The sequence below is a fragment of the Sphingomonas sp. 2R-10 genome (genome assembly GCF_030062225.1).
Taxonomy (GTDB): Bacteria; Pseudomonadota; Alphaproteobacteria; order Sphingomonadales; family Sphingomonadaceae; genus Sphingomonas.
The window spans coordinates 115,344-219,518 of record NZ_JASCXF010000001.1 but is presented as its reverse complement, the minus strand read 5'-3'; the positions used below and the strand labels follow the sequence as shown (position 1 = coordinate 219,518).

Here is a 104,175-nt window from a genome sequence, read left to right as displayed (position 1 = left end):
CCGTTACCCGGACGAGGATGCCCGCCCGTACCAGTGAAGCGCCGCCCCCTCGGCGCGCAGCCAGCGGCGCGCGGCGTCGGGATCGCCTTCGAACAGGTCGGCAACCAGCGCGTGGAAGGTGGGGCCGTGGTGCATGTGCACGCGGTGCGCGACCTCGTGCGCGACAGTCGCGCGGCGGACGAAGCCGGGGGCAAGCAGCAGCCGCCAGCTGTAGCGGATCGTGCCGTCGCCGCTGCAACTGCCCCAGCGTGCCTTGGGATCGCCGATCGCGACCTTGGCCACGGTGACGCCGGCCTTCGCGGCATAGTGGGCGGTGTCCTCGGCCAGTACGCGCAGCGCCTCGCGCCTGAGCCAGCGTTCGATGCGGGCGGGGAACTGGTCGGCCGGACCGCCGCAGGTGAGGAGGTCTTCGGCGCCTCCCCCCGCCCCGTTACCCCGGCGCAGGCCGGGGTCTCCTGCGGCGAGGAGCGCCTCTTCGTCACCGGAAGACCCCAGCCTGCGCCGGGGTGACGTCGGGGTTGTTGCCGGCATCGAAGGATTCGCATCGTCCCGTGACCATGGACCCCGGCCTTCGCCGAGGTGATGGGTTGGTCGAGGCGACGTCAGGGCCACCGTCCGCGACGCCGCCTCTACCCACGCCAGCCGCACCGCGCGGTCCGCCACCGGCACCACCGCGCCGTCCACGAACGGCCGCCCCTGCGGCAGCTTCGCGCGCTGCGCCGCGATCCACCCGGCCTTTTCGCCGGCCCACGCCACCGCCTTGGCCAGCGCCATCCGCTTCGGCACGGTCAGCCGCACGCGTCCGGTGGCGGGGTCGACCGACAGCCGCGCGACCCGTGCGCGCGGATGACGAACGACCTCGACCCCGTCGATCACAGCGTCCGGTCGGTCAGGTGATGTTCGAGGTCGCCGACATCGTTCTCCGACACGGTCCAGCCGCGCGTCGACTGGCCGGCGGCATGCACGCTCTCCCGGTCGCCGCTGTTCAGATAATGCCAGTCGGGCAGCGGCTTGCCTTCGTTCCGCAAGCGGTAGGCGCAGGTCGAGGGCAGCCATTCGATGTCGCCGACATTGCGCGCGTTCAGCCGGACGCATTCGGGGACATAGGCATGGCGGTGGCGATAATCGCTGCACTGGCCCATACGCCGGTCGAGCAGCTTGCACGCGACGTTGGTTGCATGAATCTCGCCGGTATCCTCGTCCTCCAGCTTGTGCAGGCAGCATTTGCCGCATCCGTCGCACAGCGCCTCCCACTGTGCGCGGTCGAGCGCGGCCAGCGGCAGGTCTTCCCAGAAGCGTCCGGTCACCGGACCCACTTCGCCAGTTCGGCGGCGACCGCCGGCCCGCCTTCGTCCTGCGGCAACAGTGCGACCGGGCGGCCCTGCGGGTCCATCAGGATCGCGGTGCGGCTGTGGTCCATCAGATATTCGGTGGCACCCGGCGACTGCTGCTTCGCATAGGTGACACCGTAGGCGCGGGCGGCGTCGGCGATCGCCTGCGCACTACCGGTCAGCCCGACCATGCGCGGGTGGAAGGCCGACACGAACTTGCCGACCACCGCCGGCGTGTCGCGCTCGGGATCGACCGTGACGAACACCGGCACGACCTTCGCGCCCCGTTCGGGCGACTCGTCCTCGAACGCCTTCACCCCCGCCGCGATGTTCTGAACATCGACCGGACAGACATCGGGGCAATAGGTATAGCCGAAATACATGATGCGCCATTTGCCGGCGAAATCGGTGTCGCGCACGACCCGGCCCTGCCCGTCGGTCAGCACGAACGGTCCGCCGATCCGCGCGCCGGCCAGCGGTGGCGGCGCGGCGGGTGCGTCGGCCGGTCCGCCACATGCGGCAAGGGCCAGCGCGAGCGCCGGGGCAAGGATACGGGAGATGCTGTTCATGGCGTTGCCAGCCATGATCTGATAGGCGACGGCTTGCAAGTCGCGTAACGTCCCAGTGGAGCCCGTTCCCATGCCCGCCATCCGCCTCCTCCTCGCCGCCGCGCTGATGCTGCCCGCCGCCGCGCAGGCCCAGCAGATGTCGCCGGGATACACCTTCCTGAAGGCGATCCGCGACGAGGACGGGAACAAGGTCAACGACATCCTCGGCCAGCCGGGCCAGACGATCATCAATACCAAGGACCGCTCGACCGGCGAGAGCGCGCTGCACATCGTCGCCAAGAACGGCAACCTGACCTATCTCCGCTTCCTGCTGGCCAAAGGCGCGAACCCCAACATCCAGGACAATCGCGGCAACACCCCCGCATTGCTCGCGGTCGAATCGGGGTCGGTCGAGGCGATCCGCGCGCTGACCGGACGCAAGGCGAACCTGAACCTCGGCAACAGCAGCGGCGAGACTCCGCTGATCCGCGCGGTGCAGCTGCGCAACCTCGACATGGTCCGCGAACTGGTCGCCGCCGGTGCCAACCCCGACCAGGCCGACGTGATCGCCGGCCTGTCGGCGCGCGACTATGCCAGGCGCGACACGCGCACGCCGGTGCTGCTCAAGGCACTGGACGACGCGCCCGCCAAGCCCAAGGCACCCGTCGCCGGCCCGCGGCTGTAGCGCCGGACCCCGCGCACCGGGACGGCGGCACGTGGGGTCGCGTACGGGCGCGCGATTACCGATCCTCGTCGAGGACGCCGTCGGCCAGCACCTCCTGCGCCGCCTGCCGTATCTCCGCCGACACTTCGTACAGCGGTCGCAACGTCACCTCCTCCCGGTCGAGGCGGACGACCATATCGCCATGGTCGGGCGCGTGCAGCCACAATGCCGTGAACTCGACCTGCGGCAGGTCGAGGATGCGCGCCTGCCAGTCGATCGCGGCGTTGGCGGCGGCTTCGGCCTGAAGCGACGCGAGGGCGAGGACTTCGGCCGGAATGCCTCGTACGGCCATGATCGCGACCGGATCGTCGTCGTCGCGGACGTCGACCTGCGTCATGGTCCCGGCTTCATCGGCCAGCAAGCGCCAGCCGGTCCGGATCAACCCCGGCAGATGGTCGCCATCGGCGCGCACCAGTTTCTCGACCAACGCGCCGTAGACCGGAAGGGCCTGGTACAGCGTCGCCTCCTCCTCTGCGAAATCGGGAGACGACGGCAGCGACAACAGCTGTGCCGCGGCGATGGCGAGGACGGATTCGGGAGCGGGTTCGAGGGTGATCGCCATGTCAGTTCACCGCATAAGCATAGTCGTTGTGGCCCCGTACCGCGCCCAACGGGTAGGACGCCGTAAAGACGTCGAACGGCATGTAGCGCGGTACCGCCTGACGATGGCCCGTAACCCGGCGAGGGTCCTGCACGATGACATGACGCGTCCCGTCCGCGTCGATCCACCACCCGGTCAGACAGACGAAGTGCGCGACCGAACCGGCGCGGATGCGACAGACGATCGCCTTGTGACGGTCGACCTGCCGGACAATCGATTCGAAGGAAACGGCCCCCTTCGTGGCGAGCGATCCGGCGAACAATCCGCGTTCAGACAGGACGATGCGTGCGGCGTGTGCGCCGTCGCATCCGACGGTGCAGCCCTGATCGTCGCACGTGCGGCCGGTGCCGTGGAACACACCGGGCGCCGTACAGGTGGCGCCGGGATGATGCCGTCCGATATGCGTGCCGGCGATCGCCGTTTGGGACACGGCGGCATCGGGTCGCCGGTTGCCGGCTGCATAGTTGACCGCCTGCACCACCGCAGCCCAGCACCAGTTGGTCCGCTCCTGCAGCATCAGTACGAAGGCGAAGTCGTCGCCGCGGGGTTCCTGCTGCGCGATCCCCTTCGTCGCGGCCAGCGCGGCGCGGGTCGGCAAGCGGGTACCCGCCCCCAGAAAGGCAGCCACGCGGGTCATCGATCGGCTCCCGTATCCGCGGGGAGGGTCGCATCCAGCAACGGCGAGCAATCGGCCCGCCCGCGACCGCGGGTTCCGCCCACCCGTCCCCCCTGCACGTCGCGCAGATTGGTCAGCGCCGTGCGACAGGTCAGTACGCCGCCGCCCCTGAACTGTCCGCTGGCCGGATCGGTCAGCACGTAGCTGACGACCAGCCCGCCGGTGATGCCGACCGCCGGTGCTCCCAGCGCGGTCCACAGGTTCGCCCGCTTGAGCAGGGTGCCGCCGCCCTTTTCGACATGCACCCGCAGGACGTGGGGATTGTCCGCCAGCAGCGTCTCGACCTGAATTGCGCGGGCTAACGGGATGCGGCCATTGTCGTCCGGCTTCGTCTGTTTCGCCTCGAACGCGTCGACGGCGGCGATCGCAGCTTCGAGCGTCTTGCGCTTCGTTGCGGCGTCCGCTTTCCTCCCTCCGAACCGGCTCAGACAGGTCTTTGCGTGGTCGCGCGAGGCGAGCAGTTCACCCCAGCGTCCGGCAAGCGCGCTGTCGTGGTTCGGCGCGATCAACGCCGTGGGCAGGATCACCGGCACGTTGGACCGGGCGAGTCGGCGAGCCACCGTGGCGATCAGCATTCCGTCGGGAATCGTTGCTTCGATGCCGCTGATGTCGGTGTCGGTCTTCAAAAGGCCCAAGACCGCGCCTGCCACGGCGGGGGGTAAGAACCCGCCCGTTTCGCCATCCGTTCCTGAAGCGGTTTTGCAGGTCGCGGGCAGTGCCTTCGTCAGCGCACCTTCGGCGAACGCGATCTGACTTTCGAGGTTGGCCGCGGTATCGAGCACGAGCGGATCGTCGGCCGACAGCAACAGGATCGGATTGCGGCCCGTTACCCCGTCGGCATCCCGCACCCGCGTCCCGCCGGTCGCCGATCGATCCACCGTGCGGCCGGACAGGGCAGACACGTCACCGAGACTACCGGGATCGGACACGCGCGGGGCGGGCCGGCCATTCGCCGGATCGGTCGCCGTCCGCGTGGCGGGGCTCGCACCCCGTGACGGCGGCGGCGCGGGAGCAGCCGATGCGACATCCCGTGCGATCCACGCCGCGGCGGTGTCGAGCGTCGCCGTCGACAGCATCCAGGTTTCGATGGCACCCGCATTGGCGCCGAGCGTCGTTTTCCCCTCCGGACGGGGCAGTCCCAGCGCATCGACCCTCGCCCTCACCCGCGCCGTTTCCGCGGTGGCTACCGACGCCGCGGCGGTATCGCGCGCCGCCCGTGCCGTCAGCAACGCCGTCTCACGCTCGAGGCGTGCGACTTCTGGGTCCTTGGGAATGTCCTGTGCAGCGGCCGCACTCGCCATGGCGGCGGCGAGCAGCGTAACGACCGGCTTCTTCATGGTACCTCGCATCATGTCGGGAACCCGGTACGGGTTCCTCGGGATGGGTACGCAACTCGACGATGGGTCGAGCGGAAGTTGAACCAAATGCCGGTCGTTGGGAAGTCGGTAACCGCGTCGTATCCGAATGGGATCGAATTCCCGGAAACGGATCGCGAAACGGAGGTATCGGGCCGCGGCGCACGACGCGCCGCGGCCGTTCGATCAGAACGGGACGTCGTCGTCGAGATCCTCGCCGAAGCCGCCACCGAAATTGCCGCCGCCCTTGTTCCCGCCCGAATTGAAGCCGCCACCACGCGCCGCGCCGCCACCGCCCTGGCCACCGCCAAAATCGTCGCCGCCGCCGAAGTCGCTACCGCCGCGGGCACCGCCACCGCCACCCTGCCCGCCGCCGGGACCGTCGAGCATCGTCAGCACGCTGTTGAAGCCCTGCAGCACGATTTCGGTGCTGTACTTGTCTTGGCCCTGCTGGTCCTGCCACTTCCGCGTCTGGAGCTGGCCTTCGATGTAGACCTTCGAACCCTTGCGCAGGAACCGCTCGGCGACGTTCGCTAGGCCTTCGTTGAAGATCGCGACCGAATGCCATTCGGTCTTTTCCTTCTTCTCGCCGGTGTTGCGATCCTTCCACGATTCGGACGTGGCGATACGCAGGTTCACGACCTTGCCGCCATTCTGGAACGACCGCGATTCCGGGTCGCGGCCCAGATTGCCCACGAGGATAACTTTATTGACGCTGCCGGCCATGGCGCAGTTCTCCGAGAAAGATACAGCCCGGCTTCCTAAGCGACCGAGCGGCGGGACGCCAGAGGTTGCCGGATGGCCGATGCAGGTTCATCGTACCGCGATGGGCGACGTCATCAACCTCAACCGCTTCCGCAAGGCCCGCGACAAGGCTGCGCGCACGCAGGAGGCCGACGCCAACCGCCGCAGGTTCGGGCGGACGAAGGCGGAAAAGGCGGTGGACGACAGCGAGGAGGCGCGGCGCCAGGCGTTGCTCGACGGGGCAAAGCGGGAGGAGTAGGGCGCAGCGTGTTCGTCATTCCCGCGAAGGCGGGAATCCATTGCCGCCGACGGCCCTGATAGAGGCGCGATCGCTGCGTGTATGGACTCCCGCCTTCGCGAGAGTGACGATATGGACGAAGCGCCTACCCCAGCCCGAAGGCGACCGCGGTCCAGTATGTCGCACCCGCCGCGATATAGGCCAACGCGAAGAGATAGCCGATCATCACCAGCGGCCATTTCCAGCCATTGGTCTCGCGCCTGGCGACCGCGATCGTCGACAGGCACTGCGGCGCGAACACGAACCATGCGAGGAAGGCGAGCGCGGTGGCGAGGCTCCAGCGCCCGGCCAGCCGCCCGCCCAGTTCTTGCGCGCCCTGTTCCTCGTCCGCCGCGTCGATCGCATAGACGGTCTGGAGCGCCGACACCGCGACCTCGCGCGCGGCCATCGCCGGGATCACCGCCAGCGACATTTCGTGATTGAAGCCGATCGGCTTGAGTACGACCTCCAGCCCCGACGCGATGCGTCCGGCGATCGAATATTCCGACTGCTTCACGCCGGCCGGCGCCACCGGGTAGGAGGTCAGCAGCCAAAGGGCGACCGTCACCTGCAGGATGATCGTGCCGGCGCGGCGCAGAAAGACATAGGCGCGTTGCCACAGCCCGATCGCGATGTCGCGGATCGAGGGCAGCTGGTAGCGCGGCATCTCCATCAGGAACCCGCCGCCCACACCCTTGGTCGCGGTCCGGCGCAGCACGAACGCGGCCAGCACCGCACCGAAAATGCCGGTCAGGTACAGCACCAGCAGCACCAGCCCTTGCAGGCCGATCCCCGGCAGCACCTGTCGCGCCGGGATGAACGCGCCGATGATGACGGCATAGACCGGCAGCCGCGCCGAACAGGTCATCAGCGGCGCGATCAGGATCGTGGTCAGCCGCTCCTTGGGATCGTCGATCGACCGGGTCGCCATGATGCCGGGAATGGCGCAGGCGAAGGACGACAGCAGCGGGATGAACGCGCGTCCAGACAGGCCGACGCCGCTCATCAACCGGTCCATCAGAAACGCGGCGCGTACCATGTATCCCGATGCCTCGAGCAGCAGGATGAACACGAACAGGATCAGGATCTGCGGCAGGAACACCACCACCGATCCGACGCCGTTGATGACGCCCTGGACCAGCAGGTCGCGCAGGAACCCGCCGGGCAGGGTCGCGACCGCCGTATCGGCCAGCCAGCCCTGCGCCCCCTCGATCCAGCCGATCGGCGCTTCCGACCAGCTGAACACCGCCTGGAACATCACGAACAGGATGGCGAGCAGCAGGATCGGGCCGACCACCGGGTGCAGCGCCACGCGGTCGAGCCCGCGGGTGACCGCGCGCATCCGCGGCTGTTCGATCGTGGCGGCGCGCGAAATCCGCCGCGCCTCGCGCTGGAAATGGCGGATGTCGGACTCGACCGAATCGACCGGCGCCGTGCGCGGCGCGGCGGCGAGGATGCCGGCCAGTGCCGCGCGCAGTTCGTCCAGTCCGCGCTTGCGCACCGCGACCGTCGCGACGACGGGAATGCCCAGTTCGGCGGACAGCACGGCGAGGTCGATCGTCAACCCGTCGCGCGTCGCCATGTCGATCATGTTGAGCGCCAGCACCATCGGCCGCCCGAGCGATTTGAGCTGGAGGACGAAGCGCAGATGGTTGTCGAGATTGGTCGCGTCGGCGACGACGATCATCGCGTCGGGCACCCGCTCGCCGCTCTGCCGCCCCAGCACCACGTCGCGGGTGACCGCCTCGTCGGGGCTGGACGGATCGAGGCTGTAGGTGCCGGGCAGGTCGACCAGCTCGACCGGCCGGCCGTCGTCGAGCGCGAGGCGGCCCGAATGGCGCTCCACGGTGACGCCGGGATAATTGCCGACCTTCTGCCGCGCGCCGGTCAGCGCGTTGAACAGCGCGGTCTTGCCGGCATTGGGATTGCCGACCAGCGCAACCAGAGGTGCGGGGTTCACGTGAAGGTCAGCCGTCAGCCCGCCAGCGGGGCGACGCGGATCGCGCCCGCGACATGCGCCCGGAGCGCCACCGTCATCCGCCCGATCCGGCAGGCGAGCGGCCCGCCGCCCAGCATCGCGCGGTGCAGCAATTCGATATCGACGCCCTCATCCAGTCCGAACTCGCGCAGCCGGCGCGCTTCGGACGGCGACATACGGTCCCATTCGACCGACGCGACCGTCGCCCGGCAGGTGCGGGGCAACTGGGAAAGGTGCAGGTTGGGCGAAAGCATTGCGACTGATTAGCAATAAGCCCGGGACATGGGAAGCGGTTTCTTTCCGCCGCTCATACCGCCGGATAGCGTAACCGGCCGATGAAACGCGACAGGCTGAGGCTCCGTTCGGGATCGCGCGACGACAGGATGCGGCCCTTGAGCTTTTCGAAGCGCATGATGCCGTCGATCCGCCGCGACAGGAACGCGCGGGTATCGGCGTGGCCGCCGCTTTCGTCGTCGAGGAACACCGCGATCGTCGTGCCGTACACCGCGCCGAGCATCGCCCGCTTGGTATAGTGGTTGTAATCGGTCGCCGTATCGCCGGCCAGCCGCCAAATCAGGTCGACGGTGCGCCAGCCCAGCCGGGTCGCCCGCGCGACGTTCTGCGGCATGGCGAGGATCGCGAGCGCGCGGCGCAATGCCTCGCGCTCGCCCGCCACCGCCGCCAGCCGCGCCTCGACCAGCGCGGTGATGCGTTCGCGGATCTTCATGCCGGCAAGCCGGTCGGCGGGAAGCGCCCCGATCATCCGGCGGTCGATGTCGGCGAACCACGCATCGATCATGTCGACCGCACCGCCGGCAAAGGCAAGGCGGGCGACGTCGGCATCGGCGCCGAACGTCTGCGCGGCGGCGGCGACCGCCTTGTCGCTCCACCCGTCGAACGCGGCATTGGCGGCGACCAGCGGCGCAAGCGCGGCACGCAGTTCGTCGAGCGTCAGGTCGGCAGGTGCCAGCGGGGCCATCGCGTCCTCCATCATGCCACCCTAGCTAGGGTCTGTACCGCGCAAGGGCAACGTCGATCCCGGTGCGGCCGCTGGCATAACGCTGCGAAACCTGCCACCCCGGTCGCATCAGTCGGGGCGAGGGGAGACGATCGATGCACGATGCCGGTACGGCGGGGAGCCAGGGGCGCGCCGACGATGCGCGCGCGACCGTGGCGATCGTGCTGAGCGCGGCCGGGGCGGCGCTGGGCGGATTGCTGTTCGGATTCGATACCGCGGTGATCTCCGGCGCGACGCAGGCTTTGCAGTTACGCTTTGCGCTGACCGACGCGTCGCTGGGCTTCACCGTCGCCTCGGCGCTGATCGGGACCGTCATCGGGTCGCTCGTCACCGGCGCGCCCGCCGACCGCTATGGTCGCAAGGCGATCATGCTGGCGGTCGCTATCGCCTATGTCGTCTCCTCGCTCGGCACCGGCCTCGCACAAAGCTGGCCGATGCTGATCGCGTTTCGGTTTCTGGGCGGGCTGGCGATCGGCGCGGCGTCGGTGGTGACGCCGATCTATATCGCCGAAGTGTCGCCGGCGCGGTTCCGGGGACGGCTGGTGGCGATGAATCAGCTCAACATCGTCCTCGGCATCTTGCTGGCGTTCCTCAGCAATTACGTCATCGCGCAGCTGCTGCCGCCCGATCAGGCATGGCGATGGATGTTCGGGATCGTCGCCGTCCCCTCCGCACTGTTCCTTATCGTTACCTTCTTCCTGCCCGAAAGCCCGCGCTGGCTGGTGATCCACGACGCCCGTGCGGAGGGGGTTCGGGTAATGCGCCGGCTGGGGTTCCTCGACCCCGAAACCGAACTGGTTCGGATCGAGGCGGCCGAGCGGCGCGATGCGAAGCACGGCGATACCCGGCTGTTCCAGCCGTCGCATAGCTTTCCCGTCGCCTGCGCCATCGCCATCGCGTTGTTCAACCAGCTCTCGGGGATCAACGCCCTGCTCTATTACGCGCCGCGCATCTTCGAACTGGCCGGCGCCGGTGCCGACAGCGCGTTGCTCCAGTCGATCGCGGTCGGCGGCACCAACCTTGTCTTTACCGTCGCCGCGCTGTTCTGCATCGACCGCTTCGGTCGCCGCCCGCTGATGTTCGTCGGGTCGGTCGTCTGCGCCGCCGCGCTGTTGCTGGTCGGATGGCAGCTCGAGCGCGCGGTGCCCGACGGCACGCTGATCCTCGGCGGGATGCTCGCCTTCATCGCCGCGTTCGCCATCAGCCAGGGGGCGGTCATCTGGGTCTTCATCTCCGAAGTCTTCCCCAGCGCCGTGCGCGGCAAGGGGCAGGCGCTGGGATCGACCACCCACTGGGTCGCGGCGGCGGCGATCACCTGGCTGTTCCCGATCGTGGCGGGCGCGGTCGGCGGCTGGGTCTTCGCGTTCTTCGGCGCGATGATGCTGCTGCAACTGTTGTGGACGGTGCGGATCATGCCCGAGACCAACGGCGTCGCGCTGGAGGACATGCAGCTCACGCGCCGCTAGCCATCCGCCCCAGCCCTGCTGGCACCGACCCGCGCCGCCCCGGGCCCCGACCGCAGCGCGCGAATCATCCGTTCAGCGGAGACGGGATTTTTTCCCTGCCGCGCGGGCGCGCGATCGGCCTATAGGCGGCGCGTCACGTCATCATATGGAAACCTTCATGCCGTTCCGTTCGCTGGTCGCCCAGCCCGCCGATTCGCTGCTCCGCCTGATCGGGGCGTTCCGCGCCGATCCGCGCGCCCACAAGATCGACCTGGGCGTCGGGGTGTTCCGCGACGATGCCGGGCACACCCCGGTGATGCAGGCGGTGAAGCAGGCCGAGATGCGCCTGATCGCGACGCAGGACAGCAAGGCGTATCTGGGGCCGGAAGGCGACAAGGGCTTCGTCGCGCTGCTCGAACCGTTGGTGTTCGGGCGCGACCTGCCCGCGGAACGCCGCTGCGGGTTGCAGACGCCGGGCGGCACCGGCGCGCTGCGGCTGGGCGCCGAACTGCTGGCGAAGGCCGGGGTGCGCCGCATCCTGATCGGCCAGCCGAGCTGGGCCAACCACGCACCGGTCTTTGCCGCGGCGGGGATCGTCGTCGTGCCCCATGCGATGTTCGACACCGCGACGCAGACGATCGACCTGCCCGCGATCCGCGCCGCGATCGGCCAGGCGGGGGAGGGCGATGCGATCCTGCTGCACGGCTGCTGCCACAATCCGATGGGGATCGATCCGACCGCCGACGACTGGCGCGCGATCGCCGCCGCCATCGCCGACAGCCGGCTCGTGCCGTTCATCGACCTGGCCTATCAGGGGCTGGGCGACGGCATGGAGGCGGACGCCGCCGGCACCCGCATCGTGCTCGATTCGGTCCCCTTCGGCATCGTCGCCTATTCGTGCGACAAGAATTTCGGGCTGTACCGCGAACGCACCGGCGCGCTGTGGGCGACCGTTCCCGATGCGGACGCGCGCGAGATCGTGCTGTCGAACCTGCTGGCGCTGGCGCGTGCCAACTGGTCGATGCCGCCCGACCACGGCGCCGCCGCGGTGCGGATCGTGCTGGAGGACGAACGCCTCGCCGCCGACTGGCGGGGCGAACTCGACGCGCTGCGCACCCGGTTGCAGCGGCTGCGCGGCGAACTGGCGGCGCTGGGCCGGGCGGGGTCGGTCGACCTAGCCCCGCTGGCCCGGGGCAAGGGGATGTTCGCGACGCTGCCGCTCAATCCGGCGCAGATCGAATGGCTGCGCGCGACGCACGGCATCTACATGGCCGGGTCGGGGCGGATCAACATCGCCGGGTTCGCACCGGGCGACATCGCGCGGTTCGGCGAGGCGCTGGTCGATCTCGGCCGTGCCGGGATCGCCTGACGACCGGTCCGGAACGGTGCGATCCCGGTCCGAAAATCCCGTTGCGGATCGGCAACGACCGCGATAGCTTTCCCGCCATCATGGGCCGGGGGGCATTATGGGATTTGGTCGGGGAATCGCCGTCGCGGGCGCGGCATGGCTGGCGCTGGTCGCCGTTCCGGCGGCGGCGCAGGAACGCACCGCGGTAAAGGCAGGCTTCGAACTGCCGAGCGGCAGCGGCAAGACGATCCTCGTCTTCCGGCCGACCGTGTCGGTCGGCGCGCAATCGACCGGCGGCCTGTTCGAACCGAATGGCGACTGGACCGAACAGGCGCGGCGCAACATCGAAGCAGCGCTGACCGAACAGCAGCAGCGCATCGGCAACCGCGTCGTCGCCGCGCCCGAGAGCTATGGCGCGGATGCGCAGCTGGTCGAGGAATATGCCGCGCTGTTCGCCGCGGTGTCGCAATCGGTGATCGATTACCAGTTCTTCGTGGGCAACCGGTTGCCCACCAAGAAGCGCGACAACAAGGCGAACGTGTTCGAATGGTCGCTGGGCAGCGGCATCGCCGCGCTGCCGGGCGCGAAGGACGCCGACTATGCGCTGTTCCTGTACAACAAGGATGCGTACGGATCGACCGGACGCAAGCTGTTGCAGATCGCGGCGATGCTGGGACCGGGCATCGCGGTGAAGTCGGGCGAACATGCCGGCTATGCGGGGCTGGTCGACCTGCGCACCGGCGAGCTTTTATGGCTGAACGCCGACAATGCGATGGGCGGCGACGTCCGCACCGCCGAGGGCGCGCAAAAGCGCGTCGGCCAGCTGCTGGAAGGACTGCCCGGCAGCACGCCGGCCCCCGCGACGCCGATCGTCACGGCACAGCGGTGAACCGGCTCGCACGGGGCGCAGCCGGGCTGTGCGCCCTGCTCGCCATCGCCGCCGCCCCCAAGGGGCCGGCCGCCGCACCGCCGCCCTATGCCGGGGTCTACCAGCCGCAGGGCGTCGACGAGATCGGCTTCTGGCGCGAGGCGGACGAGGACGAGCGCGCGCTGGCCAATGCGCCCGAAGTGATCCGCGACGAGGCGCTCAACGCCTATGTCCGTGGCGTCCTGTGCGACACGGTGGGCAAGGACCGTTGCGGCGCGACGCGCGTCTACATCCTGCGCACGCCGGTCTTCAACGCCAGCATGACCCCCAACGGGACGATGCGGGTGTTCAGCGGGCTGTTGCTGCGGGTGCGCAACGAAGCGGAGCTGGGCGCGATCCTCGGCCATGAGTTCGGCCATTTCGAGCTGCGCCACACCGTCACGCTGTTCAAGGCCCACCGGTCGGGCACCGACCTGCTCAGCTGGGCGGCGGTGTTCGCATCGATGTCGCCGGGATATGGCGCGCGGTCGAACTTCAACGACCTGCAATGGTCGGTCTATGGCAGCCTGTACCGCTATGGCCGCGACATGGAGCGCGAGGCCGACCTGCTGGGATTGGGCTATCTCAACGCCGGCACGCTCCGCCCGCAGGCGGCCGCCAGCGTGTGGCGCAACGTGATGGCGGAGGGAGAGGCATCGTCGCGCGCCCGCGGGCTGTCGAAGCCGCGCTACGACCAGCTCGCCTTTTCCGCGTCGCACCCGCCCAGCGCCGAACGCGCGCTGACGCTGGCGGCGCTGGCAGATCCCGGCGGCGAAGCGCGCGACGACGGCGCGGAACGCTATGCCAAAGCGATGGCGCCGTGGCTGCCGATGTTCCTCGACGACCAGGTCAAGCTCAACGATTTCGGCGCCAGCGACTTCCTGATCGCCGAACTGGCGGAAACCGGCTGGACCGCGCCGCTGTGGCTGGCGCGCGGCGAGTTGTACCGCGCGCGGGGCAATCCCCGCGACCTCGTCAACGCGGCCGAATTCTACACCAACGCGACCACCGCCGACCCGGGTCTGGCGGAGGCGTATCGCGGGCTCGGCCTGTCGCTGCTCAAGACCGGGCGCCCGAGCGAGGGGCGCACCGCGCTGCGCCGCTATCTCACCCTCAAACCCGATGCGAAGGATGCCGGCATGATCGCGATGCTGGCACCGGCCGATTCCAGGGAGCCATGACCATGTCCACCCGACCGATCCGTACCGCCGCGCTGGCGCTGTCCGCCGCCGCGCTGCTCGCCATGCCGGTCGCCGCCAATGGCTATCGCGAGAAGGGCAAGGTCGCGACGATCGCCGGATCGACGCTCAGCGTCACGCCGCCGCGCGACTGGAACCTGCTGTCGATCCGTCCGGGCAAGAAGGCGGAGACCTGGACGCTCGACGGCGAACGGCTGAACGAGATCACCTGGTATGCCGGGATCAAGCCCGACGAACCGCTGATCCGCGAGACCAGCCGCAAGCACAAGCCGCTGCCCCGTCTGAAGCGCGCGACGCTGATCGCCGAAATCCCCGAACTGCTGGAAGCGACCTACCGCACCGAACGCTCGGTCGCCGATTTCCAGCTGACCTCGGCGACGCCCGATCCGTTCCTCGGGCAACCGGGCATCCGCTTCACCTATGCCTATGTCGACACCGACCATCTGCCGCGCCGGGGCGAAGCGCGCGCGGCGCTGATCGGCGGACGGCTGTACCTCGCGACCTTCGATGCGCCGCGGCAGCATTTCTTCGACCGCTCGCTCGCCGATTTCCGTGCGCTGACCGACGCGGCGAAGCTGTCATAGCCCCCTACCGCTCCGGCGCACGTCGCGCGCCGACGATCGCCAGCGCGACCGCGACCAGCGCCGCGCCCAGCGCGTCCATCGGCCCCAGCCGCTCGCCATAGACCGCCCAGCCGATCGTCGCCCCGACCAGCGGCTGGAGCAGCAGCGCGAGGCCGACCACCAGCGGGCTGAGTTGGCCGAGCGCGTAGAGCATCAACCCCTGCCCCGCGATCTGGCTGACCAGCGCCAGCGCCAGCAGCGGCGTCCAGTCGTGCGGTACGATCGGCTCGCCCAGCGCCATCGCGAGCAACAGCAGCGGCAGCACCCCGGCAAGGCTGGACAGCGCCAGCGCGGGCAGCGGCGCCATCGTCCGCCGCACGCCGCGCATGACGATGAAATAGACGGCATAGAGCACGCCGGCGAGCAGGCAGAACAGGTCGCCGGCCAGATGGCGCGACGACAGTTCGGCGGAGCGGCCGAGCAGCAGCACGCCGCCCACCGCCGCCAGCGCCAGCGCCAGTGCCTGCGCCCGCGTCGGCCAGCGCCGCATCGCGATAAAGCCATAGATCGGAAAGATCAGCACCGCGCAGTTGCCGAACAGCGTCGCATTGGCGAGCGTCGTGCGGCGGATGCCGATATGCCAGGTGCCGAGATCGGCGGCGAAGGCGATCCCGCCGATCAGCAGCGGCACCAGCAGCGATGCGCCGCGCAGCACCGCCCGACGGTCGCTCCACGTCGCCACCGCCAGCAAGACCGGCAGCGCCAGAGCGATCCGCCAGAAGCCGGCGGCGACCGGGCCGGTATCGGCCATGCGCACGAACAGCGGCCCGAAGGCGAGCGCGACATTGGCACAGACGACCGCGACGACCGCGTTGCGCGGCGTTCTTTGCGGCGGGATAATTTTTGTTTCAGGCGTTACCGGCTGCATGAGGCCCCCTACCGCCCTATCTTTTTGCCGTCGCCTGTATTTCCGCAGGTCGCAGGAGTTTCCCTATTATGCCCAGCCTGTTCGATCCGATCGCCCTCGGGGATATCGCGGCACCCAACCGGGTACTGATGGCGCCGCTGACCCGCGGCCGCGCCACCCGCGCGCATGTGCCGACCGCGATCATGGCCGATTACTACGCCCAGCGCGCCTCGGCCGGGCTGCTGATTTCGGAAGGGACGGGCATCAGCCGCGAAGGGCTGGGCTGGCCGTTCGCACCGGGACTGTGGACCGACGAACAGGTCGAGGCGTGGAAGCCGGTCACCGACGCGGTCCATGCCGCGGGCGGGCGGATCGTGACCCAGCTGTGGCATATGGGCCGGGTGGTCCATCCCGACTATCTGGACGGCGCGGCGCCGCTGTCGTCGTCGGACACGACCGCCCCGGGCAAGGCGCATACCTATGACGGCAAGAAGCCCTACGAAGCCGCGCGCGCCGCGACGCTGGACGACATCGCCCGCGTCCTCGACGATTATGCGCGCGCCGCCCGCAATGCGAAGGCCGCCGGGTTCGACGGGGTGCAACTGCACGCCGCCAATGGCTATCTGATCGACCAGTTCCTTCGCGACGGCGCCAACCACCGCGACGACGCCTATGGCGGCAGCCCCGAGAACCGCATCCGCCTGCTGGGCGAGGTCGTCGACCGGCTGATCGGCGAAGTCGGTGCCGGGCGCACCTCGGTCCGCTTCTCGCCCAATGGCGATACGCAGGGCGTGATCGACAGCGATCCGGCATCGGTATTCGTGCCCGCCGCCAAGCTGTTGTCGGACAAGGGCATCGGCTTCCTCGAGCTGCGCGAGCCCGGCCCCGACGGCACCTTCGGCAGCGCGACCCAGCCGCGCGTGTCGCCCGAGATCCGCAAGGTCTTTGCCGGCCCGCTGGTGCTGAACCAGGACTATGACGGCACCAGTGCGCAGGCCGAGCTGGACGGCGGCGTCGCCGACGCGATCGCATTCGGTCGGCCGTTCCTCGCCAATCCCGACCTGCCCGCGCGGCTGGAACAGGGCGCGGCGCTCAACAAGGACGAGATGGCGACGTGGTATTCGCACGGAGCGGAGGGGTATACCGACTATCCGACGCTGGAGCGTGCGACGGCCTGATCGAACCTGTCCGTCATTCCCGCCCAGGCGGGAATGACGAAGACAGGCCCTACCCGCAGCGCACCGTCGCCGTCCCCTGCGTCCGGCATTTGGGGCTGCCCGCGACGTCGACCGCACCCGATCCCAGTGCGGTCACGTCGGCGGTGTAGCGCGCGCGGTAGCTGCCGCCGCCCGCGCCCTCGCTGCGCACCAGCAGCGTGTCGATCGCAAGGTTGGCGGCGTCGACGGTGCCGGGGCCGTTGACCATGAAGCGCCCCTGCCCGCCGCGCCCGGCCAGCGTCAGCCGGCCCGCGCCGATCACCATCGCGCTGAACTGCGTCGCGTCGACCGTGCCGACCTCGATCGTGCCGTCGCCGGTCAGCGCGACGTCCACGCGCGGCCCCACCATCCGGTCGACGCGCAGCCGTCCCGCCCCGCGCACCGCCGCACCGACGATGCGGTCGCTCGACAGTTCGATCGCCAGTGGCCGCGCCGATGCCCGTGCCGGCCGGCCGCGATCGTCGCGCGTCGGGGCGACGACCAGCGTCTGCCCGTCGACGCGGACCTGCACCGCGTCGATCGCGGCGGGATCGCCGACGACGCGCCCCGACACCGACGATCCCGCCGTCACCGTGACGGTGAACGGCCCGTCGATCCGCACCCGGTCGAACCCGGTCAGCATCAGCCGCTTTTCGGCCTCGGGTGGCGAAGCGGGCGCGAGCAGCGCGGCGGCGATCAGGGCGGCGAACATGCCCCTGCATCCCCCGCCGCCGCGGCTTTGGCAAGCGGCGCAGTTACTGCGCAGGCGCGGCCGGAGCGGCAGCCTTCGGCTTCACATGGCGATCGAGCCAGTCGGTCATCTGCCACAGCGTCTCACCGGTCGATTCGAGCGCGCGATAGCCATGCGCTTCGTTCGGCAGCACGACATAGCGCACCGTCGCGCCATTGCCCTTCAGTGCCGCATACATCCGTTCCGACTGGATCGGGAAGGTCCCGCTATTGTCGTCGGCCGCACCGTGGATCAGCAGGATCGGTTCCTTGATCCGGTTGGCATAGGTGAACGGGCTCATTTCGGTATAGGTCGGCGTCGCCTGCCAATAGGTGCGCTGTTCCGCCTGGAACCCGAACGGGGTCAGCGTGCGGTTGTACGCGCCCGAGCGCGCGATGCCGGCGCGGAACAGATCGGTGTGTGCCAACAGGTTTGCAGTCATGAACGCGCCATAGCTGTGCCCGCCCACCGCCATGCGGGTGCGGTCGCCGACGCCCAGCTTCACCACCGCATCGACCGCCGCCTGCGCATCCTCGCGCAGCTGCTTCACATAGGTGTCGTTGGCCTCCGCCCCGCCTTCGCCGATGATCGGCATCGCCGGGTTGTCGAGGATCGCATAGCCCTGCGTCAGCAGGAACAGGTGGCTGATCCCGCGCGGGCGGACGAAGCGGTTGCCCTGGTCCACCGTCTGCCCGGCGACCTTCGCATCGGTATATTCGGCGGGATAGGCCCACAGCAGCGTCGGCAGCGGCCCGTCGCGCTTCGCGTCATAGCCCGCTGGCAGGTACAGCGACCCCGACAGCGGCAGGCCGTCGGCGCGGTTGTAGGTGATCGTCTGCTGCTTCACCCCGGCAAAGACCGGCGCGGGATCGGCGAAGTAGGTGATCGGCCTTGGCCGACCGCCCTTCACGCCGCGCAGCATGTAGTTGGGGGCGAGCTTCGCGCTCTCGCGCCGGGTCAGCATCCGTTCGCCCTTTTCGTCGAGCAGCGCGACGACGGTTTCGTAATAGGGGGCCTGCGCGGTCCACAGCCGCTTCTGTTCGCCGCCCGCGACCGGCATCGTGGCAAGGAACGGGAACGCGCCAGCCCTGGTCGCGCCGTCGCCGGTCATGTAGACCGCGTCGCGCGCGGGCGTGAAGCGCATCACCGGCTTGCCCGCGGCATTCTCCTCGGTCATCGGCATGCCGGGGTCGCCATACTGGTCCTGATAGTTGCGCGTCAGCAGCGCGCGGGTCTGGCCCGGCCGCGCGGGCGACACGCCGATGCGGTGTTCGGTGCGCGTGCGCCATTCGCGGTCGACGACCAGCGCGAAATCGTCATTGCCCCACAGGATGCCGCCGAAACGCGCCGGGGTCTGCGCCAATTCGACCGGTGCGGCGGAAAACGGCGCGCCCTGCATCAGGATACGGTCGTGGAACGCCACCTTCGCCTTGGGATCGCCGCCGTCCAGCGCCTCGGCCCACACCAGCGTCGCGGGTGCGTCGGCGCGCCACATCGCCTCGCGCGGGCCTTTCACCGTCGCGTCGAAATCGACCGGCAGGTCGTCGGCGAGCGGGCGGTCGACCAGCGTCCGGACCGGTTGCCCGTCGATCGTCGACACCGCGATCTCGGTCGGAAAATAGCCGGCGGGCAGCAGATAGGAATAGGGCCGCTTCAACCGTTCGGTCAGCAGGTAGCGGCCATCGGGCGACACGCTGAATTCGGTGACGAGGCCCGGCTGCCCGATCGGGCGCGCGGTGCCGGCAAGGTCGATGCGCGCCAGCTGTCCGGTGAAATAATGATCGAACAGCGCCTCGTCATAGGCGCCCCGCAGCAAATCCTCATAGGTCCGCGCCGCCGAGACGCGGCCCATGCTCTCCTGCACCACCGGCCCGGCGGGCGTGGTAGTGGCGACCGGCGCCGCGCCGCGGCCTGCCGGGACCATATAGGCGATCAGCGCCTGGCTGTCGGGCGTCCACGCGAAGGGCGTGCCGAAGGTGCCGTTGAGCCCGCTCGCCACCCGCCGCGCGGCACCGCTCCGCTCGGCGATCCACAACGACAGGCCGTCGGGCTCCTGCACGTAGAAGGCCAGCCGCGTCCCGTCGGGCGACCAGTCGGGCGCGGCGAAACGGGTGCCCGCGGGCAGTTGCACCTGCACGGTTCGGCCGGTCGCGATATCCTTGAAGCCGAGCGCGTTCAGCCATTGCACCCGCATCTCCGCCTGTCCGTTGGTCGCCGGATCGATGCGATAGCCCGCCAGACGCAGGATCGGCTTCGACAGGTTGGCGATGCCCGGCAGGTTTTCGCGGCCGAGAATGGCGAGGGTGCGATGGTCGGGGCTGACCGCCACCGCCGGGGTCGGCGGCGCTTCGAGGATCCGGGCGATCGCATCGGGTGCGCGGTGATAGGTGGTGCCCGCTTCCTGCGCCGAAGCGGTGGAAGCGAGCAAGAAAGCAACCAGACAGGCACCGACGCGCATACATGACCCCTTATTGTCGATGGATTTTGATCCATCCGACTGGAAACGTCACCCGGCGAAGGCCGGGGTCTCCAGCGGCTCCTGCTGCGCGCTACCTCCGGGAGATCCCGGCCTTCGCCGGAATGACGCCCGTTTCAACAGGGATGGATCAAACTCCGGGGGTATCCTGCCACGCGCGCCGCGCCGCCGCCAGCCGTGCGGCGGCCCCCTCAGCCCGGTCGGAACACCGTCTTCAGGTTCATGAACTCGTGCAACCCGAACGGCCCTAGCTCGCGCCCATGGCCCGACCGCTTGATGCCGCCGAACGGCGCCTCGGGCGAGGACGCCAGCATCTGGTTGATCGCGGTCATCCCCGCTTCGATGTCGCGGACGAAGCGGTCCTGTTCCTGCGGATCGGTGGTCCACACCGACGATCCGAGGCCGAAGGGGATGGCGTTGGCGATGCGGATCGCATCGTCGATGTCCGCAGCGCGGAACACCATCGCGATCGGGCCGAAAATCTCCTGCACCATCAGCGGGCTGTCGGGCGCGATATCGGTCAGGATACCGGCGGTGAGATAGGCACCGGGCAGGTCGGGCCGTTCGCCCCCCATCAGCAGCGTCGCCCCCTGTCGCTGCGCCCCGGCGATCTGTTCGAGCACCGTGTCGCGCTGTTCGAAGCTCGACAGCGGCCCCATGTCGCTGGCCGGGTCCATCGGGTCGCCTGCCTTCACCGCGCGCATCGCATCGGCGAACTTCGCGAGGAACGCGTCGTACACGTCGCCATGGACGATCATCCGCTTGGCACAGATGCACGACTGGCCGGTGTTCTGGATGCGTGCCGTCACCGCCGCCTGCACCGCGACGTCGAGATCGGCCGACGGCATCACCACGAACGGGTCCGATCCACCCAGCTCCAGCACGACCTTCTTGAGGTTGCGCCCGGCCTGTTCGGCGACGGCGATGCCCGCCCCCTCGCTGCCGGTCAGCGTCACCGCGACGATCCGGTCGTCGGCGATGATGTCGGCGACGGCGTCGGAGCGGATCGCGAGATTCTGGAACAATCCGTCCGGCCCGCCCGCGTCGCGCACCATTTCTTCCATCAGGCCGGCGACGCCCTGCACGATGCTGGCATGCTTGAGCAGGCCGACATTGCCCGCAAGGATGGTGGGCGCGAGGAAGCGCACCGCCTGCCAATAGGGGAAGTTCCACGGCATGATCGCCAGTACCGGCCCCTGCGGCAGCCAGCGGACCTCGGCGGTGCCGCCGCTGCTCAAGGGAAAGGATTGCGGCGCGAGCATCGCCGGGCCGTGCCGGGCATAATGGCGGAAGACGGCGACGCATTTCTCGACCTCGGCCACCGCGGATTTCAGCGTCTTGCCCATCTCCTGCGTCGCCATCCGCGCCAGCCGGTCCTTGTTCGCATCGTACAGGTCGGCGATCCGCCCGAGCAGCGCGACGCGATCCTCGATCGTGGTCGTCCGCCATCGGGCATAGGCATCCGCCGCCAGCGCAAGCTTCGCCTCGACCCCCTCGGCGGTCAGGACGGGATGGGTCGCGATCTGCCGACCGGTGGCGGGATTGATGCTCTTGAACATGACGGGACCTCGACGATGGATCCGGCGAACCGGGTTGGCGGCGAAAACGCACCCTGGCCGTACGCGGTTGCAGACGGTGCCGTCGGCCCGTTGCCAAGGATTGGCGTGAAATGCGCGACTCTGGCGGCAAATCCCACACCTACAACTGTAGTCTTTTGCCAAGCCATTGTAATCGTTCGCTCTGAAAAACTGGCACGGTCGCTGCAATGTAGTCGGCATCACCGGAAACAACCCGGAACGCACAGGGAGACTTCATCATGACCGCCATCCGCTTCGCTACCTCGATCGTCCTCGGCCTCGTCGCAACCACCTCGGCATTCGCCGCCGAACCGAACAACGCCCCGACCCCGGCACCCACGCCGGTCGCCGCCGCTGCCTCGGCCTCGATGCTGCCGCTGACCGTCACCCTCGCCGCGGGCCCCGCCGCCGTCGCCTACAAGGCATCGCGCAACGCCCGTTACTGCTTCCGCACCGAAGTGACCGGTTCGCGCATCCGCCGCGACGTGTGCAAGACCCGCAGCGACTGGGAAGCCGCCGGGGTCGATCTCGACGCGGCGCTCGCCGGCCGCTGACACGCCCCGGCCCCCCGCCGACCATGCGGCCGTACCCTTGCCGGTACGGCCGTCGTCGTTTCCGGTCGCGTCGTTTCTGGTAGCTCTGCACCCGTTGACCGGTAGTTCGGCACGATTTCGCCGCATCGGGGCGGGTGATAGCGTCGCACCATGAACAGCGCGCCCCAGACCGACCAGATGTTCCGTTCCGGCAGCGAGGAATGCGACTATTTGCGCGGACGCAGCGAAGTCCATCGTCAAATCGCTGAAAATACAGCGGAAGGTGAGGCGCGCATGATACATGAGCGTTTGTCGCGGCTGTACGCCGAACAGGCCGCGCTGATCGTGCTGGTACTTCCGGACTAACACGTCCGGCAAAGATACCAGGAACACGCAACCCTTCGATCGGTTGAAGCGCCCTAGCCGGTTGCATCGGCGGCGGCACGACCGCCGCCGGTTCGCCGGGCCGACCCGGGAAGGACGAACCGCATGAACAAGGACGAGATCGAAGGCGGCCTGCGCTATGCCGGCGGCAAGATCGGGAAGGCCGTGGGCGACACGGTGAACCGCCGCGACTGGCAGGTCGATGGCGTCGTCGACCAGGTCGCGGGCGGCGCGCAGCACAGCTATGGCCGGGTCCGTTCGATCGTCGGGGATGCGATCGACAGCGCGCCCGCGCTGGCCGGATCGGCACGCGACACGCTGAAGTCCGCCGGCCGGCAGGTCGCCGACGGCGCGCACAGGGGCGGCACCGCCGCGGCGCGCACCGTCGAGGACAATCCGCTGCTCTGGGCGGCCGGTGCCGCGATCCTCGGCTATGGCTTCGCCTGGCTGCTGCACGGACGTCGCGGCTGATCCGGGCGATGAACAAGGCGTCGTTCAAGACCCTGCGCGAGACCGCCGATCTGCGCCATCTGCGCCAGATCATCGCCGGTCTGGACGAGGGCGTGATCCTGATCGATCCCGACCAGAGCCTGTTGTGGGCGAATGCGGCGGCGCTGGCGATGCACGGCGTCGACGACATCGCCGATCTGGGCGCGACGGTCGACGAATATCGCGCGCGCTTCCAGCTGCGTTACCGCAACAACCACCGGCTGGCGGCCGACGACTATCCGATCGACCGGGTCGTCGCGGGGGATTCCTTTTCGGAAGTGGTGGTCGAGGTGATCGTCGCGGGCGAGGACGAACCGCGCTGGGTGCATCAGGTGCGCAGCCTGGTGCTGAACGACGACGATGACGGCGAACCGGCCTGCCTCGTGCTGATCCTGCAGGACGTGTCGGCACGCTACGAGGCGGAGGACCGCTTCGAACAGTCGTTCAACGCCAATCCCGCACCGGCGGTGATCTGCCGGTTGAGCGACCTGCGGTTCGTGAAGGTCAACCAGGGCTTCCTCGACATGACCGGGCACCAGCGCGACCAGGTGCTGTGCAGGAAGGTCTATGACATCGACGTGCTGCGCCATGGCGACCGCCGCGATCTGGCGAAGGAACGGCTGGCCGAGGGGCGCACCATCCCGCAGATGGAGGCGGAACTGGAACTGCCCGGTGGCGGGACCAAGCTGGTGATCGTCGCCGGCCAGCCGATCGACATGAATGGCCAGCCGTGCATGCTGTTCACCTTCGCCGACCTCGAACCGCGGCGAAAGGCGGAGGCTGCGCTGCGCCACAGCGAGGAACGCTTCACCCGCACCTTCCAGATGGCGCCGGTGCCGATGGCGATCGGCGCGCGCGACGGGCATCTGCTGTGCGAGGTCAATGCCAGCTTCACCGCGATGACCGGCTACGGCGCGACCGAGATCATCGGCCGTCCGCTGGGCGAGGTCGAATTGTGGGAGGACGGGGCGATGCGCCACGCGATCGAGGAATCGATCGACAACGGCCACGACCTGCGCGGGCACGAGGCGCGCATCCATGCCAGGGACGGCGCGACGATCGACTGCCTCGTGTCGACCGAGGCGATCCGGCTGGGCGACGACGCCTGCGTCCTGTGGGCGTTCCAGGACATCACCCGGCGCAAGGCGACCGAACTGGAACTGGTCGAGGCGATCGAGGCGGTGATGAAGGATACCAGCTGGTTCAGCCGGTCGATCATGGACAAGCTGGCCCGGCTGCGCGCGCCGCAGGGCGTGGTCGGCGGCCCCGGGCTCGACAACCTCACGCCGCGCGAACGCGACGTGCTGGCGCTGATCTGTCGCGGATACGACGACAAGACGATCGCCCGCACGCTCGACGTCGCGGCGAACACCGTGCGCAACCACGTCGCGCGCATCTATGCGAAGATCGGCGTCAACCGTCGCATCGCCGCCGTCGCCTGGGCACGGGCGCGCGGTTTCGATGGCGAGGGCGTCGGTCTCGACCGGCAGGAACGGGAGACGGCGTCATGAGCGACGACAAGGCAAAGGCCGCCGCGGCCGCCCGGACCAGGGCCTCGGTCCACGAGGCGATCGGCAAGCTGATCGGCGACGACGCGGCCAAGGACCGCGGGGCGGCCGAACGGCCCGACGACGATACCGGCGATTCCCCCAAGGGCAAGCGCAAGCGCCCGTAACCCTTCGATTTCAACAGGAGACACCATGGCTACGATTCAAGACGGCCTCGCGCCGATCGATAAGACACGCGTCGGCAAGACCGCGACCCGCCTGTCGTGGGGCGCGGTGCTGGGCGGCGTCGTCATCGCCGTCGCGGTGCAGCTGGTGCTGGGCATCCTCGGCGCGGGGATCGGCCTGACCATGGTCGATCCGGTCGACGGCACGACGCCGGGCGCGGCGGGCTTCGGCATCGGTGCCGGCATCTACTGGCTCATCACCACCGTGCTGGCACTGGGCGCGGGCGGCTATGCTGCGGCGCGGGTCGCGGGCGTGACCGAACGCTTCGATGCACTGGTCCATGGCCTCGTCGTGTGGGGCGTCACGCTGATCCTGACGCTGTACCTGCTGACCTCGGCGGTCGGCGGCATCATCGGCGGCGCGTTCCGCACCATCGGTGCCGTGGCCGGTACGGCCGGGACGGCGGTCGGTGCGGCGGCCCCCGCCGCCGCCTCGGTCGCGGGCATCGATGCGAACGACGTGAAGGACGCCGCGCGGGATGTGCGCAGCGAAGCCGCCGCCTATCTGTCCGACGCGCCGAACGATCCCGCACAGATGACGCCCGAACAGGCGCAGGCCGAGATCGCGAAGCAGCTGCCCGCGCTCGCCCGCGGCGGCGCCGAGGGCGAGCAGGCCGAGAGCCGCATCGTCGACGTGGTCGCCGCGCAGCGCAAGATCAGCCGCTCGGAGGCGCAGGCACAGGTGACCCGTGCCAGGCAGCAGTTCGTCCAGACGAAGAACGAGACGATCGCCACCGCGAAGTCGGCGACCGACAAGGCCGCGGGTGCCGCCGCCGGCACCTCGTTCGTCCTCGTCCTCGCGCTGCTGATCGGTGCGGGCGCGGCCGGTTTCGGCGCAACCGCGGCGGCCCGCCGCCGGCTGCGCTGAGTGTCCGCGGCGGACCGGCGTATCGGGTCCGCCGCACCCCATCCCCCAAAGGAGAATCGACATGACCAAGAAGATCGCTCTGGGCATCGTGCTGGCCGCCTCGGTCACGCTCGGCGCCTGCAACACCGTCAACGGCGCGGGCAAGGACCTGCGCTCGGCCGGGTCGGCGGTATCCGGCGCCTCGGGACAGGAAAAGAAGTAACCGGTCCGCACACCGCCCCTTTCGCGGGGGCGGTGTCGCGTCGGTCGCAGCCGGACCACCCCTGACCGGCCCGGCAGGGTCGGGCCCGGCCGACACCCCGGCGCATGCCATCGGCAACGGCACGTCCATCCCGTGCGTTGCACCGCGGCATCATCGAGGAACCGGACGTGAACGACAGCATCGCCGTGATCGGCGCAGGAATGGCGGGCCTTGGCTGCGCGACGCGGCTCGCCGCCGCCGGACGGACCGTGCGCCTGTTCGACAAGGGCCGCCGGCCGAGCGGCCGCATGGCCGGCCGGGTGGTCGCGGTCGACGGGCGGGACTTCGCCTTCGATTACGGCGCGCACTACATGACCGCGCGCGACCCGGCCTTCGTCGCACAGCTGGACGCGTGGCGCCGGTCGGGCGTCGTCGCCCGCTGGCCGGCGGCAGGTGCGGACGCATGGGTCGGCACGCCCGCCATGGACGCGCCGCTCGCGGCGATGGCCGCCGCGCTCGATGTCCGCTGGTCGTGCCACGTCCGTTCGGTCGTCCGGGAGCAGGACGGCTGGCGGGTCCGGCACGACGCGGGCGAGGACGGCCCGTTCGGCGAACTGGTCGTCGCCCTGCCCGCCGAACAGGTCGCGCCGCTGGTCCGCGGGGTCGACGACACGCTCGCCGCCCTTGCCGGCGACCACCCCTCCGCCCCGTGCTGGACGGTCCTGCTCGGCTTCGACCGGCCACTGGAGGTGGAGCCGCTGCCGGGCGGCGGCAGCATTGATCGTGCCGCGCGCAATCCGGCCAAGCCCGGCCGTCCGGCGGGCGAGGCGTGGACGCTCCACGCCGATGCCGACTGGTCCGCCAGGCATATCGAGGCGGAGCGCGACGCGGTGATCGCCGAACTGACCACCGCCTTCGCCGCCCTCGTTCCCGCCCTGCCCCGCCCGGTCCATGCCAGCGCGCATCGCTGGCGCTACGCCCGCTCGGACGGCGCGCGCATCGGCCACTATCGCGCCCGACCGCAGCACCTGTCGGCATGCGGCGACTGGCTGCTGGCGCCACGGGTCGAAAGCGCATGGCTGTCGGGGCGACAGGCGGCCGACGCGATCCTGACCGGCTGACCCGCGGCGTACCGCCGCTGGACGCTGCGCCAGAAATCGCTAACCCCGTCAGCCGGACAGGCGTCCCCGCCCGACCGACCGGACCGAAGGAACAGACACAGGGTGGCGACCGTCGAACTGCAGGGCGTGTCGAAACGGTTCGGCGAGACCACCGTGCTGCACCCCGCTACGCTGACCATCGCCGCGGGCGAGTTCCTCGTGCTGGTCGGTCCGTCGGGCTGCGGCAAGTCGACGCTGCTGCGCATGATCGCCGGGCTGGAGGTGCCGAGCGCCGGGCGGATCGCGATCGGCGGCCGCGACGTGACCGATGCGCCACCGGCCGAACGCGGCGTGGCGATGGTGTTCCAGTCCTATGCGCTCTATCCGCATCTGAGCGTCGCCGACAACATCGCCTTCCCGCTGAAGGTCGCCCGCCTGCCCAAAGGCGAAATCGCCGAGCGCGTCCGCGAAGCCGCGGCGATGCTCGACCTGACCGACCTGCTCGCCCGCCGCCCCCGCGCGCTGTCGGGCGGACAGCGGCAGCGCGTGTCGATCGCCCGCGCCATCGTCCGCCGGCCGCAGGTGCTGCTGCTCGACGAACCGCTCTCCAACCTCGACACCGGCTTGCGCGCGCGGATGCGCCACGAATTCGCGCGGCTGCACCAGCAGCTGGGCATGACGATGATCTACGTCACCCACGACCAGCTGGAGGCGATGACGCTGGCCAACCGGATCGCGGTGATGCACGCCGGGCATATCGAACAGGTCGGCGCGCCGCTCGACGTCTATCGCCGCCCCGCCAGCCTTGCCGTCGCCGCCGCGATCGGATCGCCGGGGATGAACCTGTTGCCGGTGACGATCCTGTCGACCGGCCCGGCCGGGGCGATCGTGCGCACCGCCGACGGCGCGGAGGTGGCGACCGGGGCCGCCGTGCCCGACGCCGCGATCGGCGGTCCGGCGACGCTGGGCGTGCGGCCCGAACATCTGGTGCCCGATCCCGCCGGGCCGTTCGCCGGCGCGATCGAGCTGTTCGAACGGCTCGGCCCGCTGTCGTTCGCGCATCTGGGGCGACAGGGCGCGGCGGGGACGATCGTCGCGCAGTTGCCCGGCGACCGCGCGGTGACATTGGGCGAGGTGCTGCCCTTCGCGGTGCCCGCCGCCGACACCCATCTGTTCGCGCCCGACGGCCGCGCCTATCCCTTGACCCCGCCGCCCAGCAGCCCGGTCAGATAGAAGCGCTGGAGCGCGAGGAACAGCAGCAGCACCGGCATCGTCGTCACCACCGACGCCGCCATCATCAGCTCGCCATCGGCGGCATGTTCGCGCGCGATCGCCGCGACCGCGACCGGCAGCGTATAGCGATGCTGGTCGGCCAGCACGATCAGCGGCCACAGGAAGTCGTTCCAGCTGCCAAGGAACAGGAACAGCGCCAGCGTGATGACGATCGGGGTCAGCAGCGGCAGCACGACGCTCACGAAGATCCGCCCCTCGCCCGCGCCGTCCATCCGCGCCGCATCGATCAGTTCGTCGGGGATCGCCAGCATCGCCTGTCGCACGAACAGCACGCCGAAGATGCCGGCCAGCCCCGGCAGGATCACCCCGGCATAGCTGTTGACCAGCCCCAGCTGCCGAAAGATCAGGAACAGCGGCAGCATCGCGACCTGCCCCGGCACGACCAGCGCCGCGATCAGCAGCTGCACCACCCGCTCGCGCCCGCGAAACCGCAGCTTGGCCAGCGCATATCCCGCCGGCACCGTCAGCAGCAGGCCGAACAGCGTCGACAGCGCGGCGACGCCGATGCTGTTCTTCAGCGCGGGCAGGATGCGGTAGTCGAACCACGCCCCGTCGATCTGTCGCCGCACCAGCAGCTCGTGATAGTTTTCGAGGCTCCAGCGCGACGGCCATAGCGGGATCGGCAGCGTGCCCGATTCCCCGCGCGGCATGAACGACACGATGACCATGTAGGCGAGCGGCGCGATCGTCAGCAGGCCCAGTGCCACGACCAATGTGTTGGCGACGATCGCGCGGCGAACTTTCACAGCCATTCGTTCCGCCGGGCGATGCGCGTCTGGATCAGCGTGACGGCGAGGATCATCAGGAACAGCACCAGCGCGACCGCGCTCGCCTGCCCCAGATTCCACCATTTGAAGCCTTCGTCGAACATGAAATACAGGATCGTCGTCGTGCTCTGCGCCGGCCCGCCCAGCGTCATGACATAGGGTTCTGCGAAAATCTGGAGGAACCCCGCGACGCTCATCACCCCGGCCAGCACCAGCGTGGGGCCGATCGCGGGCAGCGTCACGTGGCGGAACCGCGTCCACCGCCCCGCCCCGTCCAGCCGCGCCGCCTCCATCAGGTCCTGCGGCACCGCCGCCAGCGCCGCGGTGAACACGACCATGTTGTAGCCGAAGATCTTCCACGTGACGAAGATCAGGATCGCCGGGATCGACGTGTCCGGATCGCCCAGCCAGTCGACACCGGGCAGCCCGACCGCGCCCAGCGCCTGGTTGACGAGGCCGAAACGGGTGTTGAACAGGAACCGCCACACGACCGCCGTCGCGACGACGCTGGTGACGAACGGCGCGAACAGCACCACCCGCCACAACGGCTTCCACTTCACCGTCGCATCGTTCAGCAGCAGCGCGGCGAACAGCGACGCGCCGATCGCCATCGGCACGCCCAGCAGCGCGAACAGCAGCGTGTTGCCGATCGCCCGCCAGAATAGCGGCGTCGCGAACAGCGTCGTGAAATTGCCAAGGCCGGTGAAGTGCAGGTTGCCCGGATCGGCCAGCGCGTAGATCGAATAGTCGGTGAAGGCCATCGCCATCGCGAGCAGCGTCGGCAGCACGAACACCGCGACGATGATCGTCAGCACCGGCGCGGTGAAGCCCCATGCGGCGCGCGTCTCGCGCGTCATGCGAGTGTCCCCGCATCGACCAGCGCACGGCGCTGTGCCAGCAACCGGTCGACGCGGTCGTCCAGCGCCGCCAGCGCCGCGTCGATCGTCTGGAGCCCGCGCACCACCCGTTCGGCGGCCAGCTGCACCTCGCCCTGGATGCGTTCCCATTCGACCGCCGGGGGGATCGGCGCGGGCTGCGCCATCTGTTCGCGGAACGCCGCCAGCACCGGCTGCGCCAGTTGCGGCGAATCCCATGCGTCCAGCCGTGCGGGCAGGTTGCCGATCATCCGCTGGAATTTCAGCTCGCTGGCGCGCGATGTCATGTGCCGCACCAGCGCCCACGCCGCCTGCGGCCGCTCGCAGGCCGTCGTCACGCACAGGCTAGCGCTGTCGCCCGATACCGGCCCCGGTCCGGTCGGCCCGGCCAGCCGTGCGGTGCCCCACCGCTCCGCCGGTATCTCTGCCGCCCGTCGGCGCAGGTCGAGCAATGTCGTCGGGCTGCTCGGCCAGATCGCGAAATACCCCTGCGCGAACGCCGCCACCGGGTCCTGCACCTCGGTCGACAGCGCGCGCGGCGCCAGCCCCTCGGCGAACAGCTGCGCGTAAAAGGCAAAGGCGTGGCGAACGGGATCGGAGCGGAAATTGCCGCGCGTCGCCCGGTCGCGCAGCATCGTCGCGCCGGCCTGCGTCATCATCGTCAGCAGCGCGCCCGGCCAGTTGAGCAGCATCAGGAAGACATAATCGTCGGGCCGCCGCCGCTTGATCGCGCGTGCCATCGTCAGCCACCCCGCCCAGTCGAGCGGTGGCGCGGCATAGCCCGCGTCGCGCACGATATCGCGGCGATAATATTGCACCTGTGGCGCGACCGACCACGGCACCGCATACTCGACCCCGCCGATCCGCAACGCCTGGCGGATGCCGGGAAATATCCCGGCGGTCAGCGCCGGCGTCGGCACCGGCGCCACCGCACCGATCATCGCGAACTCGCGGATCCATCCGTTGAACAACATCAACACGTCGGGCAGCGCGTTGCCGGCGTGCGCGGTCAGCAGCTTTTCGTGGGAGGCGGTGGTCGGCAGCGACTGGACATCGACCGGGATGCCGGTCGCCGCGGTGAAACAGGGCATCAGGTGCGGCGAATAATCGCCCTCGTAGCTCATCGCCCATAGCCGGAGCGGCGCGGGCCCCGCCATGCGCCCGCACGCCCCCAGCGCCATCGCCGGGACCATCCCCAGTACCGCGCGGCGCGTCGGCCCGTAATGATCCCCGTCTCCCTGCACCGCCGGACCGTGCCGGATCGGTGCGGGCTACGCCAGCGGCGTTCGAGCCCCAAGTCGCGGAAAGTTCGGGAAAACTCGGTCCGCCGCGTACGGTTGCCAACGGTGCGGTCATGCGTTGTGGCGGCTTGGGGATCGTCCGACGGGGATCGCGCGGCTCCGGGGGACCTTGTCATGACGATCATCACGCGCCGTTACCTCCTGTCCGGGGTGGCGTTCCTTGCCGCCGCTACGGCACAGGCCCAGACCGCCCCCGCGCCCGAACCGGCCACCGAACAGCCCGCAGCCGAAGCCGCCGACGGCAACATCGTCGTCACCGGATCGCGCATCACCCGTCCCGACTATGCCGCGCCCAACCCGGTCGTGTCGTTCGGTGCCGAGGAACTGCGCCAGTCGGGCACGACCAACGTCACCACCTTCCTGCAACGCGTACCCGCGCTCACCAATTCGCTCGACAGCACCCGCACCGCCGGGCGCAGCCAGGGCGACGGCGCGCTGGGGCAGGTCGGGCTGAACCTGCTCGACCTGCGCGGGCTCGGCCCCAACCGGACGCTGGTGCTGGTCAACGGGCGGCGGCATGTCGCCGGCCAGTCGGACACCGCTGCGGTCGACATCAACGCGATCCCGACCGACCTGATCGAGCGCGTCGACGTGCTGACCGGCGCGGCATCGGCGATCTACGGCGCCGACGGTGTGTCGGGCGTGGTCAATTTCGTGCTGCGCCGCGATTTCGACGGGGTGGCGGCGCGCGTGCAGGCGGGCATTTCGGAGCGTGGCGATGCCGGCAACCGCTTCGCCTCGGTCATCGCCGGGCGCAATTTCGCCGACGGGCGCGGCAACCTGACGCTGGCCTATGAATACAACGCCGACGATCCGCTTGCGAACGACGACCGCGACTATCTGGCGCTCGCCCAGCGGCAATATTTCGTCAACACCGACGATTTCGACCCGACCCGACCCGGCAGCTACAAGGTCGCCCCGGCGCGCGACCTGCGCTATCCCTATGGTTCGAACCAGGGTTACGTCGTGATCGGCGACCAGGTGTTCCGCGGCGACGGCGCACGCTACACCCCCGGGCGCATCCTGCTGAACGACGGCTATTCGATCGGCGGCGACGATACGCCGGTCGCGGGCTATGTCGGCGACATCCTGCCGCGCACCGAACGCCATGCGGTCAACGCGCTGGCCCGGTTCGATGTCTCCGACGCCTTCAAGCTGTCGGCCGAGGCGAAGTTCGTGCAGAGCGAGGTGACCAGCTTCAGCGGCTTCGGCGGCAACTATCCCGCGACCATCGCGCTCGACAATCCGTTCATCCCCCTGTCGATCCTGACCGCCGCGCGCGCCGCCAGCCTGACCTCGATCGATGTCAGCCGCAACAATTTCGACATTCCCCGCCGGGGCGAGACCGATCGCCGCCGGACGTGGCGCGGCGTGATCGACGTCAGCGGGCGCATCTCCGACCATGCCGGTTACGACGTGTCCTACACCTATGGCCGCACCGACGTGCGTGCGACCAAGCGCAACGACCGGCTGAACGACCGCTTCCTTGCGGCACTGGATGCGGTGCGCGACGGCAGCGGCCAGATCGTGTGCCGCTCGGCGACCGCGCGTGCGGCGGGGTGCGTGCCGGTCAACACCTTCGGCGGCACCACCGTCGACGGGCGTTCGTTCGACTATTACCTGTTCGATCCGGTCAGCACCGCGCGGATCGAACAGCATGTCGTCAACGCCGCGCTGACCGGCGATTTCGGCCAGTTCTTCGCCCTGCCCGGCGGCCCGGTCGCCTTCGCCGCGGGCGGCGAGTATCGCAGGGAATCGAGCCGCTTCCGCCCGGCGCAGCAACTGCTCGACAACGCCTTCTACCAATATGACGAATATATCATCCCCACGCCCTCGCGCGGCAGCTTCGACGTGTGGGAAGCGTTCGGCGAGCTGAATGCGCCGCTGCTAAAGGAGGTGCCGTTCGCGCACCTGCTGTCGGTCGGCGCGGCCGGGCGCCTGTCGGACTATTCGACGATCGGCTCGACGCGGGCGTGGCAGTTCAATGCGATCTATGCGCCGATCGCCGCGATCACCGTGCGCGGCTCCTATGGCCGGTCGGTCCGCGCGCCGAACATCGGCGAGATCTTCCGCCCGCAGACCGGCACCAGCAACTTCTTCTCCGACCCGTGTTACCTCGCCAACCGCACCCTCGGCACGTCGTTCCGCGCAACAAATTGCCAGACGCTGATTACTGCGGCAGGCGGCAATCCGGCGACCTTCACCGCCGCGAACAATCCCAATGCGACGATCTTCATTCCCGGCACGCAGGAGGGCAACCGCAACCTGCGCCCCGAAGTCGCAAAGACCTGGACCGCGGGCGTCGTGCTGCGCCCCGATGTCGTGCCCGGCCTGTCGATCGCGCTCGACTGGTACGACATCGACCTGACCGATGCGATCAACACCCCTGGTGCCAACACCATCGCCGAACTGTGCGTCGACCAGCCGAGCCTCGAGAATGCCTATTGCGGGGCGATCAGCCGCGCGAACGGCACCGGCTTCATCAATGGTTTCACCGTCCAACCACAGAATGTCGCGTCGTTCCGCACCGCCGGTGCCGAACTCAACATCGCCTATCGCTTCACCACCGCGAATATCGGCAGCTTCGACCTGCGGCTGGTCGGCGGCTATCTCGACCGGCTGGAACAGATCGCGACGCCGGGTGCGGCGACCGAGAACAACGTCGATCAACCGTTCCGCCCGCGCTACACCCTCGCCTTCTCGCCCAGCTGGGAGATCGAGGCGCTGACGCTCAGCTACAATCTGCGCTGGCAGAACGGCGTCCGGCGGTTCGCGCGCTTCGACACCGACAGCACGCCCAACTTCGTCGATCCCCGCTATTTCCGGTACAAGGAACTGTGGAGCCACGACGTACAGGCCCAGGTGCGGGTGAACGACCGCTTCGCCTTCTATGGCGGCGTCAACAACCTGATCGACCAGCGCCCCGATATCGGGTTCGAAACCAACGTGCCGATCTCGCCGATCGGCCGCTATTTCTACGCCGGGGCCCGCATGGGCCTGGGTACGCGCTGACGCTTGATCCACCGGCCGTCAGGCCGCAAGGGGCGGGGATGCAGCATGTCCCCGCCCGCCTTGCGTCGTACGACGTCGTCATTCCCTGCCACAACCGCGCCCATGTCGTCGCCGACGCGGTGGAAAGCGTGCTGGTGCAGGACCATGCGCCCAGCCGGGTGATCGTGGTCGACGACGGATCGACCGACGCCAGCGCGACGGTGATCCGCTCGCTCGCCGCGACGCACGACCGGGTGCAGGCGGTGATCCTGCCGCGCAACGTCGGCGCGTCGCAGGCGCGCAACAGCGGCGTCGCGCTGGCCACCGCCGAATGGGTCGCGTTCCTCGACAGCGACGACGTGTGGCTGCCCGGCGCGGCGCACGCGCTGCTCTGCCCGTCGGCGACCGCCGGCCACGACATCGTCGTCGGCCATTTCGCGCGGGTGGAGGGCGACGCCGCCCACACCGCGCCCGAATGCGGCTGGGACGGCGGCTGCATCGGCGACGGCCTTGCCAGCGGCGGCGTGATCGGCCCGAGCTGGTCGGTGGTCCGCCGCAACGTGGTGGAGCGGGTGCACGGCTTCGACCCCAGCTTCCACAACTGCAACGACTGGGATTTCTACACCCGCGCCGCGGCGGCGGGCGCGCGCTTCGTGCGGCTCGACACCTGCGTCGCGCAGTATCGCACCGTGGCGGGCAGCCGGCTGGTCAACGACACCGCGATCGGCGAACGCAACGCGCAGCGCGTCCTGGCGCATCCCTTCCTCGCCGCCTACCGCCCGGCGCTGATCGCCTGAGGCAACGCCAACGTCACCCGCAGCCCGGGCCGGCTGTTCTCAACCGTCATCGTCGCCCCCAGCCGCTCCGCCGCCGAGCGTACGATCGCGAAGCCGAGGCCGCTGCCCTCGCTGTCGCGGCTGGTCGACAACCGGGTGAAGCGCTGCCCCAGCCGCGCCAGATCGCCCTCGGGCAGGCCCGGTCCGTCGTCGGCGACGATCAGCACCGCGCCGTCGCCGCGCGCTTCCGCCACGATGCTCACCTGCCCGCCGCGCCCATTGTAGCGGATGGCGTTGTCGAGCAGGTTCGACAGGATTTCGAACAGCAGCGTGCGGTGGCTGGCGATCGCGAGCGCCTCGGGTGCGTCGAGATGCACGTCGACCCCGGCATCGATCGCCTGCGCGATGCGGCGGTTGATGACCGCGATCGCCACCTCGCGCACGTCGACCCGTTCGAACGGCGGCGAGCTGCCCGTTTCCTCGGCTCGCGCCAGCGCCAGCAGCTGCTTGACCAGATGCTCCAGCCGGTCGGCGGCATCGGCGATCTCGCCAAGTGCGGTGCGCTCGCCGCGCCGGGCCAGCGCCACCTGCACCTTCAGCACCGCCAGCGGCGTGCGCATCTGGTGCGAGGCATCGGCGGTGAAGCGCCGCATCCCCGCCGTCGCGCTGTCGAGCCGGGCGAGGAGATGGTCGAACGCCTGCGCCAGCGGCATCAGCTCGATCGGCAGCGGCCCGGTGTCGAGCGGCGACAGGTCGGGGGTGGCGCGGGTATCGCGCGCCGCCACCGCGCCGCGCAGCCGCGACAGCGGTTTCAGGCTCCACGCCAGCGCCGGCCGGATCAGCAGCATCGCCACCCCGACCAGCAGGATTTCGCCGACCAGCAACGCGACCAGCAATTTGCGTTGCAACGCGTGGCGCCCGTCCAGCGTCTCGGCGACCTGCACCACCACCGGCTGCGCGATGCGCGGCAGCGACCGGCGTACCTCGGCGATGCGGATCGGCTGTTCGTTATAGCTGGCATAGCGGAAGCGCGGCGTATCGATCGCCAGGTCGGCGGGCCGTGGCGCCGACAGGTCGGCATAGCCGGTCAGCAACCGGTCGCCGACCGCGATCCGGTAATAGACATTGTCGCGTTCGCTATTCTCCAGCATCCCGAACGCGGCGGCGGGCAGGTCCATCGTCACCTCGCCGCGTTCGACCTGCACCGTTTCGGCGATCGCGCCCAGCGCGCCGCCCAGCACCCGGTCGTTGGTCCGCCGCACGACATCGGCGATCAGCGTCGCCCCGGCCAGCCCCAGCAGCACCGCGATGCCGATCAGCGGCGCGAGCATCGCCGCCAGCAACCGGGTGCGCAGCGCCAGTGCCGTACCGCGCGCGCCAGCCGTTGCGGTGCCGGCCCGCTCCCCCTCAACCGGCATCGAGGAGATAGCCGACGCCGCGCACGGTACGGATCGCGGGACCGTCGGGGGCCAGCTTGCCGCGCAGGCGGGTGATGTTCACCTCGATCGCATTGGGACCGACCGGATCGTCATAGCCGAACACTTCGGATTGCAGCGTCTCGCGCGGCACGATCTGTCCGGCGCGCGTCGCCAGCGCGTCGAGCACCGCCCATTCGCGCCGCCGCAGGTCGAGCACCCGCTCCCCCACCCGCGCCTGTGCCCGCGACCGGTCGAGCGTCAGCGTGCCGATCACCAGTTCGGGGGTCGGATCGCCGCCGCGCCTGCGCCCCAGCGCGCGGATGCGGGCCTCCAGCTCCTCGGGCGCGAAGGGCTTGCGCAGATAATCGTCGGCGCCGAGGTCCAGCCCACGCACCCGGTCGTCCAGCGCATCGCGCGCGGTCAGCATCAGCACCGGCACCCGGTCGCCGCGCCGCCTGAGCGCCTGCAACACCGCGAACCCGTCGATGTCGGGCAGCCCGACGTCGAGGATGGTCAGCGCATAGGGCTCGTCCGACAGCACCATCAGCGCATCCTCGCCGGTCGCGACGTGATCGACCGCATGGCCCGCCGCGCGCAGCAGCGCGACGATGCCGCGCGCAAGCGCCGCATCGTCCTCGACGATCAATATCCGCATCGTGCGGCCGATCCGTGAAAGGCGGATGACAGGTTCGATCCATAGGCCATGGGTGCGAGCTTACCTGAACCCAGAGGCGGGAAGCGAGAGGACCTGAAATGAAACGTCGCCTGATCCTGTTGTCCATCCTGATCGCTGCGAGTGCCCCGGCACTGGCGCAACGCCCGGCCGGCTATCCGCGCTCCTACGACGCGCTGGTCGCCGCGGCGCGGGCGGAAGGCGGCGTGCGCGTCTATGGCAATGCCGATGCGTCGGCGATGGCGCCGCTGATCGCCGCCTTCCGCCGGACCTGGCCGGGCGTCACCGTCCGCTACGACGACCTCGAGTCGCGCGAAATCTACCGCCGCGTCGTGAACGAGGCGCGGACCCATGCCCCCGGTGCCGACCTCGTCTGGTCGTCGGGCATGGATCTGCAGGCGAAGCTCATCAACGACGGCTTCGCCCAGGCGTATCTCAGCCCCGAGAAACCCGCGCTGCCGGCCAACGCGGTGTGGAAGAACATGGGCTATGGCGTCACCACCGAACCCGTCGCCTTCGTCTACAACCGGCGGCTGATCCCCCCGGCCCGGGTTCCGCGCACGCACGAGGCGTTCGAGGCGCTGTTGCGGACGCGGCGCGCGGCGCTGACCGGCAAGGTCGCGACCTACGACCCGGCGCGCTCGAACGTCGGCTATCTCTATCTGGCGGAGGATTTCGCGATCACCCGCGACACCCGTTCGCTGGTGCAGGCGATGGCGGCGACGCGGCCATGGCTGTCGCCGACCACCGAACCGATGCTCGACGCGGTCGCCGATGGCCGGGTGGCGATCGCCTATAACGTCGTCGGTCCCTATGCGCTGACGCGGGCGCAGCGCGACCCGCGCATCGGCGTGGTCTTTCCGCGCGACTACACCATCGTCGCCTCGCGCGTCGCCTTCATCGCCCGCGACGCGCGGCGTCCGGCGGCGGCGAAGCTGTTCCTCGACTTCCTGCTGTCGCGCACCGGCCAGACGCTGCTGGCGAGGCAATGGTTGCTGCCGGTGCGCAGCGACGTGCGCGCGCCCCGCCTGTCCGCCGAACAACAGCGCCCGATCCGCGTGGGCCCACAGCTTCTCGTCAATCTCGACACGATCATGCGCCGCCGCTTCCTCGCCGACTGGCGCGCGATCCTGACTGAAGGAAACCGATGATGACCCCGTTCCGTAGCGGTTGCGCGATCGCCGCGCTGATCTGTGCGACGCCCGCGCTGGCCCAGACGCCGACCCAGGAAGAGCTGGCGGCACTGGTAAAGGCGCAGTCGGCCGAGATCGCGGCCCTGCGCGCCCGGCTCGACCGGCTGGAGGGCGCGCCGACCGCCGCCGCCGGGCCGGCGCCGACCCCCGCCCCCGCGACCCCGCCCGTCGTGCTGGCCCAGACCCCATCGCAGTCCGGCGGCAACGTCACCAGCCCGTTCGCGCCGCAGCTGGTGCCCCCCGGCCCCGCCGAGCGCGACGTGGCGCAGGCGCGACAGGCCAATGCCGCCGGCGTCACCACCGAATGGGGCGCGGGGCTTCCCGTCTTCCACTCGGCCGACGGCGTCTACACCTTCAAGCCACGCGGGCGCATCCTGACCGATGTCAGCTCGACCTTCGGCTCCGACTATACCGCCCGCAACATCACGACGACCGGCATGCGCGCGCTGCGCCTCGGCCTCGAAGGCGGGGTCGGCACGCATTTCTTCTACCAGTTCGAAAGCGACTTTTCGGAGAACGAGGTCGATATCGTCACCGCGTTCATCGGCTGGCGCAACCGGATCGCGCCGGGCATCGACTATGACGTCCGCGCCGGCCACCTGTTCAACGATCGCGGGTTCGAAGGATCGACCGGGTCCGATTCGACGCCGTTCATGGAACGCACCGTCGTGTCGACCGCGATCATCCCGCAGCGCGGCTTCTATGGCGTCGGCATCATGCCGCGCCTGTTCTGGAAGACCGGCCACGCATCGCTGACCGTCACCGGCGACCGGATCGACGGCAATCAGGGCGGCAACGACAGTCGCACCGTGCTGGCGCGCGCGCACTGGAACCCGGTCAAGACCGACAACAGCGTCCTGCATCTGGGCGTCTGGGGCTTCGACGAAGGGCTCGCCGCCGGCGCCACGACCCTTACCCGCAACACCGTGATCGGCGGGCGCTTCAACGGCGCGCTGCGCGTGTCGTCGGGGGCGCTGACCGGCGGCACCGGCACCACCGGCTATGGCGCGGAACTGGGCGGCTATGTCGGTCCGGTGTGGCTGATGGCCGAAGCCGGACAGCGCCATGCGCGCCTCGACGCCGGCCGCCCCGATTTCGTCAGCAAGGCGTGGAGCCTGTCGGGCGGGTGGTTCCTGACCGGCGACCTGCCGCCCTACAACCCGCGTCTCGGCAGCTTCGGCCAGCCGCGCGTGCTGCGCCCGATCTTCGAAGGGGGGCCGGGCGCGATCGAACTGACCGCCCGCTACGAGAATCTCGATTACACCGACCTGCTGACTGGTGGACAGGGCTGGGCGGCGACGATCGGCGCCAACTGGTATCTCAACAGCTTCACGCGGTTCCAGGCCAATCTGGTCCACTGGAACACCGACAATCGCGCCGGCGCCCTTGTCGGGCCCGATGACGGCCAGACCGTCATGACCCGCATCGCCGTCACCTTCTGACCTCCCCGGGGAGCTTACCCATGGATCTCGCCCTGCTCGGCTTCCTGATGGTCGCCACCTTCATGACGCTCATCATGACCAAGCGGATGACCCCGCTGGTCGCGCTGATCGTCGTGCCCACGCTCTTCGCGCTACTCGCCGGTTTCGCCAGCGGCATCGGCGACATGATGATCGACGGCATCAAGAACCTCGCCCCGACCGGCGTGATGCTGCTGTTTGCCATCCTGTTCTTCTCGATCATGACCGATACCGGGCTGTTCGACCCGCTGGTCAACCGGCTGTTGCGCGTGGTGCACGGCGATCCGATGCTGATCCTGATCGGCACGGTCGTGCTGTGCGCGATCGTCAGCTTGGATGGCGATGGCTCCACGACCTACATCATCACCATCGCCGCGCTGCTGCCGCTCTACAAACGCTACGACATGAACCGGCTGTACCTGTGCTGCCTGCTCATGAGCACCAGCGGCATCATGAACCTGACGCCATGGGGCGGCCCGACCGCGCGTGCGGCCAGCGCGCTGAAGCTCGATCCCGCCACGCTGTTCCTGCCGCTGATCCCCGGCATGATCGTCGGCCTCGCCTTCCTGATCGGCCTCGCCATCTGGTTCGGGCGCAAGGAACGCCGCCGCATCGGCCATGTGAAGGCCAACGGCCCGACGACCTTCACCGGCATGGCGGTGTCGCAATTTCCCGAAGCGCGCCGCTATCGCCTGCGCTGGTTCAACGGCGCGCTGACGCTCGCGCTGATCGCGGGCCTCGTGTCGGGCATCCTGCCGCTGTCGGTGCTGATGATGCTGGCATTTGCGGTGGCCATGATCGTCAACTATCCGCAGGTCGCCGAACAGAAGGAACGCATCGCCGCGCATGCCGGCAACGTGCTGTCGGTCGTGTCGCTGATCTTCGCCGCGGGCATCTTCACCGGCATCCTGTCGGGCACCGGCATGGTGGAGGCGATGAGCAAGGAAGTCGTCGGCTTCATCCCGCCCGCGCTGGGCCCCTACATGGCGCCGATCACCGCCGCGCTCTCGCTGCCGTTCACCTTCTTCATCTCGAACGACGCCTTCTATTTCGGGATGCTGCCGATCCTCGCCGAGGCGGGCGCGCATTACGGCGTGTCGCCGATGGCGATCGCGCGCGCGTCGCTGATGGGACAGCCGGTCCACCTGCTCAGCCCGCTGGTGCCCTCCACCTACCTGCTGGTCAGCCTTGCCGGCATCGATCTCGCCGATCATCAACGATTTACGCTGATACCGGCAACGGCGGTCTGTGTTGTGATGACGCTTGTCGGTATGGCGGTACTCGCCTTCCCTTTCGTGAGCTGATTTGATGACCGAACTCTGGAACCATATCGTCGCGGACTTCGCCAATATCGGCAGTCCGTCCGCCCTCGCCGCCTTCACCCAGGTCGTGCTGATCGACATCATGCTGGCGGCGGACAATGCCATCGTCGTCGGCGCGCTGGCCGCCGGCCTGCCGCCGGCGATGCGCCGCAAGGTCATCCTGATCGGCGTCGGCGCCGCGCTGGTCCTGCGCGTCGCCTTCGCCCTCGTCGTGACGCAGCTGCTGCAGGTCACCGGCCTCGTCTTCGCCGGCGGTCTGCTGCTGGTATGGGTCGCGTGGAAGATGTGGCGCGAACTGCGCGACCATAACGATGCCACGGGCGAGGAGACCGCGCTGAAGGCCGCCGCGCCGCGCAGCTTCGCCAGCGCCGCCTGGGCGGTCGCCGTCGCCGACGTCAGCATGAGCCTCGACAACGTGCTCGCCGTCGCCGGTGCCGCGCGCGACCATCCCGGCATCCTCGCCGTCGGGCTGATCCTGTCGGTCGCATTGATGGGCATCGCCGCCAACGTGCTGGCGCGCGTGATCGAACGCTATCGCTGGGTCGCCTATATCGGCCTTGCCGTCATCGTCTATGTCGCCTGCCGCATGATCTACGAAGGGCTGACCGATCCGGCCCGCGGCATCCTGCCTTTCTTCACCTGACACTGGAGTATCCGGATGACGCCTTCGATGCCGCTGGTCCTGCTGCCCGCCATGGGCTGTGACGGACAATTATGGGCGCGGCAGATCGTCGATCTGGGCGACGTGGCCCATCCGGAACTCGGCGACCTGACCGTCGACGATACGCTGGCAAGGATGGCGGCGCGGGTGCTGGCCCACGCCCCGCCGCGCTTCGCCGTCGCCGGCGTCAGCCTGGGCGGCTATGTCGCGCTGGAGATGGTGCGGCAGGCGCCCGAGCGGATCGCACGCATCACCCTGTTCGGCACGCGCGCCACGCTGGCGATGCGCCCGCGGACTATGGGCGAACAGGGGCTGCTCGCCACCGCGCCACATGCCGACCCGGCGCTCACCCCGATCGTCAGCGGACCCGTCCAGGCGATGGCCGAACGCGTCGGGCCCGAGGTGTTCGAACGCCAGCAGCACGCGCTGCTCGCCCGGCCCGACCTCGACGCCGCGATCGAGGCGGTGCGGGTGCCGGCACTGGTCGCGGTCGGCGACCGCGACCGCATCTGCCTGCCCGAGGATGCGCAGGCGCTTGCCGATCGCATCCCCGGTGCCCGCTTCCACATCCTGCGCAACTGCGGCCATCTGGCCCCGATGGAGCGGGGCGGAGAGGTCACGATGCTGCTGCGCGCGTGGTTGCAGGATGGTGCGGTCCGCGGGCGGTGACTCAATCGAAGCCAGAACCGTTCGTCCTGAGTAGCCGCTGAGCTTGTCGAAGCGGCGTATCGAAGGACTGCCACAAATGCTTCGATACGGGTCTTCGACTGCGCCCAGCCCCTACTCAGCACGAACGGTTTGGTTTTGATGTCCCGTCCATTCGGCTCCCCATGCGTACCGATCGACTTTTCCGCCAAGTGTGAACGAGACAATCGCTTATCGGTATACCCGCTTACCCGCTAGTCTGTCGGCCATAGCAATGGAGAGCCGATAATGGACGCGAAGACCGGAGAGATGAGCGGCTGCCCGATCCACCAACCGAACACGGTTCGGTCGCTGGTGGGCCGCACCAACCGCGACTGGTGGCCCGATGCGCTGCCGCTGGAAGTGCTCAACCAGGGCGGCACCTCGCCCGACCCGATGGGGCATGAATTCGACTATGCCGAAGCGTTCCAACAGCTCGACTATGCCGCGCTGAAGGCCGACCTGACCGCGCTGATGACCGACAGCCAGCCATGGTGGCCGGCGGATTACGGCAATTACGGCGGCCTGTTCATCCGCATGGCATGGCACGCGGCGGGCACGTACCGCACCGCCGACGGTCGCGGCGGCGCGAACAGCGGGCAGCAGCGCTTCGCCCCGCTCAATTCGTGGCCGGACAACGGCAACCTCGACAAGGCACGTCGCCTGTTGTGGCCGATCAAGCAGAAATACGGCAAGAACATCAGCTGGGCCGACCTGTTCATCCTCGCGGGCAACGTCGCGATCGAGAATATGGGCGGACCGGTGTTCGGCTTCGGCGGCGGTCGGCGCGACGTGTTCGAACCCGAAAAGGACATCTACTGGGGTTCGGAAGAACAGTTCGTCGGCCATCCCGACAACAAGACCCGCATCCTGCCCGAGGAAGAACTGGAGCTGGAACAGCCGCTGGCCGCGATCCAGATGGGCCTGATCTACGTCAATCCGGAAGGTCCCGGTGGCGTGCCCGACGCGATGCAGTCGGCGCGCGACATCAAGGAAACCTTTGCCCGGATGGCGATGAACGTCGAGGAAACCGTTGCGCTGACCGCCGGCGGGCACACCTTCGGCAAGGCGCATGGTGCCGGCGATCCGACGATGGTCGGCGACGCGCCCGAGGGTGCCGACATTTCGCTGATGGGCCTCGGCTGGACCAACAGCTTCGAAAGCGGCTTTGGCGAGCACACGACCACCAGCGGCATCGAGGGCGCGTGGGTGAACACCCCCACCGAATGGTCGGGCAATTATTTCCGCCTGCTGCTCGATTACGAGTACGAACTGGTGCGCAGCCCGGCGGGCGCCAAGCAGTGGCAGCCGATCGACCAGCGCGAGGAGGACATGGCCCCGGCGGCGCATGACCCGAACCTGCGCGTGCCGACGATGATGACCACTGCCGACATGGCGCTGAAGGTCGATCCCGAGATGCGCGCCATTTCGGAGAAGTTCCGCCACGACCATGAAGCGTTCAAGGACGCCTTCGCGCGGGCCTGGTTCAAACTCACGCACCGCGACATGGGGCCGAAGATCCGTTACCTCGGGCCGGAAGTGCCGGAGGAAACGCTGATCTGGCAGGACCCGGTCCCCGCCGGCACCGCACCGTCCGACGGCGACGTCGCCGCATTCAAGTCGGCAATCCTGAACGCGGGCTTCTCGATAGGCCAGCTGGTCAAGACCGCCTGGGCATCGGCATCGACCTATCGCCGCTCCGACCATCGCGGTGGCGCCAACGGTGCGCGTATCGCCCTCGAACCGCAGCGCGGTTGGAAGGTGAACGAGCCCGAGGAACTGTCGCAGGTCTTGGCGAAGATCGAGGAACTGCGCGGCAACCTGTCGCTCGCCGATGCGATCGTGCTGGCGGGCAGCGCGGCGGTGGAGCAGGCGGCAAAGGACGCCGGCTTCGCGGTCGAGGTGCCCTTCACCGGCGGTCGCGGCGACGCGACGCAGGACTGGACCGATGCCGACAGCTTCGCGGTGATGGAACCGGTCGCCGATGGCTTCCGCAACTACCTCAAGACCAAGCACAGCGTGAAGACCGAGGAGCTGCTGCTCGACCGCGCGTCGCTGCTCGGCCTGTCGGTGCCCGAAATGACCGTGCTGGTCGGCGGCCTGCGCGTGCTGGGTGCCAACTACAACGACGCACCCGAAGGCGTGTTCACCGACCGCAAGGGGCAGCTGACCAACGACTTCTTCGTCAACCTGCTGGGCAACGACACCTTCTGGAAGGTGGTCGACACCAGCGCGGACGAAGAGTTCATCGGCTATGACCGGGCCGGGCAGCACGAACGCTGGCGCGCGACGCGCACCGACCTGATCTTCGGGTCGAACAGCCAGCTGCGCGCGGTGGCCGAGGTCTATGCCGAGACGGGGCACGAGGAAAAGTTCGTCCGTGATTTCGTCGCGGCCTGGACCAAGGTGATGAACGCGGACCGTTTCGACGTGCCGCAGAACCATGACAGCGTGCAGCCGGTCGGCGTCGCCGAACCCGCCTGAGCGCAGAACCCGGTTTGAAGGGGCGGCGTGGGAGCGATCCTGCGCCGCCTTTTCGTTACGCGCGCTGCTTCGCGATCCGGCGGGCAGGCAACACTGCGCCCGGGCGCCCGAACAGATAGCCCTGCGCCAGCAGGCACCCTTCGGCCTGCACCATCCGCCGCTGCTGTTCGGTCTCCACCCCTTCGGCGACGACGGGGAGCTTCAGCCCCTTGCCCAGCCCGGCGACGGCGCGGACGATCGATAGCGCCGCCTCGTCCTCGTGCATGGCCGATACGAAGCTGCGATCGATCTTGATCTTGTCGAACGGGAAATGGCGCAGGTTGCTGAGCGAGGAATAGCCGGTGCCGAAATCGTCCATCGCGATGCGCACGCCCAAGGCCCGGATCTCGCGCAGTATTGCCAGCGACGTTTCCCGATCGCGCAGCAGCGCGGTCTCGGTGATCTCCAGCTCGAGCCGCGCGGGATCGAACCCGTTGTCGTCCAGCACCGCACGCACCAGTTCGGGCAGCGAAGGCAGGCGCAGCTGGACCGGCGACACGTTCACCGCCAGCGACAGTTGCGACGGCCACAGCGCTGCCTCGCGACATGCCTGTCGCAGCACCCATTCGCCGATCGCGCCGATCGTCCCCGCTTCCTCGGCGACCGGAATGAACAGCGCTGGGGACACCGCGCCACGGGCCGGATGCGTCCAGCGCAACAGCGCCTCGTAACCGACGACGTCGCCGGTCGCCGTCGCCACCAGCGGCTGGTACACCAGCCGCAACTGGTCGCGGCAGATCGCATGGCGCAGGTCGTGTTCGAGGCTCTGCCGCTCGCGCGCATCGCGGTCCATCACCGCGTCGAAGAACGACGCCCGGCCGCGTCCGTCCTCCTTCGCCCGCGTCAACGCGACGCTCGCATTGTGGCGCAGCGTTTCCGGATCGGTCCCGTCGCGCGGGAAGGTGACGACGCCCAGGCTGCACCCGATCGCCGTCGGATCGCGCGCGGAGTCCATCTCGGCGGCAAGGCTCGCCGCGACATGGGCGGCAAGGCGGCGGGTATCGTCGAGCGACCCGATCTGGCGCTGCAGGACGACGAACTCGTCCCCGCCGATCCGTGCCACCATGTCCTGCGCGCCGATCGCCTGTTCGAGGATGCGGGCAACGCGGATCAGGATCGCGTCGCCCGCGCCATGGCCGAACAGGTCGTTGACCGCCCGGAACCGGTCGAGATCGATCGCCATCATCCCGAACGGGACGCCCGATCGCACCGCGGCAGCCAGCGCGCCGTCGCACGCGGCGCGATTGGCGAGTCCGGTCAGCGTATCGTGCGACGCCAGATGCGCGATCGCCCGCTCGGCACGGCCGGTTTCCGTCAGGTCGCGCAGCGCGATGACGGTTGCGGCCCGCCCGCGATATTCGATCGTGCGCGCGGTGAGTTCGACCAGTTGGTCCTCGATCGTGCTGCCGGTGATCCGGGTGCGGAGGCTCTCGCCCGGCGAAAGACCGGCCGCATCCGCCGTTTCGAACCAGCATGCCACCGACGTCCAGATCACCTCGCCGCGCGATACGCCCAGCAGCGCGCAGGCCCGCTCGTTCGCTTCGAGGATGCGGTCGTCGCCGGTAATCAGCAACCCTTCGGACGTCGCATCGGCCAGCCCGCGCAGGTCGGTCAGGAACCGGTCGAGCACCGATGCCGCCGCCGTACCTGCAACCAGCAGGAACGATGCGCCGACGACCCAGTAGAGCAGCCATGCGGTATCATTGCCGCCCCGTGCCGTGCCGTGACCATGGTCGATGACTGCCGCGGACATCGCGACGAAATGCAGGAATATCGTCGTCAGCACCATGCCCGCCGCCGGCAGGTAGATTCGCCGGCTTCCTCTGCCGCGCACGAACAGCGCGAATGCCGCCGACAGCGCCAGCCAGCCGAGCGACGCCGCGACGGCGACCGGACGAATATCGGTGGCGACGACCGCCGGATGCCGGATCGCCGCCATGCCGGTCAGGTGCATGCCGACGATTCCGCCGGTCGCGATCGCACCGCAGAGCGACGCGACCACGATACCGCCCGAACGGCGTAGCAACGCGAAGGCAAGGGCGAACGCCCCCGCCGCGATCAACGCGGACAATGCGGTGAGCGACTGATCGAACTGCAACCGGTCGGCGCTGCGATAGGCGATCATCGAAATGAAATGCGTGGACCAGACGCCGGCCCCGGCCGTGATCGCCGCCGATGCCAGCCAGAACCGGCGGCGTCCGATCACGCATTCGAACGCGCGCTGCAACTGGGTGAAGATCGACAGGGCGGCGACGATGCAGATCACCAGCGCCATCAGGACGATCGTCGAGTCGTGACGCGCGGCCACGTGGTCGATCAGATACGACATTCGGACCGATCCCCCTCCGGCGCGGCGCTAGGCCGGCAGGGGTAGGTCCCGGCCATTAATGTTCGGTATATGGAAATGACGCGCGGCGCGCGGCATTTTACGGAATGCCTCGCGCCCCACCGGTAAGTCTCGGGAAACGCCCACATCCTTGCAAGAGCAGATCGGCCCATGCGATCGATCGCAAAGGACCCGATCCACTTTTGTTGAGCGCAGGGATCCTATTTAGAATATGTACCAATCTATTCCTTTATTACTATTGGTTGGCCTTCGATAAATAACTACGTATCTATTGCAATTGTTCAACCTGTTTTTCTTGGTCTGTTTTCAGTATCGACGACAATTGTGCTATCGACCTCGAGTAATCTGCGAACATGCAGGATGCCGGGGGAATAATCGTGAACAAGATACGCTGCGCCGCCTCGATCGTTCTCGGCATCGGCACGGCCACCGCCGCGCTCGCCGCCGAGCCGCAGGGGGCGGCGACGCCGGTGGACGCCGCCTCGACCGCCGCCGTGCCGACCACGATCACCCTCGCCGCGGGCGCCGCCGCCACGGCGTACAAGGCGCCGGCAAACGCCCGCTACTGCTTCCGCACGGAGCATCCGGGGTGGTTCATCCGCAGGACGGTGTGCAAGACCCGCACCGACTGGCAGGCCAGCGGCGTCGACCTGAAGGCAGCGCTGGCCGGCCGCTGACGATGCGGATGGTCGTCGCCGGCCATGGGATCGGGGATCGCGGCAACGTCGCCCGGCGTACCCATGCCGAAAGCGATTGCACCAAATCCGTCCGATAGCGTTATCTTCCCGTCGGGACGTGTCACGCGTCCACAGCGCCCGTCATGCAGACGGTGGGAAGGAAGAATCGATCCATGGCGGAGCCATCCGAACTCGAACTGTCGCGCCGCGGCGTGCTGACCGGCGGGGCAGCGACCGCCGCGCTGGTCGCCGCGCCCCTGCCCGCCACCGCGCAGGCGCCCGCTCCCGCCGCGTCTGCGCCGACGATGCCGGTGCGGCTGAACGTCAACGGACAGGTTCGCGAACTGACGCTGGACACGCGCACCACGCTGCTCGACGCATTGCGCGAACATCTCCACCTGACCGGCACGAAGAAGGGCTGCGACCATGGCCAGTGCGGTGCCTGCACGGTGATGGTCGACGGCAAGCGGATCAATAGCTGCCTGACGCTGGCGGTGATGCACGATGGCGACCGGGTGACTACGATCGAGGGGCTCGGCACGCCCGAGAAGCTGCACCCGATGCAGGCGGCATTCGTCAAGCATGACGGGTATCAGTGCGGTTACTGCACGCCGGGCCAGATCTGTTCGGCCGTGGCGGTGCTCGACGAGATCAGGCGCGGCATTCCCAGCCATGTGCAGGCCGACCTGACCGCGAAGCCACGCGCCACCAACATGGAAATGCGCGAGCGGATGAGCGGCAACATCTGCCGCTGCGGTGCCTATTCCAACATCGCCGATGCCATGGCGGAGGTCGCAGGCGCATGAGAGCATTCACCTACGAGCGCGCCACGGACCCGGTCGAGGCCGCCCGGATCGTCGCATCGCGCCCCGGCGCGAGATTCATCGCCGGCGGCACCAACCTGCTCGACCTGATGAAGATCGAGGTCGAGACGCCGACCCATCTGGTCGATGTGCAGGACCTCAAGCTCGACCGGATCGAGAAGACCCGCGACGGCGGGCTGCGCATCGGTGCGCTGGTCACCAACACCGACCTTGCCGCCGACGAACGGGTGCGGCGCGACTATGGCGTGCTGACCCGCGCGATCGTCGCGGGGGCCAGCGGACAGCTGCGCAACAAGGCGTCGACCGCCGGCAATCTGCTCCAGCGCACCCGCTGCCCCTATTTCTACGACACCAACATGGCCTGCAACAAGCGCAAGCCGGGGTCGGGCTGCGCCGCGATCGGCGGCTATTCGCGCCAGCTGGGCGTGATCGGCGTGTCGAACGACTGTATCGCGACCTTTCCCGGCGACATGGCGGTGGCGATGCGGGTGCTGGACGCGGTGGTCGAGACCGTCGATGGTCAGGGCCAGCGCCGCTCGATCGCGATCGCCGATTTCCACCGCCTGTGGGGCGACCGGCCCGATCTCGACACCGTGCTCAAACCCGGCGAACTGATTACCGCCGTCACCCTGCCCCGCCCGATCGGCGGCAGGCATTTCTACGAAAAGGTCCGCGACCGCGCCTCCTATGCCTATGCACTGGTGTCGGTCGCGGCGGTGATCCAGCGCGACGGCACCGGGCGCGTGGCGTTCGGCGGGGTCGCGCCGCGGCCATGGCGGGTCGAGGCGGCGGACGCGCTGTTGCCGCAAGGCGCCGCCGCCGTCACCGCCCGCGCGTTTCAGGGGGCGACGCCGACCAAGGACAATGCCTTCAAGCTGCCGCTCGCCACGCGTGCGCTCGCTTCCGTCATCGCGCAAGCCGCCGACCAGAACAGGGCCTGATCCCATGAAGTTCGATTCCCCCGCCGGGACCAACCCGATCGATCGCAAACAGGCGGTTGGCCGCGCGCTGCCGCGCATCGACGGTCCGCTCAAGACCACCGGCCTCGCCCCCTATGCCTATGAACATCACCGAGAGGTCGCCGACCCCGCCTATGGTGCGATCGTCGGGGCGGGCGTGGCGAAGGGTACGATCCGATCGATCGACACCAGCGCCGCGCGCGCCGCGCCGGGCGTACTGGCGATCGTCACCGCGCAGGACGCCGGCAAGCTCGGCAAGGGCAAGATGAACACGGTCAAGCTGCTCGCCGGGCCGGATGTCGACCATTATCATCAGGCGGTGGCCGTGGTCGTCGCCGAGACGTTCGAACAGGCGCGCGCCGCCGCCGCGCTGGTCCGCGTCGACTATGCCCGCGCGAAGGGCCGGTTCGACCTCGACGAAGCGCTCAGGACCGCCAAACCGGCCCCCGGCGACGATGGCGAGGCCCGCGTCGGCAGCTTCGAAAGCGCCTATGCCGCCGCGCCGGTGAAGCTCGACGCCGAATACACCACGCCGGACCACACCCATGCGATGATGGAGCCGTTCGCCTCGATCGCCGCATGGAATGGCGACCAACTCACCGTCTGGACGTCGAACCAGATGATCGACTGGGGGCGCGGCGACCTGGCGACGACGCTGGGCATCCCCAAGGACAAGGTGACGTTGCTGTCGCCCTATGTCGGCGGCGGGTTCGGCGGAAAGCTGTTCCTGCGCGCCGATGCGGTGCTGGCGGCGCTGGGCGCGAAGGCGGCGCAGCGGCCGGTCAAGCTCGCGATGACGCGCCCGATGATGGCGAACAACGCGACCCATCGCCCCGCCACCCGCCAGCGCATCCGGCTGGGCGTGACGCGCGACGGCACCCTCACCGCGATCGGCCACGAAAGCGGATCGGGCGACCAGCAGGGTGGCGGACCCGAAGTAGCGGTCAACCAGACCAAGCTGCTCTATGCCGGCGCGAACCGGCTGGCGGCGATGCGCCTCGCGGTGCTCGACCTGCCCGAGGGCAATGCGATGCGCGCGCCGGGCGAGGCGCCGGGGATGATGGCGCTCGAAGTCGCGATGGACGAGATGGCGGAAAAGCTGGGCATGGACCCGATCGCCTTTCGCGTGAAGAACGACACGCAGGTCGATCCCGCCCAGCCGGACAAGCGCTTCTCGCAACGCCAGCTGGTCCGCTGCCTGACCGAAGGTGCCGACCGGTTCGGCTGGGCCAAACGTACGCCCAGGCCCGCACAGGTGCGCGACGGCAAGTGGCTGGTCGGCATGGGTGTCGCCGCCGCCTTTCGCAACCACCTCAACATGGCATCCGGCGCGCGCGTGCGGCTGTCGCAGGACGGACGGGTCACGGTCGAAACCGACATGACCGATATCGGCACCGGCAGCTACACGATCATCGCCCAGACCGCCGCCGAGATGATGGGCGTACCGGTCGATGCGGTCGAGGTACGGCTGGGCAACTCGTCCTATCCCGTCTCGGCGGGATCGGGGGGGCAATGGGGTGCGGCCAACGCCACCGCGGGTGTCTATGCCGCCTGCGTCAAGCTGCGGGAACAGGTGGTGCAGCGGCTGGGGCTGGGCGCCGATGCGGTGTTCGCCGATCGTCGCGTGACCGCCGGCGGCCGGACGGTGGCGCTGCGTGACGCGGCGGCGCAGGGGCCGCTCAGCGCCGAGGACAGGATCGAATTCGGCGACTTCAGCAAGCAGTATCAGTTCGCCACCTTCGGCGCGCATTTCGTCGAGGTCGCGGTCGATGCCTATACCGGCGTCACCCGCCTGCGCCGGATGCTGGCCGTGTGTGCCGCCGGTCGGATCATCAATCCCGTGTCGGCACGCAGCCAGGTGATCGGCGCGATGACGATGGGCGTCGGATCGGCGCTGATGGAGGAACTGGCGGTCGACAAGCGCTTCGGCCTGTTCGTCAATCACGACCTCGCCAGCTACGAAGTCCCGGTCCATGCCGACATCCCGCATCAGGAGGTCGTGTTCCTCGACGAAGCCGATGACAAGGCAAACCCGATGAAGGCCAAGGGTGTCGGCGAACTGGGCCTGTGTGGCGTGGGAGCCGCCGTCGCCAACGCGGTCTACAACGCCACCGGCGTCCGCGTCCGCGATTACCCGATCACGCTCGACAAATATCTCGACCGCCTGCCCGCCATCGCATGACGATCGGATCCGGACAGGCGGGATCGCGACCCGACAGGTCCCTGTCGTCACCCCGGACCTGTTCCGGGGTGACGGGAATGATGGCGCCGTAAACCCGGCCGACGTCGCTCAACCGGTCCGGTCGTCGCGGCCACACGTCACGTCGCCGGTCCCGACCCGGTTGACGGTACAGCGGGCATTCGCGCCGAGCGTCGCCGATCCGCTGCCGACCAGCGTGACCTGCACCGGTCCGTCGATATCGGCGGCGACGCCCCCCGAACCCGCGATCGATACCGTCGCGGCACCGGCACGGACCTGCCGCGCATCGATATCGCCCGATCCGGCGGTGCTCAGCGCCAGTTGCCGGACCGACCCCGCCGCCGCGATCGTCCCGGTACCGGCGACGGTCAGGGCGGCGCGCTCGCCGCGCAACTGGCCGATCGTCATGTCGCCCGACCCGCCCAGCGTGCCGGCAAAGCCGTCGCTCGCCTGATCGATCGTGATGTCACCCGATCCCGCCAGCGCCGCCGCAGTGATCTCCGGCATCGAAACCCGGATCCGGGCCACGCCGTCGCCCCCCGTCCACGATCCGCCATCCTTGCGACCGATCCGCAACGTGTCGCCGTCGCGTCGAATGTCCAGTCGATCGCGCACCGCCGGGTCGGCTTCGATCCTGACGGCAAAGCCCGTACCGCGGGTGATCTCCACCTGATCGCTGCTTTCGAGTGCCACCGCAGTGAAATCGCGCAGTGCCGCCGGCCGGGCATCGCCGCGCCGGTCGCCATCGTTGCTCCTGTCGGCCCCGCAGGCCGCGAGTCCCAGTGTCGCCAAGATCATCCAGCGCATCACACCCTCCCCTGTATTGCTATCATAATACAGCATGGCGCATGGCTTGACCAGCCCGGACGGTGGATACGAAAAGGGCGACCGTTGCCGGCCGCCCTTCTGGTTGCTTTGCAAGCGCGACGCCCGGTCAGGCGGCGGTCTTTTCCTTGTTATAGATCGCTGCGGCCTCGCGCAGAATCTCGATGATCCGCTGCAACGCCTTGGGCTCGTCGACCTGCTCCATCGCGGCCAGTTCGCGGGCGAGACGGCTGGCCGCCGCTTCGAAGATCTGGCGCTCGGAATAGCTCTGCTCAGGCTGGTCGTCGGCACGGAACAGGTCGCGCACTACTTCGGCGATCGACACCAAGTCGCCCGAATTGATCTTCGCTTCATATTCCTGTGCGCGGCGCGACCACATGGTCCGCTTGACCTTGGGCTTGCCCTTCAGCGTTTCCATGGCTTCGCGCATCGTCTTGTCTGACGACAGCTTGCGCATCCCGACGCTTTCCGCCTTGTTGGTCGGAACACGCAGCGTCATCCGCTCCTTTTCGAAGCGCAGGACATAGAGTTCGAGTTGCATGCCAGCGATTTCACTACGCTGGAGTTCGATCACACGGCCGACACCGTGCTTGGGGTACACGACATAATCGCCGACATCGAAGGACAATGCCTTGGCAGCCATTGGTAACCTTTCCGTGGTCGCCGTCCCGTACGCATCACCCATTGCCTACGCTGAATACGGCGGCGGCTGGCTGGGCGACATGAGGACGAGCTGAAGGTGATCTCCGGGCGGGGCATGAAACAGCCACCGTCGCCCGAGCGTATAACACTCCGGTAACAAAATTACCAGCGCAAAGCCGAACGGCCGGCACCGCTCCCACGGCCCGGCGATCGTTCCACGTGAAACACGAGCTGGTGCGGATCAGTCGCCCGCGCCGGGTTCGGCCGAAAAGTGCTCGATCTTGTTTTCGACGCCCTTCCACTTGTCGGCGTCGGGCGGCGTCTGGTTCGCGTTCCGGGTGACGTTGGGCCATTGCGCCGAATAGGTGTTGTTGAGCTCGAGCCACTGTTCCAGCCCGCTTTCGGTATCGGGCAGGATCGCTTCGGCGGGGCATTCCGGCTCGCACACGCCGCAATCGATACATTCGCTGGGGTTGATGACGAGCATGTTCTCGCCTTCATAGAAGCAGTCGACCGGACACACCTCGACGCAGTCCATATATTTGCAGCGGATGCAGGCGTCGGTGACGACGTAGGTCATGGGTCGGTCCAAGCTCCGGAAAATCGATTCCGCTCCGCGTTATGCCGGGGCGTCGCCCTCGTCAACGGGGCCGGACCGTGTCGGTTCCAGCAGCGTATAGAGCGTCTGCGCCTCGGCCGGCGGCCCGCGCCGCGTCGGCAACGCTGCAACGCGCAACACCAGCACCCGCCCGGCCAGCGGAAAGGCCAGCACCGACCCGACCCGCACCGGACAATGCGACCGTTCGATCCGCCGCCCGTCGATGCGCAACGTCCCCTTCTCGGCGATCACCTGCGCCGCGCTGCGAGTCTTGGCGAAGCGGGCATACCACAGGAACAGGTCGAGCCGCATCTGCGGGAGCAGCTCGGGCGCCCGTGCCGCCATCAGCGATCGAAGCCCAGATCGGCCAGCGCCGCAAAGGCATTGCCCGGCCGCGGTGCCGGACGCGGCGCCGGCACCGTCGCCCGTCGGCGCGCCGGTGCCCAGCGCCACTGCGCCACCGCCCCTTCCGCCGCACTCGGCCGGAACCCCAGCTGCGCCATCAGCCGCGCGATAGTCTCCGGCTTCAGCCCCATCGACACCGCCAGCGCCGGATCGGGCGCGAACGGCGCATTTCCCTTGCGCGCGTCATGCGCCGCCTGCGCCAGCCGCTCGATCAGGTCGACGCGCACCGCCTGCGGCCCGAACCGGCGATAGCCCCACGCGCCCTGCCCCGCCGGCAGCACCGTCGCCCCGGTCGGTGCCAGCGGCTCGATCGGATGGCCGTCGCGCGCCGCCAGCAACGCCGCGCGCCACCGCGCCGATGCCGGGCGGAACAGCCGCGGATCGAACAGGTCGAGCGACCCGATCATCACCCCGGCCTTGCGCAGCCGTCGCCGATCGTCGCCGGTCAGCGGCGCCAGCATCGCATCGAACCCGTCGCGCGGGGCGATGCCGCCGACCTCGGTCAGTGCCGCCGCCACCGCCCGCAGCGCGCCGCCGACGCCCGGATCGCGCGCCAGTGCCGCGAGCGTGCCCAGCGTGGGCGCGCGCCGCAGCAGTTCGGCCTGCACCCAGTCGGACAGCCGTTCGCGCACCTGGCCCTGCGCCGCGCGTTCCAGCACCGACAGGCTGCGGTCGAGCGTCACCGCCGGCCGGTCCAGCGTCGTGCCCGCGGTCAGCGTCGCCACCGGCAACCCGTTCCACGCCAGCGCGGGCGCGCCGCCCGGTTCGGCGAGCAGCGCCAGTTCGGCATCGCCCGCCACCGCCAGCTCGCCGCCGCGCTTGCGCAGCTCGCTCGCCAATCCCTTCTCGGCGGCGGCGATCAGCAGCCGCTTGTCGGCGACCGTCGTCTCCGGCGACACCTCGAACCGGAAACCGTTCAGCCGCCCCAGCGCATGGCCGTCGACGCTGACCGCGCCATCGGCCGCGACATCGACCGGCAGGTCCGCCGCCCCCGCCCCGATCCGCCGCAGCAGCACCGTGGTGCGCTGGTCGACGAAGCGCTGGCGCAACCGGTCGTGCAGCGCGTCGGACAGCTTCTCCTCGACGCCGCGCGTCCGCGCCGCCCAATGTTCGGGGTCGAGCAGCCAGTCGCTGCGATGCGCGATATAGGCCCAGCTGCGCGCCGCCGCGATCCGCCCGGCGATCGTCTCGACATCGCCGTTCATCTGGTCCAGCCGCTGCAATTCGTCGGCGAACCACTGGTGCGGGATGTGCCCCGCGCCTTCGCTCAGATGGCCGAAGATCCGCCCGACGAAGCGGCTGTGCGGATCGGGGCCGAGCTTGCGGAAATCGGGCAGCCCACACGCCGCCCACAGCCGCCGCACCATCGCCGACGACCAGGTCCGCGCCCGCACCCAATCCTCCTCCGCCAGCCGCTTGAGCACGATCAGGTCTATCGCTTCAGGCGCTGCCATCAGCACCGGGTCGCGCGGGCGCTGCTCAAGGCTGTCGATCAGTGCGTCGAGGCTGGAGAAATCGGGCTCGCCGCTGCGCCAGTAGAGCCGTTCGAGCGGCGGGACATGATGCCCCTCAATCGCCAGCACTTCCTCGGGAGTGAAGGCATTCGGTCCTTCCTCGACCAGCGCGCCGAACGTGCCGTCGCGGTGGTGCCGTCCGGCGCGCCCGGCGATCTGCGCCATCTCCGCGACGGTCAGCCGCCGTTGCCGCCGCCCGTCGAACTTGCGCAACGACGCGAAGGCGACATGCGCGACGTCGAGGTTCAGCCCCATGCCGATCGCATCGGTCGCGACCAGATAATCGACCTCGCCCGACTGGAACATCGCGACCTGTGCGTTGCGGGTGCGCGGGCTCAGCGCGCCCATCACCACCGCCGCGCCGCCACGCATCCGCCGGATCGCCTCGGCCACGGCATAGACCTCCTCGGACGAGAAGGCGACGATCGCCGAGCGCCGCGGCAGGCGCGACAGCTTGCGTGCGCCGGCATAGCTGAGCGTCGAAAAGCGCGGTCGCGAGATGATCTCGGCATCCTTCACCAGCGCCCGGATCATCGGCTTGAGCGAATCCGAGCCCAGGATCATCGTCTCCTCGCGCCCGCGCGCGCGCAGCAGCCGGTCGGTGAAGACATGGCCACGTTCGGGATCGGCGCCGAGCTGCGCCTCGTCCAGCGCGACGAATGCCGTCTCGCGCTCCAGCGGCATGGATTCGGCGGTACACAGGAACCAGCGCGCCTTCGGCGGAACGATCCGTTCCTCGCCGGTCACCAGTGCGACATTCTCTACGCCTTTCATCGCGACGACGCGGTCGTAATTCTCGCGGGCGAGCAACCGGAGCGGGAAACCGATCATCCCCGACGCATGGCCGCACATCCGCTCGATCGCGAGATAGGTCTTGCCGGTATTGGTCGGCCCCAGCACTGCCGTGACCGGGCTACGCGCGAACTGGCTCATCCCCGTCAACATCGGGGCTACCGCGTCGCCGCGCAACGGCTTTTGCGAGTTCCGCCAGAGGTTTCGCTCCATCGCATACCGTAAACGGCTCATCGCAGCCAGGTGGGCGGCCGCCGTGGTTCATTTGACTTTAAACCTTTGCCTTCACAGGGGAGAGGACCGGGCCGGGTCGGGCGGCCATATCTGGGGGCTGGGTGTGTTTCTGCGCACCGATCATGGACTGGAACTGGCCGGCGGCACCAGCGCGCTGCGCTTCGGTCGTGCGCCGATCCTCGCCGCTCCCGCCGCCGCGTTGCGTGGTCGCATCGAATCGTTCGACTGGACCCCCGATCTCGGCGCCGCGATCGGATCGCGCGATTGGTGGCGCGGCCTTGCCAGCTGCACCGCGCTGTGCGCCGCGCTGTGGGCATTGTCGCCGGGCTGGAATCGCCCGATCCTGGGCAGCGTCCCCGCCCCGCTCGACGGTACCGCACTCGACGAAGCTCGCAGCCTGTCGTTCGGCGCGAGCGCGCTGGGGGGCACCAGCGGGATGCGCCTAGCCGCGACGTCGCGCGTCGTGCCGCTGGCCGACACGCCCGAACGGCCGATCGTCGAAGCCACCGCGACACTGGGCGGCGGCATCGCCGGGGCGCTCGAACGCACCGGCGTAGGCGCGGGCGAGGCGCGTCAGGTCGCCGCGCTCGTCGCCGGACGGGTCGATCCGGCCGAATTGTCGCCCGGCACCCGGCTCGACGTCACGCTCGGACGCCGCGACACGCTGTCGCAACCGCGGCCGCTCGAACGCCTCGCCTTCCGCGCGAAGTTCGACCTCGCGCTCGAAATCGTCCGCGAAGCCGGCACGCTGCGGCTGGACGCGCGGCCGATCGCGATCGACCATACGCCCTTGCGGATTCGCGGCCGGGTCGGTGCCAGCCTGTACCGCGCGGCACGCGCCGCCGGCGCGCCGGCAAAGGCCGTCGAATCCTATATCCGCACCGTCTCCGGCATGGTGCCGATGGGACAGGTCGGGCAGGACGACCGTTTCGACCTGATCGTCGAACAGGCACGCGCCGCCACCGGCGAAGTGCAGCTCGGCCAGTTGCTCTATGCCGGGCTGGAGGGGCGGCGCGACGTCCGCCTCGTGCGCTGGCAGGCGGACGGTCGTATCGAATGGCTCGATCCGAAGGGCGTGGGCGAGCGCAAGGGCACGATGATGTGGCCGGTCGCGGCGCGCATCTCGTCCAATTTCGGCTGGCGGGTCCATCCGGTGCTCGGCTTCCGCCGGCTGCACAAGGGCATGGATTTCGCCGCCGCCTATGGCAGCCCGATCCGCGCCACCACGGATGGCCGCGTCGTCGCCGCCGGGCGGCATGGTGGCTATGGCAATTTCGTGAAGCTCGACCACGGCGGCGGCCTGGCGACCGGCTATGGGCATATGAGCCGGATCATCGTGTCGGCCGGCAGCCGCGTCGCGCGGGGTCAGGTGATCGGCTATGTCGGGTCGACCGGCCTGTCGACCGGTCCGCATCTGCATTACGAACTGTGGAAGAACGGCGTACCGGTCAACCCGCGCTCGGTGGCGTTCGCGACGGTGCAGCGGCTGGATGGCGATGAACTGCGGCGCTTCAACCAGCTCGTCGGCCGGTTGATGGGCGTGGGTGCGCGCTGACATCAGTGCGTTGAGAGACGGCGCAGGTCCGGCGAAGGCCGGGGCCAGCGGCGCCTGTTCCGCCCCGGAAGCGGGGGGAGCCCCGCCTTTGCCGGAATGACGCCGATACCGGCGCGGCTGACCGCCCTTACCGCCCCTGCGTCCGCCAGCGGCGAATGGTACGCTCGATCATGGCGTCCTCTCCCCCCTCCTGCTGCCACATCTGCGTGAACGACGGTGAGGCCGACGCCGGGCAACGGGACGGTTCGAGCGAATCGAACGAGATGCGGATCGGCGTCGCGACACCCTCGCCGACGATGATGCACTCGCGGTTGCGCAGCGCCGGGATCGCGTCGAGGAACCCTCGCGCATCCTCGGGCATCGCCGCACGCACGAACGCCTGATCGCGCTCGTTGTTGAGCCGCATCGTCAGGATCGTGCCGCACTGCGACAGCACCCCTTCGGCCAGGTCGGACGGGCGCTGGGTAATCAGCCCCAGCGAGACGCCATATTTGCGCCCTTCCTTCGCGATCCGGTTCAGGATGCCCGACGCCGCCGACGCCACGCCGCCGCGCTCGCTCGGCACGTAACGATGCGCTTCCTCGCACACCAGCAATACCGGCTTCGGCGTCTCCCCCCGCGACCATATCGCGAAATCGAACACCAGCCGCGCCAGCACCGCGACGACGACCGACGTGATTTCCGACGGCACGCCCGACACGTCGATGACCGAGATCGGCTTGCCCTGCGCCGGCAGGCGGAACACGCGCTTGAGGAACCCTGCCATCGTGTCGGCGACCAGCATGCCGGAAAACATGAAGGCATAGCGCGGATCGGCACGGATCTCCTCGATCCGCGCCTTCAGCCGCAGATAGGGCGCGTTGTCGCTGCCGCGGTCCATCTTCGCCATTTCGGCCTGGATCAACGCGGACAGGTCGGAAATCAGATACGGGACCGGCGCATCGACCGTCAGGCGCGGAATTTCCTGCGCCATGCGGTTCTTCGCCTTCGCGCCCAGGATGCAGCGGGCGAGGATGTCCGCCTCGATCTGCCGTGCCGATCCTTCGGACGTCAGCAGGATGTCGCAATGCTCGTGAAAGTTCAGCAGCCAATAGGGCAGTTGGAGGTTGCCGACGTCGAGCAGTTCGCCCTTGTCCTCGAACGCGGCGGCATATTCGCCATGCGGATCGATCACCACGACATGGCCGTGCGGGCTATGGTCGCAGATGCGGTGCAGGATCAGCGCCGCCGACGTCGACTTGCCGGTGCCGGTCGATCCGACCAGCGCGAAATGCTTGCCCAGCAACGGGTCGACATACAGCGCGGCGCGCAGGTCGGGCGCCATATGGACATGGCCGATGGTGATGTGCGGACGGTCCTGCATCGCATAGATCCGTCGCAGCGCATCGATCGACACCGGATGGACCGGCGAACCCGGCAACGGATAGCGGGTGACACCGCGCCGGAACCCCCGCATCCCCTGCCCCGGCTCGGGCTCATAGCCTTCGCCCATCAGGTCGACCTCGGCGATCAGGTTCGATCCATCCTCCGCCAGCCGGGTCGACCGGATGCTGGCGATGACCCACGTCTTGCCGATCTGCAACTTGACCAGCGTTCCGACCTGCCCGGCCGGCGCCTCGCCATCGCGGATGTTGTTGGCCAGCATCGACACCGCCACCATGTCGAGCAGCAACCGGCTCGAAGCGCCGGAAATATCGAGGAGGACGCCGATCCCGACCGTGTCGCCGATGCGCGTGGCGTGCGGCGACTCGGGCACCGGGGGACGGATCGGGATGTTCATCGCCGCCACCCTGCACCGCTACCCGTAAATTTTACGTGTCAGATGCGCTCGCCGCTTAACCGCTGGCAAACCATGTCGAGCTGGCCCAGCGTCGAATAGCCGATGGTGATCGTCCCGCCCTTCTCGCCATGCGCGATCTGGACCTTCAGCCCCAGCACGTCGCCCAACTGCCGTTCCAGCGCGCGCAGATCGGCATCGATCGTCCCGTCCGCCGGCGCGGCCGCCTCACGGGGCGCGCGGCTCCGCCTGGCCTCGGGGTCGCGCGTCTGGCGGGCGAGGCGCTCGACGTCACGCACCGACAGCCCTTTCGCCACCACCTTCTCGGCGATCGTCTCGGCACCGTCCACGTTGATGAGCGCGCGGGCGTGACCCATGCTCAGCCGCTGATCGCCGACCATGTCCTGGATCGGCTTGGGCAGTTCGAGCAGGCGCAGCAGGTTGGTGACGTGGCTGCGCGACTTGGCGACCAGATTGGCGAGCGCCTCCTGGGTATGGCCGAACTCGTCGATCAGCCGGCGATAGCCTTCCGCCTCCTCGATCGCGGTCAGGTCACGACGCTGGATATTCTCGACCAGCGCGATTTCCATGGTCTCGGTATCGGTGAAGTCGCGCACGACCACCGGCACCTCATGCAGCCGCGCCCGCTGTGCCGCCCGCCAGCGCCGCTCGCCTGCGACGATCTGATACCCCTTGCCATGCGGTCGCACGACGATCGGCTGGATCACGCCGCGCGCCGCGATCGACTCGGCCAGTTCGTCGAGCGCCCCTTCATCGAAGAACCGCCGCGGCTGTCCCGGCAGCGGCGACAATGCGGTCACCGGCAACTGTCGCACGCCGCTATGCGGCGACGATCCGCGCGCGGTCGGCACATCGCCATCGGGTTCGCCCAACAGGGAACTCAGCCCCCGGCCCAGTCCGCCCATCCGCGGCCGCCGCGGTGTCGCCTGCTCGCTCATGCCGCTTCCGCCAGCGACGGCAGCCGCGCGATCACTTCGCGCGCCAATGCGATATACGCTTCCGATCCGGCGCAGCGATAATCGTAGATCAGCGCCGGCATGCCATGGCTCGGCGCTTCGGACAGGCGGACATTGCGCGGGATCACCGTATCGAACACCACTTTCCCCAACACCGCGCGCACATCGTCCGACACCTGATCGGTCAGCCGGTTGCGCCGGTCGTACATCGTCAACACCACGCCCAGGATCGACAGCCCCGGATTGAACCGTCCGCGGATTCGCTCGACCGTGCTCAGCAACTGGCTCAACCCTTCCAGCGCAAAGAATTCGCACTGGAGCGGCACCAGCAGCGCATGGCTCGCCACCATCGCGTTGATCGTCAGCAGCCCCAGCGACGGCGGGCAGTCGATCAGGATCACGTCCCACCGCCCGCCACTGGCCTCGACCACCCGGTCCAGCCGGTGGGTTCGCTCCTCGAACTCGATCAGCTCGATCTCGGCACCCGACAGGTCGACCGTCGCCGGGACGATCGACAGCCGCGGCACCTTGGTCGGAATCGCGGCCTCGTTCAGCATCAGGTCGCCGACCAGCAGGTCATAGGTCGAATGTTCGCGATCGTTGCGCCCGATCCCCAGCCCGGTCGAGGCATTGCCCTGCGGATCGAGGTCGAGGATCAGCACGTCGAGCCCGGTCGCCGCCAGCGCCGTGCCGACGTTGATCGCCGTGGTGGTCTTGCCGACGCCCCCCTTCTGGTTCGCGATGGCAATGCAAATCATGCTTGGCGCACTCCCCTAGCGACCACGATCGACGATGTCGGATCGGTAATGCTGTGTTCCACGTGAAACATTCCGCGCCAGCCGACCATGGCTTCGGCCAACTCCTCGGCGGCGGAACGTCCCTTCGGCAATAGCCATATCGTATCGTCATCGCCATGCCGATGGCCGATCGCAAATAACGCCGCCAGTCGCGCCACCGCGCGTGCGCTGATGATCGCGGCTGGGTGTTCGACCGCCAGCCGCTCGATCCGGGCCTGATGCACGACGACGTTCGCCAGATCCAGGTCGGCGGCGATTTCGGCCAGCAACGTCGCCCGCCGTCCGCGCGGCTCGACCAACACGACCCGACGGTCGGTCAGGATCGCCGCGACGATTCCGGGAAACCCCGCCCCCGATCCGATATCGATCCAGTCGCCGTCCGGGGCATCCGCCGCCAGCGGCACCAGTTGCGCGGAGTCCAGCACATGACGTTGCCAGATGGTGTCGATCGTCGATGCGGCGATCAGGTTCTGGTTCGGCGTCTCGGTCACGATCCGCCTGGTAAACTGCGCCAGCACCTCCGTTCGCGCGGCGCCGAAATGGGTGACGATCCAGTCGTGGACGTCGTCCTGGGTCATGCTGCCAGCTTGCCCCCGCGATGGTGGAGCAGGATCGCAACCAGTGCCGCTGGCGTAACGCCCTGGATCCGCCCCGCCGCTGCCAGTGTCTCGGGCGCTGCCAGCGTCAGCCGCTCGACCATCTCGTTCGACAGGCCCGGCACCGCATCGTAGCAAAAGTCGCCCGGTAACGCGACATGGTCGACCTTCGCCGCCGCCAGCTCCGCCGCCTGCCGTTCAAGATAGGGCGCATATCGCGCATCCTCGATCAGTTCGCCCAGCACCGCATCGTCGCCGTCGATTTCCAGATGCGCTGCGGTGACGCCCGGCACCAGCAACCATTCGCTGCCGCTGCGCATATCGCTACCGCTCACCGGCGCACCGCGTGCCGCCAGCATATGCGCGACATGCCGCCGCGCCAATGCCTCGACCAGCGTCGCGCGTCGTTCCGATCGCCCGGCATCGAACGCCAGCCGCCCGGCCGACAGCAACCCCGCCGCCGCCCCGATCGCATGCAACCGGGTCGCCGCATTGTCCGACCGCAGTCGCAGCCGATACTCGGCACGTGCCGTCATCATCCGGTACGGCTCCGACACGCCTTGCAACACCAGGTCGTCGATCATCACGCCGATATAGCTCGATTCCCGCGACAGGATCAGCGGATCGAGCCCCAGTGCCGCGCCCGCGGCATTGGCTCCGGCGACCAGCCCCTGCCCGCCAGCCTCTTCATAACCGGTCGTACCGTTGATCTGCCCGGCAAAGTAAAGCCCGTCGAGCGCGCGCAGTCGCAGCGTGGCATCCAGCGCGCGCGGATCGATATAGTCATACTCGACCGCATAGCCCGGCGTGACGATCTCGACCCGTTCCAGCCCGGCGACGCTGCGCAGCATCGCCAGCTGCACGTCGCCCGGCAGCGAGGTCGATACGCCATTGGGATAAACCAGATGCGTATCCAGCCCCTCGGGTTCGAGGAAGATCTGATGCCCGTCGCGATCGCCGAAGCGGTGCACCTTGTCCTCGATCGACGGGCAATAGCGCGGCCCCCGTCCTTCGATCGACCCGCTGAACAGCGGCGAACGGTCGAGCCCGGCGCGGATGATATCGTGCGTCGCACCCGTCGTACGCGCTATCGCGCAGGCCAGCTGCGGCAGCCGCCGTGCCGGATCGGACAGGGGCGACATCGTCCATGGGTCGGCATCCGATGGCTGTTCGGGCAATGTCGCCCAGTCGATCGTCCGCCCGTCGAGCCGCGGCGGCGTACCGGTCTTCAACCGAGCGATCGGCAGCGACAGGTTGCGGAGCTGCTGTCCCAGCCGGGTCGCCGCCCGCTCGCCGACGCGGCCGCCGATCGCGCGTTCGTCACCACGGAACATTGTCCCGCCCAGAAACGTACCGGTCGCCAAGACGACCGATCGCGCCGCGATCCGCGTACCGTCGGCCAGTTCGACGCCACTCACCCGCTGCCCTTCGGTCACCAGCGCCACGGTATCGCCACCGATGATCGTCAACTTCGGATGCGCCAGGAAAGCCTTCACCGCCGCGGCATAGCGCACCCGGTCAGCCTGTACCCGCGGCCCCTGCACCGCCGACCCCTTCGACCGATTGAGCATCCGGTGATGGATCGCCGCACCATCCGCCGCGCGCGCCATCAGCCCGTCGAGCGCATCGATCTCGCGAACGATATGCCCCTTGCCCAATCCGCCGATCGCCGGGTTGCACGACATCGCCCCGATCCGGTCTGGGTCGAAATCGATCAGCAGCGTGGTCGCGCCCCGCCGTGCCGCGGCATTCGCGGCTTCGGTGCCGGCATGGCCGCCACCCACGATCACTACATCAAAGGTCATGCTGTCCGAGGTTCCACGTGGAACATTATTTGCCGATACAGAAGCGACCGAACAGATCGTCGAGGACCGCCTCGGTCGCGCGCATTCCGGTCAATGCCGCGAACGCCTGTACCGCATAGCGCAATTCCTCCGCCAGCAACAGCGGATCATCCTGCATCGCGGCACGGTTCAGCGCGCCGCCGGCCGCTTCGGCATGGCTCGCCTGCCGCCGGTTGAGCGCCAGCTCGTCGACCTTCGGCAACAACGCCGCCGCTTCCTCGACCAACGCCGCCCATAGCCGATCGAGGCCCTGCCCCGTCACCGCCGACACCGCCAGACGCGCTTCCGCGACACTTTCGCGAACATCCGCCCTCGGCCGGATCGCAATGGCGCGCGCGCCCGCCGGCGGTACATCGTCGCCCAACCACAGCACGATATCCGCCGCCGCGATCGATCCCGCCGCACGATCGATCCCGATCCGCTCGACCGGATCGTCGCTGTCCGCGCGCAGCCCGGCGGTATCGAGGAACAGCCACGCCACCCCGTCGCGCATCACCGGGATCTCGATCACGTCGCGCGTCGTTCCCGCCAGCGGCGACACGATCGCCGCCTCGCGTCCGACCAGCGCGTTGAGCAATGTCGACTTGCCGGCATTGGGCGGTCCGGCCAGCACGACGCGGATGCCATCGCGCAACCGTTCGACCGGCGGCACTGCCAGCACCGCGCCGATCGTCGCCGCCAGCGCCCCGGCGTCGCGCCGCACGCCGGCCAGGACCGCATCGCCGACGTCGACATCATCCTCGTCGGCATGGTCGAGCAGCGCCTCGACCATCGCCGACAGTCGCGTCGTCGTCGCCGCCCATGCCGCCACCGCGCGACGCAACCGCCCGTCGCTGTTGGCCAGCGCCATCTGCCGCTGCGCTTCGGTCTCGGCCGACAGCAGGTCGCCCAGCCCTTCCGCCTCGGTCAGGTCGATCCGGCCATGCGCCAGTGCCCGGCGGGTGAACTCCCCCGGTTCGGCCACACGCAGGTCCAGCCCGGCCAGCGCACGCTCGACCCCGGCGACGACCGCCCGCCCGCCATGCAGATGCAGCTCGACCAGATCCTCGCCGGTCGCGGTCGCCGGTCCCGGGAACACCAGCACCAGCGCCCGATCGAGCAACCGGTTATCCACAGGATCGCGCAACGCCCGCACTCCGGCGCGTCGCGGCCCAGGCAGCGTACCGGCCAGCCGCGTTGCCGCCGCGATCGCCCCCACGCCCGATATCCGCAATACGGCGATCGCCGCGGGCGGCCGCCCGCTCGACACCGCGAAGATGGTGTCAGCCGCCACGACCCGCCGTCTCGAACATCTTGCGCCAGAAACTCATGCCCGCCTCGCCCATCGGCGCCCAGCTCTTCATCATCTGGTCGAGCAGCTCGGGACTGGCCCCCTTCTCCATCGTGTCGGTCAGCATCGCGACATAGCGTTCATGGACCGGCGTGAAGTCGGGCAGGCCCATCGCGCGGCGCGCCTCCTCCGGCGTGCAATCGACTTCGACGTTGATCTTCATTGGGGGGAGCCTTCCCGTACGTGTGATCGGCGGATGATAGGGGGAAATGCTGTGGATGGCGATAAGGTCGCTCGAATGAGCGATCGCCGGTCGTGTTGTTCGTCCCCCCGGCGCAGGCTGGGGTCTCCTTCCGCGAGCGCGTGGACGGCGTAAACGCGAAACCGCCCGCCTTATCCCTGTGGAAAAGGCGGGCGGTTCGTTTGGGGCGGACGCGGGCAAAGCCCGCGTCGTCGGTCGGGGCGGTGCCCCGCCGGCCGGATCGATGCGAGTCAGGCGACGGCACGTCGCCTGCCGCATTCGATCACTGATTCATGCTGTCGAAGAAATCCTCATTGGTCTTCGAATTCTTCATCTTGTCGAGCAGGAACTCCATCGCGTCGATGGTGCCCATCTGCATCAGGATGCGGCGCAGCACCCACATCTTGCTGAGCTTGGTCTTGTCGACCAGCAGTTCTTCCTTGCGGGTGCCCGACTTGCCGACGTCCAGCGCCGGGAAGACGCGCTTGTCCGCCACCTTGCGGTCGAGGACGATTTCCGAGTTGCCGGTGCCCTTGAACTCTTCGAAGATCACCTCGTCCATGCGGCTGCCGGTATCGATCAGCGCGGTGGCGATGATCGACAGCGACCCGCCTTCCTCGATGTTGCGCGCCGCGCCGAAGAAGCGCTTGGGCCGCTGCAACGCATTGGCGTCGACGCCGCCGGTCAGCACCTTGCCCGACGACGGCACGACCGTGTTGTAGGCGCGGCCGAGGCGGGTGATGCTGTCGAGCAGGATCACGACGTCGCGCTTGTGCTCGACCAGCCGCTTGGCCTTCTCGATCACCATTTCGGCGACCTGCACGTGGCGCTGCGCCGGTTCGTCGAAGGTCGAGGAAACCACCTCGCCCTTCACGCTGCGCTGCATGTCGGTCACTTCTTCCGGACGCTCGTCGATCAGCAGGACGATCAGGAACACTTCGGGGTGATTGTCGGTGATCGCCTTGGCCATGTTCTGCAACATGACCGTCTTGCCGACGCGCGGCGGTGCGACGATCAGCGTGCGCTGGCCCTTGCCCTGCGGCGACACGATGTCGATCACCCGCGCCGACTTGTCCTTGACCGTCGGATCGAGCTGGTCGAGCGTCAGCTTGGATTCGGGATAGAGCGGCGTCAGGTTGTCGAAATTGACCCGGTGACGCACCGCATCGGGATCGTCGAAATTGACCGAGACCAGCTTGCTGAGCGCGAAATAGCGTTCGCCGTCCTTCGGCGCGCGGACCTCGCCCTCCACCGTGTCACCGGTGCGCAGGCCGTGCTTGCGCACCTGGTTCGGCGAAACATAGATATCGTCCGGCCCGGCGAGATAATTCGCCTCCGGGCTGCGCAGGAAGCCAAAGCCATCCTGCAATACCTCGATCGTGCCGACCCCCATGATCTGCTCGCCATTCTCGGCGCGCGCCTTGAGGATCGCGAACATCAGGTCCTGCTTGCGCATCGTCGATGCGCCTTCGACGCCCAGCTCTTCGGCCATCGAGACCAGTTCGGCGGGCGCGTGTTTCTTTAAGTCTTTGAGATGCATCGGGGGGTGGTCCAGATCAGCGATGAAGAGGCAAGGTCGGCAAACAAGGCGGACACAAGCGGCTGGGACGGGCGCACCGAGGACCGGGCACCACTGTTCTCGACGTAGGTGGCGATCACGGACAAGTCAAGCGAGCCCCCCCGCCGGTTACGGCTTGCGGGGTTCGCCCGGCGCGGGTGGCGAACCCGTGAGCGCGGCGCTCCGGTCGCGCAGCATGGCACTGCAGCGCGGCAGTTCGTCGCGCAGCCGCGCCTCGCCGTCCGGCTGCGCGATCAACCGCTTCATCTGGCCGACGAAGTCCAGCGTCGGGACTGCGTGATCGATCCGGCCGAGGAAGTACATCATTCCCGCCGCCATCGCGTCCTGCCGGTCGGCCGGCATCGTGGGCGCAGCCAGCGAGATCGCCGTCATGCATTTCAGGTCGTTCTCGACCCCGGCCGGCAACGGCGTCACCGCCGCCTGCATCGCCGCAACCATGCTCCACATCACGTCCGGCCTCCTAGAACGGCTTCACCACCGCCAACACCACCGCCGCCAGCGCCGCCAGCGCCGGCAGTTCGTTCGCCAGCCGCAACTGCTTGGGCGTCAGCGTCGGCCGCCCCGCCGCCAGCTTCCTCGCATAGCCGACCGCCCAGCCGTGATAGCCGCTGAGCAGCACGACGACGAGCAGCTTGGCATGCAGCCACCCCAGCCCGGCCCCGCCGTCGAACAGCCCGACATTGGCCGCCAGCGCCAGCCCCAGCACCCATACGACCACCATCGCCGGGGTCAGGATCATCCGCCTGAGCAGTGCCTCGCGCCGGATCCAGCGCGGCGGCTCGGCGGGGTCGGCCAACCCTTCCTGATGATGCACCAGATAGCGCGGCAGCATGAACAGCCCCGCCATCCAGAAGATGACGAAGACGATATGCGCCGCCTTCACCCACAGATATGCCCCGCCCAGAAAGCCGCTCATGCCCCCCGCACCCGCGCCACCAGCCGTTCGACATGCGCGATCGGGGTGTCCTGCTGGATACCATGGCCGAGGTTGAAGACATGCGGCCGGTCGGCGAATGCGGCGATCACCCGGTCGACCCCGGCGTCCAGCGCCTCACCCCCGGCGATCAGCAGCAACGGATCGAGATTGCCCTGCACCGGCAGCCCGGTCGGCAACTGTGCGTTCGCCCACACCGGGTCGACCGTCTCGTCCAGCCCGATCGCATCGACCGTCGTCTCGCGGGCATAGGCGGCGAGCTTGCCGCCGGCCCCCTTCGGAAAGCCGATGATCGGCACGTCCACCCGCGCGCGCAGGCCCTCGACGATCGCCACCGTCGGCGCAATGACCCAGCGTTCGAACTCGGCCGGCGCCAGGCTGCCCGACCAGCTGTCGAACAGTTGCACCGCCTCGACCCCGCTTGCCACCTGTCCGACCAGATAATCGATTGTCACGCCCACGATCCGGTCGATCAGTTCCTGCACCGCCCCAGGGTCGCCGTAGGCCATCCTGCGCGCCTCGGCCTGCTCGCGGCTGCCCTTGCCCGCGATCATGTAGGTGGCGACCGTCCACGGCGATCCTGCGAAGCCGAGGAAGGTCGTGGCCGGCGGTACGGCGGCGGCGACGCCGCGCACCGTGGCATAGACCGGATCGAGGATCGCCGGGTTCGGCACCAGCGCATCGATCGCCGCCCGCGTGCGCAACTCCGGGGCAAGGCGCGGTCCCTCGCCTGCCTCGAACCACAGACGCTGTCCCAGCGCGTTCGGCACCATCAGGATGTCGCTGAACAGGATCGCCCCGTCGAACGCAAACCGCCGGAGCGGCTGCAACGTCACCTCGGTCGCCGCCTGCGCGTCGTTGACCAGGTCGAGGAACCCGCCCTTCTCGGCCCTGAGCGCGCGATACTCGGGAAGATAGCGTCCCGCCTGTCGCATGAGCCACAGCGGCGGGACGGCGAGCTTCTCTCCGGCAAGCACCCGGAAAAGCGGTTTGGAATCAGGAGAACCGGTCAGCGTCGTCGCTCCTTCTACTATTAAAGTAGAATCTAAATAGATGGTTGGAAGCAGTTGGGGGGTGGATAGCGGGGCTTATGGTGGATTGCCCGAAATGCCAACAGATTGACGGCACGAACCCCGCGCAAACCCGCCGATTCACGGGGCGTCGTCCACACTATCCACAGGCTGTGGGCGGAATCGCCACCTGTGCCGGAATTGTGGATAAGCTGCGCACGGATCGCGGCTTTCCCACAGCTTGGCGGCCGGCCCGACTTACGCTAGCCCCTGCCCCCGACTTATCCACAGCCTTGTGCGGAAAGGCGCCCGATGCGGCTGCACCTCCATCTCCTGTCCGACTCCACCGGCGAGACGCTGGAGAATATCGCCAAGGCGGCGCTGGCGCAGTTCGACGATGTCGACACAATGCGCCATTTCTGGCCGATGGTCCGTTCGGAAACGCATCTCGAACGCATTCTGGCGGAGATCACCGTCAATCCCGGCCTTGTCCTCTTCACGCTGGTGAACCCGGCGATCCGGCGGATGCTGGAGGCGCGCTGCGCCGCACTGGGCCTGCCGATCGTCGCGCCGATGGACGCGGTCAGCAATGCGCTGTCCAACCTGCTGGGACAGGAGGCCAAGGCGCGGCCGGGCCGCCAGCACAGCCTCGACGCCGCCTATTTCGCGCGGGTCGATGCGATCCAGTGGACCATCGGCCATGACGACGGCATCGCGTCGGAGGATTGGGAAGAGGCCGATATCGTGCTGGCCGGCGTCTCGCGCTCGTCCAAGACGCCGACCTCGATCTACCTCGCCAATCGCGGGTACAAGACGGCGAACATCCCGATCGTCGTCGAAAGCCCGCCGCCGGCGATCCTGTTCTCGCTGAAGGCGCCGCTGGTCGTCGGCCTGACCACCAGCGCCGACCGGCTGATCGCGATCCGTCGCAACCGGCTGCTGTCGCTCAACCAGATGCCCGACACCGACTATGTCGAACAGGATGCGGTGGTGCGCGAGCTGTCCTTTGCCCGGCGGATGTTCGCCGACAATGGCTGGCCGGTGATCGACGTCACCCGCCGCTCGATCGAGGAAACGGCGGCGGCGATCATCACCCTGTGCAACGACCGCAAGCTGGAGGCGCGCGCATGAGCTTCGTCCTCGCCTCGATGAGCGCCACCCGCCGGGCGATGCTCGACGCCGCCGGCATCCCGCACGACGCGATGGCGAGCGGGCTGGACGAGGAAGCGGCCAAGGCGGCACTGGCCGCCGAAGCGCTCAAACCCCGCGATCTCGCCGACGCGCTGGCCGAGATGAAGGCGATGCGCGCCGCGACCCGCGTTCCCGGCACGCTCGTGCTGGGCGGGGATTCGGTGGTGGCGCTGGCCGACGGCACCGTACTCGACAAGCCGGTCGACCGTACCGATGCCGCGGCGCATTTGCGTGCCCTGTCCGGCGGACGCCACGACTTGTTCAGCGCGGCGGTGTTCGTCGAGGGGGGCCGCCCGGTGTGGCGGCATATCGGTCATGCGAAGCTGACCGTGCGTCCGCTGTCCGATGCCTTTATCGACACCTATCTCGATGCCGAATGGCCGGCGATCGCCGGGTGCGTCGGCTGTTTCCGGATCGAGGGGCCAGGCGTGCAGCTGTTCGACCGGATCGACGGCGATCACTGGACGATCCTCGGCATGCCCTTGCTCGAAATCGCGCGCTATCTGCGCCAACGGGGAAATCTGCCCGCATGAAGCCTTATGCAGAGGTGATCGGCGATCCGATCGCCCATAGCAAATCACCGGTTATCCACGGCTTCTGGCTCGACCAGCTGGGGCTCGATGCCGCGTATCGTACGTTCCACGTGAAACCAGACGACCTTGCCGCCTATTTCGAAAGCCGTCGCGCCGATCCGAACTGGCGCGGGTGCAACGTGACCGTGCCGCACAAGCTCGCCGCGCTCGACCATGTCGCCGATCCCGGCGACGTCCGCGGCTCGATCGGCGCGATCAACACCGTGTTTCGGGGCGAAGGCGGCGCGTGGGTCGGCACCAATACCGACGCGGCCGGCTTTCATGCGCCGATCGCCGGGCTCGACCTGACGAAGCAGCCGGTGGCTGTCATCGGTGCGGGCGGCGCGGCACGCGCGATCCTGTTCGCCCTGTCGAAGCTCGGCGTCGGACGCGTGACCGTGCTCAACCGCAATCCGCTGAAGGCTGCCGCGCTGCTGGCGACCTTCGGGCTGAAGGGCGACGCCCTTCCCCTCACCGCACCGCTGCCGTCGGCGAAGCTGCTGGTGAATGCCAGCACGCTCGGCATGACCGGCCAGCCGCCGCTGACGATCGACCTGACGCCATTGCCCGACGATGCCGTCGTCTACGACGCGGTCTATGCGCCGATCGAAACGCCGCTGCTCGCCCAGGCGCATGATCGCGGCCTCGACACGGTCGATGGCCTCGAAATGCTGGTCGGACAGGCGGCGCTGGCGTTCGAGCTGTTCTTTGGGCAAGCCCCGCCGCGAGACCGCGACGAGGAACTGCGCGAGCGATTGCTGGCGTGAGGCGTCTGCGTTCGGATCACACCCCCACGCAGGCGGGGTTCCGGGCGGCGAAGCCAGCGCGATGACCCACATCCTCGGCCTCACCGGATCGATCGGCATGGGCAAGTCGACCGTCGCACAGATGTTCCGCGATCTCGGCGTGCCGGTCTTCGACGCCGACGCTACCGTCCATGCGCTGCAGGGACCGGGCGGCGCTCTCCTCCCCGCGATCGAAGCCGCCTTTCCCGGTACGACCGACGCTACCGGCCTTGACCGCCCTGCCCTGCGCGACCGCGTCTTCAACGACCCGCAAGCCCGCCGCCGCCTCGAAGCGATCGTCCACCCGGCGGTCGCGGACGAACGCCAGCGCTTCCTCGACGCCCATGCCGCCGCCCCGCTCGTCGTCCTCGACGTGCCGCTGCTGTTCGAAACCGGCGGCGATGCGCGCTGCGACTCGGTCGCCGTCGTCTCCGCCGCGCCGGAGGTCCAGCGCGCCCGCGTGCTCGCCCGCCCGGGCATGACCGAGTCGGCCTTCGCGGCGATCCTCGCCACCCAGACCCCCGACGCCGAAAAGCGCACCCGCGCCCAGCACGTTATCCACACCGACACGACACTCGCCGCAACGCGGGCGCAAGTCGCCGCGCTGGTCGCTTGCATGGGGCCGTACGAAGGCGGATAAGGTGGGAATGCGTGAAATCGTGTTCGATACCGAAACCACCGGCTTCAAATTTTCGGAAGGCGACCGGCTGGTCGAGATCGGATGCGTCGAACTGGTCAACCGGGTCGAAACCGGTCGCACCTTCCACGCCTATTTCAATCCCGGCCGGTCGATGCCGAAGGAAGCGGAGGCGGTGCACGGCCTGTCCGACGCCTTCCTGTCCGACAAGCCGGCGTTCCACACCGCGATCGACGACCTGCTCGCCTTTATCGGCGACAGCCCGCTGGTCGCGCACAATGCCAGTTTCGACTTCGGCTTCCTGAACGGCGAACTGGGCGCGTGCCGGCGCGACGCGATCTGCCTGTCGCGCATGGTCGACACGCTCGGCATCGCGCGCAGCCGCCATCCCGGTGCCAAGCACACGCTGGATGCGCTGTGCGTCCGCTTCGGCATCGACCGCAGCCGCCGCGTGCTGCACGGCGCGCTGCTCGACGCGCAGTTGCTGGCACAGGTCTATGTCGAACTGATGGGCGGTCGCCAGATCGGCTTCGGCCTCGACGCGACGCCGACGCTGGTCGCCGAGGAGGTGGAGGCGATCGCGCCGACCCTCGCCCGCCCGCCACGCCAATTCTCGGCCAGCGCGGCCGAACTCGCCGTCCACGCCGCATTCGTCGGCACGTTGAAGGACCCGTTATGGGGCCAGTCGCCGACCTGAGGCGTTGACGCACCCCGCTTTGAGCGGCTCACATGATTTCACAACGACGGAGGATTACATGGACATCCGGGTTTCGGGGCACCAGGTCGACACTGGGGACGCACTGAAGGTGATGGTCCAGGAGCGACTCCAGGGCATTGCGGACAAATATTTCCAGCGCGCGATCTCCTCGACGGTCACCTTTGGCAAGGGGCCGCACGATAACGGGTTCGTCTGTGACATCGTCTGCCACGTGACGCAGGGCCTCGTGCTGAAGGGGCATAACAGCGGGCAGGAGGCACAGGGTGCGTTCGCCGGTGCCGCCGACAAGATCGAAAAGCAGCTGCGCCGCTACACCCGCCGGTTGAAGGACCGCAACGCCGCACAGGCCGCGGCGATCAACGAGGCGGGCGGCTACGACAATGGCTACGACAATGCCGGCTACACCGTGTTCAACGGTGGCGAGCAGGAGGAGGAGGAGGAGGAGGTCGCCGACGCCCCCCTCATCATCGCCGAAACGCGCGTCGACGTGCCCGATGCCAGCGTGTCCGACGCCGTCATGATGCTCGACCTGCGCAACACTAACGCACTGCTGTTCAAGAACAGCGGGACCGGATCGTTCAACATGGTCTATCGCCGCCACGACGGCACGATCGGCTGGGTCGAGCCCAACCGCGCGGCATAAGTGTACGATTTCCACGATCTCGTGACGCCTGAAACGGTGCTGGCGGATAGTTCCGCCGGCACCCGCAAGGCGTTGTTCGCGCATGTCGCCGGCGTCGCCGAGCGATGCTGCGGGATCGAGGCGAAGCTGGTCGCCGACCGGTTGGCCGAGCGGGAGAAGCTCGGCACGACCGCGTTCGGCGGCGGCATCGCCATTCCCCATGCCCGGATCGACAGTCCGCACGGTGTCTGCGGCATCTTCGTCCGGCTCGACCGGCCGATCGAATTCGGCGCGGTCGACGAACTGCCGGTCGACCTGATCTTCGCGCTCTTCTCCCCCGCCGATGCCGGCAGCGATCACCTCAAGGCGCTGGCCCGCGTATCGCGGGCGCTGCGCGACGCGGCGTTCCGCGCCAAACTGCGCGGGGCCGGTTCGTCCGACGCCCTCTATGCCCTGCTGTCGGGCGTCGAGGCGCGTGACGCCGCCTGACGTGCCCGCCGGAGAGGCGGCGCATTTCCGGGCGCTGGAGGCACTCTATGCCGCCGCACCGATCAACCGGCTGTTCGATTCGCGGCTGGAGATCGTGTCGGCGGGCGTCGCGCGCATCCATTTCGCGATCGACGAGCGTCATTTCCACGCTGCCGGCGCGGCGCACGGCACGACCTATTTCAAGATGCTCGACGACGCGGCCTTCTATGCCGCCAACAGCCTCGTCACCGATCGCTTCCTGCTGACCACCGCGTTCAACCTCCTGCTCCAGCGGCCGCTCGGTCCCGGGCGGGTGATCGCCGAGGGACGCTGGGTCAGCGGCAAGCGCCGTGTGTTCATCGCCGACGCGCATCTGGTCGATGCCGATGGCGACGAAGCGGCGCGCGGCACCGGTACCTTCATGAAAAGCCGCATCCCGCTCGCCACCCTGCCCGGCTATGCCGACCGGTGAGCGACTGGCCGACCGCGCTGCGCGTCAACGCCTTCGTCCGCGCGGTCGAGACGGCGGGGGGCAGCGCGGCGGTCCTTGCGCGCGGCGACCGCGACTCGGGCATCGTCCTGCTGCTGGCGATCGATCGCGACGGGACCGCGCGGCTGCTGGAGCGTGAGCGCGACCTCGACGGCCGCACGCGCATCGTCCGGCGCAAACCCGATCTGGTGGGTGACGCGGCGCTGACCCCCTATTTGCAGGATCGGCGACAGCGCGATCCCGATCTGTGGGTGGTGGAGGCGATCGTCGCAGCAGCCGAACCGCTCGCCGCTGAAACGCTGTGGGCCGATTGACCGCGCGACTCGCGCGCCCGTAAGCCTTCGTCCCACGGATACACGCGCTGGATCGATCGGGGTTTCGGATCGATGGCGCAGTCGGGGGGCAGGCGCCAGGGGTTCCGCGCGAGCGGAACGGGTCGGGCGCGCAGGTTCACCGCACGATAGTGACGATGATGACGCTGCGCTTCCCGATGGCGGCCCTCGCCGCCATGACGCTTGTTGCCGGTCTGGCCCCATCCGCTTCGGCAGAGGAATCGGCCGTACCGACGTCGGTCATCAACCTGCCGCTCCCGGCAAAGGTTCCCGTCCGGTTCGCCCCGCCGACCGAAATCGTGCAGCCGGTGCCGACCGCCGCCGCGACCGTGCCCGATACGGTGGACGCGGACGTCGATCATGCGACGCTTGCGGCCGCCGTCGCGGCCCAGCCGGCGACGATCGATGACGAGGAACTCAACTGCGTCGCGATCGGCGTCTATTACGAATCGAAGGGCGAGCCGCTGACCGGCCAGCTCGCGGTGGCCGACGTCATCCTCAACCGGGCGACGTCGGGCCGTTTCCCGACCTCGGCCTGCGGCGTGCTGACCCAGCGGGGGCAGTTCTCCTTCGTGAAGGGCGGTCGCCTGCCCGATGTCGATACCAGCCGCCCGGCATGGAAGACCGCCGTCGCCATCGCCCGCATCGCCCGGCAGGACCTGTGGGAAAGCCCGGCCAAGGGTGCGCTGTTCTTCCACGCCCGCCGCGTCAGCCCGAACTGGGGCAAGACCCGCGTCGCGTCGCTCGGCAACCACATCTTCTACCGCTGAGAGTCCGTTTGAGAATGCGCTGAAGGCGCATTCTCAAACAACCCTTACCCTCTTTTCCCGTTCGCATAATGTTCCTATAAGGCGGCGATGGCCAGCCTTGCCCTTGGCGCGCAACCGCCCGCGCCCGACCCCCATCCGCTGATCGCTGCCGAAGTCGCCCGCGGCGTCACCCGCATGCTGCTGGCGCACGATCTGACCGCCATGGCCGAAGTCCCGCTCGACGGCGGGCGGCGGGCCGACCTGATGGCGCTCGATGCGCGCGGGCAGATCGTGATCGTCGAGATAAAGGTCTCGCGCGCCGATCTGCTCGGCGACGGCAAATGGACCGACTATCTCGGCTCCTGCGACCGTTATTTCTGGGCGGTCCCGGCCGGGTTCGACGTGTCGCCGCTGGCCGGCGAAGCGTTCCTGCCCGATCGCACCGGCATCATCGTCGCCGACCGATACGAAGCGACGATCCTGCGCGAGGCATCGACCACCCCCCTGCCCGCCCATGTCCGCAAGCGCTGCACCCTTGCCTTCGCCCGGCGCGCGGCGCGGCGCCTGATCGGCGCGGTCGACCCGGAAGCGATCCAGGGGTTTTAGGCGGGCGAGGAAGGACGCTTTCCTACAACGCCGACCCGTGACAGGCTCGCCGCACGCTCCTTGCCATCGCCGCCGCCATCACGTCCCGCACGCACCGTGACAAAGTGCGTGCGAGTGTGACCTTTGTGACCTTTGGATTCGAGAAAACAGTTTTTTGCTGACGTTACCGTATCTTGCCGGGTTTCGATCAGAACCGCCGCCACAATGCCCCGGCTGCCCAGCCGAACCCGACCGACAGCGCCACCGCCGCCAGCCCGTACCACAGCGACGCCTGGTTCGCGGCGATCGCCACGAACCGCTCGAACCCCGATTTGCGGATGTCGATCTCGCGCACCGCGGCCGCCAGCACCCGCCCGTCGCGGATCAGGAAGGTTTCCGCGGTGAACTTCCCCACCGGCACGCGCGCCGGAATCGTGATCGCCGCGCGGTACAACACGTCGTCGGTGATCTCGACCGCGCCCGGCGTCTCGCGGTACAGCCCGGCGCGCTCGCGCAGGCCGACAAAGCCTTGGGCGAACCGCGCCTGATCCTGTGCCGACGTGCCCGCCGCCGGGGACAGCTGCAGGCTGTCGAGCCCCAGTTCATAGATCGCCCGGGTCCGCTCGTCGACGATCCGCCCGATCGGCCGCGAGGAGGCGATGGCGTAGAAGGACGGGGCGGAGCGATAGCTGATGCGGTCGGCGTTGATCCAGATTCCGGCGACCTTCTCCTTCTCGCGCACCACGATCGATTCGGGCGGGCCCTTGACCACCACCACGATCTCCGCCGGCCGGTCGCCCTGCGGCACGCGCCCGCCGGGATAGAGGATCGCGCCGAACAGCAGCAGCTCGGCCCCGGTGAACGAATAGGCGATCTGAACGTCGCGGGTCGACACGTCGGGCACCAGCACCGGCGCGGCCGCCCCCATGGTCAGCGGCGCCAGCACGGCCAGCAGCAGCGCGCGCCTCATGCCGGCTGCACCGTATAGATGTCGTCGGGCCGCCACCCGAGGCCCAGCGCCATGCGAAACGCCACCGCCAGCACGATGATCGCCAGCGCGAGGCGGAGATATTCGGGCTTGGCGCGCTGGGCGAAGCGCGCGCCGATCTGCGCCCCCGTCACCGACCCGATCAGCAGCAGCACCGCCAGCACGATATCGACCGCCTTGGTCGTCAGCGCATGGACCATCGTCGCCGCGGCGGTCACGAACAGGATCTGGAACAGCGAGGTGCCGACCACCACCCGCGTCCCCATGCCCAGCAGGTACAGCATCGCCGGCACGAGGATGAACCCGCCACCGACCCCCAGCAGCACGGTCAGGATGCCGGTCGCGAACCCCAGCAGCAGCGGTGCCAGCGGCGAGATGTAGAGGCCCGACGCGTAGAAGCGCCAGCGCAGCGGCAGCGCGGCGACCAGCGGATGGTGCCGTCGCCGTGCCGCCCGCGGCGGGATCGCACCGCGCAACACCCGGACCGCGCCGATCGCCTCCTTCAGCATCAATCCGCCGATCGACCCCAGCATCACGACATAGAGGATGGCGATGACGGTATCGATCTGCCCGCTCGATTGCAGCAGGCGGAAGATGCCGGCGCCGGCGATCGATCCCAGCACCCCGCCGGCCACCAGCACCCACCCCATGCGGAAATCGACGCCGTCGCGGCGCAGGTGCGCGAACACCCCCGACACGCTGGCGCCGGTCACCTGGCTGGCGGCCGACGCGGCGGCGACGGTCGGCGGGATGCCATAGAAGATCAGCAGCGGCGTGGTCAGGAATCCGCCGCCCACCCCGAACATGCCCGACAGGAACCCCACCCCGCCGCCCAGCAGCACGATGACCAGCGCGTTGACCGACAGGTTGGCGATGGGAAGGTACAGGTCCATGGCGTTCCCGGTTACCGCGTTCGGCCGTGCCGTGCCAGCCGGCGGTATCCTGAAATGCGTCGGTAGGCATTTCTCGCCGCCGCCGCAAAACGCGCCCTCTCGCGCGTTTTCGAACTATCGCTCAAAAATCGCTGCCCAGCGTCAGGGCCGGTCCCGATCCCGGCGCGGCATTGCCCGCGATGCGCTGTCGCCAGTCGACCGACAGCCGCATCGCGCTGCGCCCGACCGGAATCGCCGCGACCAGCGACGGACCGATATCGACCCGCATCGCGCCACGCTGGGCCCCTCCCCAGCTGCCGATGCCCAGCTTCAGCGCGCTGCCGCCGATCGTCGCCACCGGACGCAGCACCCGCGCCGCGCCATCGGCATAGGGTTCGATCCCGTCGCGCGCCACCGCGCCCGCCTGGCCATAGGCTTCGACGCCCAGCCGCCCCGGCAGCATGCGATCGACCCCGGCGATCAGGCCCAGCCCGGTGCCGCCCTGCCCGCGATCGAGTGCCACCCGGCGCTCCACCACCACTGCCACCGATGCCGCGACCGGTCGCCATTCGATCCCCAGTGCCGCCTCGCGTCCCGGCCCGGCCAGCGGCGTCGCGAGGCGTGCCGCCACCGCCGCGCGGCCATCCGCGTCGACCGGCATCCGTACGCGCACCCCCGCCTGCCCACCGCCCAGCTGCACCGGGCCGCCGGTCGCGCTGCCCGGCCGGGCGAGCGCCCACAGGCTGACCGTCATCCGCCGCTCGCCACCCGGCCGCAACCGGATCGGTGGCGGCAGGATCGGGTGCAGCGGCTCGGCCGATCCGAAACCGGCCAGTGCCAGCAGGGCGAGCTGCACCCGTGCGGGCTCGACCGGTCGCACCCGATCCGGGGATAGCCGGTGCGCCGCCGGCATGGTCGGCACGGTTCGCCGGCCCGCCATCGCCGCGACCGATACGGGCCGCCACGCTGCCGGTGCCGGCAGCCGAACCGGCGCGACGGCAGCGACCGGCGCCACCTCCGGCAATGCCAGCCGCACCCGATGCTCCGGCGGCACGCCCTCGGGCCAGAGCAGCGTCACCCGCATCCCCACCCATCCCACCGTGACCAGCGCGAGGAAGCGCAGCGGGCGTCCGCGTGCCGGACTCATGCCCCCGACAGGTCGCCGAGGTCGGGAAAGTGGTGCGCGGTCTTGTCCCACCGCACCGGCCGCCCGCGCAGGGTTCCGGCATAGCGCACCACCGCCCGCCGCGCCGCCAGCAGCGCCACGAGGTTGCCGACCAGCATCCGCGGGATCGAACGCCACGCCTCGTCCCGGCCATAGGTGCGGCGCACCAGCGTCCATCGCATCGCGATCCGCCACACCAGCAGGCACAGGTTGATCGCCAGCACCAGCTGCAACGCGGGATCGACCGGCACGGCGCTGCTGCCGCGCCACGCATGGATCACCAGCGCCAAGCCCCACGCGACCAGCGCGACATAGGCGATCGCCAGCACCGGGATCGCCAGGATCGCCCGCCGGTCGCGCATCCGCATCCAGTGGTCGCGCCACCCCCCGCCCGCCTGCCAGCCGATCCGGTCCCACCCGGCCAGTGCGATGCCGGTCATCCACCGCGCCTTCTGCCGGACGGCGGTATCGAGCGTCGCGGGGAAATAGGCGCGCACCGCGACCGGCGGCCCGCCTGGGGTTTCCAGCGCACGGACGAACAGCCCGCGGCCGCCCAGCGCGCGGACCGTCAGCCCCAGTTCGTAATCCTCGGTCAGGCTGGTTTCGTCGAACGGCAATCCGCCGCGCCGCGCGGCGATCCGCGCCAGCATCGCCCCCGCGATCGCGCACCCCACCCCCGCCAGCGGCAGTTCGGCGCCCAGCGCCCCGCGCACCGGCAACTGCCGGCCATGCGCCTCGGCGAACTCGTCGATGTAATGGCCCGATACCCAGCGCGATCCCGCATCGGCAAGCGGCAGCACCGGCAGCTGCACCGTATCGGCGCGTGCCAGCATATGGTCGTACACGCGCAGCTCCCCCGGATGCACGACATCCTCGGCATCGTGCAGCACGAAACCGGTGAACGGCCGCCCCTCGCGCCCGCCATCGGCCGATGCCGCGCTCCAGAGCGTATTGAGACAGTCGGCCTTGGTCGTCGGGCCGGGACGCGGCGTCAGCGCCAGCCGGACGCGGTCGTCCCCGGTCGCGACGGCGAAGATCGCGGCGATGGTCGCCGGGTCGTTGGGATAGGCGCCGACATAGAGCCGCCAGTCGGGATGATCGAACCGCGCCAGCGTCGTGCGCAGCATCGCGCCGATCACTGCCGATTCGTCCCATGCCGGAACCAGCACCGCCAGCCGCCCGGTACAGCCGTCGACCGGAAAATCGGCCAGCGTTGGCGCGGTCCGGCCGTGCCACCAGCGGCGGATCGTGCGCAGCAGATAGGCGATGTCGATCGCCAGGTCGTCCAGACCGCCGATCAGGAACCCGACCGCCGCGAACAACATGGTTTCGCGCGCGATGCCGTCAATCCACGGGATGGACGCATCCATGCCCCAGCCCCCGTTGCCCTGCCCCACCGCGATCTAGGCGGCATTCGTATACGCCGGCAAGGGCGTTCGCGGCGGGGCGGGGGACGGACGGCGGATTATTTGTGCAGGGCGATTGAACCGCCGGTGATTCGGGACGTTGGCGAAAACGGTCCTAAATCCCCTTTCGGGACTGGTGCCCCGCGCACCGGCCGCGCCGAGCGTATCGACGGCGCGGCCGAACCGCGGGCTTACCAGAAGAAGTTGCGGATCACGTCGATCACCCGGCCGCGCCGCTGATCGATCAGCAGCACGTCGTTGTAATGCCGCACCCAGCGCTGGTTGCCGCGCGCCGGGGGCAGGCGATAGCGGCCCGGATCGGCGATCCAGTAACGCTGTGCGTAATAGGGACGCCCGATCGCGATTCCCGGCCGGAAGCTCTGATAGCGGAACGGCGCGTTCCAGCCGCCGCGGGCATACAGGTTGCGGTGCCCCTGCCGATAGGCGCGCCAGTCGTTGCGGCCCCATGCTCGGTCGCGCAGGTCCTCGCGATATTCGCGGCGTGCGCGGTTCAGGTCGCGCCGTTCGTCGCGAATGTCGCGGCGGTCGCCATGGCGCAGCGCCTGGCGATATTCGCGGCGCTCCTCGCGAATGTCCTGCCGGTCGCGGCGCAGTTCGCGCGCCGACTGCGCCATGGCCGGCGCGGCAACGCCGGGAAGGGCGACCGTTGCCGCCAGCGCGGCCAGAATGATCTTTCGCATGGGGATTGCTCCTGTCCTCGTGATGCGAACAGGTTTGCCCGGGTCGCGCTGAACGATGCGCGAATGCGGTTGTCAGGTTTCTGAAAGGGTGGAGGCCATTCCCGAGACGGCGGAAATCCGCAAACGCCGCCGCCCGGATTCGAGCGGCAGGCGCTGCGCCTGATGGCCGCCCGCCTGCGCGAGCGCGACTTGGGTAAAGACCGGCGCCGGTCGCGCCGGATGCCCCTACCGGTTCTGCGCCGGTCCGCCGGTACCCGGCGCGCCGACCGTGCCGATATTGCCGAACAGGTCGCGGAAGAAGTTCGATTCGCGGCCCAGCGTCGGCGTCTTCTTGTCCCACGGGCTGATGCCGACGACCTGGTCGACGCCGGTACGGTCGATCGCGGTCACGTTGCCCGCCTGGTCGAAACTGATCTTCAGCGTCGTCTGATCGGCGGCACGCGGGCGATTGAACGCCAGATTGCGGCTGTCGCGCGACAAATAGAACCACTCGCGGTCGGAAAACTGCCCGACGAAGGTCGGCGTGCCCAGCGTCTGTAACACCGACTGGCGGGTGTCGACGCCCGGCTGCACCGCGTTGACCAGATCGGGATCGATGACATAGCCCTGATGGCTGCGCAGCTTCGTGCAGCCTCCCAGGCCCGCCGCGGCACAGGCGATCATCAGCGCCACTGCGCCACGGGTGGGGAAGCGAACCATAAAATCTCCGTCCAGCGAACGCGCGACCGGGTCGCGCGATTGCATCGCGCGGCCACGCGTTCAATATGACGGACCCGCGTTATCCACAAGCGCGCCCTTTGCCTGTCCGGAGAGTCATGCGTCTGCCCCGCCTGTTCCGCCGCGAACCGCCGCCGCGCGTCGCCGCCACCCTGTACGACGCCGTCGTCACCCGTGGCCGGATGCCGCACTGGTATCTGGCCGGCGGCGTGCCCGACACGCTCGACGGACGGTTCGACATGATCGCCGCGGTGCTGGCGATGGTGATGCTGCGACTGGAAGGCGAGGGGGCCGGCGCCGCGCCCGCCGCGTCGCTGGGCGAATGCTTCGTCGACGACATGGACGGACAGCTGCGGCAGATCGGGTTCGGCGACATGGTCGTCGGCAAGCATATCGGGCGGATGATGGCGGCGCTTGGCGGGCGGCTGGGGGCGTATCGCGACGGCCTTGCCGACGGCACGCTCGACGCCGCGCTGGTGCGCAACCTGTATCGCGGGGTCGAGCCCGATCCGGCGGCGCTCACCCATGTCGCCACTGAACTTCGCACGTTCCGTGCCGCGCTGGCCCCGGTATCGGTCGACGATCTTCTATCCGGAAAGCTGCCATGAACCCCGAATTCCACCGTCCCGTCCGCATCGACCAGATCGGCGAGGGCGAACTGCGACAGCGGATCGCTGCCGATGCCGACGAACGTCGCCGGCTGGCGGGCCGGTTCGGCCTGCTCGAACTCGATGTGCTGACCGCCGACTACAGCCTGCGCCGCGATGCCGGCGGAATCTTCGCGACCGGGCGCTTGCAGGCAAGGGTCGCGCAACCCTGCGTCGCCAGCGGCGAACCGGTGCCCGAATCGGTCGACGAACCCTTCACCCTGCGCTTCCTGCCCGAAGGCAGTGTCGACAGCAGCGAGCTGGAGCTCGACGACGATGCGATGGACACGATGTTCTACGCCGGGGCATCGATCGATCTCGGCGAGGCGGCGGCCGAAACGCTCGCGCTGGCGCTCGACCCCTATCCCCGCAGCCCCCATGCGGAGGCCGCGCTGCGCGCCGCGGGGGTGCTGAAGGAGGAAGAGGCGGGACCGATGGCGGCGCTGGGCGGTCTGGCCGACCTGCTGAAGAAATAGGGGCGGGGGGTCAGCCGATCCCCCGCGCCAGCAGCGTGGCGATCAGGTCCGCCACCTCCTCGGGCGTGCGGTCCTCGTCCCATACGCCGTAGCGCAGGCCGAGGAACACGTTCATTCCCATGATCGCCCAGGCGTGGACCTCCGCGCGGGGATCGTCGGTCGTGCCACGCAACCGCGCCGCGATGCGATCCGCCGTCGTCGAATAATGCCGCCGGAAGCTCGCCGGATCGACGAACTCGGCCTCGTCGATGATGCGGTAGATTTCCTTGTGCGTCCGTACGAAGCGGATGAACTCGAGCAGCCCGGCACGCTCCGCCGCGATCCGCCCGTCGGCCTGCGCGATCGCCGGGGCGACATGGTCGCGCACCTGCGCCGACATGTCGGCGACCAGTGCCCGGAACACCGCGTCCTTCGAATCGAAATAGGTGTAGAAACTGCCCAGCGCCACGCCGGCGCGCCGCGTGATCCCGCTGATCGATCCCTCGTGGAACCCCTTTTCGCCGAACTCGATCGCGGCGGCGTCGAGGATCGCGCGCTGCGTCCGGCGGCCACGTTCGGTCCGCGGCACCTTGTCGTGGGGCAGGTCCGCCCCGGCAGCGTCGGTGCCCATCGATTTTCTCTCCCTCGCTCCGGATCAAGTTGAAACCCGGTTCAGCTTTCAGTATAGCGAAGCGCAACGACGTACAACCCGGCCAACGGGTGGCGTCCACATCAGGGAGAGGTCGATGCACCGCACGTTCGCAATCCGCGCCAGCCTGCTGATCGGGGCGGCGCTCGTCGCATCGCCCGCGCTGGCGCAAACCACCGAAACCCCGCCGGAAACACCGGCCGAAACGGCATCGGCCGTCGCGGATCAGGGCGATGGCGACATCGTCGTCACCGCGCGGCGTCGTGCCGAAAGCGTCATCGACGTGCCGATCGCGATGTCGGTGGTGACCGGCGACCAGCTGACCCGCACCGGGGCGGTCGATATCACCGCGCTGCAGGACAAGACCCCGAACCTGACGCTGCAGATCGCGCGCGGATCGAACTCCACCCTGATCGCCTTCAGCCGCGGCGTCGGGCAGCAGGACCCGCTCTGGGGCTTCGAACCCGGTGTCGGCCTGTATCTCGACGACGTCTATGTCGCCCGGCCTCAGGGCGCGGTGCTCGACATCTTCGACGTGGAACGGGTGGAGGTGCTGCGCGGGCCGCAGGGTACGCTGTACGGCCGCAACACCATCGGCGGCGCGATCAAATACGTCACGAAGCGGCTGGGCCACGACTATGCCGCCACCGCCCGTGCATCCTATGGTGCGTACAACCAGTTCGATCTGGTGGGACAGGTGACCGTGCCGATCGGTGATACCTTCGCGATCGGCGGCGCGATCGCCCGCTACAAGCGCGACGGTTACGGCACCAACCTGACTACCGGTGCCGACCAGTATGACAAGGATGTGCTGGCCGCGCGCGTCTCGGCCGAATGGACCCCGACCGATCGCATCTTCGTACGCGTCGCCGGCGACCGCACGCTCGACCGGTCGAACCCGCGCCACGGCACCCGGCTGCTGCCCAACGGCACCGATGCGCGCTATGCCCCGACCGGCAACGTCTACGATACCCGCGCCGGGGTCGGCGACCGCAACCGGGTGGTGGCGCAGGGGCTGTCGCTGACCGGCGAGTTCCAGTTGTCCGACCTGCTGACCTTCAAGTCGATCAGCGCGTATCGCGAAGGCGCTACCAACACCGTCATCGATTTCGACAACACCGTCCTGCCGACGCTGGACGTGCCCGCCGAATATGACGACTGGCAGTTCACGCAGGAATTGCAGCTGCTGGTCCAGGGCGAACGGGTGCAGGGCGTCGTCGGCCTCTACTACCTCGATGCCGACGCATCGGGCGCGTTCGACACGGTGCTCGGCCTCGCCAACACCACCACGCTGACATCGGGCGCGGTAAGGACGAAAAGCTATGCCGCGTTCGGCGACGTCAGCGTCGACGTGACCGACCGGCTGAAGGTGTCGGCGGGCCTGCGCTATACCAGGGACGACAAGACCGGCACCGTCTTCCGCCGCAACTATACCGGCATCCGGTCGCCGCAATTCGGCAATGCCGCCGCCGTGCCCGGCCTGATCCGCACCAACTACACCAACGACCGCAGCTTCGACCAGTTCACCCCGCGCCTGTCGATCGCCTACGAACCGCGGCAGGACCTGAACCTGTATGCGTCATGGGGGCGGGGGTTCAAATCGGGCGGATTCGACATGCGCGGCGACGCGGTGTTCACGCCGACGACCGTGAACGGCTACGACCCCGAAAAGATCACCAGCTACGAAGTGGGGATGAAGGGCGCGTTCCTCGACCGGACGCTGTTCCTGAACATGGCCGGATATTATTCGCGCTACACCGACCAGCAGGTCACGATCCAGGTGCCCAACGTCGCCGGCGGCATCGCCAGCTTCGTCGACAATGCGGGCAAGGCGGACATTTACGGGCTGGAGATCGAGGGGCGGGTGGTCCCGTCGCGCAATCTCTCCGCGCAGGTGTCGTTCGGCTACACCAATGCCGATTACAAGGAATTCCTGACGTTCATCGGCGGCGGCACCACGCCGGTCGACGTCGCGAACCAGCGCGTGTTCCAGAACACGCCGGAATTCACCGCCGCCGCGTCGTTCACCGCCTCGACCGATCTTGCCGGCGGCGCGCTGTCGGTGACGCCCGAAGTCACGCTGCGCAGCGACTATTCGCTGTTCGAAATCCCGACGCCCGCACTCGATCAGGACGGCTATGCGCTGGTCAACGCCTCGGCCAACTGGATTTCGGGCAATGGCCGCTACCGGCTGGGGGTGGCGCTGCGCAACCTGACTGACCAGCGCTACCGGGTCGGCGGCTACAACTTCCCCGGCGCGCTCTTCGGCAACTCGATCATCGGCTATTACGGCCCGCCGCGCACCGCGACCGCGACGTTCGAGGTGAAGTTCTGAGCCGAAGCTCCTCCCCGTTGCGCGGGGAGGGGGACCGCGGCCGAAGGCGGTGGTGGAGGGGGCCGTCCACCTCCACAACGGTTGCGTGTGGGGCGACACCCCGCCACCAGCTACGCATGGTCCCCCTCCCCGCGGAGCGGGGAGGATTTATAAGGCCAACATGAAGAACCCCCGCCTCACCCTCGCCATGTTGCTGCTGGTCTACAGCTTCAACTTCCTCGACCGGCAGATCCTGTCGATCCTTGCCCAGCCGGTGCAGCGCGACCTCGGCCTCGACGACGGACAGATGGGGATGCTGGGCGGTCTCGCCTTCGCCGCGCTGTATTCGACGCTGGCGATCCCGCTGGCGCTGATCGCCGACCGCACCAGCCGCACCTGGGTCATCACCATCAGCCTCGGCGTGTGGAGCGCGTTCACCGCGCTGTGCGGGCTGGCGCAGAATTTCACGCAGATGTTCCTGTTCCGCCTCGGCGTCGGCGTGGGGGAGGCGGGCGGCGTCGCCCCGTCCTATGCGCTGATCGCCGACACCTTCCCCCCCGAACGCCGCGCCCGCGCGCTGGCGATCTATTCGCTGGGCATTCCGCTGGGCGCGGCGGGCGGCGTGCTGCTCGGCGGCTATATCGCGCAGGCGGTGGAGTGGCGCACCGCCTTCTACACCGTCGGGCTGACGGGGATCGTCATCGCGCCGTTCTTCCGCCTGCTGGTGAAGGACCCGCCGCACCCGCCCGCCACCGCCGATCGCATTCCGGTAGGCCGCGTCTTCGGCATTCTCGCGCGCAAGCCCGGCTTCTGGCTGCTCGCCTTCGGCGCGGCGGCGGGGTCGATGTGCGGTTACGGCGTCGGCTTCTGGCTGCCCAGCCTGATGATGCGCAGCTTCGGCCTCGACCTGATCCAGACCGGACAGTTCTTCGGCGCGCTGCTGCTGACCGGCGGGGTCGCGGGCATCCTGCTCGGCGGATCGCTGGGCGACCGGCTGGGTGCGCGCGACAAGCGCTGGTACGCGCTGCTGCCCGCGCTCTGCTATGTGCTGGGCACGCCATTGTTCATCGCCGGGGTGCTGTCGGGCGGCTGGGTGGCCGCCTTCGCGCTGTTCGTGATCCCGCAGGCGCTGGTCTATGTCTGGCTCGGTCCGGTGCTGACAGCCGTCCAGCACCTCGTCCCGGCGCATATGCGCGCCACGGCGTCAGCCTGCTTCCTGCTCATCAACAACCTGATCGGGCTGGGTCTGGGCAGCTGGGTCGTCGGACAGCTGTCGAAGGGCCTGGCCCCGGCCTATGGCAGCGAATCGCTGCGCTACGCCATCGCGGTGGCACTGTGCCTGTATCTGGTCGCCGGTGCGCTGATGGCCCTCGCCAGTCGCAGGCTGGAGCGCGACTGGGTGGCGTGACCCACTGGGTCCCGGCCACGAACGTCACCCCGGCATAGGCTGGGTTCTCCCGGTTCGGGGCAGGACAAGAGCCGCAAGAGACCCCAGCCTCCGCCGGGGTGACGTCGGGGCGCCTACCGCTCCCGCGTCGCCGCGAACGTCACCTTCGCATAGCGGTCGGCGATATACCCTACCTCCCACGCGCTCTTGGCCAGAAACACCGGATTCCCGTCGCGATCCTTCGCCATCGCGCTGCGATGCAGGTCGGTAAACGCCTTCAGGTCCGCCGGATCGGCCGCCGACACCCATCGCGCCGTCTCGAACGGCGCCATTTCCAGCCCCGCCGCGACCTTGTATTCCACCTCCAGCCGGCTCAGCAGCACTTCGAGCTGCAACTGCCCGACCACGCCGATGACCCAGTTCGACCCGATGTCGGGATAGAAGACCTGCGTCACCCCTTCCTCGGCCATGTCGTCCAGCGCTTTGCGCAACTGCTTGGTCTTGGTCGGGTCCTTCAGCACCACGCGGCGCAGGATTTCGGGCGCGAAGTTGGGCAGCCCGGTGAAGCGCACATCGGCCCGCTCGGACAGCGTATCGCCCACTCGCAGCGTCCCGTGGTTGGGAATCCCGATGATGTCGCCTGGATAGGCCTCATCCGCCAGCTCGCGTTCGCGCGCGAAGAACAGGATCGGCGAATGGATCGCGATCGGCTTGCCGTGCCCCGACGGGGTCAGCTTCATGCCGCGTTTGAACACCCCCGAACACAGCCGCATGAACGCGATCCGGTCGCGGTGGTTGGGGTCCATGTTCGCCTGCACCTTGAACACGAAGCCGGTCACGCGATCGTCGGTCGGCTCGACGGCGGCCGGTTCGGCGGGCTGCGCGCGGGGCGGGGGGGCGTGGCGCGCGATGGCATCGATCAGCGAATCGACACCGAACTCCTTCAGCGCCGACCCGAAATAGACCGGGGTCAGGTCGCCTGCGCGGTACGCCGCGCCGTCGAAGCTGGCATAGCCGCCAGTCGCCAGTTCGGCCTCTTCGCGCAACCGCTCGGCGCCCTCCGCCGACAGCACGCTGTCGATCCGTTCGTCGTCAAGGCCCGTGAACTGCTCGACCTTGCCCTGAAAATCCTTGGTCCCGGCCTCGGGCTGCAACAGCCGGTTGTCGACCAGATCGTAAATCCCCTCGAACTGCCCGCCCATGCCCGCCGGCCACGTCATCGGGCACACGTCGAGTTGCAGCATGTCGGCGACCTCGTCGAGCAACTCGAACGGGTCGCGGCCTTCGCGATCGACCTTGTTGACGAAGGTGATGATCGGCACGCTGCGCAACCGGCACACTTCGAACAGCTTGCGCGTCTGCGGCTCGATGCCCTTGGCGGCGTCGATCACCATCACCGCCGAATCGACGGCGGTCAGCGTGCGGTATGTGTCCTCGGAAAAGTCCTCGTGGCCCGGCGTGTCGAGCAGGTTGAAGGTGAGGCCGTTCCGTTCGAACGTCATCACCGACGACGTGACCGAAATCCCGCGCTGCTGCTCGATCTTCATCCAGTCCGACCGCGCGCGCCGCGCCTGTCCGCGTGCCTTGACCTCACCCGCCAGATGGATCGCACCGCCGAACAGCAGCAGCTTTTCGGTCAGCGTGGTCTTGCCGGCGTCGGGGTGGGAAATGATCGCGAAGGTGCGGCGATCGGAAATATGGTCCATCGCCGGCCTTTAGGGCCGCGGGGGGAGGGCGGCAAGATTGGGGTTGGAAGAGAGGGGTTCACGCGAAGGCGCGAAGGCGCGAAGGCGCGAAGGCGCGGAGACAAGAAGGAATATTTTCGCGCAAAGGGGCGAAGGACGCAGAGGGGTTGCGTTATGGGACACCGGCTGCCTCCGGCAGACCGTTACTGCGGTTGCAGCGAAGAGAAGGCCGCTGGCGCGGCGGAGCTTTCCCCGCGGACGCAACCTCTTTGCGTCCTTTGCGCCTTTGCGCGAAATCCAACTCTTCTTCGCGTCTCCGCGCCTTCGCGTGAAAATCAACCCTTCAACGTCACCGACATCGCCGCCCGATGCGACTGCCCCGGCGCAACCCGGTGGATACCCGGCTTGTCGAAGATGTTCCCGGTAAACCCCTCCGGGTCGGCGATCCCGTCCCACGGCTCGATGCAGACGAACGCCGCCCCCGGCTTGGTCCACACCCCCAGCTTCGGCATTCCCGGAAAGTCGACGCGCAACTGCGGGCCGTCCGCCGCGCCATAGGTCACGCTGTCGCTGTGGACGGGATCGAATACCAGCGCATCGTCGGCGAACAGCGCGTCGGTCAGGTGCAGCACCCGCCCGTCGAGCGGGCTCGGCCGCCGCTCCGCCGCGATCGTGCCATTGGCGGCGATCGCGGCGACGGTGCCAACTTCGGTGTCCGAAAACACCATCCGGTGCGCTGTCCGGTCGTATCCGTAAGGCAGCGGCCACGCGAACGCCGGGTGGAACCCGATGCTCGCCGGCAGGTCGCGGTCGCCGGTATTGGTCACCGACACCGCGGTATGCAGGGTGGCGCCCTCCAGCCGATGTTCCACGTGAAGCGTGAAGCCGAACGGATAGACCGCCCGCGTCCCGGCATCGTCGGTCAGTTCGTACCGCACGGAAACGTCGTTCTGCGCAACCTTCGCGAACATCCGCCGCCGCGCAAAGCCGTGCTTGCCCAGCGTGTAGGCCTCGCCATCCACCCGGTACGTGTCGTCCTGCAACGCGCCGATGATCGGGAACAGGATCGGCGCGTGGCCGGTCCAGAACGCCGGATCGGCATCGGTCATCAGCTCGCGCCCCGCCGCATCCTTGAGCGAATGCAACTCCGCGCCCAGCGGATCTATCGTCGCCGTCAGCACGCCGTTGGTCAGCACCACGCTCATGCGCGCAGGCTCGCGCCGACCTTCGCCGCGGCGGCGACGATCTTGTCGGAGATTGCCTTCAGCTCGGGATCGGTGAAGCTCCTCGACCCCGGTTGCAGCGTCACCTCGATCGCGAGGCTCTTGTGCCCCGGCTCGACTCCCTGCCCGGCGAACACGTCGAACAGCCGCGCATCGACGATCGCCGCCTTGTCCGCGCCACGCACCGCGCGCACCAGCTGGTCGCCCGCCAGACTGTCGGCCACGAGGAACGCGAAGTCGCGCGTCACCGCCTGCAACGCCGGCGGGGCATAGGCGGCGCGCATGAACCCGCTGCCGCGCTTTGCCGGCAGGGCGTCGAGATAGATTTCCGCCGCCACCGCGCCCGCGCCCAGGTCGAACGCCTTGGCGGTGACCGGGTGCAGCACGCCGAAGCTCGCCAGCACCGTCTTCGGCCCCAGCCTGAGCGTCGCCGACTGCCCCGGATGGAACACGTCACCCGCACCGTCCATCACCTGCAAATTCGCCACCGGTGCGCCCGCCGCCTCGAGCAGTGCCAGCACCTCGCTCTTGGCATCGAACGCGTCAAAGCCCTGCGCCTTGCCGCCGCGCCAGCCGCGCGCGGTCCGCTCGCCCGCGAACACGATGCCCAGCGTCATCCGCTCGCCATCGGCCAGATAGCGCCGCCCGATCTCGAACAACCGCACGCTGCTCGCGCCCCGCTTCAGGTTGCGCGCCGCCGCGCTCAACAATCCGGGCAGCAGCGACGGGCGCATCACCCGCATGTCGCTGGCGATCGGGTTCACGACCTCCCATGCGCCGCCACCGAACGGGGCGGCTTCGTCGTCGGCGATGAAGCTCCACGTGATCGCCTCGGCCAGCCCGCGCGCCGCCGCGGCGCGCCGCATCCGCCGTTCCAGCTTCTGTTCCGCCGTCGCGGTCGGCACCGCCACGCCCGCCGGGCGATCGAGCGGGGTGGAGGGAACCTTGTCGAGCCCCTCGATCCGGATCACTTCCTCGACCAGATCGGCGGTGCCGTCGACATCGCGCCGCCACGACGGAACCGTCACCTGCCAGCCGTCACCGACGGCGAAGCCCAGCCGTTCCAATATGTCGCGCTGCCGGTCCTCGGCCACGTCCAGCCCGCCCAGCGTCGCGACGCGCTCCGGCTGATGGACGATGACGCGCGGTTCGGTCGGCGGCGATCCCGCCCTGGTCACGCCACTGGCGGTGCCGCCACACAGTTCGACGACATAGTTCGTCGCGATCGCCAGCCCGGCGTCGAGGAACGCCGGATCGACCCCGCGTTCGAACCGGGTGCGCGCATCGCTGGTCAGCGTCAGCTTCTGGCCCGTGCGCGCGATCGCCTCCGGCGTGAAATACGCACATTCGATCAGCACGTCGGTGGTCGCCGCCGACACGCCCGAATGCTCGCCGCCCATGATCCCGCCGATGTCGTGCACCGCCGAAGCGTCGGCGATCACCGTCTCGCCACCGTCCAGCGTGTACGACTTGCCGTTCAGCGCCACGACGCTCTCGCCCGGCTTCGCCTGCCGCGCCACCAGCCCGCCGTCCAGCCTGGCCATATCATAGACGTGCAGCGGCCGGCCCAGATCGAACATCACGTAATTGGTGATGTCGACCAGCGTCGAGATCGGCTTCTGCCCGATCGCGGTCAGCCGGCGGCGCATCCATTCGGGTGCCTCGCCATTGGTGAGGCCACGCACTGCCTGCGCATGGAAGGCCGGGCAACCCGCCGCATCCTCGACCCGCACGTCTGGCCCGCCGCCTTCGCCCGCGACCACCGGCACCGCCAGCGGCTTGAGCGTGCCGTATCCGGCCGCCGCGAGGTCGCGCGCGATGCCGCGCACGCCCATGCAATCCTGCCGGTTCGGCGTGACGCTGACGTCGATGACCGGATCGTCCAGCCCGGCCCAGGCGGGGAAGGGGGTGCCGACCGGCGCGTCGGCGGGCAGCTCGATGATCCCGTCATGATCCTCGCCCAGCTCCAGCTCGCGCGTCGAACACATCATGCCGTTCGATTCGACGCCGCGGATCGCCGCGACCTTCAGCACCATGCCGTTCGCCGGCACCGTAGCGCCCGGCATCCCGAACACACCGATCAACCCAGCGCGGGCGTTGGGCGCGCCGCACACCACCTGCAACGGGCCGTCACCGGCATCGACGGAGAGGACCTGCAACTTGTCCGCCTGCGGATGCGGCTCCGCCGTCAGAACGCGGGCGATGCGGAAGGCGCCGAGCTTCTCGCCCGGATTCTCGACGCCCTCGACCTCCAGCCCGATGCGGGTCAGTGCGCCCAGGATCGTGTCGAGCGATGCGTCGGTGTCGAGATGCTGGTGCAGCCAGCCAAGCGTGAACTTCATGCGCCTACTCCCCCCGACAGCGTGGGGACGTCCAGCGCCGCGAAGCCATAATGTTTCAACCAGCGCAGGTCGCCGTCGAAGAACGGGCGCAGGTCGTCCATGCCGTATTTCAGCATCGCAAGGCGATCGACGCCGGTGCCGAACGCGAAGCCCTGCCACTCGTTCGGGTCGAGGCCGCACGCCGCGATGACCTTCGGGTGGACCATGCCGCTGCCCAGCACTTCCATCCAGCCGCCATTGCCCCCGGCCGGGTCGCCGCCGACGACGCGGCGGCCCTTCTCGATGGTATAGCCGACATCGACCTCGGCCGATGGTTCGGTGAAGGGGAAATAGCTGGGGCGCAGGCGCAGGACGATGTCGTCACGCTCGAAATACGCCTTCAGGAACGTCTCCAGCGTCCATTTGAGATGCCCCATATGGATGCCGCGATCGATCACCAGTCCCTCGATCTGGTGGAACATCGGCGTGTGGGTCGCGTCGCTGTCGCTGCGATAGACCCGCCCCGGTGCGATGATGCGGATCGGCGGCTGCCGCGTCATCATCGTGCGGATTTGCACCGGACTCGTATGGGTGCGGAGCACGAACCGCTGCGCGGTTCGATCATGCTCCGGACCGGCCGGCGGTGCGCCAGCCCCGTCCGACGGCGACGGGCTTTGCCCGGCGCGGGTCGATTGGGACGCGCCGGTGGCGGAGCCACCGGCGTCGGACGCTGCCTCGGCAGCGCCGGCCGCGCTTGCAGTTTCCTCGCCCTGCGGGCTTCGGCGCTGCGCGTAGAACGTATCATGCATCGCGCGCGCCGGATGCGTCTCCGGAATGTTGAGCGCGGTAAAATTGTGCCAGTCGTCCTCGATCTCCGGCCCCGTCGCGACGGCAAAGCCCAGATCGGCGAAGATCTCCGCCAGTTCGTCCATGACCTGACTGACCGGATGCACCCCGCCCGCCGCGACGCGATCGACCGGCAGCGTCAGGTCGACCCGCTCCGACGCCAGCTTCGCCGCCAGCGCGTGGGCTTGGAGGTCCGCCTTGCGCGCGCCGATCGCCGCCGTCACCGCTTCGCGCAGCGCGTGGATGCCCGGCGCGACGGTCTGGCGTTCGTCGGGCGACAGGCCGCCCAGCGTCTTGAGCAGGCCGGTGATCGCCCCCTGCTTGCCCAGCGCATGGACACGCACCGCCTCCAGCGCGTCGATGCCGGCGGAAGCATCGATGGCGGCGAGCAGGTCGGCACGCAGTTGGTCGAGATCGGGGGTCACGGTCGCTCCGGTGGTCGGGATAGGCGACCGGCTTTATTGCGGAACGGCGGCGAAGCCTAGCCCCGTGGACAGGTCGTGCCAGTGGGGGTTGGTGGTTTCGATCAGCGTCAGCTTCCAGTTACGCTGCCATTCCTTGATCCGCTTCTCGCGCTGGATCGCGGTTTCCATCGTGTCGTGGCGTTCGAACCAGACGAGACGATGGCAGTTGTTGCGGCGGGAGAAGCCGTTGAAGGTGCCGGTGCGGTGCTGGTGGATGCGCTGGGGCAGGTTGCTGGTGACGCCGGTGTAGATGGTGCCATGCCGGCCGCTCGCCACGATGTAGACGCATGGCTCGCGGACGATGCTCATCGCTTCGACATAACCCTTCCGTCATCCCGACGAAAGTCGGGATCCATGGACGAGGTGTGGTTGATGGTGCGCGCCACCGTTAGCGTCGTGTGTCCATGGATCCCGGCCTTCGCCGGGATGACGAAGCTAGGCCCGCAACCGGAAAACACGAAAAACGCCGGCGGGTTACCCCACCGGCGTTTCTCATCCCTCAAACAGAAACCGTGCGCTTTACGCGGCGGCCTGTTCCGGCAGGGCGGCCTTCGCCTGCGCGACGATCGCCTTGAAGGCGGCTTCCTCGTGCATCGCGATATCGGCCAGGACCTTCCGGTCGAGTTCGATGCCGGCCAGCTTGCAGCCGTGCATGAACTGCGAATAGGTGATGCCTTCCGCGCGGACACCGGCGTTGATGCGCTGGATCCACAGGCCGCGGAAGGTCCGCTTCTTCACCTTGCGGTCGCGGTAGGCGTACTGACCGGCCTTTTCGACGGCCTGGCGCGCGATGCGGATCGTGTTCTTGCGACGGCCATAATAGCCCTTCGCCTGATCCAGAATCCGCTTGTGCTTCGCCTTGGTGGTCGTGCCGCGCTTGATACGTGCCATGCTTCAGTACTCCTTAACGCAGACCGTAGGGCGCCCACGCCTTGACACGGGCGGTGTCGGCGTCGGCGAGGACCGAAGTCCCGCGGTTCTGGCGGATGTACTTCGCGTTGTGCGAGATCAGGCGGTGGCGCTTGCCCGCGACACCGTGCTTGATCTTGCCGGTGGCGGTGAGCTTGAAGCGCTTCTTCACGCCGCTCTTGGTCTTGAGCTTGGGCATTTTGGTCTCCTCGTGAATCACGACGTGCGGATTGCCGCGGCAGCCCCAGATGGCCGGGCGAATCCCTTGAAAGGTCGTGGAAAGAGCGCGCCCCTAACCCGCCTGGTCACAAAACGCAACAACCGGAACTCGTTTCGCCTGCGAACGGTTGGGATGCGATGGCCGACGTTTCCGAAACTGCCGGCGCACCCGTCGCCCCCCGCCGCCGCGACTGGCGACGCATCGCGCTGCGGACGCTGCTCGGGATCGTCGCGGCGGTCTTCCTCGCATGGGCAGTCCTGTTCGTGACGAAGGGCCGGTTCCTGAAGGGCACGTTCGAACGGATCGCCTCGTCGCAGAGCGGGCGGACGGTGCGCGTTGCCGGCGATTTCCAGTTCTACTTCAACCCGCTGAACCTGAAATTCTTGGCAGAGGGGCTGTCGGTATCGAATCCGGACTGGGCGGGCGGCGGCAATGTGTTCGAAGCGAAGAAGCTCGACAGCTCGGTCGCCACGCTCACCTTCCTGTTCGGGCGGCGGCGGGTGAACTGGCTGGAGCTCGACGGCGCGCGCGCCGACCTGCACTGGGATGCCGCGCGGCGGCGCAATACCTGGACGTTCGGCGACCCGAACCGGCGCGGCAAGAAGCTGGAGCTGCCGATCGTGCGCAGCGGCAGCTTTCGCGACACGCGCATCCGCTATCGCGACCCGCAGTTCCGGCTCGACGGGACGTTCGACCTCGCGCCCGCGACCACGGCAGGCGCGCAATTCGAACGCGCGATCCGGGCGACCGGGCGCGGTACGGTGCGCGGGCGGCCGTTCCGCCTGACCGGCGAGCTGCAGTCGCCCAATGCGACGATCCGCGGCGGCCAGAACCGGCTGACCGCGCGGATCGAGGTGGCGCGGTCGGTCGCGATCCTTGCCGGTACGCTGCCCGGGCCGACCGAACTCGACGGATCGAACCTCGCCGTCCGCCTGCGCGGTCGCAACCTTGCCGAAGTGTTCGCGGTGCTGGGCATCATCACCCCGAACACGCGCACCTATCGCCTGACCGGGCGAATGACGAAGGACGGCGCCGACTGGAAGTTCACGCGGCTGCGCGGGACCTTCGGCGACAGCGATCTGGCGGGCAGGCTGACCGTGACGCAGCGCGAGCCGCGCCTGCTGCTGACCGCCGACCTGACCTCGCGCACGCTCGACATCGTCGATATGTCGGCGTTCGTCGGCTACGACCTCGAACGCGTCGAGGCGCAGGGCGCGGCGGGCGTGATCGAGCGGCGGGGTGGCGTACCGCGGCTGCTGCCCGACGCGAAGCTGAACGTGGAGGCGCTGCGAAATTTCGATGCGAAGGTCCGTTATCAGGTCGGCACCGTCCGCGCGCGCAGCCTGCCGGTGTCGAACGTCGACCTGACGCTGGACCTGAACGACCGGCTGCTCAAGCTGTCGCCGATGACCTTCGCCATGGCGCGCGGCAATGTCGCGTCGGACATCGTCATCGACGCGCGCCGTCGGCCTGCGGTCACCGATTACGACATCCGCCTGTCGCCGACGCCGATGGGGCGGCTGCTTGCCGGCTGGGGTGTCGCGGAAGCGGGCACTACCGGGACCGTGAAGGGGCGGGTCAAGCTGACCGGGACCGGCGATACCGTACAGGAGTCGCTGGCCAGCTCGAACGGGCGGATCGCGATCATCCTGCCCGCCGGCAGCTTCTGGACGCGCAACATCCAGTTGTCCGAACTCGACCTCGGCACCTTCGCGCAGAAGATGTTCGAGGGGAAGCTGAAGGAACCGGTGCGGATCAATTGCGGCCTGATCGGCTTCTCGGTGCGCGGCGGGGTGGCGGCGGCGGACCCGATCCTGATCGATACGCAGAAGAACGTCATGATCGGCCGCGGGGGGTTCAGCTTCCGCAATGAATCGATCGATCTTGCCTTCCGCGCCGATTCCAAACGATTCTCGCTGTTCGCCGGCCAGTCGCCGGTCGGGGTCGGCGGGTATTTCGCCGAGCCGCGTTACTCGGTCGTCAGCCCCGAACTGCTCAGCCGTGCCGGTGCCGGGCTTGGTCTCGCGTTGGTGGCGACGCCGGTGGCGGGGGTGCTCGCGTTCGTCGATCCGGGCGACGCGAAGGGCGCGGCGTGTGGCCCCATCCTCACCGGCGCAACGGCGCGTGCCCAGCGGACCAAGGGTGGCGAGGCACGCGACGATGTCGGGCGGGGGACTACCGCCAAGGCGGAGGACGGTCGCTCGAACCGGGGCGAGCGGAAGGAACAGCGGAAGAAGTTTCTCGGGATTTTCTGATTTCCACGCGAAGGCGCGAAGGCGCGGAAAGAAGAAGGTAGATTTCGCGCAGAGACGCGGAGGCGCAGAGGGGTTGCGTTCGCGGCAAGGTCGGCCGCGTTAGCGGCTCTCAATCTGCGTTGCAGCGCAAGACATCGTCTGCCGAACGCAACCGGTCGCCCGGGGCGGGACCTCTCTGCGGCTCTGCGCGAAATCTACCTTTTTGAACCTTCTTCGTGCCTTCGCGCCTTCGCGTGAAATCACAAAATCCCCGGAAACGCCCCGCCATCGATCAACAGGCTCTGCCCGGTAATGAAGCCGGCCTTGTCCGAACACAGGAACGCACAGGCCGCCCCGAATTCGGCCGGATCGCCGATCCGCTTCGCCGGGATCGCCTCCGCCCGCTTCGCCTTTTCCTCGGCCGCCGTGGTGCCGTTCTTCGCCGCCGCCGCCTCGCTTATCGACGCGATGCGGGCGGTGTCGAACGATCCGGGCAGCAGGCCGTTGATGGTGACGTTCGCATGTGCCACCGACCGTGCGATCCCCGCGACGAAGCCGGTCAGGCCGGCGCGTGCGCCGCTCGACAGGTCGAGGCCGGGCAGCGGCATCTTGACCGAGCCCGACGTGATGTTGACCACTCGGCCGAAACCCCGTTCGGCCATGCCGGGCAGCACCGCCTGGATCAGCAGGGCAGGGGTGACGAAGTTCGACTCGACGCCGGCGCGGATGCCGTCCGCATCGAGTTCGGTGTAGGGCTTCACCGGCGGGCCGCCATTGTTGTTGACCAGAATGTCGGGGTCCGGACAGGCGGCGAGCAACGCGGCGCGGCCGTCTTCGCTCGACAGGTCGGCGACCACCTCGGTCACGGTCACCCCGCTCTCGGCACGGATGGCCGCGGCGGTGGCCTTCAGCTTTTCCGCATCGCGTCCGTTGACGACGACATCCACCCCGGCGCGCGCGAGTTCGAACGCGCAGGCGCGGCCGAGGCCCGCGCTCGACGCGCACACGATCGCCTTGCGGCCGGCAATTCCCAGATCCATGCTTGGTCCCCTATTTCTTCAGGCGCCATCCGGTGCGGAAGATCACGGTGATGACGGCGACGCACAGTATCAGGAAACCGAACGTCGCCCCCAGGCTGGCGCCGACCGACACGTCGCCCGCGCCGAAGAAGGTCCAGCGGAACCCGCTGATGAGATAGACGATCGGGTTGAACAGGCTGATCGTCCGCCACACGCCCGGCAGCATGTCGATCGAGTAGAAGGCGCCGCCGAGGAAGGTCAGCGGCGTGACCACCAGCAGCGGAATCACCTGCAACTGTTCGAACCCCTTGGCCCACAGCCCCAGGATGAAGCCGAACAGGCAGAAGGTCGTCGCGACCAGCAGCAGATAGCACAGCGCCCAGAACGGGTGCGCCACGGTCACGTCGACGAACAGGTGCGCCGTGGCGAAGATCACCAGCGCCACGATCACCGACTTGCTCGCCGCCGCCCCGACATAGCCGACCAGCGTTTCCAGCGTGGAGATCGGGGCGGAGAGCAGTTCATAGATCGTCCCCGACCATTTCGGCATGAAGATGCCGAAGCTGGCGTTGAAGATGCTTTCGGTCAGCATCGTCAGCATCATCAGCCCCGGCACGATGAACGCGCCGTACGGCACGCCGCCGACCTCGGTCATGCGGCTGCCGATCGCGGTGCCGAAGACGACGAAATACAGCGACGTCGTGATGACCGGCGTCATCAGCGAGGTCCAGATCGTCCGCCCGAACCGCGCCAGTTCGAACCGATAGATGGCGAGCACGCCGTGCCAGTTGAACGTCATGCCCGCGCTCCTTCTTCGTGCACCAGCCCGACGAAGATATCCTCGAGGCTCGACTGTTTCGTCGCGATGTCCTTCCACCCGATCCCGGCCTCGTCGACCGCGCGCAGCAGCGCGCGCACGCCGTTATCCTCGGCCTTGGCATCGAAGGCGAAGGTCAGCGCGTGCCCCTCGTCGGTCAGCGTCAGCGGCCAGTGCGACAGCGCGTCGGGCACCGCGTGCATCGGTTCGGCCAGCGTCAGCGTCAGCGTCTTCTTGCCCAGCTTGCGCATCAACGCCGCCTTTTCCTCGACCAGGATCAGCCGGCCCTTGGCGATCACCCCCACCCGGTCGGCCATTTCCTCGGCCTCCTCGATATAATGGGTGGTGAGGATGATGGTGACGCCGCGCGAGCGCAGGTCGTGGACCAGCCGCCACATATCGCGGCGCAATTCGACATCGACGCCCGCGGTCGGTTCGTCAAGGAACAGGATGTCGGGTTCGTGGGACAGCGCCTTGGCGATCATCACCCGGCGCTTCATCCCGCCCGACAATTCGGTCAGCTTGGCATCGCGCTTGTCCCACAGCGTCAGGTCGCGCAACAGCTTCTCGATGAACGCCGGATCGCCATGCCGTCCGAACAGCCGGCGCGAGAAGGTGACCGTCGCCATCACCGTCTCGAACGCGTCGGTCAGCAGTTCCTGCGGCACGAGGCCGATGCGCGTCCGCGTCTCACGATAGTCGCGCACCGTGTCGAACCCGGCGGCGGTGATCGTGCCCGCGCTTGGCGTCACGATGCCGCAGATGATGCTGATGAGCGTGGTCTTGCCCGCGCCGTTCGGTCCCAGCAGCGCAAAGATTTCGCCCTTGGCGATGTCGAGATCGGTCGGCTGGAGCGCGACGGTACCCGACTGGTAGGTCTTGGCGACGCCCCGGATCGAAAGAATGGTGTCCATGCGGCGGCTTGTCCCACGCTTTGATGACGGGGGGAAGGCGCGTTACGTCGCCTTCGCCTTGCGCGCGTCGGCGACCGCCGTCTGCAACGCCGGCAGCGTCTGCGCACCCCCCAGCACCTGGTCGCCGACCACCCACGACGGCGTGCCGGTGAAGCCGAGGGCGCTGGCCGTCTTCATGTTGCGCTCGATCTCGCCGGCGATCTGCGGCGACCGGATCGCGGTGCGCGCGGCGGCGATGTCCAGCCCCGCGGCCTGCGCCGCCGCGGCGATCGCGCTGCTGTCGACCCGACCGCTGGCGTAGAGGGCGTCGTGGAACGGTTTGAACTTTCCCTGCAACGCCGCGGCCAGCGCCCATTCGGCGGCGCTGCGGCTGTCGGGCGACAGGATCGGCAACTCGCGATAGACGATGCGGACGTTCGGATCGGCCGCGATCAGCCCGGTGATCGCCGGCAGGCTGGCGCGGCAGAAGCCGCAGGCATAGTCGAGATAGGCGACGACGCTGACATCGCCGTTCGGATTGCCCGCGACCGCGCCGGGAAAGGGTTCGACGATCGCCGCGCGGTTGGCCGCCACCGCCTTGCCCGATTCCTTCGCCTGCAACCGGCGCATCGCTTCGGGCAGGATTTCGGGGTTGGCGAGGATATAGTCGCGCACCACCGTCTCGGTCGCGGCACGGTCGGCAGATCCGCGCTGCGCCACGATCGCACCGCCCGCGCCCGCCAGCGCCGCGGCGGCCAGCATCAGGACGTTGCCGACCCGGCCCATCATTCCCCCCGCCGCCGGCGGTTGCGGCGGTCCTGCTCGAACGCGGTCTGCGACGTCATCTGTATGTCCTGTGCCCTGATCCAGTCGGTCGCCCCCTGTGGCAGCAGCGCCATCGCCCGCCGCGCGCTGGCCAGCGCCATGCCGGTGTCGCCCGACAGCGATGCATATTCGGCCATCGCCAGCGCGACCCGCGCCGGATCGCCGCGCCGTTCGTACAGGATGCTCAGCTGATACCATGCGAACGGGTTCCGGTTGTCGCGCGAAACCGCCTGTTTCAGCACCCGTTCCGCCTCGTTCAGCAGTGCCGGATCCTCGGCGGCGATCAGCGCATGGCCGAAGGTCGCGGCGATCAGCGGCGACGACCGCGTCCGTTCGGTCGCCTCGCGCAGCGCGGCCAGCGCGTCCTTCGGCTTGCCCGATTCGAGCAGGATCTGCCCTTCGAGTTCGAGGAAATAGGGATCGTCGGGTGCCGCCCTCACCAGCGCCAGCGTCTCCGCCGCCGCCTGCTCGGGATATCCCGATTTGTGATAGGCATAGGCGCGGGCATAATGGGCATAGATGCTCTGGTCGCTGGCGGGATAGCGGCGCAGCGTATCCTTGGGATCGCTGACATAGCCGCGCAGCTTGGCCTGCACCCGCTTGAACCGCGTCTCCAGCGCCGGGTCGGTCGCCACCTTGAACGCGGGCGAGGTCTGCACGTCCTGCGTCAGGTTGGCGATACGCTCGCCGGTCAGCGGGTGGGTGCGCTGATAGCCATTGTCCTGCGGGATCGCGAGGCGATATTCCATGTTCTGGAGCTTCTTGAAGAAGTCCAGCATCCCCTGGCCCGAGATATTGGCGCCGCGCAGGAAGCGCGATCCGGCCGCATCCGCCGCGCTTTCCTGCGTCCGGCTGAACGACAGATAGCTGCCCATCGCCGCCTGCTGCCCGGCGGCGAGGATGCCCGCCCCCGCCTCGCCCGCGCCCGCCGCCATCGCCGCGACCCCCAGCAACAGGCTGAGCACGGTGATGCCGGTGGCCGGTGCCATGCCGCGTCCGGCGAGCGGGACGTGCCCGCCGACGATATGGCCGATCTCGTGGGCGATGACGCCCTGCACCTCGTTGGCGTCGTCGGCGGCGTCGACCAGTCCCGAATGGAGATAGACCGTCTGCCCGCCCGCGACGAAGGCGTTGATCGACTTGTCCTGCAGCAGCACGACGTTGAAGTTGCGCGGGTCCAGTCCGGCCGCGACCGCGATCGGCCGCGACATGTCGTTCAGCAACGCCTCGGTCTCGGCATCGCGCAGCATCGACTGGGCGGCGGCAGGCTGCGTGAACAGGAGGATGGCGGCGACGATGCCGCCCAGCGCGCGCTTCATGGCGTCCTTATCGGCGATGGGGCGGACATGGGTCAACGCCGCGATGCCGCCTGCCGGTTGAACCGCAGATGAAGAGGTTGTCCGGAAACTCGCTGACTCGAAAGTTTCCAGATACCCTTCAGGCGCTGGCGCGAAATTCCGGAAACGCCTCGAACAGCTTGATGCCGGTGGGCGGCTGCGACCGGTCGCCCGCCCGCGCCCGCACCGCGAAGTCGACGATCTCGCCGACCGATTCGTAGCCGCACGGTTTCGACACGACGCCCAGCGCCCCGTCGATCCCCTCGTCGAGCATGGCCGGGTTGGCGGTCAGGAAGATGACGGTCGTGCCGTAATTCTTGCCGAGCATCCGGCCGATCGTCGGCCCGGTCGGTCCGTCGCGCAGGTTGCAATCGACCAGCGCCACATCGGGACGGACCGATGCGAGTTCGAGCGCGCGCGACATGTCGGCGGCGATCCCGATCGGCCGATAGCCATGTTCCTCCAGCGATGCTTCGAGGTCGATCGCGACCAGCATCTCGTCTTCGACGATCAGGACGGTGGGAGGGAGCATGGTCATTCCGTACATAACTAAGATTTTCGCAACGTCCCTCGACGGGTTCCGTTCCGGCATCCGTCGCGTTCCGTGACGGAGTGTGTCCGTACCATGACACCGATGTCGCGCGATCTGTCGCTTGTATCGTGCCGCCACCGCCGCTAATGCCCGCGGCGGGCCACGCTGTCCCAACGCAGCGCGTGCTCTCTGTGAGGAGAGACTGACATGACTGATCTTCCGCCTAAGCCGGCCACGACTCCCGCTCGCCCGTACTTCTCGTCCGGGCCCTGCGCCAAGCCGCCGGGCTGGTCCGCCGGCCGCCTCAACCCCGTCAGCCTCGGCCGGTCGCACCGTTCGAAGATCGGCAAGCAGCGTCTGCAATATTGCATCGACCTGATGCGCGAGCTGCTGAACCTGCCCGACACCCACCGCATCGGCATCGTCCCCGGGTCCGACACCGGCGCGTTCGAAATGGCGATGTGGACCATGCTCGGCGCGCGCCCCGTCACCGCGCTCGCCTGGGAAAGCTTCGGCGAGGGCTGGGTCACTGACGCGGTCAAGCAGCTCCGGATCGATCCCACCGTCGTGCGCGCCGATTACGGCCAGCTGCCCGACCTGGCCGCGATCGACTGGAGCCACGACGTGCTGTTCACGTGGAACGGCACCACCAGCGGCGTGCGCGTGCCGAACGCCGATTTCATTCCCGGGACCCGCGAAGGCCTCTCGTTCGCCGACGCGACGTCGGGCGTGTTCGCCTATGACATCGACTGGGCGAAGATCGACGTCGCGACCTTCAGTTGGCAGAAGGTGCTGGGCGGCGAGGGCGCGCACGGTGTGCTGATCCTCGGCCCGCGCGCCGTCGAGCGGCTGGAGAGCTACACCCCCGCCTGGCCGCTGCCGAAGGTCTTCCGGCTGGTGTCGAAGGGCAAGTTGGCCGAAGGCGTGTTCAAGGGCGAGACGATCAACACGCCGTCGATGCTAGCGGTCGAGGACGCGA

103 protein-coding genes (1 of these 103 cut by a window edge) are annotated in these 104,175 nt (G+C 68.7%); 47 read left to right on the top strand and 56 right to left on the bottom strand.

The window, feature by feature from the left end:
* Positions 1-3: 3 nt before the first annotated feature.
* Genes QLH51_RS00995 through QLH51_RS00985 form a run of 3 tightly spaced genes read right to left on the bottom strand, consistent with a single transcriptional unit; the run spans position 4 to position 1,915 of the window.
* On the bottom strand, positions 4-876 hold the full coding sequence (locus QLH51_RS00995; RefSeq protein WP_206428807.1) for a M48 family metallopeptidase: 873 nt from the start codon (positions 874-876) through the stop codon (positions 4-6).
* Entirely contained in the window at positions 873-1,307 is a 435-nt protein-coding gene (locus QLH51_RS00990) for a YcgN family cysteine cluster protein (RefSeq protein WP_206428808.1), read from the bottom strand. Before QLH51_RS00990 ends, QLH51_RS00995 begins: the two co-directional genes overlap by 4 nt.
* Complete coding sequence (locus QLH51_RS00985) at positions 1,304-1,915, bottom strand: SCO family protein (RefSeq protein WP_125654720.1); 612 nt, start codon at positions 1,913-1,915, stop codon at positions 1,304-1,306. The genes QLH51_RS00990 and QLH51_RS00985 overlap by 4 nt, the downstream gene beginning before the upstream one ends.
* 55 nt (positions 1,916-1,970) lie before the next feature.
* On the opposite strand from QLH51_RS00985, the gene QLH51_RS00980 reads away from it, so the two are divergent.
* Positions 1,971-2,564, top strand: coding sequence for an ankyrin repeat domain-containing protein (locus QLH51_RS00980; protein WP_125654722.1), 594 nt, complete (start codon positions 1,971-1,973; stop codon positions 2,562-2,564).
* A 55-nt stretch (positions 2,565-2,619) separates the two neighbouring features.
* Here the strand turns inward: QLH51_RS00980 and QLH51_RS00975 are convergent, their stop codons facing one another.
* The 4 genes from QLH51_RS00975 to ssb form a co-directional block, all read right to left on the bottom strand.
* The gene (locus QLH51_RS00975; RefSeq protein WP_125654724.1) at positions 2,620-3,165 is read right to left on the bottom strand and encodes a hypothetical protein; all 546 of its coding nucleotides are present in this window, start codon (positions 3,163-3,165) and stop codon (positions 2,620-2,622) included.
* Position 3,166: 1 nt separating this feature from the next.
* The gene (locus tag QLH51_RS00970; RefSeq protein ID WP_125654726.1) at positions 3,167-3,841 is read right to left on the bottom strand and encodes a hypothetical protein; all 675 of its coding nucleotides are present in this window, start codon (positions 3,839-3,841) and stop codon (positions 3,167-3,169) included.
* Positions 3,838-5,217: a hypothetical protein gene (locus QLH51_RS00965; RefSeq protein WP_125654728.1), complete on the bottom strand. Its 1,380-nt coding sequence runs from the start codon at positions 5,215-5,217 to the stop codon at positions 3,838-3,840. Before QLH51_RS00965 ends, QLH51_RS00970 begins: the two co-directional genes overlap by 4 nt.
* A 204-nt stretch (positions 5,218-5,421) precedes the next feature.
* Positions 5,422-5,961: a single-stranded DNA-binding protein gene (gene ssb, locus QLH51_RS00960; RefSeq protein ID WP_125654730.1), complete on the bottom strand. Its 540-nt coding sequence runs from the start codon at positions 5,959-5,961 to the stop codon at positions 5,422-5,424.
* A gap of 100 nt (positions 5,962-6,061) precedes the next feature.
* On the opposite strand from ssb, the gene QLH51_RS00955 reads away from it, so the two are divergent.
* Positions 6,062-6,238 (top strand): DUF4169 family protein, encoded by a 177-nt coding sequence (locus QLH51_RS00955; protein WP_125655060.1) that lies wholly within the window; start codon positions 6,062-6,064, stop codon positions 6,236-6,238.
* Positions 6,239-6,362: 124 nt separating this feature from the next.
* Here the strand turns inward: QLH51_RS00955 and feoB are convergent, their stop codons facing one another.
* From feoB to QLH51_RS00940, 3 genes are read right to left on the bottom strand one after another with little or no spacing between them, the layout of a single operon-like run.
* Positions 6,363-8,216, bottom strand: a complete 1,854-nt coding sequence (feoB, locus tag QLH51_RS00950; protein ID WP_125654732.1) for a ferrous iron transporter B — start codon at positions 8,214-8,216, stop codon at positions 6,363-6,365.
* Positions 8,217-8,230: 14 nt separating this feature from the next.
* Positions 8,231-8,488 (bottom strand): FeoA family protein, encoded by a 258-nt coding sequence (locus QLH51_RS00945; RefSeq protein ID WP_125654734.1) that lies wholly within the window; start codon positions 8,486-8,488, stop codon positions 8,231-8,233.
* 53 nt (positions 8,489-8,541) lie between these two features.
* Positions 8,542-9,213 carry a COQ9 family protein gene (locus QLH51_RS00940; protein WP_206428810.1) on the bottom strand — a complete coding sequence of 224 codons (672 nt, stop codon included), beginning with the start codon at positions 9,211-9,213 and terminating at the stop codon, positions 8,542-8,544.
* Positions 9,214-9,347: 134 nt separating this feature from the next.
* Here QLH51_RS00940 and QLH51_RS00935 point away from each other — a divergent pair, with 134 nt between their 5' ends.
* From QLH51_RS00935 to QLH51_RS00915, 5 genes are all read left to right on the top strand, one after another.
* The gene (locus tag QLH51_RS00935) at positions 9,348-10,718 is read left to right on the top strand and encodes a sugar porter family MFS transporter (RefSeq protein ID WP_206428811.1); all 1,371 of its coding nucleotides are present in this window, start codon (positions 9,348-9,350) and stop codon (positions 10,716-10,718) included.
* A 157-nt stretch (positions 10,719-10,875) separates the two neighbouring features.
* A complete protein-coding gene (locus tag QLH51_RS00930) occupies positions 10,876-12,066 on the top strand; it encodes an amino acid aminotransferase (protein WP_125654736.1) in 1,191 nt (396 codons plus the stop codon).
* A 97-nt stretch (positions 12,067-12,163) separates the two neighbouring features.
* Complete coding sequence (locus QLH51_RS00925) at positions 12,164-12,934, top strand: hypothetical protein (RefSeq protein WP_206428812.1); 771 nt, start codon at positions 12,164-12,166, stop codon at positions 12,932-12,934.
* A complete protein-coding gene (locus QLH51_RS00920) occupies positions 12,931-14,133 on the top strand; it encodes a M48 family metallopeptidase (protein ID WP_206428813.1) in 1,203 nt (400 codons plus the stop codon). The genes QLH51_RS00925 and QLH51_RS00920 overlap by 4 nt, the downstream gene beginning before the upstream one ends.
* A gap of 2 nt (positions 14,134-14,135) precedes the next feature.
* A complete protein-coding gene (locus QLH51_RS00915) occupies positions 14,136-14,735 on the top strand; it encodes a hypothetical protein (protein ID WP_206428814.1) in 600 nt (199 codons plus the stop codon).
* Positions 14,736-14,739: 4 nt separating this feature from the next.
* On the opposite strand, the gene QLH51_RS00910 is transcribed toward QLH51_RS00915, so the two are convergent.
* Positions 14,740-15,642 (bottom strand): DMT family transporter, encoded by a 903-nt coding sequence (locus QLH51_RS00910; RefSeq protein ID WP_125654742.1) that lies wholly within the window; start codon positions 15,640-15,642, stop codon positions 14,740-14,742.
* Between the two features lie 68 nt (positions 15,643-15,710).
* Here QLH51_RS00910 and QLH51_RS00905 point away from each other — a divergent pair, with 68 nt between their 5' ends.
* A complete protein-coding gene (locus tag QLH51_RS00905; protein WP_125654744.1) occupies positions 15,711-16,799 on the top strand; it encodes an alkene reductase in 1,089 nt (362 codons plus the stop codon).
* 49 nt (positions 16,800-16,848) lie between these two features.
* Here QLH51_RS00905 and QLH51_RS00900 read toward each other — a convergent pair whose 3' ends face one another.
* From QLH51_RS00900 to QLH51_RS00890, 3 genes are all read right to left on the bottom strand, one after another.
* Positions 16,849-17,529, bottom strand: coding sequence for a GIN domain-containing protein (locus QLH51_RS00900; protein ID WP_125654746.1), 681 nt, complete (start codon positions 17,527-17,529; stop codon positions 16,849-16,851).
* A gap of 43 nt (positions 17,530-17,572) precedes the next feature.
* A complete protein-coding gene (locus QLH51_RS00895) occupies positions 17,573-19,975 on the bottom strand; it encodes a S9 family peptidase (RefSeq protein WP_206428815.1) in 2,403 nt (800 codons plus the stop codon).
* A gap of 239 nt (positions 19,976-20,214) precedes the next feature.
* Positions 20,215-21,582: an NAD-dependent succinate-semialdehyde dehydrogenase gene (locus tag QLH51_RS00890; protein ID WP_125654750.1), complete on the bottom strand. Its 1,368-nt coding sequence runs from the start codon at positions 21,580-21,582 to the stop codon at positions 20,215-20,217.
* Between the two features lie 257 nt (positions 21,583-21,839).
* Between QLH51_RS00890 and QLH51_RS00885 the strand changes: the two genes are divergently transcribed.
* From QLH51_RS00885 to QLH51_RS00845, 9 genes are all read left to right on the top strand, one after another.
* On the top strand, positions 21,840-22,154 hold the full coding sequence (locus tag QLH51_RS00885) for a hypothetical protein (protein WP_125654752.1): 315 nt from the start codon (positions 21,840-21,842) through the stop codon (positions 22,152-22,154).
* A gap of 150 nt (positions 22,155-22,304) precedes the next feature.
* Positions 22,305-22,499, top strand: coding sequence for a hypothetical protein (locus QLH51_RS00880; protein ID WP_125654754.1), 195 nt, complete (start codon positions 22,305-22,307; stop codon positions 22,497-22,499).
* A gap of 123 nt (positions 22,500-22,622) precedes the next feature.
* The gene (locus QLH51_RS00875) at positions 22,623-22,988 is read left to right on the top strand and encodes a CsbD family protein (RefSeq protein WP_125654755.1); all 366 of its coding nucleotides are present in this window, start codon (positions 22,623-22,625) and stop codon (positions 22,986-22,988) included.
* 8 nt (positions 22,989-22,996) lie between these two features.
* Positions 22,997-24,517: a PAS domain S-box protein gene (locus tag QLH51_RS00870; RefSeq protein ID WP_125654757.1), complete on the top strand. Its 1,521-nt coding sequence runs from the start codon at positions 22,997-22,999 to the stop codon at positions 24,515-24,517.
* Positions 24,514-24,681, top strand: coding sequence for a hypothetical protein (locus QLH51_RS00865; RefSeq protein WP_164516057.1), 168 nt, complete (start codon positions 24,514-24,516; stop codon positions 24,679-24,681). Before QLH51_RS00870 ends, QLH51_RS00865 begins: the two co-directional genes overlap by 4 nt.
* 25 nt (positions 24,682-24,706) lie before the next feature.
* Entirely contained in the window at positions 24,707-25,606 is a 900-nt protein-coding gene (locus QLH51_RS00860; protein WP_125654759.1) for a hypothetical protein, read from the top strand.
* A gap of 61 nt (positions 25,607-25,667) precedes the next feature.
* Positions 25,668-25,808: an entericidin A/B family lipoprotein gene (locus QLH51_RS00855; protein WP_125654761.1), complete on the top strand. Its 141-nt coding sequence runs from the start codon at positions 25,668-25,670 to the stop codon at positions 25,806-25,808.
* Between the two features lie 167 nt (positions 25,809-25,975).
* Entirely contained in the window at positions 25,976-26,908 is a 933-nt protein-coding gene (locus QLH51_RS00850) for an NAD(P)/FAD-dependent oxidoreductase (protein WP_125654763.1), read from the top strand.
* 102 nt (positions 26,909-27,010) lie between these two features.
* Complete coding sequence (locus QLH51_RS00845) at positions 27,011-28,120, top strand: ABC transporter ATP-binding protein (RefSeq protein ID WP_125654765.1); 1,110 nt, start codon at positions 27,011-27,013, stop codon at positions 28,118-28,120.
* Here the strand turns inward: QLH51_RS00845 and QLH51_RS00840 are convergent.
* From QLH51_RS00840 to QLH51_RS00830, 3 genes are read right to left on the bottom strand one after another with little or no spacing between them, the layout of a single operon-like run.
* Entirely contained in the window at positions 28,081-28,932 is an 852-nt protein-coding gene (locus QLH51_RS00840) for a carbohydrate ABC transporter permease (protein WP_164516058.1), read from the bottom strand. The genes QLH51_RS00845 and QLH51_RS00840 overlap by 40 nt on opposite strands.
* On the bottom strand, positions 28,923-29,804 hold the full coding sequence (locus QLH51_RS00835) for a carbohydrate ABC transporter permease (RefSeq protein ID WP_125654767.1): 882 nt from the start codon (positions 29,802-29,804) through the stop codon (positions 28,923-28,925). The genes QLH51_RS00840 and QLH51_RS00835 overlap by 10 nt, the downstream gene beginning before the upstream one ends.
* Positions 29,801-31,066, bottom strand: coding sequence for an extracellular solute-binding protein (locus tag QLH51_RS00830; protein WP_125654769.1), 1,266 nt, complete (start codon positions 31,064-31,066; stop codon positions 29,801-29,803). The genes QLH51_RS00835 and QLH51_RS00830 overlap by 4 nt, the downstream gene beginning before the upstream one ends.
* Positions 31,067-31,237: 171 nt before the next feature.
* Between QLH51_RS00830 and QLH51_RS00825 the strand changes: the two genes are divergently transcribed.
* A complete protein-coding gene (locus QLH51_RS00825) occupies positions 31,238-34,135 on the top strand; it encodes a TonB-dependent receptor plug domain-containing protein (RefSeq protein ID WP_125654771.1) in 2,898 nt (965 codons plus the stop codon).
* Positions 34,136-34,173: 38 nt separating this feature from the next.
* Positions 34,174-34,911: a glycosyltransferase family 2 protein gene (locus QLH51_RS00820; RefSeq protein WP_125654773.1), complete on the top strand. Its 738-nt coding sequence runs from the start codon at positions 34,174-34,176 to the stop codon at positions 34,909-34,911.
* Here the strand turns inward: QLH51_RS00820 and QLH51_RS00815 are convergent.
* Both QLH51_RS00815 and QLH51_RS00810 read right to left on the bottom strand, forming a co-directional pair.
* Positions 34,887-36,308 (bottom strand): sensor histidine kinase, encoded by a 1,422-nt coding sequence (locus tag QLH51_RS00815; RefSeq protein ID WP_125654775.1) that lies wholly within the window; start codon positions 36,306-36,308, stop codon positions 34,887-34,889. The two genes, QLH51_RS00820 and QLH51_RS00815, sit on opposite strands and share 25 nt — an antisense overlap.
* Positions 36,298-36,963 (bottom strand): response regulator, encoded by a 666-nt coding sequence (locus QLH51_RS00810; protein ID WP_206428816.1) that lies wholly within the window; start codon positions 36,961-36,963, stop codon positions 36,298-36,300. Before QLH51_RS00810 ends, QLH51_RS00815 begins: the two co-directional genes overlap by 11 nt.
* A 98-nt stretch (positions 36,964-37,061) precedes the next feature.
* On the opposite strand from QLH51_RS00810, the gene QLH51_RS00805 reads away from it, so the two are divergent.
* The 6 genes from QLH51_RS00805 (at position 37,062) to katG (ending at position 44,785) form a co-directional block, all read left to right on the top strand.
* Complete coding sequence (locus QLH51_RS00805) at positions 37,062-38,132, top strand: ABC transporter substrate-binding protein (protein WP_125654777.1); 1,071 nt, start codon at positions 37,062-37,064, stop codon at positions 38,130-38,132.
* The gene (locus QLH51_RS00800) at positions 38,129-39,616 is read left to right on the top strand and encodes an OprO/OprP family phosphate-selective porin (protein ID WP_125654778.1); all 1,488 of its coding nucleotides are present in this window, start codon (positions 38,129-38,131) and stop codon (positions 39,614-39,616) included. Before QLH51_RS00805 ends, QLH51_RS00800 begins: the two co-directional genes overlap by 4 nt.
* 20 nt (positions 39,617-39,636) lie before the next feature.
* Positions 39,637-40,938: a CitMHS family transporter gene (locus QLH51_RS00795; RefSeq protein ID WP_125654780.1), complete on the top strand. Its 1,302-nt coding sequence runs from the start codon at positions 39,637-39,639 to the stop codon at positions 40,936-40,938.
* A gap of 4 nt (positions 40,939-40,942) precedes the next feature.
* Entirely contained in the window at positions 40,943-41,599 is a 657-nt protein-coding gene (locus tag QLH51_RS00790; protein WP_125654782.1) for a YjbE family putative metal transport protein, read from the top strand.
* 15 nt (positions 41,600-41,614) lie between these two features.
* Positions 41,615-42,286: an alpha/beta fold hydrolase gene (locus QLH51_RS00785; protein ID WP_125654784.1), complete on the top strand. Its 672-nt coding sequence runs from the start codon at positions 41,615-41,617 to the stop codon at positions 42,284-42,286.
* A 264-nt stretch (positions 42,287-42,550) separates the two neighbouring features.
* Positions 42,551-44,785 carry a catalase/peroxidase HPI gene (gene katG / locus QLH51_RS00780; RefSeq protein WP_125654786.1) on the top strand — a complete coding sequence of 745 codons (2,235 nt, stop codon included), beginning with the start codon at positions 42,551-42,553 and terminating at the stop codon, positions 44,783-44,785.
* 55 nt (positions 44,786-44,840) lie between these two features.
* Here katG and QLH51_RS00775 read toward each other — a convergent pair whose 3' ends face one another.
* Positions 44,841-47,153 carry a putative bifunctional diguanylate cyclase/phosphodiesterase gene (locus QLH51_RS00775; protein ID WP_125654788.1) on the bottom strand — a complete coding sequence of 771 codons (2,313 nt, stop codon included), beginning with the start codon at positions 47,151-47,153 and terminating at the stop codon, positions 44,841-44,843.
* Between the two features lie 395 nt (positions 47,154-47,548).
* Between QLH51_RS00775 and QLH51_RS00770 the strand changes: the two genes are divergently transcribed.
* The 4 genes from QLH51_RS00770 (at position 47,549) to paoC (ending at position 51,813) form a co-directional block, all read left to right on the top strand.
* Positions 47,549-47,848: a hypothetical protein gene (locus QLH51_RS00770; protein WP_125654790.1), complete on the top strand. Its 300-nt coding sequence runs from the start codon at positions 47,549-47,551 to the stop codon at positions 47,846-47,848.
* Between the two features lie 173 nt (positions 47,849-48,021).
* Positions 48,022-48,654, top strand: a complete 633-nt coding sequence (paoA, locus tag QLH51_RS00765) for an aldehyde dehydrogenase iron-sulfur subunit PaoA (protein ID WP_125654792.1) — start codon at positions 48,022-48,024, stop codon at positions 48,652-48,654.
* Positions 48,651-49,613: an FAD binding domain-containing protein gene (locus tag QLH51_RS00760; protein WP_125654794.1), complete on the top strand. Its 963-nt coding sequence runs from the start codon at positions 48,651-48,653 to the stop codon at positions 49,611-49,613. The genes paoA and QLH51_RS00760 overlap by 4 nt, the downstream gene beginning before the upstream one ends.
* A 4-nt stretch (positions 49,614-49,617) precedes the next feature.
* Positions 49,618-51,813: an aldehyde oxidoreductase molybdenum-binding subunit PaoC gene (gene paoC, locus QLH51_RS00755; protein ID WP_125654796.1), complete on the top strand. Its 2,196-nt coding sequence runs from the start codon at positions 49,618-49,620 to the stop codon at positions 51,811-51,813.
* 108 nt (positions 51,814-51,921) lie between these two features.
* Here paoC and QLH51_RS00750 read toward each other — a convergent pair whose 3' ends face one another.
* The 5 genes from QLH51_RS00750 to QLH51_RS00730 form a co-directional block, all read right to left on the bottom strand.
* Entirely contained in the window at positions 51,922-52,638 is a 717-nt protein-coding gene (locus QLH51_RS00750; protein ID WP_125654798.1) for a GIN domain-containing protein, read from the bottom strand.
* Positions 52,639-52,765: 127 nt separating this feature from the next.
* On the bottom strand, positions 52,766-53,299 hold the full coding sequence (locus QLH51_RS00745) for a CarD family transcriptional regulator (RefSeq protein WP_125654800.1): 534 nt from the start codon (positions 53,297-53,299) through the stop codon (positions 52,766-52,768).
* A 240-nt stretch (positions 53,300-53,539) separates the two neighbouring features.
* Positions 53,540-53,878: a ferredoxin FdxA gene (gene fdxA / locus QLH51_RS00740; protein WP_055757295.1), complete on the bottom strand. Its 339-nt coding sequence runs from the start codon at positions 53,876-53,878 to the stop codon at positions 53,540-53,542.
* Positions 53,879-53,917: 39 nt separating this feature from the next.
* Positions 53,918-54,241 carry an RNA-binding S4 domain-containing protein gene (locus QLH51_RS00735; RefSeq protein WP_206428818.1) on the bottom strand — a complete coding sequence of 108 codons (324 nt, stop codon included), beginning with the start codon at positions 54,239-54,241 and terminating at the stop codon, positions 53,918-53,920.
* Positions 54,241-56,748 carry a helicase-related protein gene (locus QLH51_RS00730; protein ID WP_125655072.1) on the bottom strand — a complete coding sequence of 836 codons (2,508 nt, stop codon included), beginning with the start codon at positions 56,746-56,748 and terminating at the stop codon, positions 54,241-54,243. The genes QLH51_RS00735 and QLH51_RS00730 overlap by 1 nt, the downstream gene beginning before the upstream one ends.
* Before the next feature lie 196 nt (positions 56,749-56,944).
* Between QLH51_RS00730 and QLH51_RS00725 the strand changes: the two genes are divergently transcribed.
* Positions 56,945-58,396, top strand: coding sequence for a M23 family metallopeptidase (locus QLH51_RS00725; protein ID WP_125654802.1), 1,452 nt, complete (start codon positions 56,945-56,947; stop codon positions 58,394-58,396).
* A gap of 127 nt (positions 58,397-58,523) precedes the next feature.
* On the opposite strand, the gene QLH51_RS00720 is transcribed toward QLH51_RS00725, so the two are convergent.
* The 11 genes from QLH51_RS00720 to hemE all read right to left on the bottom strand — a co-directional run bounded on the left by QLH51_RS00720 (position 58,524) and on the right by hemE (position 69,424).
* The gene (locus QLH51_RS00720) at positions 58,524-60,176 is read right to left on the bottom strand and encodes an ATP-binding protein (protein WP_125654804.1); all 1,653 of its coding nucleotides are present in this window, start codon (positions 60,174-60,176) and stop codon (positions 58,524-58,526) included.
* Between the two features lie 38 nt (positions 60,177-60,214).
* On the bottom strand, positions 60,215-61,132 hold the full coding sequence (locus QLH51_RS00715) for a ParB/RepB/Spo0J family partition protein (protein WP_125654806.1): 918 nt from the start codon (positions 61,130-61,132) through the stop codon (positions 60,215-60,217).
* Positions 61,129-61,908 carry a ParA family protein gene (locus tag QLH51_RS00710; RefSeq protein ID WP_125654808.1) on the bottom strand — a complete coding sequence of 260 codons (780 nt, stop codon included), beginning with the start codon at positions 61,906-61,908 and terminating at the stop codon, positions 61,129-61,131. The genes QLH51_RS00715 and QLH51_RS00710 overlap by 4 nt, the downstream gene beginning before the upstream one ends.
* The gene (gene rsmG, locus QLH51_RS00705; protein ID WP_125654810.1) at positions 61,905-62,525 is read right to left on the bottom strand and encodes a 16S rRNA (guanine(527)-N(7))-methyltransferase RsmG; all 621 of its coding nucleotides are present in this window, start codon (positions 62,523-62,525) and stop codon (positions 61,905-61,907) included. The genes QLH51_RS00710 and rsmG overlap by 4 nt, the downstream gene beginning before the upstream one ends.
* Positions 62,522-64,348, bottom strand: a complete 1,827-nt coding sequence (gene mnmG, locus QLH51_RS00700; protein WP_125654812.1) for a tRNA uridine-5-carboxymethylaminomethyl(34) synthesis enzyme MnmG — start codon at positions 64,346-64,348, stop codon at positions 62,522-62,524. The genes rsmG and mnmG overlap by 4 nt, the downstream gene beginning before the upstream one ends.
* A 25-nt stretch (positions 64,349-64,373) precedes the next feature.
* Positions 64,374-65,660 (bottom strand): tRNA uridine-5-carboxymethylaminomethyl(34) synthesis GTPase MnmE, encoded by a 1,287-nt coding sequence (gene mnmE, locus QLH51_RS00695; RefSeq protein WP_125654814.1) that lies wholly within the window; start codon positions 65,658-65,660, stop codon positions 64,374-64,376.
* Complete coding sequence (locus QLH51_RS00690) at positions 65,650-65,880, bottom strand: DUF6489 family protein (RefSeq protein WP_125654816.1); 231 nt, start codon at positions 65,878-65,880, stop codon at positions 65,650-65,652. The genes mnmE and QLH51_RS00690 overlap by 11 nt, the downstream gene beginning before the upstream one ends.
* Before the next feature lie 301 nt (positions 65,881-66,181).
* The gene (rho, locus tag QLH51_RS00685; protein WP_125654818.1) at positions 66,182-67,438 is read right to left on the bottom strand and encodes a transcription termination factor Rho; all 1,257 of its coding nucleotides are present in this window, start codon (positions 67,436-67,438) and stop codon (positions 66,182-66,184) included.
* A 147-nt stretch (positions 67,439-67,585) separates the two neighbouring features.
* Entirely contained in the window at positions 67,586-67,927 is a 342-nt protein-coding gene (locus tag QLH51_RS00680) for a hypothetical protein (RefSeq protein ID WP_125654820.1), read from the bottom strand.
* Positions 67,928-67,937: 10 nt separating this feature from the next.
* Positions 67,938-68,393 carry a CopD family protein gene (locus tag QLH51_RS00675; RefSeq protein WP_125654822.1) on the bottom strand — a complete coding sequence of 152 codons (456 nt, stop codon included), beginning with the start codon at positions 68,391-68,393 and terminating at the stop codon, positions 67,938-67,940.
* A complete protein-coding gene (hemE, locus tag QLH51_RS00670; RefSeq protein WP_125654824.1) occupies positions 68,390-69,424 on the bottom strand; it encodes a uroporphyrinogen decarboxylase in 1,035 nt (344 codons plus the stop codon). Before hemE ends, QLH51_RS00675 begins: the two co-directional genes overlap by 4 nt.
* Before the next feature lie 309 nt (positions 69,425-69,733).
* Here hemE and QLH51_RS00665 point away from each other — a divergent pair, with 309 nt between their 5' ends.
* The 11 genes from QLH51_RS00665 to QLH51_RS00615 all read left to right on the top strand — a co-directional run bounded on the left by QLH51_RS00665 (position 69,734) and on the right by QLH51_RS00615 (position 76,591).
* On the top strand, positions 69,734-70,552 hold the full coding sequence (locus QLH51_RS00665) for a pyruvate, water dikinase regulatory protein (RefSeq protein WP_125654826.1): 819 nt from the start codon (positions 69,734-69,736) through the stop codon (positions 70,550-70,552).
* Positions 70,549-71,145 carry a Maf family protein gene (locus QLH51_RS00660; RefSeq protein WP_125654828.1) on the top strand — a complete coding sequence of 199 codons (597 nt, stop codon included), beginning with the start codon at positions 70,549-70,551 and terminating at the stop codon, positions 71,143-71,145. Before QLH51_RS00665 ends, QLH51_RS00660 begins: the two co-directional genes overlap by 4 nt.
* Positions 71,142-71,951, top strand: a complete 810-nt coding sequence (locus tag QLH51_RS00655; protein WP_125654830.1) for a shikimate dehydrogenase family protein — start codon at positions 71,142-71,144, stop codon at positions 71,949-71,951. The genes QLH51_RS00660 and QLH51_RS00655 overlap by 4 nt, the downstream gene beginning before the upstream one ends.
* Positions 71,952-72,012: 61 nt before the next feature.
* The gene (gene coaE, locus QLH51_RS00650) at positions 72,013-72,609 is read left to right on the top strand and encodes a dephospho-CoA kinase (protein ID WP_125654832.1); all 597 of its coding nucleotides are present in this window, start codon (positions 72,013-72,015) and stop codon (positions 72,607-72,609) included.
* A gap of 7 nt (positions 72,610-72,616) precedes the next feature.
* Positions 72,617-73,303 (top strand): DNA polymerase III subunit epsilon, encoded by a 687-nt coding sequence (gene dnaQ, locus QLH51_RS00645; protein ID WP_125654834.1) that lies wholly within the window; start codon positions 72,617-72,619, stop codon positions 73,301-73,303.
* A 58-nt stretch (positions 73,304-73,361) separates the two neighbouring features.
* The gene (gene hpf, locus QLH51_RS00640) at positions 73,362-73,967 is read left to right on the top strand and encodes a ribosome hibernation-promoting factor, HPF/YfiA family (RefSeq protein ID WP_125654836.1); all 606 of its coding nucleotides are present in this window, start codon (positions 73,362-73,364) and stop codon (positions 73,965-73,967) included.
* Positions 73,968-74,435 (top strand): PTS sugar transporter subunit IIA, encoded by a 468-nt coding sequence (locus QLH51_RS00635; RefSeq protein ID WP_125654838.1) that lies wholly within the window; start codon positions 73,968-73,970, stop codon positions 74,433-74,435. It abuts the gene before it with no gap.
* The gene (locus QLH51_RS00630) at positions 74,395-74,886 is read left to right on the top strand and encodes a PaaI family thioesterase (RefSeq protein WP_125654840.1); all 492 of its coding nucleotides are present in this window, start codon (positions 74,395-74,397) and stop codon (positions 74,884-74,886) included. Before QLH51_RS00635 ends, QLH51_RS00630 begins: the two co-directional genes overlap by 41 nt.
* On the top strand, positions 74,883-75,218 hold the full coding sequence (locus QLH51_RS00625) for a DUF1491 family protein (RefSeq protein ID WP_125654842.1): 336 nt from the start codon (positions 74,883-74,885) through the stop codon (positions 75,216-75,218). Before QLH51_RS00630 ends, QLH51_RS00625 begins: the two co-directional genes overlap by 4 nt.
* Positions 75,219-75,376: 158 nt before the next feature.
* Positions 75,377-76,006, top strand: a complete 630-nt coding sequence (locus QLH51_RS00620; protein WP_125655074.1) for a cell wall hydrolase — start codon at positions 75,377-75,379, stop codon at positions 76,004-76,006.
* An 87-nt stretch (positions 76,007-76,093) separates the two neighbouring features.
* A complete protein-coding gene (locus tag QLH51_RS00615) occupies positions 76,094-76,591 on the top strand; it encodes an MmcB family DNA repair protein (RefSeq protein ID WP_125654844.1) in 498 nt (165 codons plus the stop codon).
* 187 nt (positions 76,592-76,778) lie between these two features.
* On the opposite strand, the gene QLH51_RS00610 is transcribed toward QLH51_RS00615, so the two are convergent.
* The 6 genes from QLH51_RS00610 to QLH51_RS00585 all read right to left on the bottom strand — a co-directional run bounded on the left by QLH51_RS00610 (position 76,779) and on the right by QLH51_RS00585 (position 82,401).
* A complete protein-coding gene (locus QLH51_RS00610) occupies positions 76,779-77,540 on the bottom strand; it encodes a TIGR02186 family protein (RefSeq protein WP_125654846.1) in 762 nt (253 codons plus the stop codon).
* The gene (locus QLH51_RS00605; protein WP_125654848.1) at positions 77,537-78,451 is read right to left on the bottom strand and encodes a sulfite exporter TauE/SafE family protein; all 915 of its coding nucleotides are present in this window, start codon (positions 78,449-78,451) and stop codon (positions 77,537-77,539) included. Before QLH51_RS00605 ends, QLH51_RS00610 begins: the two co-directional genes overlap by 4 nt.
* 121 nt (positions 78,452-78,572) lie before the next feature.
* Positions 78,573-79,577 (bottom strand): hypothetical protein, encoded by a 1,005-nt coding sequence (locus QLH51_RS00600; protein ID WP_206428821.1) that lies wholly within the window; start codon positions 79,575-79,577, stop codon positions 78,573-78,575.
* Positions 79,574-80,965, bottom strand: coding sequence for a glycosyl transferase family protein (locus QLH51_RS00595; RefSeq protein WP_125654850.1), 1,392 nt, complete (start codon positions 80,963-80,965; stop codon positions 79,574-79,576). Before QLH51_RS00595 ends, QLH51_RS00600 begins: the two co-directional genes overlap by 4 nt.
* A 227-nt stretch (positions 80,966-81,192) precedes the next feature.
* Entirely contained in the window at positions 81,193-81,702 is a 510-nt protein-coding gene (locus QLH51_RS00590) for an RcnB family protein (RefSeq protein WP_125654852.1), read from the bottom strand.
* A 225-nt stretch (positions 81,703-81,927) separates the two neighbouring features.
* Complete coding sequence (locus tag QLH51_RS00585; RefSeq protein WP_206428822.1) at positions 81,928-82,401, bottom strand: outer membrane protein assembly factor BamE; 474 nt, start codon at positions 82,399-82,401, stop codon at positions 81,928-81,930.
* A gap of 116 nt (positions 82,402-82,517) precedes the next feature.
* On the opposite strand from QLH51_RS00585, the gene QLH51_RS00580 reads away from it, so the two are divergent.
* Complete coding sequence (locus QLH51_RS00580) at positions 82,518-83,027, top strand: ubiquinol-cytochrome C chaperone family protein (protein ID WP_125654855.1); 510 nt, start codon at positions 82,518-82,520, stop codon at positions 83,025-83,027.
* Complete coding sequence (locus QLH51_RS00575; protein ID WP_125654857.1) at positions 83,024-83,542, top strand: YceD family protein; 519 nt, start codon at positions 83,024-83,026, stop codon at positions 83,540-83,542. Before QLH51_RS00580 ends, QLH51_RS00575 begins: the two co-directional genes overlap by 4 nt.
* Positions 83,543-83,552: 10 nt before the next feature.
* Here QLH51_RS00575 and QLH51_RS00570 read toward each other — a convergent pair whose 3' ends face one another.
* On the bottom strand, positions 83,553-84,152 hold the full coding sequence (locus QLH51_RS00570) for a TetR/AcrR family transcriptional regulator (RefSeq protein ID WP_125654859.1): 600 nt from the start codon (positions 84,150-84,152) through the stop codon (positions 83,553-83,555).
* 115 nt (positions 84,153-84,267) lie between these two features.
* Here QLH51_RS00570 and QLH51_RS00565 point away from each other — a divergent pair, with 115 nt between their 5' ends.
* Both QLH51_RS00565 and QLH51_RS00560 read left to right on the top strand, forming a co-directional pair.
* Complete coding sequence (locus QLH51_RS00565) at positions 84,268-86,505, top strand: TonB-dependent receptor (protein WP_125654861.1); 2,238 nt, start codon at positions 84,268-84,270, stop codon at positions 86,503-86,505.
* A gap of 160 nt (positions 86,506-86,665) precedes the next feature.
* The gene (locus tag QLH51_RS00560) at positions 86,666-87,892 is read left to right on the top strand and encodes a spinster family MFS transporter (protein ID WP_206428823.1); all 1,227 of its coding nucleotides are present in this window, start codon (positions 86,666-86,668) and stop codon (positions 87,890-87,892) included.
* Positions 87,893-88,005: 113 nt separating this feature from the next.
* Here QLH51_RS00560 and QLH51_RS00555 read toward each other — a convergent pair whose 3' ends face one another.
* The 7 genes from QLH51_RS00555 to rpmI form a co-directional block, all read right to left on the bottom strand.
* On the bottom strand, positions 88,006-89,577 hold the full coding sequence (locus tag QLH51_RS00555) for a peptide chain release factor 3 (RefSeq protein ID WP_125654863.1): 1,572 nt from the start codon (positions 89,575-89,577) through the stop codon (positions 88,006-88,008).
* 314 nt (positions 89,578-89,891) lie between these two features.
* A complete protein-coding gene (locus QLH51_RS00550) occupies positions 89,892-90,761 on the bottom strand; it encodes an aldose 1-epimerase family protein (RefSeq protein ID WP_125654865.1) in 870 nt (289 codons plus the stop codon).
* Entirely contained in the window at positions 90,758-93,121 is a 2,364-nt protein-coding gene (gene pheT, locus QLH51_RS00545) for a phenylalanine--tRNA ligase subunit beta (protein ID WP_125654867.1), read from the bottom strand. Before pheT ends, QLH51_RS00550 begins: the two co-directional genes overlap by 4 nt.
* The gene (gene pheS / locus QLH51_RS00540) at positions 93,118-94,371 is read right to left on the bottom strand and encodes a phenylalanine--tRNA ligase subunit alpha (protein ID WP_125654869.1); all 1,254 of its coding nucleotides are present in this window, start codon (positions 94,369-94,371) and stop codon (positions 93,118-93,120) included. The genes pheT and pheS overlap by 4 nt, the downstream gene beginning before the upstream one ends.
* A 33-nt stretch (positions 94,372-94,404) precedes the next feature.
* On the bottom strand, positions 94,405-94,719 hold the full coding sequence (locus QLH51_RS00535) for a GIY-YIG nuclease family protein (RefSeq protein ID WP_125654871.1): 315 nt from the start codon (positions 94,717-94,719) through the stop codon (positions 94,405-94,407).
* Positions 94,720-94,929: 210 nt separating this feature from the next.
* Positions 94,930-95,301 (bottom strand): 50S ribosomal protein L20, encoded by a 372-nt coding sequence (rplT, locus tag QLH51_RS00530; RefSeq protein ID WP_055757215.1) that lies wholly within the window; start codon positions 95,299-95,301, stop codon positions 94,930-94,932.
* 13 nt (positions 95,302-95,314) lie between these two features.
* A complete protein-coding gene (gene rpmI / locus QLH51_RS00525; protein ID WP_055757212.1) occupies positions 95,315-95,518 on the bottom strand; it encodes a 50S ribosomal protein L35 in 204 nt (67 codons plus the stop codon).
* A 158-nt stretch (positions 95,519-95,676) separates the two neighbouring features.
* Between rpmI and QLH51_RS00520 the strand changes: the two genes are divergently transcribed.
* Positions 95,677-97,794, top strand: coding sequence for an AsmA family protein (locus QLH51_RS00520; RefSeq protein WP_125654873.1), 2,118 nt, complete (start codon positions 95,677-95,679; stop codon positions 97,792-97,794).
* Between the two features lie 239 nt (positions 97,795-98,033).
* Here the strand turns inward: QLH51_RS00520 and QLH51_RS00515 are convergent, their stop codons facing one another.
* From QLH51_RS00515 to QLH51_RS00490, 6 genes are all read right to left on the bottom strand, one after another.
* The gene (locus tag QLH51_RS00515) at positions 98,034-98,813 is read right to left on the bottom strand and encodes an SDR family oxidoreductase (RefSeq protein WP_125654875.1); all 780 of its coding nucleotides are present in this window, start codon (positions 98,811-98,813) and stop codon (positions 98,034-98,036) included.
* 10 nt (positions 98,814-98,823) lie between these two features.
* Positions 98,824-99,591: an ABC transporter permease gene (locus QLH51_RS00510; RefSeq protein WP_125654877.1), complete on the bottom strand. Its 768-nt coding sequence runs from the start codon at positions 99,589-99,591 to the stop codon at positions 98,824-98,826.
* Positions 99,588-100,523 carry an ABC transporter ATP-binding protein gene (locus QLH51_RS00505; protein WP_125654879.1) on the bottom strand — a complete coding sequence of 312 codons (936 nt, stop codon included), beginning with the start codon at positions 100,521-100,523 and terminating at the stop codon, positions 99,588-99,590. The genes QLH51_RS00510 and QLH51_RS00505 overlap by 4 nt, the downstream gene beginning before the upstream one ends.
* Before the next feature lie 42 nt (positions 100,524-100,565).
* Entirely contained in the window at positions 100,566-101,291 is a 726-nt protein-coding gene (locus QLH51_RS00500; RefSeq protein ID WP_206428824.1) for a DsbA family protein, read from the bottom strand.
* Positions 101,288-102,646: a M48 family metalloprotease gene (locus QLH51_RS00495; protein WP_125654881.1), complete on the bottom strand. Its 1,359-nt coding sequence runs from the start codon at positions 102,644-102,646 to the stop codon at positions 101,288-101,290. The genes QLH51_RS00500 and QLH51_RS00495 overlap by 4 nt, the downstream gene beginning before the upstream one ends.
* A gap of 118 nt (positions 102,647-102,764) precedes the next feature.
* Positions 102,765-103,196 (bottom strand): response regulator, encoded by a 432-nt coding sequence (locus QLH51_RS00490; RefSeq protein WP_164516059.1) that lies wholly within the window; start codon positions 103,194-103,196, stop codon positions 102,765-102,767.
* Positions 103,197-103,403: 207 nt separating this feature from the next.
* On the opposite strand from QLH51_RS00490, the gene QLH51_RS00485 reads away from it, so the two are divergent.
* A protein-coding gene (locus QLH51_RS00485) for a phosphoserine transaminase (protein WP_125654885.1) crosses the window boundary here: on the top strand, positions 103,404-104,175 show its 5' portion. 359 nt of this gene lie beyond the right edge of the window; 772 of the gene's 1,131 nt are visible here — the first part of the coding sequence; it begins with the start codon at positions 103,404-103,406; the stop codon falls past the right edge of the window.

Excerpts from the sequence above, each read along its gene's own strand:
- QLH51_RS00510 (WP_125654877.1), bottom strand. The coding sequence starts at position 99,591 with ATGACGTTCAACTGGCACGGCGTGCTCGCCATCTATCGGTTCGAACTG.
- QLH51_RS00535 (WP_125654871.1), bottom strand. The coding sequence starts at position 94,719 with ATGAGCATCGTCCGCGAGCCATGCGTCTACATCGTGGCGAGCGGCCGG.
- QLH51_RS00815 (WP_125654775.1), bottom strand. The coding sequence starts at position 36,308 with ATGCCGGTTGAGGGGGAGCGGGCCGGCACCGCAACGGCTGGCGCGCGC.
- QLH51_RS00795 (WP_125654780.1), top strand. The coding sequence starts at position 39,637 with ATGGATCTCGCCCTGCTCGGCTTCCTGATGGTCGCCACCTTCATGACG.
- QLH51_RS00750 (WP_125654798.1), bottom strand. The coding sequence starts at position 52,638 with ATGCGCTGGATGATCTTGGCGACACTGGGACTCGCGGCCTGCGGGGCC.
- QLH51_RS00825 (WP_125654771.1), top strand. The coding sequence starts at position 31,238 with ATGACGATCATCACGCGCCGTTACCTCCTGTCCGGGGTGGCGTTCCTT.
- QLH51_RS00985 (WP_125654720.1), bottom strand. The coding sequence starts at position 1,915 with ATGGCTGGCAACGCCATGAACAGCATCTCCCGTATCCTTGCCCCGGCG.
- rho (WP_125654818.1), bottom strand. The coding sequence starts at position 67,438 with ATGCATCTCAAAGACTTAAAGAAACACGCGCCCGCCGAACTGGTCTCG.
- QLH51_RS00935 (WP_206428811.1), top strand. The coding sequence starts at position 9,348 with ATGCACGATGCCGGTACGGCGGGGAGCCAGGGGCGCGCCGACGATGCG.
- QLH51_RS00655 (WP_125654830.1), top strand. The coding sequence starts at position 71,142 with ATGAAGCCTTATGCAGAGGTGATCGGCGATCCGATCGCCCATAGCAAA.
- QLH51_RS00605 (WP_125654848.1), bottom strand. The coding sequence starts at position 78,451 with ATGGACCTGTACCTTCCCATCGCCAACCTGTCGGTCAACGCGCTGGTC.
- QLH51_RS00730 (WP_125655072.1), bottom strand. The coding sequence starts at position 56,748 with ATGAGCCAGTTCGCGCGTAGCCCGGTCACGGCAGTGCTGGGGCCGACC.
- QLH51_RS00915 (WP_206428814.1), top strand. The coding sequence starts at position 14,136 with ATGTCCACCCGACCGATCCGTACCGCCGCGCTGGCGCTGTCCGCCGCC.
- QLH51_RS00835 (WP_125654767.1), bottom strand. The coding sequence starts at position 29,804 with ATGACGCGCGAGACGCGCGCCGCATGGGGCTTCACCGCGCCGGTGCTG.
- QLH51_RS00490 (WP_164516059.1), bottom strand. The coding sequence starts at position 103,196 with ATGCTCCCTCCCACCGTCCTGATCGTCGAAGACGAGATGCTGGTCGCG.
- QLH51_RS00885 (WP_125654752.1), top strand. The coding sequence starts at position 21,840 with ATGACCGCCATCCGCTTCGCTACCTCGATCGTCCTCGGCCTCGTCGCA.
- QLH51_RS00515 (WP_125654875.1), bottom strand. The coding sequence starts at position 98,813 with ATGGATCTGGGAATTGCCGGCCGCAAGGCGATCGTGTGCGCGTCGAGC.
- QLH51_RS00615 (WP_125654844.1), top strand. The coding sequence starts at position 76,094 with ATGGCCAGCCTTGCCCTTGGCGCGCAACCGCCCGCGCCCGACCCCCAT.
- QLH51_RS00735 (WP_206428818.1), bottom strand. The coding sequence starts at position 54,241 with ATGGCGGCACGGGCGCCCGAGCTGCTCCCGCAGATGCGGCTCGACCTG.
- QLH51_RS00940 (WP_206428810.1), bottom strand. The coding sequence starts at position 9,213 with ATGGCCCCGCTGGCACCTGCCGACCTGACGCTCGACGAACTGCGTGCC.
- QLH51_RS00550 (WP_125654865.1), bottom strand. The coding sequence starts at position 90,761 with ATGAGCGTGGTGCTGACCAACGGCGTGCTGACGGCGACGATAGATCCG.
- hpf (WP_125654836.1), top strand. The coding sequence starts at position 73,362 with ATGGACATCCGGGTTTCGGGGCACCAGGTCGACACTGGGGACGCACTG.
- QLH51_RS00955 (WP_125655060.1), top strand. The coding sequence starts at position 6,062 with ATGGGCGACGTCATCAACCTCAACCGCTTCCGCAAGGCCCGCGACAAG.
- QLH51_RS00785 (WP_125654784.1), top strand. The coding sequence starts at position 41,615 with ATGACGCCTTCGATGCCGCTGGTCCTGCTGCCCGCCATGGGCTGTGAC.
- rpmI (WP_055757212.1), bottom strand. The coding sequence starts at position 95,518 with ATGCCCAAGCTCAAGACCAAGAGCGGCGTGAAGAAGCGCTTCAAGCTC.
- QLH51_RS00630 (WP_125654840.1), top strand. The coding sequence starts at position 74,395 with ATGCCCTGCTGTCGGGCGTCGAGGCGCGTGACGCCGCCTGACGTGCCC.
- QLH51_RS00975 (WP_125654724.1), bottom strand. The coding sequence starts at position 3,165 with ATGGCGATCACCCTCGAACCCGCTCCCGAATCCGTCCTCGCCATCGCC.
- QLH51_RS00690 (WP_125654816.1), bottom strand. The coding sequence starts at position 65,880 with ATGAAGATCAACGTCGAAGTCGATTGCACGCCGGAGGAGGCGCGCCGC.
- QLH51_RS00495 (WP_125654881.1), bottom strand. The coding sequence starts at position 102,646 with ATGAAGCGCGCGCTGGGCGGCATCGTCGCCGCCATCCTCCTGTTCACG.
- QLH51_RS00875 (WP_125654755.1), top strand. The coding sequence starts at position 22,623 with ATGAACAAGGACGAGATCGAAGGCGGCCTGCGCTATGCCGGCGGCAAG.
- QLH51_RS00610 (WP_125654846.1), bottom strand. The coding sequence starts at position 77,540 with ATGAGGCGCGCGCTGCTGCTGGCCGTGCTGGCGCCGCTGACCATGGGG.
- QLH51_RS00580 (WP_125654855.1), top strand. The coding sequence starts at position 82,518 with ATGCGTCTGCCCCGCCTGTTCCGCCGCGAACCGCCGCCGCGCGTCGCC.
- QLH51_RS00865 (WP_164516057.1), top strand. The coding sequence starts at position 24,514 with ATGAGCGACGACAAGGCAAAGGCCGCCGCGGCCGCCCGGACCAGGGCC.
- QLH51_RS00925 (WP_206428812.1), top strand. The coding sequence starts at position 12,164 with ATGGGATTTGGTCGGGGAATCGCCGTCGCGGGCGCGGCATGGCTGGCG.
- QLH51_RS00945 (WP_125654734.1), bottom strand. The coding sequence starts at position 8,488 with ATGCTTTCGCCCAACCTGCACCTTTCCCAGTTGCCCCGCACCTGCCGG.
- QLH51_RS00620 (WP_125655074.1), top strand. The coding sequence starts at position 75,377 with ATGACGCTGCGCTTCCCGATGGCGGCCCTCGCCGCCATGACGCTTGTT.
- QLH51_RS00585 (WP_206428822.1), bottom strand. The coding sequence starts at position 82,401 with ATGGTTCGCTTCCCCACCCGTGGCGCAGTGGCGCTGATGATCGCCTGT.
- mnmG (WP_125654812.1), bottom strand. The coding sequence starts at position 64,348 with ATGACCTTTGATGTAGTGATCGTGGGTGGCGGCCATGCCGGCACCGAA.
- QLH51_RS00675 (WP_125654822.1), bottom strand. The coding sequence starts at position 68,393 with ATGAGCGGCTTTCTGGGCGGGGCATATCTGTGGGTGAAGGCGGCGCAT.
- QLH51_RS00820 (WP_125654773.1), top strand. The coding sequence starts at position 34,174 with ATGCAGCATGTCCCCGCCCGCCTTGCGTCGTACGACGTCGTCATTCCC.
- QLH51_RS00805 (WP_125654777.1), top strand. The coding sequence starts at position 37,062 with ATGAAACGTCGCCTGATCCTGTTGTCCATCCTGATCGCTGCGAGTGCC.
- QLH51_RS00710 (WP_125654808.1), bottom strand. The coding sequence starts at position 61,908 with ATGATTTGCATTGCCATCGCGAACCAGAAGGGGGGCGTCGGCAAGACC.
- QLH51_RS00595 (WP_125654850.1), bottom strand. The coding sequence starts at position 80,965 with ATGGATGCGTCCATCCCGTGGATTGACGGCATCGCGCGCGAAACCATG.
- QLH51_RS00970 (WP_125654726.1), bottom strand. The coding sequence starts at position 3,841 with ATGACCCGCGTGGCTGCCTTTCTGGGGGCGGGTACCCGCTTGCCGACC.
- QLH51_RS00880 (WP_125654754.1), top strand. The coding sequence starts at position 22,305 with ATGAACAGCGCGCCCCAGACCGACCAGATGTTCCGTTCCGGCAGCGAG.
- QLH51_RS00500 (WP_206428824.1), bottom strand. The coding sequence starts at position 101,291 with ATGATGGGCCGGGTCGGCAACGTCCTGATGCTGGCCGCCGCGGCGCTG.
- ssb (WP_125654730.1), bottom strand. The coding sequence starts at position 5,961 with ATGGCCGGCAGCGTCAATAAAGTTATCCTCGTGGGCAATCTGGGCCGC.
- QLH51_RS00505 (WP_125654879.1), bottom strand. The coding sequence starts at position 100,523 with ATGGACACCATTCTTTCGATCCGGGGCGTCGCCAAGACCTACCAGTCG.
- QLH51_RS00800 (WP_125654778.1), top strand. The coding sequence starts at position 38,129 with ATGATGACCCCGTTCCGTAGCGGTTGCGCGATCGCCGCGCTGATCTGT.
- paoC (WP_125654796.1), top strand. The coding sequence starts at position 49,618 with ATGAAGTTCGATTCCCCCGCCGGGACCAACCCGATCGATCGCAAACAG.
- pheT (WP_125654867.1), bottom strand. The coding sequence starts at position 93,121 with ATGAAGTTCACGCTTGGCTGGCTGCACCAGCATCTCGACACCGACGCA.
- QLH51_RS00720 (WP_125654804.1), bottom strand. The coding sequence starts at position 60,176 with ATGAACATCCCGATCCGTCCCCCGGTGCCCGAGTCGCCGCACGCCACG.
- QLH51_RS00900 (WP_125654746.1), bottom strand. The coding sequence starts at position 17,529 with ATGTTCGCCGCCCTGATCGCCGCCGCGCTGCTCGCGCCCGCTTCGCCA.
- QLH51_RS00760 (WP_125654794.1), top strand. The coding sequence starts at position 48,651 with ATGAGAGCATTCACCTACGAGCGCGCCACGGACCCGGTCGAGGCCGCC.
- fdxA (WP_055757295.1), bottom strand. The coding sequence starts at position 53,878 with ATGACCTACGTCGTCACCGACGCCTGCATCCGCTGCAAATATATGGAC.
- QLH51_RS00855 (WP_125654761.1), top strand. The coding sequence starts at position 25,668 with ATGACCAAGAAGATCGCTCTGGGCATCGTGCTGGCCGCCTCGGTCACG.
- rplT (WP_055757215.1), bottom strand. The coding sequence starts at position 95,301 with ATGGCACGTATCAAGCGCGGCACGACCACCAAGGCGAAGCACAAGCGG.
- QLH51_RS00570 (WP_125654859.1), bottom strand. The coding sequence starts at position 84,152 with ATGGGCACCGACGCTGCCGGGGCGGACCTGCCCCACGACAAGGTGCCG.
- QLH51_RS00560 (WP_206428823.1), top strand. The coding sequence starts at position 86,666 with ATGAAGAACCCCCGCCTCACCCTCGCCATGTTGCTGCTGGTCTACAGC.
- QLH51_RS00980 (WP_125654722.1), top strand. The coding sequence starts at position 1,971 with ATGCCCGCCATCCGCCTCCTCCTCGCCGCCGCGCTGATGCTGCCCGCC.
- QLH51_RS00910 (WP_125654742.1), bottom strand. The coding sequence starts at position 15,642 with ATGCAGCCGGTAACGCCTGAAACAAAAATTATCCCGCCGCAAAGAACG.
- QLH51_RS00575 (WP_125654857.1), top strand. The coding sequence starts at position 83,024 with ATGAACCCCGAATTCCACCGTCCCGTCCGCATCGACCAGATCGGCGAG.
- QLH51_RS00860 (WP_125654759.1), top strand. The coding sequence starts at position 24,707 with ATGGCTACGATTCAAGACGGCCTCGCGCCGATCGATAAGACACGCGTC.
- QLH51_RS00930 (WP_125654736.1), top strand. The coding sequence starts at position 10,876 with ATGCCGTTCCGTTCGCTGGTCGCCCAGCCCGCCGATTCGCTGCTCCGC.
- QLH51_RS00810 (WP_206428816.1), bottom strand. The coding sequence starts at position 36,963 with ATGCGGATATTGATCGTCGAGGACGATGCGGCGCTTGCGCGCGGCATC.
- QLH51_RS00890 (WP_125654750.1), bottom strand. The coding sequence starts at position 21,582 with ATGTTCAAGAGCATCAATCCCGCCACCGGTCGGCAGATCGCGACCCAT.
- coaE (WP_125654832.1), top strand. The coding sequence starts at position 72,013 with ATGACCCACATCCTCGGCCTCACCGGATCGATCGGCATGGGCAAGTCG.
- QLH51_RS00715 (WP_125654806.1), bottom strand. The coding sequence starts at position 61,132 with ATGAGCGAGCAGGCGACACCGCGGCGGCCGCGGATGGGCGGACTGGGC.
- QLH51_RS00905 (WP_125654744.1), top strand. The coding sequence starts at position 15,711 with ATGCCCAGCCTGTTCGATCCGATCGCCCTCGGGGATATCGCGGCACCC.
- katG (WP_125654786.1), top strand. The coding sequence starts at position 42,551 with ATGGACGCGAAGACCGGAGAGATGAGCGGCTGCCCGATCCACCAACCG.
- QLH51_RS00840 (WP_164516058.1), bottom strand. The coding sequence starts at position 28,932 with ATGGCTGTGAAAGTTCGCCGCGCGATCGTCGCCAACACATTGGTCGTG.
- rsmG (WP_125654810.1), bottom strand. The coding sequence starts at position 62,525 with ATGACCCAGGACGACGTCCACGACTGGATCGTCACCCATTTCGGCGCC.
- QLH51_RS00665 (WP_125654826.1), top strand. The coding sequence starts at position 69,734 with ATGCGGCTGCACCTCCATCTCCTGTCCGACTCCACCGGCGAGACGCTG.
- QLH51_RS00565 (WP_125654861.1), top strand. The coding sequence starts at position 84,268 with ATGCACCGCACGTTCGCAATCCGCGCCAGCCTGCTGATCGGGGCGGCG.
- QLH51_RS00870 (WP_125654757.1), top strand. The coding sequence starts at position 22,997 with ATGAACAAGGCGTCGTTCAAGACCCTGCGCGAGACCGCCGATCTGCGC.
- QLH51_RS00600 (WP_206428821.1), bottom strand. The coding sequence starts at position 79,577 with ATGAGTCCGGCACGCGGACGCCCGCTGCGCTTCCTCGCGCTGGTCACG.
- QLH51_RS00965 (WP_125654728.1), bottom strand. The coding sequence starts at position 5,217 with ATGAAGAAGCCGGTCGTTACGCTGCTCGCCGCCGCCATGGCGAGTGCG.
- QLH51_RS00590 (WP_125654852.1), bottom strand. The coding sequence starts at position 81,702 with ATGCGAAAGATCATTCTGGCCGCGCTGGCGGCAACGGTCGCCCTTCCC.
- paoA (WP_125654792.1), top strand. The coding sequence starts at position 48,022 with ATGGCGGAGCCATCCGAACTCGAACTGTCGCGCCGCGGCGTGCTGACC.
- QLH51_RS00660 (WP_125654828.1), top strand. The coding sequence starts at position 70,549 with ATGAGCTTCGTCCTCGCCTCGATGAGCGCCACCCGCCGGGCGATGCTC.
- QLH51_RS00520 (WP_125654873.1), top strand. The coding sequence starts at position 95,677 with ATGGCCGACGTTTCCGAAACTGCCGGCGCACCCGTCGCCCCCCGCCGC.
- QLH51_RS00775 (WP_125654788.1), bottom strand. The coding sequence starts at position 47,153 with ATGTCGTATCTGATCGACCACGTGGCCGCGCGTCACGACTCGACGATC.
- QLH51_RS00790 (WP_125654782.1), top strand. The coding sequence starts at position 40,943 with ATGACCGAACTCTGGAACCATATCGTCGCGGACTTCGCCAATATCGGC.
- QLH51_RS00745 (WP_125654800.1), bottom strand. The coding sequence starts at position 53,299 with ATGGCTGCCAAGGCATTGTCCTTCGATGTCGGCGATTATGTCGTGTAC.
- QLH51_RS00555 (WP_125654863.1), bottom strand. The coding sequence starts at position 89,577 with ATGGACCATATTTCCGATCGCCGCACCTTCGCGATCATTTCCCACCCC.
- dnaQ (WP_125654834.1), top strand. The coding sequence starts at position 72,617 with ATGCGTGAAATCGTGTTCGATACCGAAACCACCGGCTTCAAATTTTCG.